The following is a 115,343-nucleotide window of genomic DNA, read 5'->3' on the forward strand; positions in this document are numbered from 1 at the left end:
CGCACTGCAACTCGAATGCCGCCATATCCTGCATGCTCAAAGCCCATGAACAGGGCAGGGACTTCGAGGTCTTTGCCACCGAGGTCAGACCGCGAAATCAGGGTTATCTTACCATAAAAACGCTCTCCGATGCCGGAATAAAGACAAACTTCATAGTCGATTCCGCGGTGCGCTACTTCATGAAGAAGGTCTCTCTCGTCATCACGGGCTGCGATGCCGTGACGGTCAATGGCGCCGTTATCAACAAGATAGGGACTTCCCAGATAGCTCTCTGCGCACAGGAGGCACGCGTTCCGTTCATCGTCGTCGGCGAGACCTATAAGTTCGCTCCGAAGACCGTCATGGGCGGGCATATCGATATCGAAGAGCGCGATGCCTCCGAGATAATGCCGGCGGAGAAAGCCGCCCTGCTCAAAAACGTCACAATACGCAATCCGGCATTTGACGTGACACCCGCGGAGTATGTCGATTATATCATCACGGAGAAGGGCGCCATTCCGCCCGCGATGGCATATCTTATCATACGCGAACATCTGGGTTGGGAGATTGGCGAGTTTGACACGATACGCAACGGCAAATCCGTTTCGTAAACCGATGAGGAGCGAGATTTCGAGTATGCCGGAGTTCGAATATGTCTGAGTATTTTATCGGGGACGTTGTCCTTGCACCCGTTTATCTGGGTGCCGGCAGCGAACTTAAAGTCCGCCCCGCCGTCGTAATGGGTGACAGCGGCAGGGATACGGTAAAAATCTGCCCGATTACAAGCCGCACTCCGCGTGAGGGTCCCGTAATCACCGTAGAACTCGATGACTTCGAGAAAGGGGGCTTAAGTCTCTTTGAGGAGAGTTATCTGATAGTCTCCGGTATTTTCACCGTGCGCAAAACCGAGATTGTCGGCAAGAAGGGCAAACTCAGCGGCGAAAAGATAGCGGAGATTCGCAGCGCCGTGAAAAAACGGTAAAATCGATAAACAGGTAAAACCTATAAAACAGGTAAAACAAGAAATACAGAGGATTTCTTAAAAATATTGATGCCTTTTTTTACGACAGTGTTTTGATTATTTTGATTATTTTATTTTTTTTTTTTTGATTATTTTGATTATTCGGAATCGGGGATATAAAACGCCGAACTGTCCATCTCGAGTTCTTCGACGATACTCTCCACATAGGAGATGCCGTGCCGGTTCAGACGCCATTTCATGCCCGACATGGTGGATTCGTCGATGAGGTAGTTCTTTTCCGTAAGTTCCTCGACACCCGACATTATCTCATTCTTCGGAATAGAACATTTATGCTCTATATCCTGTCTCAGAACGCTCTTTCTTCCTTCATCGCCCATGAAGTAAAGTGCCATCACAATCTTGTCCTGCCTCTTCTTCTCGGGCGGGACATTCTTCTTCCCGAAATGCCTGTCGTAATGTTCAAAGGCCGATTTTGCTGTCTTAATTACCAAAATAATCACCTTGGGGTATAACTACCCGCCGTTGCACATATCCTATATTAATTTTAATCAAAAGATAATATGACTTTGCAAATTTTTACCGCACATTCGCGGTCTGCGCATCGCTCGTGCGGCTCGCTCATGCGACTCTTCTACTCGGGTATCTGCATGAACTTGGGGTAGGTTATATTCCATCTGATGGCGGCGACGCGGATAACAAAGACCGTAAGTATGCCTATGCCCGCGTTTATGAGTCCGAGCTGCGGGACGAAACACAGCAGGGTCACATAGACGATGCCGCCGGTGAATATCGGCGTTGCATACATCTCTTTCTTGAGAAGCAGATTCGGGCGGTCCGCAAGGACATCACGGATGATACTTCCGGCGATACCCGTGATAAGCCCCATCGTCACCGCAACCTCGGCACCGTAGCCGAGCGCCAGCGTCTTGTCTATGGCTTCGACGTTGAAGAGCGCAACTCCGAGAGCATCGAAGTGCAGCAGCGGCTTATACGTCTTCCAGAACTGTTCCTGAAGGTAGAATGCCGCGATTGCCGCAATTATCGCGATATAGACATATGAGAAGTTCTCGACCCAGAACACCGGCGCATCGAGTATGATGTCACGTATGGTTCCGCCTCCGAAAGCCGTGATAAGCGCCAGAACAACGATTCCGAAGAGATCCATGCCTTTCTTTGCGCCCGCCAGCACACCCGTAACGGCAAATACGGCTATGCCTATCGAATTTATGATGAAATCGGCGGGAAGTGAGGCAACCGTTGTATTAAAGGCGGCGGACAGCATTCTATCACATTTTTAAACGCTATTACTTTTTTAAGCGCCATTACTTTTTAACGCTATTACTTCTTTTTAACTCCATGGCATTTAGGATTTCGGCACATTTTGAACACTGCCGTATTTTGAAACCGGACACCCTTTTGAATCCCGTCGCACTCTGAAACCCTATCGCATTTCGAAAACCTTTGGGGCGGGTGGGCGGGGATAGCAGTAACAGGATAAGGGGGATAGAGGTCTCGGAAACAGGGGACTATAGATATCTGGAAAAGGGGAATAGATAAAAAACAGGATTAAACGGCATTCGTAAAATTTTCAGATAAATTCTTTCTTAAGCATGTAAAGTCCGAGAGTTATCGCGATACTCAGAGAGAGGAGGAACAGGGCAACGGTCATCATCGGGCTTTCCTGAAACGGAAGCGGGACGTTCATGCCGAAGAAACTTGCAATCATCGTCGGAATCGAGAGGATAATCGTCACGGAAGCGAGGATCTTCATTATCCGGTTCATATTGTTGTTGATGATTGAGGCAAAAGCGTCCATCATGCCGGAAAGGATATTGGAGTAGATGTTTGCCATCTCGATTGCCTGTTTGTTCTCGATGATTACGTCTTCGAGCAGGTCGGCATCATCCTCATACATCTTTATCTGCTTAAATTTCATTATCTTCTCGAGGACGACCTCGTTTGCCTTGAGCGATGTTGAGAAATAGACCAGACTCTTCTCGATGCCGAGGAGCTCAATCAGTTCCTTGTTCTTCATGGACTTGTGGAGCGAGTCCTCGACGGCGTTGGTCTTTCTGTCGATTGAGCGAAGATAGCGCAGGAAATACTGCGAATTCTTGTAGAGCACCTGAAGCAGAAACCGCGTGCGTTTGAGGGTGTTGCACCCCGCGATTCTGCCGTTTCTGAAATCGTCGATGACGACGTTGTTCCGCAGGCATACGGTCACGATATAGTCCTCGTTTATGAGAATGCCCAGCGGAATCGTGGAATATATTTTGTCGTCGCCGTCGGGGATGATCTCGGGAAGGTCGATTAAGATAAGGGTATTGCCGTTATCGGACTCGATACGCGGGCTTTCCTCTTCATCGAGAGCGGCTTTGAGATACTCCGCCGGAAATCCGGTAACCTCCGATATCTCCGCGAGTTCGTCCTCGCCCGGCGAACTCAGGTTAATCCATGCGCCTTTCTCCGCACTGCCGCATAACTCTAAAGTATCGGACGTGCCGTTCTTCCGTGTTGTATATATCTCCATCATTCGGGTCACATTGACGGATAACTGCTATCCTGTCTATAAGCACTGAAAGATATTATTTCTGCCGCAATACGCTTTCGCGGGCGGAAATACACGAAGGACGCAATCCCCCCGCATCCGCCCGTGCCCGTGCCCTTACCTGCGCCTGCAGATCACCCGCGGATATCCGCACATATATCCCGAATAACGCGGAGATCCCAACCGATATATAATGCCGTTGATGAGAATTATATATATTTCATTAAAACAAACAAGTACAGACTGGAGTTGGGATTTCTGGTAGAAGCAAAAAAAGGTAAACCACAGGAGGAAGAAGAAGAGGATGTCATAGTCCGCGTCAGACTTCCTAACAAAAAGAACAGAGAGCAGTTTGCGACCGCTGATTTGATGCTCGGCGCCAATCACATCCGTGTGAGAAGCTATGACGGAGTTACCCGTGTGGGCAGAATCAAGGGTAAGATCAAGAAAAGAGTCTGGATTCGCGAAGGTGATGTCCTCGTTGTCGTTCCGTGGGACTTCCAGGACGACAAGTGCGACATTATTTACAGATATACAAAGCCGCAGGTCGAGTGGCTTATGAAGAACAACTACCTGTAAATCTCCAAAATATTCTTTTTTTCAGACGCTTCTTTCCGCATTCTTTCTGACATTCGTTGTGTGATATCTCATTCGTTACGCGATATGTATTCGTTACCTGCATGCGTATGCTTCGCTTACTCATACGCAGACGCATATCCGAAAAAAGAGTTATGATAATCAGTAATACCCGATAAAATCGCTGCAAAAAATGATTTAAGCGTCGGAAGCCTCGGTTCCGCAACCGCCGTCGGTTCTTATCATGGCGCAGATTTTACAGATCCTTTTGTTGACGCTTACTTCGGCGCCGGAATTGAGGTCGTCGGCGATGTGCTTGATCTCTTCCTTGATGTCTTCGTCGAACTCTATCCTGTATCCACGCTTCTTCGAGCGGTACTGTGATACGGCGGAAGGCGCTATGTCAAGCATCCTCGCTATCTCGAGATTGCTCACTCCCATATTTCCGAGTTCGGTCGCAATCGATGCTCTTATTGCCGGGATTACATCCCAGACTATCTGTTGACACGGTAACTGCATGATTATCACAATCTATTTATCATTATGAATCGTATGATCAATATTCACAATTGTGAATAGTTATTTGTGCGTATAATATTTAGATATTATGCTACAGGGAATGATTCGGAAGATGAAGATAAAGATTAAATTTTTTGCAAGATTCACGGAGATCTTCGGCAAAGAAGCAATATTCGAATACGAAGCCGGAGAGACCAACAGCCTTAAGGACGCGGTCGGCGCTTTCTGCCGCAGTTATCCAGAAAAATACGGCGAGGTATTCACGCGGGACGGCGAATTCCAGGACTACGTGCTCATCATGCACAACCTCGAAAGGATCGACCGCGATGATGCGGGCGCTGTAAAACTTGCCGACGGCGACGAGATAGCCATATATCCGCCGGTTGCGGGGGGATAACATGCCTGTCCGAATCACAAAGGATGACGTCGATATCGCAAAACTGATTGAAGAGAGCAAGAAGGAGAGCATGGGCGCGATTGTGGTCTTCGACGGCATAGTCCGCAACGACGGAATCGACAAAATAGAACTCTCCGCATATATCGAGGGCGCGACAAAGGAGATAGAAGAGATCGTCGCCGATGCCGAAAAGAAGTTTAACCTGCTGAGCGTCGAGGTTATTCACAGAATCGGCGTCCTCGACGTCGGCGACAATATCCTCATCATCGTAATCGGCGCGGGACACCGCAAAGAGGCATTCGGCGGCTGCGAATACATACTCGAAGAGATAAAGACGCGTGCGCCCATCTGGAAGAAAGAGCACCTCAAAGACGGCTCGCGCTGGGTAGAGCAGTGATTCCGTGCTATTCGGTGCAGAACATAGACGGTGCAGAACTAGAACTAAGAGCAGTGCAGAGCATTGATATGCGGCAATGCGGCAATACTTTGCACAATATGCACAATAAAATCACAATAAAATGCACAATTAAAAATAATGACTTAATGAGATTGTAATCGGACAATCTCCTGTTTTTTTTGATTCTTTTGATTCGCTTGATTATTTTGATTCTTTGATTTTTGGTTTTTAAATTTTGATATCGGTGAACTTTTCTTGATTTTCTGGATTTTATTGTGATTCGTGACAATGCTTCTTGTGACCGGGTTTCTCTTCCCACGGCTCAAGACCCTGTTTGACGCGGTAGTCATTGATTGCCCTGTGAATCGCATCCTCGGCAAGCACCGAGCAGTGAACCTTCTGCGGCGGCAGTCCGTCCAGTGCCTGCGCAACCGCCTTGTTCGAGAGGTCCCACGCTTCTTCGAGTGTCTTGCCCATTATCATCTCGGTCGCCATGCTGCTGGACGCTATCGCGGCGCCGCAGCCGAAGGTCTGGAACTTGACATCCGCTATCCTGTTGTCCGCGACCTTGATATATATCTTCATGATATCGCCGCACTGCGGATTTCCTTCCACGCCTATGCCGTCGGGGTTCTCGAGTATGCCCTGATTTCGCGGGTTCTCGAAGTGATCCATTACTTTCTCGCTGTAATCCATTTTTTACTCCTTTTTAGATCTGAATCTGAAATTAAATTCCTGACTTTCTTTCCTGACTTTCTTTCCTGATTACCTTTCCGGATTTTCAGTATTTTCTCAGCTCATCCGGCGTCAGCGGGGACATGTTCCTCAGTTTCTGAACGATGTCCTTAACCGCGTCAATCACGATATCGACATCCTCCTGCGTGTTCATCTCACCGAGCGTAAGCCTCAGAGAGCCGTGAACGACCTCGTGCGGAATGCCGCAGGCGGTCAGGACATGCGAAGGTTCAAGCGACGCCGAGTTACAGGCGCTTCCGGTGGATGCGCAGATACCTCTTCTGTTGAGCATGAGCAGGATGGACTCGCCTTCGATGTATTCGAAGATGACATTGACGTTATTCGGCAGGCGCTTTGTCGGATGACCGTTCAGACGCGACTTCGGTATAGTCAGAAGACCGTCGACAAGGCGTTTTCTGAGAGCGTCAAGCCTCTTTGTTGTCGCATCCATCTCCTTTACCGAAAGTTCGAGCGCAAGTCCGATACCCACGATGCCGGCGACATTTTCCGTGCCCGCACGCCTCTTTCTCTCCTGATCGCCGCCGTGCATGAGCGAATCGAGTTTAACCCTCTTTCCTATGTAGAGAACACCCGTTCCCTTGGGTCCGTTGAATTTGTGCCCCGATATTGAGAGCATATCGATGTTCATTGCCTTGACGTCAATCGGGACATGTCCCGCCGCCTGAACGGCGTCGGTGTGGAAGAGTACGTTGTGCTCGCGGGCAATCTTACCGATCTCGGCAATCGGCTGAATCGTGCCTATCTCGTTGTTCGCGAACATTATCGTAATAAGAACGGTATCGGGGCGGATTGCGGCTTCGACGTCTTTGGGGTTTACCATGCCGAATTCGTCGACGGGGAGGTATGTAACCTCGAAACCCTGCTTCTCGAGCCACTGACATGTGTAAAGAACGGCATGATGCTCGATGGCGCTCGTGATGATGTGTTTGCCCTTGTCGCGGTTGGCAAACGCCGTTCCCTTGATTGCCCAGTTATCCGATTCCGTGCCGCAGCTCGTGAAATAAATCTCCTTGTCTTCGGCATTCAGCGCACGTGCCACGCGGCTTCTCGCGAGTGCGACGGCTTCGCGGTTGATCTTCGCGATATCATACAATGAGGACGGATTTCCGAAATTCTCCCTCATATAAGGTATCATTGCGTCCACAACCTCCTGTCGCACGGGCGTTGTCGCCGCATTGTCCATGTATATTATGTGACTCTCTGTCATTGTATCACCTGTAAATTATCTTCTGTCAATTGTCTTTTTTGACTGAATCCTGTTTTATATCTGTCTGATGATTTTATTCCGATTATTACATTTATTACAATACTTCACGATATAGCGGTTCGTTTCGTTATTGTTTTCTTTTTTTTGCTTTCTTTTTTATGCAAGTTCCTCTTTCTTCAGCGGACTGCGACAGTACGGGCAGTGGCAGTTGAAGTCCGAGGTCTTGTTTGTCTTGGGACATATCGTCATGGAAAGGTCGGCGAGCGGATGACCCTTGCTCTTCATCTCGAACTCCTTGTACCACCCGAATGCCGCACGCGTTACCTCAAGACCTTCGTCCTTCAGTGCCTCCTCAAGACTCTTGAGAATCTCAAGCGAGCGTTTCGGCGACGCAAGGCCGCTGGAGAGATGCGCATACGGGTAGATCATGACCCTTCTGCACTTTATCTTGTCCAGCCGCTTTAAGATGTTTTCAACCGCGCTCTTTACCACTTCTTCGGGACAGAATTCGTCGTTTAACTCAACACAGGTCAGAAGAACCACGCCTTCCGTCATGCTGCCTTCCCTGCCGGCATCCTCATCGAGCGGCTCGGCGAACTTCGTTTTGCTCACCGCACGATATTTCATGCTGTCGACATGAATCGATACAATTCTCAATTCAGACTACCCTCTTTCACTTGAATTAGATCTGTGAATCACAATTGTGAATAATAGTATTTAACAATTGTGAACTTTAATATATCGATCCGTGCGATCCGTATAAATCACGCACCCGCCCGAAAAGGCGCACGGGGTCACATATCTTCGACGGTAATCGTGTAAGTCTTGACGACAAGGCGTTTTACGTTGTCGAATACGTATTTCGTGCCCGATTTTTTGAAACCGCCGCCGGCGAGACATCCCGCGATGCCGCCAGTGAGGTAGTTCTCCCAGCCTTTCGATAGATCGTTTTCGCGGTCGGGGATATACTCAAGCGAAATTGTCTGTGCTCCGAGCGGCGCATGCCCGTCCCGTGCCGTCACGTAATCCTCGTCCACAGTCTCGGGCGCGGTCGTCATGCTCAGGCGGATATCGCGGATGCCGCCCGACGAATAACGCCGTTCGCCTTCCAGTTTTGTAAGTACGATGACGAGGGTGCCGCTGTTTTCGCCGTCGTCGGCATCGAAATACCATCGCGGTTCCGCAGCCATGAGCGAGCCTGCCGCGCCTTTCTCTCTCTTAAGAACGGCGCCGTTCTCAAGCGAAAATACCGCCGTTCCCCCGCCCGTCACCGCGTTCTGACTGTAGCGCAGTTCCCCCGATTTGAAATCGCGGGTCACGTAACCGCCGCCGGATGCCTGCGGATACTCCAGCACGAACTTATCCGCGGAATCCGCCGCAGGGATGAGTTCAAGGTTTCCGCCGGCGATTCTGACGGTTGTCTCGCGATACGGTACATTTCCGAAGGTCAGCGCCCGGATATCGTTCCTAAGCGTGAGCATGGTCTGCTCAGCGGAGATTTCATCGGCATGAGCCTGCGACTGGAGAAGGAGCGGATAGGCGTATACGGTTATCATCGCAATTCCGATTACCGTAATCGTGAATATAAGGATGTAGCCTATCGCTTCCGAGACGGCATCTTCGCCCGTTCTGCCCGCGTTATTCGTGTTGCCCGCGCTATTCACGGTCCGCAAAACTGCCCGTTTCGGCTTATCTTTCCGTTCCATATCCGCTCATCTCCCTCCGGAATCGTATTCGAGAACATACCCGTAACCCGTGAAATTTCCTTTGAGAACGCCGTCATCGCCGCCGATTACGGACACAAAGCAGGTCACGTGCCCGTCGCCGACCGCGATACCGCTCAGATCTCCGTCGCTGCCGGCAATTTCGGGAACGAAACTGACATTAAAGCTCTTTCCCGCGACTTCCCGCGGAATATCCAATCGCGTGACAATCCTTCCCGATTCGGGTGCGAGCATCTCCATATCGACTATTCTCGCGCTCAGCCTCTCGCCGGTATCGAGATACGAATTATATCGCAGCGTATCCGAAGGTCCTTCAATGAACAGATGATTTACGGTCAGAACCGTAATTATCAGCATAACCATCAGTATGCCGGTGATGACGATGTATTCGACGGCGGTGATGACCGCTTCTTCGTTCTCAAAGTTTCTTCGGCAGGAGGTATGTCCCGTCATATTCCGTAACTCCGTTGTTGTAATGCACGGTTAATTCCGCGTAAACGTATTCCGCATCCGCATATCTGCCGTATGTGAGGTTTGCTTCAACGACCGCGCCGTCCCTTGCCATAGCAAGTTTTCGTATTGCATCCAGTTTTGCCTCGAAAGCCGATTCCGATTCGGAATCGGAATCGAATTCTGAGTCCGATTTGACCGCGGCATCGGTCAGCTCCGACTGAATATCCCGTATCTGACTCTTCGGAAACTCCATGACCGATTCCGAGGGAGTCTGAACCGCGGCAGCCGAAAGGTTGAGCAGTATTGCCATGAAGATTATCGCAAGACTTACGATAATACCCATAAGCAGTATCCACTCGGCGTTATCGTCCGATTTCTTCATCTTTGACCGCACAGTTGCCATAGCTAATCTCTCCAGAGCAGAACCTCAAGTCTTACTGCGGTATCCGAAGAACTCTGCCCGATAAGCCCCCAGTCGTTCGCCGCGACATACCTTGCGCAGCATACCGACGGGTTTCTGCCCGTGTTGTCGCCGTAATTCGCGAAAGGCAGCCGAACTACCTCACCCGAGTCGTCGACGCAGTATATCGCCGCGGAATAGCGCAGTGTGTCCGCGTTTATCGTCGCTCCCGTGCTTTTTCGCAGGTAATTTATGAAAGTGGCATTGAACGCGGCGCCCGCCTGCGAATTTGCCACGGGACCGCGATTCGGGCTCGCATTATACACGACGGACTCCAGATACCCCGTGCCCCCGTTGCCGTCGGGGACATCCATCATATGGAGAAGGTCGTCGCCGATCTGCTTTAACTGCATCTCGGAGACGTGCATATCGGCGTTTGCCGGCAGAATAACCGTTCCCAAAGCCAGATATGCGGCAGTGATCATGATTGCCGCCGCAATCAGACCTTCCATGGCGAAGAGCTGACCGCATTCGCGAGTGTAAAACGCCGGTTTTGACGAATTTACCGATTTTGACACCTTTACCATATACAGACCTCCAGAACGCCGTCGGTCAGATGCAGGGGAATCAGATACGGCGAGTCATAGTCATAATCCGTCTCCCCCTGAATGAAACGGTATTCGCCGTCCGTGAGGCAGGTATATCTCATGTTAAACCGAATCTCGAGTTTTGAGTCGGAATTAGGGAAATAGATCGCGTTCGGATAGAGTACGAACTCCAGAACTCCCGCATCCTTTACATGTATTTCCGAGCCGGTTTCAACCGGCATTCCGTCAACCGTGCAGATATATGGCTTATTCGACATATTATACGGCTCATTACCGCCGTTTTGCGGCATTGCAACCTCATCGCCGTCTGCGAAAAGCCCGACGCTCTCGATTACCGCCGAAGATATGCCGTCCTGAACGCCGAGAACCGTGTTTATGCCGCCGATTACGATAACCGCCCTCTCGGTCTTCGGGTCAATCCTGTATGCGGGCGGAACCGACCTGTCGGAGAGGTTCGCATGGGAGAGGATGAACGAAGTTGTGTTCCGATATATGTATTCATCCGCACCTTCGGGCAGTTCTATGGTTACGCCATCGCGGGTGAGATCTCCGGCGGGAACAACCAGCCTGCCCGCATCCTTTACCTTCACATAGCACTTGGAAAATCCGTATCCGGCGTCAGGCACGCGGTCGCCGATATACAAAGTCTCTTTGCCGTCCTCTTTGAACGAGATATTGAAGTTGCGGGGGCGCTCTCCGAAGAGCAGTTTAGCGCGATACTCATCGGCGGTCAGGTTGAAATACGCGGGAACGTTATAAAAACGCTCAATCTTTTCGGGCGAGAGGATATTCGGAGTCTCTTTCGAGACGGCAAGACCAAGTCTAACGATGTTTTCGGGGCGCATCGGAGGCTGCTGCTCCCACGGTATGCCATCGGAAGAAATACCCGAATCTTCGGCAAGGATGACGCCGGTACGGTATGCGGTCATGTCGCGGCCGGAGTCTGCGGATGAACTCTGGATATTGACGTAAACTCCGGGCAGCATGCCGATTACGACAATGAATGCCGCTAAAAAAACGGTAAATCCGACGATAAAATCAAGAGAGAGCAGACCCGAATCATTCTTCATCATATCGGAATGTCTGCCCCCTCTTTTTTGATGCTCCGTCACTCAAGCGTGTGAATCACAAGACCAGAGAGAACCTTCGGCTCGAACCACGTGGACTTCGGCGGCATTATCTCGCCGCGGTCGGCAACATCGAGGACGGTTCCGACGCTTACGGGCTGAATCGAGAATGCGGCAATGTATTCGCCCGCGTCCACGAGTCTTTCGAGCTCGGATATCGGATAGGAGCCGCCCATGAAATCAAGCCTCTTATCGCCGCGCGGGTCTTTTATTCCGAGCATGCCGTCAAGAACCCTCTCCTGAAGATCCGAGACATCGAGGGACTCGATAATCTTCTCCGGCGCCTTCACGGGCGCGGTCAGCTCATACCATCTGCCGCCGATATACATGTGGAAGATGTGAAGCGGCTTGCCTGCGGTCGCAACGGTTTTGGGAACAATCCGCGACTTTGTCCTGTCGGGGTTGTCATACGGCGTCACGGTATACCTCTCTTTGAGGGCGCCGATGAATGATTCCTCGCTGTATTCTCCCAGATCCGCGAGCAGACGCGAGTATCCGTGAATCTTTACGGTGTCCTCCGCGAAGATTACCGCCATGAAACGTTCCGACTCTTCCGTGTCCCTGCCCTCTTTTCTGCGCCTCTGTGCGACATTGACCGAGGATTTTGCCCTGTGGTGACCGTCGGCGATATAGAGAGTATCTATTCCCTTAAAGGTCTCGGTGAGCTTTCTTATGACCGCTTCATCGCTGATCCTGAAGATCTCGTGCTTTACGCCGGTATCGCCCGTGGCGGTGCCGTCGGCGGCCTTACCCCTTATAAGAGAACAAATGTATTCGGAGATTTTTGCGACATCGCGGTAGAGAAGGATGACAAGCCCCGTATTTGCGTTTGTGACGTCGATATGGTTCGTTCTGTCCTCCTCCTTGTCGTAGCGGGTGAGTTCGTGACGGCGGATTTTATTGTCCTCGTAGTCCTTTACCGAGACGTCGGCGACAAAACCCGTGTAGACGGCATGCCCGTAGTCCGCACGGTATACGTATATCGAAGGGCTGTCGTCGCGGACGAAGACACCCGAATCAATCATATCCTCAAAGGTTTTTTTGGCGGCGGCGTAGACCTTCGGGTCTTTCGGGTCGACATCGGGCATTATCGAGTCGGGTCTGGTGACCCGCATGAACGACTGCGGATGCTTTTCTATGCACTCGCGGGCTTCCTTTGCGGTCACAACGTCGTAAGGGACGCATGCGACCGCCTCTGCTTTCTCTTTTATCGGACGGAGTGCGGGAAAACTGTATATGTTTACCATTGTCTCACCATATCTTCTCTTGACTTCCGGGAATCCCGTGAGAGATTCCCGCCTGAGATTTATGTGATATTTATTTCTCATTACGACTAATATGCATATCCGAGTTCGGTCTGCCGCGGCAGGCCTCGGAGATATTCGGCGGGCTTGAGAGCGGTGTCAGACGGTATCATAATAAGACGGGTCGAGATGAAGGACATTCCTACAATAGCGGCGATGGAAAAGGAATACTTCAGGAACCCGTGGGACGAGAAGGGCTTCATGGACGCACTCTTCTATTACCCGGGGACATTCTTCGCCGCCGATCTCTGCGGACGGATTGTGGGCTTCGTCTGCGCCGGCATCGAGGACGGCGGCAGCACAATATACGGACATATCATGAATATCGCGGTTGCGCCCGAGTTCCGCGGGAGGGGCATAGGCGGGCGTCTGATTCAGCGTGTGGAATACGAATGCGCCGTCCTCGGTGCCGGGGGTCTGCAACTGGAAGTAAGAGTCTCGAATATCACGGCACAGCGCATCTATCAGAAAATGGGTTTCTCGCAGGTCTTTGTCATCGGCGGCTACTACCCCGACGGCGAAGATGCGATTATAATGCTTAAAAGTTTTGATTATTGTGAATGAGTTTTACGCTTTGACGCATTATTAACTGTTTTATCGAATTTTTAGACTTTGCACTTTTTTAATAATCCGATTATCTGCCGAGCGTCTTGTGTGCGCGTGCGAGGTGACCCGCGCCGAGAGCGCCGATAAGCGAGAGTTCGCCCGCCAGAACCGCGGATGCGATTATCTCGGCAAGTTTCTTCGAGTTATCGCCCGATTTCTCACCGCCGCCCGCACAGCCGAGGAGAGAGAGGCATTCGTGCTGGGTATCCAGACCCGTTCCGCCGCCGATGGTGCCTACCTGAAGCGAGGGGAGCGTAACCGCGACATAGACGCCGCCTTCGACCAGATCGACCGTCGTTATGGTATTCGATCCTTCCACGACATGTGCGGGGTCCTGACCGCATGCGAGGAACATGGCGGCGATGACGTTTGCCGCATGGGCATTGAATCCCAGTGCGCCGGCACGTGCCGAGCCTTCGAGATTCTTGCGGTTGTTGACCTCCATCATCGTCTTCGCATCCGTCTTGAAGATATCCCTTACCATATCGTCGGAGAGGAATACGCCGGCGGCAACGGTCTTTCCGCGTCCCATTACAAGGTTTACCGCCGCGGGTTTCTTGTCGCAGCAGAGGTTGCCCGAGAGGGCGACGAGGACGGCGCCGGTCTTCTCAGCGATTATCTCCGCTATCTTCTCGGAGGCGATGGTCACCATGTTCATGCCCATGGCATCGCCGGTGAAGAACTCGATTCTCGTGTATACGCTCGTTCCGACTATGAAGCATGTGATATCGGTGAGCTTTCCGTGCGAAGTCGTAGATTCGGCGGCGGCTTTGAGCTCATCGCGGTGGGTCTCGACCCAGCGGATAATATCCATGGCGTGTGCGACGGACTTTGCCGCAAATACGGGCGCTCTTGTCATGCCGTCGCGCTGAATCCTCACATCGGCGCCGCCAGCCTTCGTGATTGCCTTGCAGCCGCGGTTGATTGAGGCGATGAGTGCGCCTTCCGTGGTCGCAAGCGGGATATAGAACTCGCCGTCTGCGTATTCGCCGTTGACCTTCAGTTTTCCCGCGACTCCGAGGGGAATCTGAACGGCGCCTATCATATTCTCGCAGTTCTTCTTTGCCGCCCTCTCCGTCGACATTGAGTAGCTGCCCGCGGTCTTAAAGGAATTGCCGGTCTCCTCTTCGATAAATGCGCGTCTTATCGCGACTGCCCTGTCGGTGTCCTCAACCTCACTTTCAATGGCATGCATCTTCAGACTGCCGTCTCTGAGCCTCTCGATATACTCTTTCATTATCTAACTATTTGTTCTATCAGATACTATATTATGACGGTTAAACGGTTCATGACGGTCGGTCAGTGGGGAATTAAAGTTCCGAAATCAAAAGGCGAGACTTTCAGAAGGTATCTTCTCGGAAGCGGCGGGTGGTGCCCTAATCTGAAACCCGTCGCCGACGGCGATTTTCTGATATTTCCGATAGTCTCGGATGGGATTGCCTTACCCGATGAGTTGGGCTGCAATTACGATATCGGCAGATACGAATTCGAGTCGCGTGAACGCGGCCGCGAGCCCGCACGCCACGAACTCATCGGCGGCATAGCGATTATGCAGGACGACGATCCTGCCGAGGCAGAATCTCTCTTAAAGTCGCGGCCGTCAATCCACACCGTCCTCCACTGCGAGAGCCCCGTCTTCGGGGAATACAGGATAAAGAAATTCAAGGTCCTTGCGGGCGTCGAAACGACCCGCACAAGCTATATCGAATACAATAACCGTTTCACAATCGATCTTGCTGTCGCATACTTCTCCGCACGCCTCGCAAACGAGCGGCAACGGGTTTTGGGGCTGATGAAAGAGGGCGAGCGTGTTCTGGATATGTTCACGGGCGTAGGTCCCTTCCCTATTGCGCTCTCGAAGAAGGCCTCGGTCATATACGCGGGTGACATAAACCCGGGCGCGGTCGGACTCCTCTGCGAAAATCTGCGCATTAACCGCGCCGATAACGTAATACCCATGCTTGCCGACGCTCTTGACCTCGATGGGTATCTTGCGCCGCACTCGTTTGACAGGATTATCATGAATCTGCCCATGACCTCGACGGCATTTCTTAAGACGGCGTTTTCGCTTGCGAAGACCGGCGGCGTTATCCATTACTATACCCTGCAGTCCGAAAAGGGCGAGATGCTCCCCGTTCTGCGGGAATTTACGTCGGGAAGGATAGACGAGAAGATTGTGCGATCCTATTCGCCGACCCAGCACCATGCGGTCTACGATATCGTCTGCGAATGATTTTCGGATTGATTTTTCCGATTGTAAAGGCGGCAACCTATTTATTGCAATAAAAAAGATTCTTATCCATGGCATCACCAATTCTGGCAGTTATTCTGTCATTTTTCATACCCGGACTAGGTCAGTTCTATACGGGGCAGTTTCTGAAGGCGGTCGGATTTTTCATTGCATCCATCGGCTTGGCACATCTGTCGTCATACATTTACATGCCGTTATTTACCACGGGCACATTACCTTCGTTATCGAACAATATCATTCCGCTCATTGCCTTCATCGGCTATTTCGCTTTATGGATCTACAGCATGTATGACGCGTATTGTGCGGCAAAATCCAAATGATTTTTTTAATTTTAATATTAATTTTAATTCAGCAAACTTTTTATTTTTACAGAATCAGTTTTTAGTTATGGCATCGGCAATTCTGGCAGCAATACTTTCATTCTTCATCCCCGGACTCGGTCAGTTCTATACGGGACAGTTCCTGAAGGCAGTCGGATTATTCGTTCTGATTCTGTTTTTAGGGCATATGTCATGCACATTATATTTTACGGGCACATTCATGTCGTATTCGTTGGGCAGAGGCTTTGCGTTCCTGGCATTTATGATCTATTTATTCCTGTGGGTATACGGTATGTATGACGCTTACTGTGCGGCAAAATCCCGCTGATTTTTGTTTAAATTTTCTTTTGAGAACATGGTTCGAGAACCGGTTTTGAGAAACTTTTTATTATAAGAAAACATTTTTCTCTTATGGCATCAGCAATTCTGGCAGTAATTCTGTCATTTTTCATACCGGGACTCGGCCAGTTCTATACGGGACAGTTCCTGAAGGCTGTATTTTTATTCGTCTTATGGGTAATATTCGGAGGTATTACACTGTTTTCAAGCGTCTCACTGCTTGTGGGTCTGCCGATAATTTCTCTGATACCGCTCGTGATATGCATATTCATATGGCTTTACAGTATGTACGATGCGTTCTGTGCGGCATCGAGATAACAACTTTTTACCGTTTTTTTATTTTGCGCCATTATCGAACGATTTTATCTTTGAAAATTCCGAAAATTTTCAAAAAATAATTCAAAAAATAATTCATAAAAATTCAAAACAGGATTCAAAACAAAATACAAAACGGGAAAACAGCGGGCCCAAGGGGATTTGAACCCCCGACCACCTGATTAAAAGTCAGGCGCTCTGCCTAACTGAGCTATAGGCCCAAACGCACTCGATTGGTGTAAAAATACATTACCATGTTGTTATTGCTGATAATTAAACATATCCAATTAAACGTCACGGCAGAATACGGGCGAATATCAAAGATTAAACAGGAAATAAGTGCGAGGAGAGGGAGTCGAACCCGCGAACCACTAAGGACCCGATCTTGAGTCGGGCGCCGTTGACCACTTGGCTATCCTCGCATGAGATACGATACAAAATCGTCCCAGTAATATTTGCGGTCGGTAAATTTAAAGAATAGCATTAAGGGATAATTTCAAAAAGAATTAGGGGGTTTTTCCGCAACCGCAACATCGCGGCATCGCATGCGGCCCGCATACGTCACATGCGTCACATGAAACTCGAGAGATCCAGCTGTTCCTGCGGCGGCTCTCCAAAGGTCGACTTTATGAAGAGATTGAGCACCTCGACCCTCTGCCTCGTATACTCCGAGATATCATACTCCTCGCACATGCGGATGGAAGGCTCAAGATACTTCTTGATTGAACCCTCGTAGATTGTCGCATTCAGCGAATTGCCGCATACCGTGCACTTCCCCGCCAGCGGCATGCGCCGGTATTTAGCGCCGCATTTGGTGCAGCGCAGTTTCTGCTTCGAGAACGAGTTGAGATTACCCATAATATCGCGCAGGAAATGCGTCTTTAAGATTCTCTCGGCGAGATCGCTCTCGTCGACGGCGCGGATAATCCTTCCGAGTTCAAGTTGCGCATCCAGCTTATCGGACATGGACTTGATGGTGTTGTAGGATGAGACGTGGGGACCGGCGGAAATGTCGGTGGTATCGTGCGTGAACATGATACCCTCATACTGCGCCGGCGACCCGAGCCTCGAATCGACATTGTCTATCTCCTTCGAGATATCCTTAGGATTCGCGTATTCCAGACCGCCGAGATAGACCCTGAGCGGATAGTGATCGCAGGCATCCACATTGTGCGACTCGCCGTCGACCTCCTTGGGGTCTATGCGCTTTGTAAGAACCAGCGGCGCATCCATCGAACCGCCGCGTGTCGCGGGGAGGAAAGCCTTGGAGAAGTTGATGAGACCGTCGAGAAGGAGCATTACGCAGTCCTCGTCGCCGTCGCAGTTACGCCTCTTCGCCGCGTGGAAATACGGGTGACCGTAGCCGACAAGCGCCTGCGTAAAGCCGATAAGGCGCACCAGGACGCCGGCACTCGTATGCGGCGCAAGACCTATCAGAAGCTGACCGACAAGGTCCTCCTTCTTCTTCGCATTGTAATACGGACTCATGCCGTATAAATCGACCATCATCTCGTCGATGAACTTCGCCACATTGCAGAGCCAGTTGCCGCAGTCCTCGGAGACGAGGATATCCTGACATTTAAGCTCAAGAACCTGCGAATCGCTCCGAAGCGGTTTGCCGTAGACGTCGTAGTCGTAACCCAGTTCGACGAGCCGCGACCACGGAACCGAGATCTCGCTCGGGCGGAAATGCGTAAGCGGCAGATCAATCATATCGTAGCGCACCGTGCCGTCTTTGAAGACGCAGAGATTGTTTCTGGCGCGAATAAGACCTTTCTCGAGGACTTCCACGCATTTCTCCGCCGACGACATACCCTTTACGCCCTTGAGAATCTTAATCTCGGAGTTGAGCATGCCGAGATGCTCGAGCGCATTGTTGTACTCGCTCTTGATGTCGACCTTCAGCTGCTGAACGCAGGTTCCTTCGACATCCCCGCATCTGGGGCAGAGAGCGCCTGCCTCAAGCCTCATTCCGCATTTGGGGCAGTGATATACGGGCATGGTGTGACCGCCGCAATCGCAGATATTGCGGAATGTCTCCTTTCCGCAGACCTCGCACTCGCGCAGCCCGACCTCCATCTCGACGATTCCCGAGGTGCCGCTGCCGACAATGGCAAAGCCTTTCTCGATATCGCCGCTGTTGGTATCCGCCTCCTTGCTCTTGGAGGCCTCCTGGAAAGAACGGCGCGAACCGCCCTCGGCGCCGACGGGGAAGAGCACATGCGGCTTACCCGTCATCTCACGCGGCTTTGACTTGCCGGGGCGTCCCATTCTGCCGCCGATCCTCGTTCCCGCCTTCGAGCGCATCTTAAATCCCGAAAGATGCCCGGCAAGCTCAAGCGAGTTTGACCTGTGCTCCGCCGCAACCTTCTGCGTCTCTTCGTCATCAAGGGAATGTATGCGCTTAAGATTCTCATCCAGACCCAGACACGCAAGGAATACGAGGGGACGGTCGACGACGAGCATGCCGTTTCTCACCTTGTGAAGGACAAGCAGTTCCTCCAGAATCTCCTTTATCTCGGGATTGTTGGGGATACAGAGGACGGGAGTATCCGCGGAGACAACCCGCGGCATGAGATCCGAAGGCGCGGGGAGATCCACATGCGCCGCGGGGCAGTAGGTTGTATTGGGACCTTTGCCGGATTCGGCGTCATAGGCGGCGACGGGCTTTTTCGTCCCCGAATCAGTTCCGGCAGTGCCCGATGCCGTATCCCCCGCACCGCCGTGGTCCAGAAGCGTGTTCTGCGATGCCGCGTTTGATGACCCGTTTGTCTGGTTTGCCGCCGCATGAGCCGCATCCTGCGCAGTCATCCCGGCGGCTGAGTCAGTAGCCGTGCCCGTCTCTCCCGCCGTCGAGAAAAATGCCTTCTCCCCGACATATCCCGAGAGCGTAAACAGTCTCTCGCAGGAGATATCGTCCCAGATATACATGAAGTCGGGATGGAGATAGTAACCCTCTTTGCAGAGCGCAATCGCTTCCTTCTCGGTCTTGGGGCGCTCCTTCCAGTCGTTCTCCTGAATCCACCACTCGTGGCAGTATGAGGCGGGGACAAGAACGTGGTTGTTCTCGAGGAACTCGCCGAAACTCACAAGCATCTCGCCGACGTCGATTATCGACGAGATACTCTTCATGAGCGGAAGCGCCTCGCGGATTGTGTCGATTCTGACAACGTCGCCGTTGAGCAGCCGAATCGTAGGACCTTCTATGGTATCGACGGGAACAACACCCACGGCTTTACCCGGGCGCTCGACCTTCATCTGAGTGCCGACCGCGAGATAATCCCCGAGAAGGTGTAAGGTAGCGGGGGAAAAACCCGCGCCCGCAAAGCCCGTGTTCCTCGAGCGCCCGTATCTCAGACGGAAACCACCTTTTCTCATCGGATACGCGAAGATGGGTCTTCCTCCGAGGACATCGTGGATGAACTTGTCCTTCGGCTTTATCTTGACGGAATCGTCTTTCTCCTCCTCTTCCGCGGGTTTTGCCGCCGCGCCCGAGACGAGTGCGTCCAGCCACTCCCAGCCGTCCATATGGACTTTGCGGACGATCTTCTGAATCTTGGGGGCTTTCAGACCCATACCCTCCGCTATGACGAGGCACATGCCGCCGCGGATGACGTTCGTCTCAATCCTCTCGAGGTTTCTATAACCCGAGACCTCGACCTGCTCGGTAGGTTCGCCGTCTATGCATACGGGGCAGTTGCGGACGATGTGGCGCAGATCGTCGTCCGGCGGCAGATACTGAAGACTCGATATCGAGTTGTATTTCTTTATCTCCTCGACATAGCGCTCAACCTCTTCGTCACGCGGGATGTAGCGGTTCATCTTCAGGGCTTTTCGGACGTAGTCGCCGACGAGAACCGAGAGTGCCTGCGCCGTTCCGCCCGCACTGCGTATGGGTCCCGCATAGGCTATCTTAAGGTATTCCGTGCCGTCATCGTTCTTGCCGATACCGATATTTCCTATACCTTCGGTAGGCGCGGCAACCACACCTTCGGTCAGGAGTGCCATGGAAGTTCTTATTGCATGGTCGAGGATTGCGACCTTGTCGGTCTCTCCGAACATTCCCGCGACGAAATCGTCACCTATCTTAAGCGAGACCTCTTCGCGCGACATCTCCTTTCCGAGTTCGCGGAGACGTTTGGCTACCCCCTTGTAGCCCATCAGAGCCTCGACGCGGTCGGCGAGGTCGCTTGCGATGGGGATTTCTATATCGGTTCGCGGGTCATATCCCTTCTTTCGCGCCTCTTTCGCAATACCTATGCACTCCGTCAGACCGTCCTCTATCGAATTGAAGTAGTCGTTCATCTTCGGCGACGCCTTCGGAGCATGATCTTCCATGACTGATAATTTGCGTTTTGATTTAATATAGTACTCAAAATTAATGCCCTTGGCAGTTTCGGTAAACAGCCCGCAGTTATTGTGCCGACTCCGCATTCGGCGCAGGATTGCGGTTTATCAGTTTTTGATTACTTCAAAGATGACGCCGCTTGTCTTGCGAGAGACAAATACGTATTACTAAATAATCATGCGTAAATGATCTGTTAGCAGAATCTGTGATCAAAAGGGGAGAATCATGTTTAATGTTCGCGCTTTCTCAATAGGCAAGGCACATGAAGAAGTCTTGAAGACCATACTGAAATACGGCGTATATATAGTGACGGAAGACAACGAAAAGACCATTGAGCTTCCGGAACCACTCAATATCCATGTAAAAGAGCCGTTTGCGGATTACATGGTAAGCCCTCTCAATATGTTCCGCGAGGGCGCCATGCAGAAGTATGTCCACGATCTCTTATACGGCAACGACAACGACTTTGTCTATACATACCATGACAGGCTCTTCGATTATCCGGTTACCGTCGGCAGCGGGGATGACGCGGGCTGCGGCGGTTTTGATGCCGCGGAGAGAAAACTCGTTTCAATCGGCGACGGCGACGGAAAAGGCATAGATCAGATTGAGTATATCATCGACAAACTGAAGTCCGATCCCAATTCGCGACGTGCGCAGGGCATTACATGGACACCCTACAAGGATACGGTCTCGGACAATCCGCCGTGCCTGCAGAGAATCCAGTGCTTCGTGCGTGACGGCGCTCTCAACATGTATGTGGAATTCCGCTCAAACGACATGCTCTCGGCTCTCGGCGCCAACATGTATGCCCTCGTGCACCTTCAGAAGATGATTGCCGACGGCGTCGGCGCAAGTGTCGGCTGGTACTCTCATACCTCGGTATCGGCGCACATGTATCATGAGCGCGACCACGAAGAGCTCGTAAAATACATAAAAGGTCTCGGGCTTGCCGACGTTATCAAGCACTACGAGAGCGGAAAATATATACAGATATAATCCCTTTTTCAAAAAAATAAAATTAATATCTATTTTTTCAGATTACGGACAGATCAGACGTTTTCGGGGTCGAAGCGCAGTTTGTGTAGCGTGACAACGGCGCAACGGTGAGGGATGCTCTCGGGGTCGGTGGAATCTATGAATTTCTGAAGCGGCGCTATTGCGCTCTCGCCGATTCTGACAAGCGACTGCGAGGCAAAACCGCGTGTAATGCCGTCTTCGGTCTCAAAGATCTCGAGCAGTTCCGCGATTGCAGGCTCGCCTATCTCTCCGAGTGCCGCGGCACAGTAGCGTTTGACATCGTCGTCGGGGTAGACCTTGAGCGTATATGTCAGCTGCGGTATTGCGGGCTCGCCTATCCTTGCGAGTGCCCCCGCGATATACCAGCGGGCATCGTTCTCTTCTATCTCGCAGAGTGCCGCTATAAGAGGCTCGATTGCCTCATCCCCGAACGCGACAAGCTCTTTTACCGCCGCACGCCTTGCCTGCAGGTCGCCGTTCGTTATGCTCCCGATATTCTCCGATATTGTGCTCATACTGATTCCCGTATAATTATATCGTCTTTCTTTATTTCTTTCTTTATTATTAGTCCCTGTTTTATCAGTCCCTGTCTGTCCGACCGCGGAGACATTCGAAAAGACTGATATCAATGCAGATATTATAATCTGGTATGGGTAACGGCAATATCATGTCGGGGATTGAGGATACGGCTTTACATCGCGTAATTACGGTTGAGGCTTACGTGTCCGGCAAGGTGCAGGGTGTGGGATTCAGAGCATGCGTGAGAAATATTGCCGCGGGGCTTTCGCTCACGGGCATTGTGCAAAACCTCGATGACGGCAGGGTTTTCTTTGCGGCAACCGGCGACTCCGCATCGATTGACAAACTTATCTCGTCCCTCCACGAGTGCCCGCGTGCAATCGTAAAAAACATTGACGCCAAAGAAGTTCCGTTGCGCAGTTTCGATGGCTTCAATATCGTGCGCATACCTTAAAAACAGGCATACCTTAAAAGCGCATTTCTTTATTCATTCGTTTTTCTTCGGCATACTTTGGTTTTCTTTGCATTTTTTGCCGTTATTCAGTAAATATCGATTCAGTAATTTATCTTGAACGACTGATTTTCGGCGATGGAATCGCGGTAAGAGAGCACGCATCTGTCGATATCGTTCTGGTTTATCGACATGTGAAGTTCGTCGGTCAATGCATCCATAATCTCGTCGTTTAAATGACAGCGCTTCGTTCCGATATCATAGCTGTCTTCTTTCAGGATTTCGGCGGCAATCTTAAAGACCGCGGAATCGACCATCTTCGCCTTAAGCGGATCAATCAGATCCAGAACGAGAGACATTGAACCTTCGCGGAGCACGCCGATATCGCCGTCGAGGTCGGCGCCGATTATCGAGACGCAGCAGTTGCCGAAGAGCATCGAGTATCCCAACGAGAGCATGGAATTTATCGGATCTTTATGCGGGCGCGGAGTGCGGCGCCTGAATCCGAATATCGGGTTTGTCGACCGCGATATCGTCTCGTAATACATATCCGCGGATAGCTTCTGAATCCGCCGCAACTCCTCCATCGTTATCAGATACTCGACGTCATCGAGGAGATTATACAGGAACTCGCGTTCGCCCTCGTAGTAGAGGTTTCTGCCGGCGGTCTCCGAGACCTTATCGATAAGCATCATCCGCGATTTTATCGAGGAACGGACAATCTCGGAGGCACGGGTGTATTCCGGCGCCTTCATCTGAAGACTTCGGACCGCCTCGTCCTGCCGAAAGCCGAAAGGCCTAAGAACCGATAGCGGTCTGCCGTCGGCATCGAAGAAAGAGACGGATGCATTGTTCTTAAGGAGCTGAGTTATCGCGGAGGTATGGATGTTGTGACCGCCGCAGACCAGAAGGTGCGTTATCTCAGAGAGCGGATACTCCCTTACCGCACCCTTCTTCTGAACAACGAGGGTTGTTGCGGTTGCCTTAATGTGTCCTCCGAATCCGTTGACAATCTGCCACGGCACAGCAATCTTTTCCATTGACGGTCCCATACCCGTGCGGATTTATTGTTTTTACCGCCGCACGGCATTTATGTAATCTGTAATTATATTGGTTTAATTGATTCATAATTGAATCCATTCGTTTGTGATTTATTCATACGTGATTTCGTCCGTGAATCCCCCGCGGCACACAATTTTCGCATGATCGCGGCATGTCAAACTGCAAATAATTATTTATATCAACTTCACATAGTAACAAACATGAACAAAAATAATGTTGCTGTATTTTCAGTCCTTGTGTTCTTACTGCTCATTCTGACGGCAGGATGTACACAGACGACGAACCCGACACCGCAGGGAACGGCGACGCCTACTTCTGCAGGCACGGTCACCTCGGAGAAAGTATTTGTCATAGGTGTCGACGATGCCTATCCGCCGTTCACGTATACCGATGCAAACGGACAGGTCTCGGGATTCGACTATGACTGCGCAAATCTCATTGCCCGCGATCAGGACATTAAGGTCATCTTCAAGTCAATGAACAGGGAAGATTTGTTGAACGCACTCAAGAACGGCGAGATTGACGTAATCTATTCGGCATACTCCAAGACACCCGAGAGAGCGGAGAGTATGCTCTTCTCCGATGTTTACTGGGTAACCAACAAGGCATTTGCCGTAAAGACAGGTTCCGCACTGAAGATGGATGACATAAACAGAGGAAGAGCGATTATCGGTGCACAGGCAGGCTCGACTTCCGCCGACTGGGTAAAGACCGAGTTAATCGATACGGGACGCATGCCCGCCACTTCACTTCAGGTCTACGAAACACTCGAAGATGCTCTCGACGTACTTCAGACCACAACGAAACTTGACACGGTTATCGCCGATGTTCAGGCAATCAAGCTGAACATGAACGGAAGAACCCTTAATGTTCTCGGCACGGTCCCGTCGGGCGAGGAATACGTTATAGGTATCAGCAAGGATCACCCCGAGCTTGTCGAGAAATTCAACACGGGTCTTGCAAACCTCAAGAAGAGCGGCGACTGGGACTTAATGGTCGCAAAATACGGCTTAGACACCAAGAAGAACTGATTTCAATATAACCGGTTCTTTTTTTTCGCTTTTAAACAATCTTTTGAAATATCGAAAATTATATCCCGTTTCTTTCCGTTTATTCCCGTTATCTTTTCTGTGTAACTTCCCGCCGCAACTCCCCTGCCGTAACTCTGCCGGTTCATCACCATGTTTTAATCCGATTGTAATGCTGCTGTAATGCAAATTGTAATGTTGATTTAATGCAATTGTGTCGTGCTGCTGCATCGTTGCGGTATCGTTGACGGTAATCGCATTGGCGTGCAGTGTCACTACTGCGTCATCATTGCTCGGGATGAAAGACTTAAAAAAGGAAAATGTGATTGTGGGAAAATGTGATTGTGGAAAAATGTGATTTTGTCTGTTATCTTCAGTTCGCGGCTGCGGTCGCATCCGACTTCTTCGGTGCAAACTTCTCGATCATGTCCGCCGGAGAAAGCCTTGCAAGCTCGGCTATCTTCTTAAGGAATTCTTCTTTATCCGGACCGTCCACAAGTGCAATCTTAAGCACGTCCGAGATATCGCTCACGGGTATAACCTCGACCATTTCCTTGTATCTGTCCTCGATGAGAACATCGGCAAGATTGGACTTGGGGATAATAATCGTCTTTATTCCCGCCTTTGCCGCAGCCTCTATCTTGTAGGTCGCACCGCCGATTGGCAGGACATTGCCGCGAACCGAGAGCGAGCCCGTCATTGCGACATCCTGCCTTACGGGGATGCCCTCGACGGCGCTTATGACCGCGGTTGCCACGCTTACGGATGCAGAATCTCCCTCAACGCCGTTATACGTGCCTATGAACTGAATATGCACATCCATGTTCCTGATATCGCGGCCCGTGAACTTCTTCACTATGGCGCTCACGTTCGTGATGGACTCCTTGGCAATCTCCTTCAAAAGACCCGTGGCTATTATGCTTCCCGACGCACTCTGCGAGGGCGCTATTGCCGCCATGATGGGCAGGACCTGACCCGAATCAGAGCCAACGACCGCAAGACCGTTTACGCGTCCGATTTCGGCGCCGCTGACTATTGTAAGCTCATAATCGCGGGCTCTCTTCGTGTAGTCGTCCGAGATCTGGTCTTCCACCGAACGTGCAATCGCCTTGGCTTTCAGAACGTGCTCGACCGTTGTAATCTTTGCGTTCTCCTGCCTTGCCATATCGCCGGAAACACGGATAAGACCGCCCATGTCACGGAGTTTGAGCGTGATATGTCCTTTGCGGTTGCTTCTGCGCCTTGCCTCGCGCATAATCTCCTCGATGGCGCCGCGGTCAAACGGCGGGATCTTGCCGTCGTTGTGAATCTCCTGCGCAATGAAACGGATGAACTTCCTCTGGTTCTCGGGCGTGTCCGGCATCGAATCCTTCATGAAGATCTCGTAACCGTATCCTCTGATACGGGAACGCAGCGCCGGGTGCATTCCTTCCATGGCATCGAAGTTGCCCGCCGCGACCATGACAAAGCGGCAGGGGACAGGCTCGGTCTTTACCATCGCACCCGAAGACCTCTCGCTCTGACCGGTTATCGGGAACTCGCCCTCCTGAAGAGCGGTGAGCAGATTCTGCTGGGAATGTGCCGTAAGCGTGTTTATCTCGTCGATGAAGAGAACACCCTTGTTTGCCTTGTGAATCGCACCCGCCTCGACCCTCTCGTGTGCGGGTGTCTCGAGACCTCCCGACTGGAAGGGGTCGTGACGGACATCTCCCAGAAGTGCGCCGGCATGCGAGCCCGTGCCGTCTATGTAGGGTGCATTGCTGTCCGGCTCGTTGGAGACAAGGAGCTTGGGGACCATTATCTCTTCTTTCGGGCGCGAATACTGAAGTGCCATGAATATGAAAGCCGCGCCTATGATACCCATTAGGAGCTGACCCGTGATAATCGCGTATCCGAGGATACCGAATATCAGTATCATTACGAGGGTATTTCGGGTCTGGGCATGCTTCTTTGCCTCGGCCTTGAGACCCGCGACCATCTCTCTTCCGCTTCCCGCCTTGAACGTGCGGATAATGGGGACATTCGGGTCGTCGCCGTTGGGGTAGACCAGAATATCCTGCAGATCCTCTTTGGGAAGGAGTTCCGCCATCGCTTTCGCAAGCATCGATTTACCCGTTCCCGGAGTTCCTATCATCATGACATGGCGTCTCTGGGTTGCCGCCTTTCTGATGACCTCAACGGCATGCTCCTGTCCGATTACCTGATCGATAAGCCCTTTCGGTATCTCGATGTCGGCGGATGTCTCTATCTTATCCAGATCGATATCGTCAAGCTTCATGAGCGTTTTGCCCGAGCCGTTATCTCCGCCGTTGCCTGCGGTCACCGACGCGCCCACGTTTCTTATGGTTATGACAGGGCGGTTATCTCTTTGAGAAGGTTCGGTTATCTCATTCTCGGGCACCTTATGCTCGAGTATCTTATCTTCCCGTGCTTCGGGTGCTTCCGCCGCTTCGGATACATCCTTCTCAGAATCGGATACGGACTCAGACACTGTCTGCCCCGATTCGTCGCCGGTTGACTCCGCCGCGCCGTCACCTCCGGATAAGTCTTCCTTATAGATGTCTGCGCGTGACTCCTCAGCGCATGACAATACCGCATTCCGACTTATATCTGACCCTGCAATGCCGGAGTCGCGGAGGGGGGTGGAAACGGGGTTTTCAGACAATACCCGTTCATTTAATGGAGGATTTATATTTTTATCGCTATCATCCATGGATCAATACTACCTCTTTTAAACGATAGTAATTAAAAGATTCATTCGTGATAGTTTAAGTACTTTCTATAAGAGGCACAAGCTATGAAAATACTCTGCAACGAAAAATCTCAGGTTTTAGCCGCAAAAACTGCAAAATGCACGGGTCTTGAACTTGCCGCAACCGAATTCAAAAAGTTCCCCGACGGCGAGCTCTACATAAAGACCGGAAAGACGGATGACGAGACAATTCTCATATCGAGTTTCAATGACAGCGATTCCTTCATCCAGACCCTTCTCATGATAGATGCCTGCGAGAATTCCGAGGTTACCCTCGTCATCCCGTATATGGGCTATGCAAGACAGGACAAGAAGTTCAACGACGGTGAGTCGATAAGCGCAAGAGCGATTGCAAGGGCTCTCTCCGACGGCGTCAAAAAAGTCTACACGATAAACAACCACGAGAAGGACAACCTTAAGCATTTCAGGGTTCCCGCCGAGGATCTGACGCTGGCGCCCTATATCGGCAAATACATCGAGTCGCTTGGTCTTGACGATCCCTTAATCCTCGCGCCCGACGCGGGTGCTGCGGATTTCGCCGCCGACGTCGCACGCGGTCTTAATTTCGACTGCGACCACCTTCAGAAGACACGTCATTCGGGTACCGAGGTCACGATGCAGCCCAAGGAGCTTGACGCAAACGGCAGATGCGTCGTTATCGTCGACGACATCATCTCCACGGGCGGCACGCTTGCGACCGCATCGGGTATGCTTAAGGCACAGGGTGCGGTCAGTGTCCATGCCGCATGCGTCCACGGCGTTTTCGCAAGCGGCGGCTACGCAAGACTCAGTGCGGGCGGTCTCTCGTCGGTTGCCTCGTCCGATACCATCGAGTCGGCATCTTCGGTCATAACGGCTGCCGAGTGCATCAAAAACGCGATATTTAAGAACTGATTTTCAGGAAACATAACCGAAAACGAGGACTTCACATGAGCGAATCCGATGAAAATGGGCGAAGTGCCGGAGGCGACAGCGCCGCAGGTGCCGCGGACGAGCAGGTTAAAGTCCTCGATTCCTCTTTCTTTTTTCTGGATATTCCGATAGCGGGAACAAAGTTTGCCGTGCCGCCTTCGGTGGTCGCCGAGATGAAAGACCTGCGCTCGAAGTCGAAACTTGACGCCATGCTTGAGGACGGGCGGCTTTTCGTCTCGGAGGCGTCGCCTTCGACCAGAAAGCGTGTTGTTGCGGCTTCGAAGAAATCCGGCGATTACGGCGTAATCTCGGAGACCGACTGCGACGTGGTTGCGCTTGCCCTCGAGATCGGAGGGATTGTGGTCACCGACGACTTCGCACTCTCCAATACCGCCCAGACCCTGGGTCTTACGGTTATTCCCGTTCAGATGCGCAGGGCAAAGAAACGGCAGTGGAAGTATCGGTGCACGGGCTGTCTGAAGTTCTGCGACGCTCCCGGAGTCTGCGATGTATGCGGCTCGGAGATAATGCGGATAAAGTAAATGCGTGATTGCGGATTAAGCCGCGGCAGGCATCGGCACATAAGGTTAACTTATAAGGTTCAAGATCCAACTCTAATTTATGTCATCACTCGATGAACTCATAAAGAAAGCAAAGACTCTGCACTCCGAAGGACGCAGCACCAGTCAGATTGCCGATGAAATGAGCCTTTCGGCAGAGACCATCACATGGCTTCTGACACAGCAGAAAGGCGAAAAAGCGGCGCCGAAAGATATCGTCATCGACTGGTCGGCGATAAGCAGCTGCTCGGATACACTCCACGATGCCGCCGCAATGCTCTATAAGAGATATATCCATGCACTCGAGGCGGAGCTTAAGGACGACGAAGACATCTGCGACAAACTCCCCGAGGTCATTGTGGGCGTTGCACACTCGGGTATCCCCATTGCCGCGATAATCGCGAGCGAAGATCCCGAATCGCGGTTCACGATGTTCCACCCGAAGAAGCATGCGACCGGCGACAACCCGACGGGTTCGCTCAACAGCAGTTTTGCCGATGTGGCGGGCAAGAGATGTCTCATTGTCGATGACGTAATCACAAGCGGCAATACAATAAAAGAGGCTGTGGAGATAATCCGAAGCCACGGCGGAACGCCCGTTGCCGTCTGTGTCCTCTTTGACAAGCTCGGAGATAAGGAAGTCAATGCCGGCGGCGTCAAAGTCCCGATATACTCGCTTGTGAGAGTCAGCAGAATAGACTGAATATCATATCTTTTCATTTATTCATATCCGTTCTTTTTTGTCAGTTTTTCAGCATTTTCCATCATATCTCCATCATTTATCCATCATATTTCCATCATTTTCCATCATATTTCCATCATTTCCCACGTTATACTGCCTGTTTTCATTACGGATAGCAGGTATTTTTTTCGGGACATAACGGATACAATCAGCAAGTTATATATAGAATTACAATTCAACATTTGAGGAGAACTTTACAGAGGAGCATCTGCAAATGTTAGCAGGACAACCTATAGTAATTCTAAGAGATAATGTCGAAGTAACAAGCGGAATGGAAGCACAGCACTCAAATATCATGGCTTGCAAAGCCATTGCGGAAGCTGTCAGAACAACGCTTGGTCCACGCGGAATGGACAAAATGCTCGTCTCACCGACCGGCGATGTGGTAATCACAAACGACGGCGCAACAATCCTTCACGAGCTCAAGGTAGAGCACCCCGCAGCCAAGATGGTCATCTCCGTTGCCGAAGCACAGGATGACGAGGTCGGAGACGGAACCACAACAGCCACCATTCTCATCGGCGCCCTCATGGAAGAGGCCGAATCCCTGATGAAGAAGGGCATTCACCCGACCGTCATTGCAAAAGGATACAACCTTGCAATGCACAAGGCAATCGAGGTCCTTGAGGCAAACGCAATCAAAGGCGACATAAAGAAGAAGGACCTGCTCGAGAAGGTCGCGGCAACCGCAATCACCGGCAAGTCAATCGAGTCGATGAAGAGCAAGATAACTCCTATCATAGTCGATGCCGTTCTTAAGGTCGCACAGAAGGACGCGACGGGCAAGAATAACACGGTCGACGAGGATGACGTAAGAATCAAGACAATCGTCGGCGACAGTCTCGACGATGCCGAACTTATCGAGGGATTCCTGATTGACAAGACACGCTGCGACACGGGTATGCCAAAGCGCGTCTCAAAGGCGGTAGTTGCACTTCTTTCGCAGCCGCTGGAGATCAAGAAGACCGAGACAAAGTCAAAGATCAAGATTACCTCATCCGAGCAGGTTGCGGCTTTCTCCGAGCGCGAAAAAGCGGCATTAAAGGCATTTGCGGATAAGATCAAAGCCTCCGGCGCCAACGTCGTTCTCTGTCAGAAGGGTATCGCCGACGCTGTCCAGTACTACCTTTCGCACGCCAAAATTCTGGCAATTCAGGATGTTCCCGAGAAAGACATGAAGGCATTTGCACGCGCTCTCGGCGGCACTATCGTAAACACACCCGATGACCTCGGAAAGGACGTATTCGGCACGGCAGACCTTGTCGAGGAGATGAAGGACGTCAAGGTCACGAAGTTCATGGGCTGCAAGAAGGCAAAGACCGTCACAATCCTCATCAAAGGTTCCAACCAGATATTCGTCGACGAACTCGAGCGTGCCGCATATGACGCCGTCCGCGTCGTAATGGATGCCATCGAGGACGGAAAGTATGTTGTCGGCGCCGCGGCAATCGATACCGAACTCAATCTCGAGATCAACAAATATGCCGCAACCGAAGGCGGAAGGGTTCAGCTTGCAATCGAAGCCTTTGCAAGAGTCTTTGAAGCAATTCCGAACACTCTTGCCGAGAATGCGGGTCTCAACGCAATCGACATCATCGTCGACCTTAAGAAGGAGCACACAACCCACAAGAAATACGCGGGTATCAACGTCCTTACCGGAAAGGTAGAGGATATGTATAAGGCAGGCGTTCTTGAGCCGATGCGTGTCAAGAAGCAGGCAATTCAGAGTGCGGCGGAGACGGCATCCCTTCTTATCCGCGTCGACGACATGATGATCTCAAAGTCGGCGGCACAGATGGCAAAAGAAGGAAAGGCATAATCCCATAATATTTTTTCAATATCTTTTTTCACATCTTCTGTAACATCTGTTGTGAGAGCGTTATTTTTATCAATTAACATGGACAATATGTAATGTCGGATTTATTTTGAGCCGAGATAGTCTAGTCCGGCAGGGCGGTGGATTCGAAATCCACTGGCGGCAACGCCTCGGGAGTTCAAATCTCTCTCTCGGCGCTTTTACGTTTTTTCCTAAATCTGAGGAAAGATTTTTTAAATTTTAAAAATACATTGATCGCCGTTCAATAGTTTCTTATGATTATCTCGTTAATCTCACCGCGTTTTCCGGCATCGGAGTTGATTCTGCGGCTTGCCCTAACTCTTTCGATTACAAAGCCGTCATAGAGGTCGTCGAAGAAACTGTCCCCGGGGTCGGTGTTCTTCGGGTCGGAGTTGCTGAGCATGAGCCTTGCGCCGGCATCACTGCATCTGCGGAAAAACTCCGCGAGTCTCTTCTGCGAGCCGTCATCGAAGGTATCCGCCGCATAGCTGTTGAAAGACGCCGTTCTGCTAATCGGGCGATAAGGCGGGTCGAGATAGACGAATGCCCTCTCTCCCTGCTCCTTTATCGCTTCTTCGAGCAGGGTAAAATCACCGCAGTGTATCTCCGTATTCGAGAGAAGCCTGCCGTATGCGAGGATAAGGTCGCGGTTTGCAATCCTCGGGTTCTTGTATCTGCCGTGGGGCACGTTGAAGAGTCCCTCGGAGTTAACGCGATAAAGCCCGTTGAAGCAGGTGCGGTTTAAGAAGATGAGCTCCGCGGCATGATATACGGACTGCGACGGCGAATGACTCCGCTTTTTGCCCCTGAGGGATTTTCCGCCTCCGCAGAATCCGTCCGTGCCCTTCGCCGCGTTGAAGGAATCGCGGTGCCTTAGGTAGCACTCCTTTCGCCTTTCGGCATCGAGCGGGAGGTATTCGCCCGCGAATTCTTCCAGAATCGCGATAAGTTCGGCAGGGCGGTGTTTTACGGCATAATATGCGGTGTAGAGGTCGCGGTTGATGTCGCAGATATGACACTTTGAGAAACGGCATTCGGAGTTCAGATAAGAGTAAACGGCGCCGCCGCCGACGAACGGCTCGAAATATACGGTTTTTGCATCGGCGATGCCGTCGGGCAGCCGCTTCACAATCGCGGGCAGAAGCTGACCTTTACCCCCCGCCCATTTCAGAAACGGCTTTATCTTTTCGTGCACGCTGTCTTCCCGCATTTTCAGTGCCTCTACCATACACGTCTTGTCGAGATACCGAACCGTGACCCGACCGAATCGCAAGACGCCCGCATTAACTGTAACTGTATAACTGGTATGCCATGAGGCAATATGATATTATCACCCGCCAACTCACCAAGAATTATTAGGAATAAATGAAAAACCTTTGATAGCGGCGTTGTAAATGCCGACGGAGAATAACGCTTATGTCAGATGTAATTATCCTCAACGCAAGTCCGAGAAAGAACGGCAACACCGAGATACTCTGTAAGGAATGTGCCGATGCACTCGAATCCAACGGAATCAGAACCGAGATAATCTCGTTTACCGGCTGCGAATTCACGTCCTGCAAGGCCTGCGGATACTGCGGCAAACACGGAAAATGCTCGATTGACGACGGGCTCAACGATATAATCGCCAAGATTCGCGAGGCATCGGGTCTTGTCGTAGCCTCGCCGGTCTACTTCGGCACCGCACGCGGAGACCTTATGTCCGCAATACAGAGAATCTCGATGGTCTCCTACGGCGGCGACAGATTCCTTTCCAAGATGGTCGGCGGTCCGATTGCCGTCGGCAGACGCGGCGGTCAGACAGCGGCGCTTCAGGAACTCCTCATGTTCTACTTCATCAACGATATGATAGTCGTCGGCTCGGATTACTGGAATATGGCATTCGGCAGAGACAAGGGCGAGGTTGCTGACGACGAGGAAGGCGTCCGTACGGTAAGAAAGTTCGGCGAGAACATCGCACTCGTAATCAAATCCCTGAACGGATAATCCTAAAAGGGAAAAAATAATTTTTTTAGTTTGTTTTTTAGTTTTATTAGATTTATTAATCTTTTTTACTTTTATTTTTTTATTTTTCTAGGTCAATTTTCTTATATTACTGGCCTTAATTTCCGAAGAAGGTATGCAGGAAATCCTTCGCATTCAACTGACCGTATCCGCCGTATGCCGCCGCTTCCGCCTCGGAATATACCTGACAGCTGTCGGCTTCGATGCCGGGACCCATGATTGCAAACGGAATCGGATCGGCGGTATGCGTCTTGAGCGCAATCGGGGTGGGGTGGTCGGGCAGAACGGCAATCCTGAGTTCTTCGCCCTCGAAAGCATCGAGGATCTCGCCTATGACACCGTCAAGCCTCTCAATCGCAAGCACCTTCTCCTTCAGACTGCCGAGGTGACCTGCCTCGTCGGGCGCCTCCACATGCATGTAAACGAAGTCAAGACCGTCTTTTAAGGACTTTATCGCGTAATCCGCCTTTGCTTTGTAGTCGGTATCGAGGTAACCCGTTGCCCCGGGCACCTTGATGGTCTTCATGCCCGCACATACCGCAATACCGTTTAAGAGGTCGACTGCCGAGATCATGCCGGCGCTGACGCCGTACTTCTCCCTGAAGTTCTCAAGGACGGGCTTTTTACCGCCGCTCCACGGCCAGATCTGTGTGGCTGGAGTCTTGCCCTCCGCAATCCTCTTCTTATTGACGGGGCTGTCCTTAAATACCTCGCGGCTTATCGCGACGCACTCCGCAAGAATATCTTCGTCGCCGCCTTTGGGGACGTATTCCGCAATCTTCTCGCCGGTGATGTCATGCGGCGGTTTTGTCGTCGCGCCCCTGCCGTCGCCGATAACGAGCAGATTCCTGTAGCTTACGCCCGGATATCCGCGTGCACGTGCGGGGAGCTTCTCGTTGAGCTCCTTAAAGAGAAGTGCACCTTCCGCCGACGAAATGTGCCCCGCCGAGAAATCGTTCATGACGCCGTCGGTGACATTCACAAGGTTGCAGCGGTATGCAAGATCCGCGGGCTTCAAATCGATGCCCATGCTTACGGCTTCGAGCGGACCGCGTCCGGTGTAACATTCTTCGGCGCGGTATCCGAGGACGCCCAGATTTGCGACATCGCTTCCCGGGTCGAATCCCTGAGATACCGTCCTGAGCATTCCGCACCGTCCGCGCTCCGCAATAAGGTCCATGTTCGGAGTGTTGGCAAATTCGAGAGGAGTCTTGCCGTCTATCTCATCGCATTTCCAGTCCGCCATTCCGTCTCCGAGAACCACAATATACTTCATTTTATCCTCCGGAAAATCTAAGGTATTGTCTATTTTTATTCGTCTTCTACCGCATTTTTCGCGGTCGAATTTTTTGTTTACTCTATAACATTGTCTTATCGGATAATATAGTGTGTTTTCTGTGCAAAACACACGGACACACACCGACCCGAACCGACCGACATCGATCGGCATGACCGGTATCGACCCGAATGAACCGAATGAACCGAATTATCCTATTCTATCCGATTCTATCCTATTCTATCCTATTCGAAATAATTCAGTTCGTCCAGGAGGGATTTTACCGCACTTCTGACCGATTCTTTCGAGGTTGTCTCGGGCTTCCATCCGAGCGCCTTCAGTTTATCGACGCTCAGCTGCATCTTCGGGACATCTCCTACCCAGCCGCGTGTTCCGCCGGTGTATCTGAACTTGACATCGGAAAGCTTCATCTCGCTTACGACAATCTCGGCAAGCTCGGTTACGCTTATCCAGTCTTCGGAGCCGATATTGTAGAAATTGAAGGTATCCTTCGAGTTATCGACGGCGAAGAGGACGGCATCCACACAGGCGGATACCTCGAAATACGACTTCGACTGCTTGCCGTCGCCGAGGATCTCGAGTTCTTTGGGATTGTCCATGAGTTTGTGGACGAAATCCCAGATTACGCCGTGACTGCTTCTCGGTCCGATAATGTTTGCGAATCTGAAGACCACAGCCCGCATATCGAAGGTGTAGGCATACGAGGCAATCATCGCCTCCGCCGCTAGCTTTGAACCCGCGTAGATTGAGATGGGTATCATCGGGGAATAGTCCTCGGGTGTCGGGATTACGTCCGCCTCCCCGTAGACCGTCGATGTCGAGGTGAAAACAATCGTCTTTACGCCGTTATTCCTCATTGCCTCGAGGACGTTGATTGTCGCCGCCGTATTGCTCTCAAAGACGGGCTTGGGTATACCTGCGCTCGCACGGACGTCGGGGTCGGCGGCTATGTGAAAGACCCTGTCGGCGCCGGCAAAACTCTTTTCCCAGCCCGATTGTGCCCTCAGATCCGCGTTAAGGAACTCAACCCTTCCCGAATCGATGTGCTTTTGGATGTTCTCAAGTCTGCCTGCCGAAAGGTTGTCGATGACAAGTATTCTGTCACCGCGTTTAACAAGAGCGTCGACAAGGTTTGAGCCGATAAAGCCCGCTCCGCCCGTAACTATCGAATACATTTTCTCCCCGATTGATGTAGATTGTATTGTTTCGTTCTGTTATCGTCCGTTTATTTCGGATTTCCATATTAGTTTGGTAATGTTTGATTATATACTTTTGAGTAACGGATTTCCGAATGCGGTTTGACATGCGATCCTTGCGGTCAGAAAGCAGCCGAATGCTGACGAATGCGACGGCAGACTCTTTCGTTATACCGTCGGGTAAGGATGAAATTTCTGAGACATTCACAAATCCCGTGAAACAGGCAGTAAGTAAGAATATAAATGATACTGCACAACATTTGAGAGAATGGATAGAAAAATTGCTTCCGGACTTCTGGATGAGATACGGAGTAAAAAGCCTCTGATCCACCACATAACCAATTACGTCACGGTAAACGACTGCGCCAACATCACAATCTGTGTCGGTGCATCGCCGGTTATGGCAGACAGCATAGACGAAGTGGAAGAGATGACGGGTATCGCGAACGCCCTTGTCCTTAACATAGGCACCCTCTCGGCTTCGCTCATTGACTCGATGATTGCCGCAGGCAAAAGCGCAAATCGTAAAGGAATACCCGTTATTCTGGATCCCGTCGGAATCGGGGCAACGAAGTTCAGGACCGAGAGCGTTCTTCGGCTCTTAAAAGAGGTAAAGTTTGCCGTTATCAAAGGCAATGCGGGTGAGATAGGTGTTCTCGCCGGCGCTCAGGCTACGGTTCGCGGTGTCGATTCGGGAAGTCTCGAAGGCGACCGCGTCGAGGTCGCAAAGAAGTGCGCCGAGCTTACCGGCAGCGTCGTCGTGATGACAGGCGAGGTCGATATCGTCTCGGACGGCGAAACCGTGCTCACGGTCTCTAACGGTTGCAGCAGAATGGGCGCATTATCGGGAACGGGCTGCATGACGGCGTCCGTAATCGGGGCCTTCTGTGCGGTTACCGACCATTACCTCACTGCCGCGGCGTGCGGCGTTGCGCTCATGGGTCTCTGCGGTCAGAAAGCGGCAGTCTACGCAAAAGGACCCTACTCGTTCAGGGCAGGTCTTGCCGATGAGATGTCACGCCTGAAATCCGTCGAATTCGCAGTGGATGCCAAGATTAAGCATATTAAACCATAATCTTTTTAATCATTTTTTAACATCATAAAATACCGTAATCGTGGTCAAAATGCCGTCGGAATCAAACTCTCACGGAAATCCTCATGGAAACGTCCATGCAAATTCCCATGCAAATCCGCATACAAATCCGCATACAAATCCAAATCCCTACGCACTTTACATCGTCACCGACATAAAAGTCTCGGGGGGACTTTCGCATGAAAGACAGGCGGAACTCTGTTTTGCGGGCGGCTGCGATGCTCTTCAGCTACGCGAAAAGGATACGGGCTATGAAGGGCTGATTGCAACCGCAAAGAACATTGTTGCCTTAAAACAGCTTTTTGAAAGAGAAAACCCGAATTACCACCCGCTTTTTTTCGTCAACGACAATATCGACGTCGCCGTGAAGTCGGGTGCCAACGGTGTCCATCTGGGACAGGATGACATGCCGCTTTCGGAGGCACGCAGGCTTATGCCGAAATCAACCGGGTTTCTCATCGGCATCTCGGTCGGCAACGTCGAAGAAGCCCTCCGTGCCGCAGCCGACGGCGCCGACTACGTCGCATTAAGCCCCGTCTTTGACACGACCTCCAAGGATGACGCGGGGAGCGGAAAAGGGCTGAAGATGCTCTCCGAAATCAGAAAGGCAGTCGGCAATGATTTCCCCGTGATTGCGATAGGCGGCATCAATGCCTCGAATGCAAAATCCGTGATGGACGCGGGCTCGGACGGTTGCGCGGTAATCTCGGCTGTTCTTGCCAAACCCGACGTAACCGCAGCGGTAAGGGAACTGAGAAAAATAATCCTTTCCTGACGCTCTTTTTAATTATGCCGTAATAATTGATAATGTCACAATAAATGATATTGTCGTAAAAAACGATAGTGTCGCAATAATTGATGTTGCTGTAAAAATCGTGCTTTTTTAAATTTAAGATTGAATCTCAGCTTTCGCCGCCGAGATCCAGTTTCTTCTTCAGCCAGCCGCCGTGGCGGAAGAAGAGATAGTTGGTCGCGCACATGCAGATCACACCCAGAACGACCGCATACCAGATACAGTCTATCGGATAGCCGCTGATCATCAGGTAATACGAGGCAGAGCACTGGACAATGAGCATGCCGATGATTGCCGAATACATTCCGGGTCTTGTGGCGCCGGCGCCGTTCATCGCGAAACCGAGCGTCATCGCGGTCGCAATCAGACAGTACGAGAGCGGTATCACATGCATGAAGCTTATGCCCACGTCAAGAGCCTCGTCTTCAAGACCGAAGATATAGAGGAGATCCGAGGCATAGATGCTGTATATTGCCGTAACTATGCAGATGAAACCCACCGAGAGCGCAACGGCATATTTGACAGCCTGTTTTGCGCGGTCGGGTCTGTTTGCGCCGAGATTCTGACCGACCATGATGGCAATTGCCGTTCCGAATCCCATGACTATGATGAGTCCCAGCATATCGAATCGTATGCAGATGCCGTATGCCGCAATCGTAGCCTCGCCGTAGAAGGCAATTATCCACATCATGAGCATGAAGGATACGCTTCTGACACCCATCTGAACGGCACTCGGAACTGCGACAAAGATAACATCAATGAGCAATTTAGGCTCTAATTTGAAATGCACGGGCAGCCTTACGGGTCTTGACCGGTATGCCGGCAGGAGATAGATAATACCTGCGAAGACAAAGATACCGAATGCCCTCGAGAGAATTGTGGCATATGCCGAACCCGTTATTCCGAATGCGGGCAGACCGAATAAACCGTTAATCAGGGTCGGATTCAGGATGATATTGACGATGTTGATGGCTATCATCACATACATCGGAGTCTTTGAATCGCCGCTTGCCTGAAATGCGGTCACGATAATCATCAGTACGACTATCGTAAATATACCCGTGAGAAGTGGCGCGAGGAATCGGGCGCCTTCGGCGGCGACTTCGGCATCCTGGCTTAAGATTAAGAGAATGTCCTCGGACCAGAATATACCTATCAGCGCAATGATTACCGAGACTATTGCCGCCATAATCAGGGAATGCGCCAGAATTACCGGTATTCGGTCATGATTGCTCGAGCCGTAGGCGCGGGAGATGAATGCCGCCGTCGCCGTCATCAGACCGATGAAGACGGTCATGAGCACCATAATTACCGACATGCTCACCGAACCGCCGGCAATCGAGGTGTTGCCCAGCTGTCCTATGAAGTACATGTCAACGATCTCAAGGACACTCTGAAGAGCGTTGCTCAGTATAATCGGCAGTGCGACTATGAGAAGGGCTTTTATAAGGTTACCTTCGGTAATTATATTGCCGTTTTCCCCCTGTCCGCCCTGCTCTCCGGACTTGGGGCTTATCTCTTCGGTAATGATCTCATCTCCAATTTCGGCAGTAAATTCCGCCACGCACAATCCTGTTTCGGCGTATTGACGGCAATTATCGGATATAATGTATTTTCAGACGCCGATCCGCTGTCGATGTGTAAACTGATTTTGACTTTATAGTATATCAGACATTACATTCAGCCAACAGGGACTTGTTTTTTTTGCCGCTTTGTTTAATCCCGATGAGGCATGCAATCACGGGTCGCGGCAGAAAAATCTTAAAAAATGGAAGTCAGGTAAAATAAAGATAAGAATGATTGATTTTATATTTGTTCTTCGTACGGAATCACGCGGATTTGTGGATTTGCTGTTTGCTTATTCGCGTATTTGCGATTGCGTATTCGCGTATTGAGGACTTACTCGGCCGTGTAGTTGTCGAAGTATCCCTGAATCAGAACAATCGGTGTTCCTTTATCGCCGCTGCCCGACGTGAGGTCACAGAGTGAGCCGATAAGGTCGGTGAGCTGGCGCGGGGTTGTTCCTTCCGAGACCATGTTGCCGACAAGGTCCTTGTCCTTGTTGCGTATGTATTCCTTGATTGCCGATTTGAGCTCGTCGCCGCAGAGCTCGGCGAATTCGTTGTCGGCAAGATACTTGAGTTTTACTTCATTGGGCTGTCCGGAAAGACCTGCCGTGTATGCCGGCGACACTACGGGGTCGGCAAGTTCCCAGATCTTTCCGATTGGGTCTTTGAAGGCGCCGTCACCGTAGATCATGACCTCTATGAGTTTGCCCGTCTTTGCGACAAGTTTCTTCTGAACGGCGTTGACGAACTTCTCGCAATCTCTCGGGAAGAGCTTTACTTTATCTTCGGTTGCCTTGTTCGAGCCGAGCAGACCGTATTTCTCGTTGTAGCCGCTGCCGTTTACGGAGGATGTCAGAATCTCGTCAAGACCGCAGACAGCCTCGGCACCCGCGGCTTTTAAGAGTCTCTTTGTGCGTTCGCGGGTGTGGATGTCGCATGTGAGGATATTCTTTGCATACGGCAGAATTGCTCTTGCGTCGTTTGCGAATATGACCTCGACCTCGGCGCCGCAGTCGCGGATAAGGTCGGAGTAATATTTTACGTAGTCGACGCCGGTGAACCTGTGGACGTTGTCGCCGAAGAGCTCGCGGTAGCGCTCGAGTGTGAGAACGTCTTTGTAGGGGTCGACTCCTTTGGCGTCAAGAGCGTCCCACGATATCAGGTGGTTGCCGACCTCGTCGGAGGGGTAGCTGAGCATGAGGACTACTTTCTTTGCGCCCTTTGCTATGCCGCGAAGACAGATTGCAAAGCGGTTGCGGCTTAATATCGGGAAGATTACGCCTATGGTGCCGCCCTTGAGTTTTGCTTTTACGTCCGCGGCTATGTCGTCGACGGTTGCGTAGTTGTTCTGCGAGCGTGCCACCACAGCCTCGGTTACGGCGACGATGTCGCGGTTCTCGAGCGTTATGTGCTCAACTTCCGCCGCTTTAAGCACGGACTGCGTTACAATCTCGGCGAGATCGTCGCCGCTTCTGATAATGGGCGCACGTATTCCGCGTACGACCGTTCCAATCATTCTTTCCATGGATAAATAACCCTTATAGTTTATGATACACATTATTCATAATTTTTTCATAAAGGGCAAAGGGGTTGAACGGGTATATACAATGGGGACATAACCTTACAACAACATTACAAGAACCTTATATTTTTTTGAGGAACCTGACCAAAACTGTGCCATTACTGTTTCACAACCTCGTCAAACCTAATCGCAACCTCGTCAATACTCATCAATTACTCATCAAAATCAGAATGCAATCAACGAAAAAAATTTATTTAAACGACGAATATTTTTAATCATGAAGAAATTAGCATTAATACTCGGACTTTCGGTAATTGCCTTAGTACTTGCATGCGGTTGTACGACTACGTCCACGTCCTCATCCTCATCTTCGGTCAGTATAACGCTTCCTTCCGAGGTCGTCATAACCGGAACATGGGAGATCAACAAAGAAGACCTGTCTTCGAATCCCATGCCCATCGAAATCGAATTGGATGCCCTCAATCAGGGCAAATCCGATGCAAAGAATGTTCAGGCAGACATAGTATTCACCTATGACGATAAGACGATACTGACAGAAAAGGCAGACATCGGAGATATATCGGCAGGAAATTCAAAAGAATTCAAAGCGAAATATATGCTTGACATTCCGGAGACCTTCGACAGAACCAAATTCGACATGACCATAAGCAACATTTACGTCGACGGTCAAAGCCTGAATGAGTAAATAATTCGTCGAAACAATCCGAAATTATTCAAAACATCAAAACTCTTTTTTTGGCATTTTTATTTTTGCGACATTCCGATTGACCTAAACAGCGCCGCAATCCTCATCGAATCGGTATGCAATCAACATAAGCAATTTATTCATCGGACGAACATTTATACGCATGAAGAAAACTGCATTGATACTCGGAGTTTTGTTGATTGCGTTAGTCCTCGCCTGCGGTTGTACGACCACGTCAACATCTTCGTCCACGGTCAGTGTCACGGGACCGACCGTGATAGCCGTAGACGGAACCTTTAAAGTTCTCGAAGCAGACGAGTCAAAAAATCCCACACCCTTTGAAGTCGATTTGATCGCCGAAAACAGGGGTAATTACGATGCGGATAACGTTAAGGCAGAGATTATCATCATCTACGACGGCGAACAGATACTGACCGATATGGCAGAATTCGGATATATCCAGAAAGGCAAATCAAACAATCTCCAGAAATCCTATGATCTGACTCATCCGGATGCCTTCGACTTTGATAAACTAAGGATGAAGGTCGGCAAAATATATGCCAACGGAGAATTACTGGTTGAGCCATAATAATATCAAAACAGATAACGAAAAAGAAACAAAATAACAACAAAACTTCTTTTTTTTCAATTCTTCAGCGATTAAATTTCATAATAAGAATGACACATAGCAGATACATCTCATATTTAGAACAGTTTCCATCATTGTAAATTTAGATAAGTCAAAGGTTTTTTTTCGCCAGTGCAATTGATTTACGAGATTGACGAAACATATATCACTATCCAATAAATATTAAAAAACATGAAAACAAAAGAGTTGGTTTTGGGACTGTTAGTAGTTTCTTTAATCCTATCGTGTGGATGTGCTGACGTTGTTGGGGGATATATACAGATATCTGTAAACGGAAACTGGCAAGTAACTGGATTTGATGCACTAAAGAACCCCATGCCTGTTAAAACAGAATTAACTGCCGTTAATCAAGGCACCGCTGATGCAAAAGATGTTCGAGTAGATGTTATTTTCCTATATAATAATAAACAGATACTGAAGGAACAGGCATACTTCGGCATTATACAAGCAGGAGACGCAAAAACAATACAGTCAACATTTTTCCTAACCCTTCCTGAAAATTTTGACGGAGATAAAATTGAAATGAAATTTGGAGACATTTATTCCGAGGGAGAAAAACTGACATAAAATGTTTGCTTAATTTCATTTTTCTCTTTTATCATGATTATGATGTATTAAAACAAAAATACATTCAAAAATTCATTCATTGAAGTCATAAAAAAAATGGACCCGGGGGGATTCGAACCCTCGATCTCTGCCGTGTGAAGGCAACGTCCTAACCAGCTAGACCACAGGTCCCTGCATAACTCGGTTCGCGGCAGATCAAGTCACTGCATATATGCGACTTATCCGCGTCACCGCGAACAACAATATTCATTGCAGTTATCTCATATTAGATTTTTTCATTATTCACGCCCGCATCAGTGAATATTTATTTTTCAACGACAATTCAAACAGTAATGAGAGATGAAGACAGGCTGATACTCTCGGCAACGACGATAACCGCTTTCATGACGCCGTTCATGGGTTCCTCCATCAATCTCGCAATTCCCGCAATGGGACTGGAATTTTCGGGAAGCGTCCTGCTCCTCTCGTGGATAGTATCCGCCTATCTTCTTACATCGGCGCTCTTCATAGTCCCCATGGGACGCTTTGCCGACATGCGCGGACGCTGGAAGATATTCGAAGCCGGTATCCTGCTCTTTGCCTTAAGCTCGCTCATATGCATGCTTGCCCCGTCCGCCGCCGTACTGATACTTGGCAGAATCGTTCAGGGTATCGGCAGCGCAATGATATTCGCAACCGCGATTGCCATCATCGCCGTCCATATCCCCAGAGAACACCGCGGATACGCACTCGGCATCAACGTCGCCGGCGTCTACCTCGGAACCACACTCGGACCCTTCCTCGGCGGCTTCCTTACCGAATATTTCGGCTGGAGAAGTCTCTTTCTCTTCACCATAATTATCTCGGTAATCGCCATGGCAATGACCCTTCATGTCGCCAAAGGCTTTAAGGAAGAGAAGAGTGCGGAAAAATTCGACACACTCGGCTCGGTGATATATGCGGCGATGATTCTTAGCGCAATGCTTGCCGTAAGCATAATCTCGCAGGCAAGCATACCGCTCTTTATCGCCGCCGTCATCCTCTTTGCGGCATTCTACAGGTACGAACTCCGCCACGAAAACCCCGTATTCCAAATAAAACTCTTCAGGGGCAATAAGAGATTCACTTACTCGAATCTGGCGGCGCTGATAAACTACAGCTCGACATTCGCCATCAGCTTCTTCTTCAGCATCTACCTTCAGACGGTCAGAGGATTCGATCCCATGATCTCCGGCATGCTCCTTATCTCACAGCCCGTTTTCCAGATGATATTCTCGATATATATCGGCAAACTCTCCGACAAATACGACTCGGGAATGCTGGCAGCCTTCGGAATGGGTCTTATCACGGTAAGTCTGATTACCTTCATCTTCATAACCGCGGATACGCCGGTATGGATACTCATGATTGCGCTCTGCATCACGGGAATAGGATACGGCTGTTTCTCGGCGCCGAACACCCATACGGTAATGGACAGCGTCGAAGACAGATCATCGGGCGTGGCATCCGGCGTCTTAAGCACAATGCGGGTCTCGGGCATGATGATCTCGATGGCGCTCGCATCCCTCGTATTCTCCATCGGCGTCGGATCCGCCGTCCTCGCGGAAGCCGATCACACGGCACTGGTATCCTCGATAAATCTCGGATTTATCCTGTTCTTCTTCCTCGGCATAATCGGCACATGCTCGGCGCTGATATCCTATAAGTCGCCAAAACGGGCATAAGGATCTCGGACATAAAGGCATAAGCACGGAATAACGACAAAACGAGCAGCAAATAACCAGCAGATATACATCAAAGAGCCATATAAAGCGCAACTGAACAGAGAACAAACAAAAAGAACACAGAACAAACAAAAAAACAGAATATTATATTCCGGTTAAATGACTTTTTTGAGTGCACCGACCGGGAATTGAACCCGGGCTATTGGCTTGGAAGGCCAAAGTCATGCCACTAGACCATCGGTGCAAACACAATCGACTTGTGCCATTATAGATTGAAGTTTCTTCTTATTAATTCTTCTTATTGGCAATACTCACAAAAATACTGCCGAAAACACGGCTGAAAATATCAAAACAGGAAATATCAAAAATATTAAAATATAAAAAAGGGATTTGTATCGGCGTCAGTATCCGCGCATCTCGGATTCAATCTTCTCAAGCGCCGCAACACGTCTCTCGAGGGACGGGTGCGTCGATAAAATCTCCATCAGGCTCTTTCCCGTAAGAGCCGGAATGATAAAGAACGCGTTTGCGCCCGCGACTTCCTGCTTGTACTTCTCGGGAACGCTGTCCATTCTGCCGCTGATCTTGTTGAGCGCCGAGATAAGCGCACGCGGATTGCGCGTGATGACCGCACTTCCCCTGTCCGCAGCAAACTCGCGGTATCTTGAGAGAAGAAGCATAAGAAGCGTCGAGACAATCCAGACCGCGATTGCAACAATGAACATGATAATCCATGCCCCGTTATTGTTGCGTCCGTCGAGAATGTTCATAAAGAACGCATTGTGGATAATAATCGACGCAACCATTGCAATGAAACTTGCAATAGTCATCGTCAGGATATCGCGGTTCTTGACATGCGAAAGTTCGTGCGCCATGACCGCTTCAAGCTCTTCCTCGGTCAGAAGTCTCATGATTGAGTCGGTAGCGGCAACAACCGCATGGCTCGGGCTTCTTCCCGTCGCAAACGCGTTAGGAACCGACGACGGCATGATGGCAATCCTCGGCATCGGCAGATTCGCCTCCGTGCAGAGCTTGCGAATCATACGGTGAAACTCGGGATACTCGTTTTCTTCGACGATCTTGGCGCGGGTCGTCATCAGCACAAGCTTATCGGAGAAGAAGTACTGGGCAAACGCCATCACGAACGCAAGACCTATCAGCAGATAAAAGTGTCCCGGGAAGAGGAGGTTGATTACACCTATAAAGAAGATATAGACTAAGAGAATCAGAATCCATGTAAGAAAAACACGTCCCGTAAGACCCCAGTCTCTCTTCCATTGATTTGTACTGCTTACATTGAACATATGTACAATATAATTTGCGTATCATTGTTTAAATACATCATTACGTTATCAAACGGCATTACGGCGCCCGGGATGACGTCCGAGATTACCCCCAGATCTCGCCGTGATACGAATCGAAATATTTTAGAGAATAATCTCAGATACTCATTATCATGGAGGAAGATGCAGAGATCGAAAGTCTGGGTGATGCCGCCTACGGTATCTTCGAGATTTTCTTAAATCGGGGACTTAAAGAACGCGGACGCTATCTTTTCGAGAGAGTCGAGAGCAATGAGGATTTCTTTGCCGACTTTAAGAGCATCTTCCTTGAATTCGAGCGCGACTACGGAATGCTTGCCGACGCTCTCACGGAGAACTTCGAATCCGTGGAAGCCCTGTATGAGAATTTCCGCGCCGGCGAAGGCGTAATCCCCTCAAAGACACACAGGATGTACTGGATTGTTCAGGACGCACCCGAAAAGACCGCATCCCCCGCACCCGCAGGTCCGGACGAAGACGACAAGGGCGGCAAATGGCTGGTCTTTGCCGATGCCGCCGAAGCCGACGAACTCTGGAGAAAGATTCGTGACGCCACCGCCGCAAACAATCTCGGCATCTGGGCAAAAGTCTCGACAGCAAAAGCACTGCCAGAATCGGACGACAACAGGGTCGTAATCTATGTTAGCACGGCAGACTGGTCGGACGAGAAGGACGTCATGGAAATCCGCGAAAAACTGAGAGCCTTGGGCGTCGAGAAAAGAATCGGCTACAAGAGAAACATCGAGACCTATCAGGGCGAATACTCCGAAGGCGGCAAAAAAGTCACTTACTACAGCGCTTAACAGTGCATAATTCAGTGCATAATTTTCGCGATAAATTAGATTGAAGATCGGATCGTGCTGATCAAATCCAAAAAAATATTTGCGGGGATTTTCCGTGAAAACCCGCCAAAATAAGAATTATGCTTTTCTCTCTTTGTTCTTCGGTCTGAGATTGTCCGAGCCGCACTTGCGGCATGTCTTTGCACGCTTTGCATTCCTTGCATTGCATTTCATACAGACCTGCACATCAAGGAGTCTTGCTTCTGCTTCCGGGAATTTTGCCATATTATATACCCCTGAGTTAACTTTCAGTTCTATATACAACGACGTATACGATATTAAGATTTTTGGAACGGCGGTTTCAAAATCTGTGACTGACAAAAATTCCGCCCGAAAAATACCGTTAAATATCCGCAAAAAATCTGCAAAAATACGCAAAAAAATGTTTCGATGAAAATGGCGGGGGAATTATGCGCGGTTTTGCACATACCACTTCTTGAACTCGGTGAGCGCACGCGCCCTGTGCGAGATCATGGACTTCTCTTTGAGACCTATCTCGGCAAAAGTCCTGCCTTCATACTCGAATATCGGGTCGTATCCGAAGCCGTTGCTTCCGCGCGGCACCTTGGTTACCTTTCCCTTTACCTCGCCCTCGAATACGAATATCCCTTCGGAATCGGCATAGGCAATCGCCGTCACGAAAGTGCCGTTTCTGTCGGGAAGTCCCGCAAGAAGCGAGAGAATGCCCGAGATGCCAATCGTATCCAGCACATAAGCCGAATATGCCCCCGGGAAACCCTTGAAAGCGTTGATGAAGAATCCCGTGTCATCGACGATAACGGGCTTTTTCAGGAGTTCGTAGGCTTCATGCGCCTTGAAACGCGCAATCTGCCCCACGTCGTCGCTCTGAATCTCGGTAAGATCCATATTGATGTGATCGACGCTGCATATTCCCTCGAAGAATGCCGCGACTTCACGTGCCTTATTCTCGTTTCCGGTCACCACTGTGATCTCATTCATATATCTCCTCGACCTGCCCCTGTTTTTATAATTTTTAAAATGCCGTTATAAGATATAAAATTATACCAAAAAACAATAGGTATTCGATCGAAAATCCTAAAATTTATGAAATACACGCTGTGAACTTAAGAGAATCCCACAGGAATTAACCGACATGTGCCCGTATAAAATCAAAAAACACAATATTCTGAGAAATATTTAGAAAAAAATATGATTTTCGGATTTGTCATATTTGTTATGCGCCGAGATATAAAAAATTCACACCATTGCCTAAATTATGATCACGCGGTAAATCATGCAAGATTAATTACGCTGACAAATACCGAAACAATACCGGATTCCGGCAATTATACCGCAGCGCCAGCCTCATCCCGTCGAAGCGTCTCCCGAATCTTAAAACGGACATAGAGATACGACCAGACAAATGCGACGGAATCGCCGATGATGTAGCCCAGAACACATCCCCACCAGACGCCGTACTGTCCGAGCCCCATGAATTTTCCGAGAAGGAAGGCGAATATTGCCACAAAGACAACCTCGCGGCAGATACTGATGCACAGCGAAGTTCCGCCCTTGCCGATACCCTGAAATAGCGAATTCGCCATAAGCCCCAGCGCCGAGAACGGATAGTAAAGGCACATAATCTGCATGAAAAATACGAAATCGCCGATAAGATGCGCTCCGCCCTCGGTATAGGTGAAGAGATACGCGATGTTAGGCGCAAACACATATGTGAACGCACCTATGACCGCGCTTATCACGATACCCATTCCGACGCCGTAAAGAAGCGTAATCCTGAGATTGTCGTATCTGCCGGCGCCGAAGTTCGCACCGTAGACCGAGATTGCCGCAGTCGCAATCGAGACCAGCGGCACAAGCGCCACCATCACGACCGTCCACGCGCTCGTGTAGACCGCGACCGCATCTTCGCTGGCGACATCGACAAGGAGCAGATTGATGACAATCACGGCAATCGCGATGAGAAAATACTCCAGGCTTGCGGGAATGCCGACAACGAGCATATCTTTGATGATTTTGCCCTCGAATCTGTAGCAGTTCCAAGAGAATCTGAAATAGGAGTCTTTTCTCACGCAGAACCAGTAGAGCATTACACAGGAGACCGTCGCAACCGAGATTATCGAAGCCCATGCCGCGCCAGCAATCTTCCAGTCCAGCACGTAAATGAAGATCGGGTCAAGGATAATGTTCAAAACAGCCGACGCCGCCATCGCATACATCGGCCGCTTCATATTGCCCTCCGACCTGAAAACAGCGTAACCTATCTCGGTAAACAGGAACATCACCGTTCCCGTAAAGAGAATCTGCGCATAGGTAAACGCCAGATCGATTGTACTTCCCGCTCCAAGGGCAAGCAGAATCGGCTTCAAGAATATAAGCCCGGGTACCGTAATCAGAACCGCGACTGCCGCCGTCAGAATAAACGAGTGCATTGCGGCGTTGTCCGCCCTTACCCTCTCGCCGGCGCCGATAAGCCGCGACAGAAGCGAGTTGACACCGGCGCCTATGCCGGTACCGAGACCCAGAACCATGATGATAAGCGGCACGGTAAATCCGACCGCGGCAAGAGCGTCGCTTCCCAGACCCGCCACCCATACGGCATCGATGAGGTTATAGACCGACATCAGCATCATCGCCGCAATCAGGGGAATCGAGAGCTTTATGAGCGCGATCTTCGGATCGCCGGTGAGAATCTCCACGCCTTCGGTGGTTCCGGCGGTCTCGGGGATTTCGGGAATTTCGGTGATTTCGGGGATTCCGGTTTCCGTCTTCGATTTGCTTTCGCTATCGGCGGCAGGATCGACCACATCTTTCAGATCGCTCTTTTCGCTCTTTTCGCTCATCTCGGTCATCTCGGGCATATACGGCTTCCTTTTAGGATATACGAATCATCCCGGGGAAAAAGGAGTTCTTCGGGATACCAGAATAGATTGGACCGCGACAGATATAAAGATAACAAGATTTACGAACGCAACAAAATTTACGAACGGAAACGACCGGGTTTAGCGAAAAAGAGAATGCCAAAAAACATAAAGATTGGAATAATGATGTTTGATGATTATCGGGAAGCATTGAAGAGTCTGATCATGCCGAATCACATGCGGGGAAAAGCATGCGACAGGTATGATCAAAGATCAAATGAACTGAAATAATCGGATCAGTTCTTGGACTTCTTTGCACCGCCGCAGCCGCATCCGCAGCCGCCGGTTGACTTCTTCTCTTCTTTCTTTTCCTTTTTGTCTTCTGGTTTCTTACATGCCATAAAATATCATAGTCATGCCAAGTATATACGCTTTCTTAACGCGGTAAAAAATAAAAAGCGTATTTTGGGCTTAATTGAAATCCGAGCGAAATATGCCGTTTAATTATGCCTGATTTCGAACGGAAAATAAATGAAATCCTAACCGAAAAACGGTGCGGGATCAGTGCAGATAGCGACCGCGCATCTTTATCTCGTCGACACGCTCCAGAACATCCGCCGCATCTTTAAATGCCGCGGCATAGCCTTCCGAGAATGACTTAAGAAGATGCGACATCTCGGGCGCCGTGCTCTCGAGTGTCCTGAAGAAGACATGCAGATCCACGCCCCTCGACTCAAGCTCGGTCGAATTGTAGGCAAGACCGAAATCGATGACATACGGCTTTGATGCCCCGCTGCCCGTGTCATCCGCGACTATGATATTCGAGGTCGTCAGATCCCCGTGGATGATGCCGCCGGAATGAAGCCTGCCGACCGCAACGCCCGCATTGTAGACGTTTTCGTCATTGAGAACAAGCTTGAGCATGCTGCCGCGGATATTCTCCATAACAATCGAGTCATGCGTAATATCGCGGATAACGGGGGTTGCCACACCGCATCTGCGGGCAAGGGATATCATACGCGCCTCGGCACGCGTCCTCTCGGCAATCAGACGCCTGTCAAGCTCCGCCGTGCGGTAACCCTTCGAAAGACGCCGCTTGAGAACGTTCCTGCCGCCGTCGCAGAGCGTCACGACCGCCTCCGCGCCTCTTGCGTTGCCGCATTCGATGCGGTTTGCACGCTCATAAGAAAGATTGCCCGTATCGCTGCGCCAGCGGACCTCCACATCGTCGGAACGGAAATTCGGATTGACCGCGGAATCCTCCGGAGACAGAGTCTGCCCCGCCTCGAGCATAATCTTCCCCGTATATGCGATCATCGCGCCGTTATCGCCGATATACTTCCGTTCGGGCACATAAAAACTCGCGCCGCGCTCATCGCACATCTCGCCAAGCATCTCCTGAAGACGCCGGTTTGCGCCGACGCCGCCGACGAGCAGCACCTCATCCTTTCCCGAATGGGCAAGCGCCCTCTCGGTAACCTCGACGCACATAGCAAACGCCGTCTCCTGATACCCCGCGCAGACGTCCTCAATCGGCGCTTTCGAGTCCTTCGCCGCCGACATCAGCCCCGAAAACGCCAGATCCATACCCTTCACGGTATACGGAAGACTTATCGGACTGCCCTCTTTTGCATACTTCTCGACGAGCGGACCGCCAGGGTGCGGAAGACCCTTGCTCCTCGCAAACTTGTCTATCGAGTTCCCGAGTCCTATATCCAGAGTCTCGCCGAAAATGCGGTAACGCGATCTCAAAAATCCCAGAACCTGCGTATTTGCACCGCTCGCATAGAGAACAATCGGATCTTTGCAGCCGCAGGCAAACCTGCCTATCTCGACATGCGCAACGCAGTGATTGACGCCGATGAGCGGAACGCCGAGCGTGAGCGCAAGCGTGCGTGCCGCAGTTCCCACCGTCCTCAGACAGGGGCCCAGACCCGGACCCTGCGAGAAGGCTACGCCTGCAATCTTATCGAGATCCGTCTCGGAAAGCGCCTTCGAGACGACTTCCTTTAAGACCGAAGCATGATGCTGCGCCGCTTCGCGGGGGTGGATACCTCCGGATGGCGGACTGTAGGGATTCGAATAAAGAGAGATTAAATCCTCTCCGAAAACAGAGGCACTGAGGTTCCATGCCGTCCCCTCAATTCCAAGTATTTGCCCTTCAGGCACTCCTTCAGGCATTATTCCATATTGTTTAATTGTTGAATTCAGTATAGCCGCACTTGCCGCATGCCAGTCTGTCCTTGTGCTGTGCCATAAAGACACCTGCACCGCAGCGCGGGCAGTTCTTGCGCTGTGCAACAGCCTTGTCGCCCTCAACCTTGTACATCGAGGAGCGCTTTACTGCCGCTGATTTTGCCGGTTTCTTTGCTGCCATATTTATGCCTCTTCCGCAGGTGCAGCTTCCTTAGCCTGACAGCGCTTGACCACATACTCAAGCTCGGTAGCCTTAAGCTCGTCTGCAGATCCGTAAATGCGTGCGGTTCCCTTGATCTCCTGTTTTCCGAACTCGCACTTGAATGAATCGACAACGCATTTCTCCGTCTCGATATTGCGCAGTGCGCAAAGCTTTCCTAAAACATCCTGTCTTGAAGGGGTCGCGCCTTCATATTTAAGGACAAATTCAAGCTCCGTGCGGTTAAGAAGCTTGTTTTCGTTGTCTCTGGTAAATTCAAAGTCCATCGATATCCCTCAAATATTGTCTACCGTTTTATTTAAAACCGATTGAAAAACTTTCTTAAAAGACCGTGCAAATCGATTTTCGATATGCTCTCATCGGGCAGAGTCTGCACAATCCCTTCTCTCGAAATATGAAAAAAGCTCATTTGCCTGTTCTTTTGCCGCATCGTCTATTATTTTGACGACTACGCCCTCACCCGGCTGACCGTAAAATACCGCGCTCTCTGTAGGAAGCATCCTTACAAGCGGAATCACCGCCAGATCCTCCTCGCCGTTGACATGAACGAGCGCGGGCTTTGTGTCCGTTGAGTACGTAGAACATTCTATGGCGCTCTTAAGCGCATCTATCAGTTCATCCGTGATATATCCCGCCGGGTTCGAGACCTCAAAGCGTTTCACGCTCAAAGCCTGCGTGGAGAGGTGCGCATCTCTGAAAGGCACGCGCATAGTGCTCCCGTCTATGACGCAGATACTCGGAATAATGCCTTTTTTGACGATACTCGAAGTAACGACGTCGCCTACGGCATAAAGCCGTCTTTCGCCGGCATACAAAAGAGCGCTCTCGATATCCGGAAAGAGAACTCCGAAAGGAGCCTTAAACCTGACCCGATCTTTCTCAGGCAGATACCACATGATAAAAAAGTATGATGCCGATTCTTTCAGCGGACTTTAAGGGCATACCTGCCCGGCATGTCTATGTTCATCTTCTCAGCAATCTTCGAGTGTTTGGGGTCGACAATATAGAGATATCCCGCCCAGTCCTCGCTTAAGTTCGAACTTCCGCAGGTAACGCATGCCTCGCCGTCGACAACGTGGTGACAGTTGCGGCATACTCTCAGAACCTTTTTAGTTTTTGACGCCATCGGCTACATCTCCGCCATGTAAAAGATCTTCTTCAAGCCACGTGCCCGTACCGAGACCTGCCTGTCTCATCGTAAGACCGACCTTCGACTCGTGCGGGTCGCGCTCGGAAAGACTCAGCGATACGACACGTGCGCGCACGGTATCGCCGACGCTTATCTTCCTCTTGGACTCCTGACAGATGAGAGTGTTGTTCTTCTCGTCGTAATTTATGAAATCGTCGGAGATCTGACTTACGTGAAGCATTGCATCGATGGGTCCGAGAGATACGAATGCACCGAAACTTGTAGTCTCGACGACCTCGCCCTCGATAACCTCCTGCATTGCAAGGCGCAGCACAACCGCGTCGAACTCGACATAGTAGTAGACGGCGCCGTCGCCGGGGATGATGTCGCCCTCGCCGATCTCGTGAATCTCGGTAACGGCAATGAAAATACCTATCTCTTTATCGATACTGCCTTCGAGCTGTCTCTGAAGTTCATCAAGGACAACCGACTTCAAGTCCTCTCCGAGACGTCCCGGGGGCACGCGCACTTTATCCTGAAGTTTAATCTTATAATACATATTTCACCTGTTTTTCATTCAGCGGATTTATGCCGGTCAATCAAGATTCGCGCCGGGCTGCCGCCGCGCCGTCCCGCCGACGTGTCAACGCCGGATTCGGATTGAAATCGGGTCGGATTTCGGTCGGAATTAACGCCGCGCGCGAAGAAATCTTATACCTTCTGCCGGAATGACTCACACCTGCGGAGTCTGATACTGTACTTATTTAGCTTCTGATTATATCAAGTGTCTTCTGGTTGCGAAGAACAATGATATCTATACCGCATCTGCTCAGCTTCTTCTTCAGACCGCGGTCGTTCGTCATGACAATACATCCGGAATTCTCCGCAAACATGACAATCATGTCATCCACGGGCACGGTTTCGCTCGGATTGTCGCAGACCGTGCACCTCTGCGAGAGCCTCAGACCCACTCTTGCCGCGGACGCGCCGCGCCCTCTGCCCTGCGAGAGTCCTTCAAGCTCGTTGACGACACCGCGCAGGGTAATCGGCTCATAACTGCCGATAAGCATCTCGGTCTCGGTGAATACGTCTACGCCGAACTCCCCGGGAATCATGAGCGCATTGGCATCGAAAAGAACGCGCGGCACGCGCGGCATCTCGTCTGAGGTCTGAGTGTCCATAAAAAAATTTGAAATTCCGGATTTATCTTCCGTATTTATCGGAATATCTGATATCGGATTAATCAATCGGAATCAGGATTTGTCTCCGAGGAGAGTTCCCATTCCGATAAGTCTCCAGCGTCCGCCGACCATTCTGCTGATTGCAATGCGCGAGCCGACCTTGACGCAGACCGGTCTCTTGAGATCGACCTCGACGACATCTTTCTTTGCGCCGGCAACAACACCCACCGTGACTGCGGTGCCGACCGAGAGCATGAGCGGCTCCCTGTGCTTTAACGGCTCGATTACGAACTCGTCATCGGCGCCGACAACCCTCTCCATGAGCGAGACCTTGAAGGAGAGCCTGCTCCAGACCGGCGGCAGTTTGCCCTCAAGACCCACGACCTGACCGGAGAGCGCATCGCTCTTTGTGATCGCGGGGTCAAGTTTGGTTCCGATAGCGATAAGACCGCCCGGGGTAGCCTCCGCGATTCTGTTTACACCCGAGTTCGTCGTCGTAATCTTTGTCAGAATCGGCTCCCAGCGGACCTGATTCTCCGTCTCGACCTTTCTGCCCGGGCGAATCTCGATATCGTCGCCCTCTTTAAGGACACCCTGGATGAGCGAGCCGCCGATAACGCCGCCTTTGACATCGCGCCAGTTGCATCCCGGCTTATTGATATCGAAAGATCTTGCGATAAGCATCACGGGATCCTGCGTCGGATCGCGCTTGGGAATCGGGAAGTACTCGTCGATAGCCTGAAGCAGAACGCCGATATTGATTCCTTTCTGTGCGGAAACTGGGATAATCGGCGCATCCTCGGCAATGGTTCCCTTCACGAACTGCTTTATCTGTTTATAGTGAGCAAGTGCCTGATCCTGCGAGACGACATCGATCTTGTTCTGAACAATTATGATATTCTTGATTCCGACAAGCTCCAGAGCCATTAAATGCTCTTTTGTCTGCGGCTGCGGGCATTTTTCGTTCGCGGCAATGACGAGCATGGCGCCGTCCATGATGGCGGAACCCGAGAGCATCGTCGCCATGAGCGTCTCGTGACCGGGTGCGTCGACAAACGAAAATGTTCTGTAGGGAACGGTCTCCGCGCCGCAATGCGGGCAGACTTTCGCGGACGAATAGGCATCCGCGCCCTCACAGTTGGGGCATTTGTATACGGTCGCGTCCGCATATCCTAGGCGTATGGAGATGCCGCGCTTTATCTCTTCGCTGTGTCTGTCCGTCCATTGTCCCGTAATTCCCGCTACAAGAGTGGTTTTACCGTGATCGACATGACCTACAAGACCGATATTTATATCCGGAATAAATTCATTGCTCACTGATTCTCAGACCTCCTTGGATATTGCCGAACCGCAATCAGATTTTGTGGTCGTGCCGCCGGTTTAGGCGGATATGATTGAATAAACCGGATTACACAAAACAGTTCGGAATTAGAAGTTGATTTCTGCAGTAGTGTATGACTGTAAAAGGAATAAAACTTAGCATATTCACTCCAGTAAAACGTAAATGCGCATGTGACTTTGTCACGGATTGCGACGGTTACGGTAAGGTTAAATGTTTGAGGACGAACGATGAAATGTTTGCTAAAAATATATTCGGCGAATATCGACATTTTATGAAAAAATTTTGGGGAACCTATGGAGTGCCTGCACAATAAGTAAGAAAGAATAATATAAATGTACGCAAAAAGTAAAATTATGTTATCAGGGCATGACGTGAGTCCATGATCTCTGATTAAGGTGAAAAATATGGTACATGATTCAGATCTCTCAAGAATAGGCATATCGCTTCCGAAAAATCTTCTCGACAAGTTTGATGAAATACTGAATTTAAGAGGATATTCTTCACGTTCCGAGGGCATACGTGATGCTATCCGAAGTTATATCACATATTATCAGTGGATGTCCGATGTCACCGGCGAACGTCAGGGAGTCATCACCATGGTCTACGATCACGAGCACCGCGGTCTTATGCAGGTCCTTACCGAGATTCAGCACGAGAACATGGATATTATCCAGTCCTCGCTTCACTCCCACGTAAGCCATGACAAATGCCTTGAAATTATCCTCGTCCGCGGCGATGCCGGCGACATCAAGAGGATTGCCGAGACACTTATGGCGCAGAAGGGTGTTGACTCGGTCAAACTCACGACAATACCGATTGAGGACGAAGCACACTCACACTCGCACTGAAATCGGATAAGACTGCAAAACACATCATAATACAAAATAACTCGAATAAGTTAAAAACAGCATTAAAAATACTTTTTTTCAAAGTATTGCCATTTTCAAATTATGTCATTTTCAAATTATGTTATTTTCAAATTATTGCCATAACAGATATAACAATTTTTACGAATATTCAATCTACGAATATTCAAAAGATATGGAATTTGTGTGAAGGATAAATAATTCTCAATACTGTTTACTATTCCGATTATCCGGCGCCGACGCCGTTTACGTTGTCGAATGCGTCGCTTATATCCTTGGCATTCATGTCTTCCGCACGCTTGAGCCTGTCAAGATCGGAGAACTCTTCTCTTACCTGCTTTTCGGCAACGGCTTCGGCGCGGATGAGTTTGTCGATTCGGTATCTCAGTCCGGTCGAATCGAGTGTCGCATATATTCCGCCGATACCCGTACCTTCGTCGGGAATATTTTCAAGCGCAACCACGCGCCCCGTTGTTCCCGTGCTCGGATACCTCACGATATCTCCGACGGCAATTTCACCTTCTTTCATCAGATGATATTTTGTGTCTTACGAAAATATAAGCATTGATATAAACATTAAAGTCGAATTTTTTTCAATGAGCGTTATCACAATCAATAAAGTCAAAAAAACGGATACTGCCGCAGAAGACGGATACTGCCGCAGATCAAAGAGTTCCGGGGAGACCGCGGAGATTTTAAAGCCTCTCATGCAGGACATCGGCGCTATCGACTTCTTTGAGATAACATCACTTGACAGACTCGGAATACCCGTCTATACAATAGCAAGACCGCGTGCGGCATGGGGCGGGGCACGCATCCACACGGCCGCGGGCGTCACCCCCGCAGATGCCAAGGCGGCATCGCTCATGAGCGCAGTCGAACGCTTCAGCTCCGAATACAGAAACGACGCAATGGAGTTTTCAAGCTACGAAAGACTGGGTCTTACACGTGCCCTCGACCCCGCGGAACTCATACTTCCGCGATCCCTTGAAATCGGCGAAGAACTTCACTGGGTTTTGGCAACCGACCTTATGAGCGGGTTTGACACGGATGTGCCGGAATCAGGAACAGAAGGAGAAACGGAGAACATAACCGATGATTTCACTCTGACCGACTGCGCAGAGATGTATATCCCCGCAAACGCGGTATTCCACCCCTACGACCCGCTCGGAATGGCGCAGCAGCTCTTCAGGAGCGATTCCAACGGTCTCGGCGCGGGAAACACGACGGAAGAGGCAATATATCATGCGCTCTGCGAGGTCATAGAGCGCGATGCGCTGAGCGCCGCCGAGAAAAGCCGCAACCTGGGGAAGAGAGTCATAATCGACGATAACGCGCCGCAGGTCTTAAGGAACCTTCTCGCAACCTTCGAGAATAACGGCATCGGCATAAATCTCTGGAGTCTGCCGTCAAAAGGAGCGGGCGTGACCGTCGCCGCCGCCTGCGACGATTACACGACCCGCGATCCAGCCATGCTTGTCACCGGATCGGCATACGACCTCTCACCGGTTAATGCCGCAATTAAGGCACTCATCGATGTGGCACAGAGGCGTGCCTCACGCTTAAACGGCGAGTATGCCGATAAGAACGCCGATCAGAAATCGCTTCTCGAGAGAGCCGGTTATGACAGACTTAAAAGAATCAACTCAATGTGGTTCGGGTCCGCGAATGCCGAATGCGAGACATGCCGCATCTCCGAACTGCCCGATCCGAGCACGGATTACATCAACCGCGACATAGGAATCATTCTCTCATCGATTCGCGACAGCGCTGAATTTGTTTTTGTCGCCGATCTCACAAAGGTAATGCCTGCGGTTCGTGTGGTTATCCCCGGCTTTGAGATATCCTGCGTTGATCCGTCAAGAGTAAAGAAGACAAACCGATAACAATCCTATCACAATTCAATAACACAATAACAATCCAATATCTGAATAACAAAAAACAGAAAATAATTTTGAAATGATTTTATCGGATTTTTAAAAAATATTGGATTTTTTTCTTTTTTAGCCGGCGGTCAGTTCACGCTAAGACCGTTCATCACGGCATCCTCGCTTACCTTAAAGGTCTGCTGTGTGCCGCGGATTCTGTAGTCACCGAGAACCTTGGTTCCGTAGTTGTTTCCGGTTGTGGAATACGGAACCGTGAAGTAACCGTCCGTGCTGCGCTGCGAATAGGTAAACTTACGTCCCTGATCGGACTCGAGATCAATCTCGATTATACCGTCGCCTTTAACCTTCGCACCTTTTACATATTCAAAGACCTTGACATATTTTAAGGTTGTAGCTGCGCTGAACGGCGACGAGGGCGATTCATGGATAAGTCTGTAGTGCTCCAGTGCCGGAACTTCACCCGACGGTGCCGTCAGTGAAAGACTGTATATTCCCGCCCCGTATCCTGCCCTGGCATTTGCATTGTATGCATCAACCGCTGCCTTTGCATCGGCATAGCTCATCTCCCTAGCATCGGTAACAATCGGGATGGGTATTGAGTAGAGGCTGCCGTCAACGTACTCAACATAGTATACGGAAGTCGGTTCAACCATGGAGCCGTCAAGGTTGTGCAGCCTCGAGATCATCGTATTGTAATACTTCTCCGAGTAGAGGTTTCCGGTACTGATTGAGTTATCCGGATTTATCATGGCGAAAGTCTGCTGATACTGACCCGTACCCGCACTCGAATTATACCATGTGCACATTGCCCAGAACTTCGCCGTGTCCATCTCGGCATCCGTGATTACATAGCGTGTATCCAGGTTGTCAAGTATGGCGTTGGACGCCGCTTCATCCTGCTGAATGAAGTATGCCGCAGCCCCGTTAGGACCTGCGACACCACGTTGGAACGGGTTGGAATTCGGCGCTCGCTTGGATATGAAGGTTATCCAGTGTCCGTAATCCCACCATGTCATTATGCCGTAGGCCTCTTCCGGATTCTCATACGAGTCTCGTGTGTATATTGCGTAGTAATCAATGCCCGTATCGGGTGTATTCTCACCCATCCAGCTCAGGGCTTCTTCCCAGTCGGGTGTCATGCCGCCCTGTTTCATCGCATTTCCTAGGGCAATATCATGTGTTGCCGAGAAATATACGAACGGTATCGAGAGAAGAACTGCAAAGATTAATACGCCTGCGGATAACAGGTTTGCATGATCTTTTTTAGAGACGGGTTTTGCTTTCTTTGCCGACTTCTTTGATTTTTTGCCCGCGGCAGTCTCTTCGGCATTATCCTCCGAGGCTGAAGCAGTCTCAGTTTCTGAAGGCTTCCCGGACTTTTCCGACTTTATTCCTATAAGAAGCAGAAGATCCTTCAGACCGTATTCCGCAGCCCATGCTACGAAGATACCGCCCAGAAGTGCGACGTTAACGGCAAGATAATACTCGTATCTTATCTGAATCGTCGTCGCATAGAGCATCATCAGTGACCATATTATGACAAAAAGATAGATCTGTTTGGATTCTTTCACGAATCTGTAAGCCGCCGCTATGAAACCCAGAACCATGAGGATAAGTCCGAAGTTGAAGGATGACCATGCACCGTCAAACTCCCAGTGCTTTGCCTCCTGAATTGTAAGGAGATTCGCACTGTATCCGAAGAATGAATTTAATCCGTTGATGACGAATGCATAGATCTCGGGAGTTACAAAGATAACAAACAGGAATCCGGCAACGCACATGCCTGCGATTGCACCCGCATAATATGAGAGAGGTTTCTCTCTGAGACCGCGTTCAATTACGTATAATACAAGGGTTGCAAGAATGAGTGCGATATAAGCTACGGGATGTCCTAAAGAGTACCATGAGAGCACCATACCTGTATGGTGAAGACCTATTATGAAGAATCCGAGTATCGCAACTCCGAATGTGACAACGTTGAGCAACACGAGGTATTCGGTTGTCCTGCCTTTTATTCTGTCCCAGATAAATTGAATACCTGTATATATTGCGGCAATAAGGGCATACAGAATCATTGTCGGCATATTGGCAAGACCTATGACATATGCGATACCGCATAAGACCGCTATCAGTGCGGGGATTTTCAGGCTTTCTTTATCGCCGAAATCTATGGGATGCTCTCTTACATATGCTAGATAAGCAATATACATCAGACAGAAAAGTGCGCCGAAGAAGGTCTCGGCGACATGGTGATCGACGAAACCGAATAAAGAACGATAAAGGAACTGACCGGCGACGATTGCCGTGAAGAGTGCGGTTATGATACCTGTCTTCCAGTCTTCAACCTTTGCTCCGACAAAGTACATAAGTACCACGGTTGCGGCACCCATCAGCGCCGGCAATGTGGATGAGACATACATTATGTCGTAACGTGTTGCCGCGCCGGCGATTATACACATGATTGATGCAATCATCGGGAAGAGCGGACCCCAGAAGTTGTCCATACCATACGGATAATATGTCATCGGGTCAAACCACGGATACTGAAGAGAGTTGGCAGTCATTGACTCTATCTGTCTCAACATGTACCACGGGTCGTTTCCGAGCAGATTTGGCAGGGTCTCCGTAAATAACCCGTCTGCCGGAAGCATCCTCACCCAGAGTGCAAATGCCGTAAATACGGCAAGCAGGACAATGAGGATAATATTTCTCAACTTTGCAATTTCGGATATATCCATAAATTATTCCTTATTGATATCTAGATTTGAATCTTTTATAGATTTTTATGACTTATACACCATATCTCGATTTAGATCAAGATTCATCATTGCAGCAATTCCTGCTGAATCAGATAAAGAAATAAGCATTATCAGATAGAAATTATATCAGATTGTTAAATCTTTAAAACGTTCAAACGTTCACCAGGTCGATTTATGGAAACTCTAATAACAGGCAAAAATCCGAAGATAGGTAAATATGCCATCCTCGGCGAAGATCCTGATAAAATAACCGAACCTCTGGTTATCGGGGACAACTGCAATATACGCTCGCATACCGTAATCTACAAAGGCAATCGTATAGGCGACAATTTTCAGACAGGTCACGGTGCAATGATTCGTGAGGAGAATGTAATCGGCGACAACGTAAGTATCGGCACACACAGCATAGTTGAGTGCGGAAATACCATAGGAAACAATGTAAGGATACATTCGAACTGTTTTATTCCGGAATTTGTAGTCATAGAGGATAATGCCTGGATAGGTCCTTGTGTTGCAATCTTAAACACACTTCATCCGCCGTGCCCGAATTTCAGCAACTGTGCCAAAGGTGTTGTCATAGGAAAAGGTGCAAAGATAGGCGGAAACGTGACCATAGGACCTAAAGTAAAGATCGGTGCAGGCGCTGTAATCGGTTTCGGCTCGGTTGTGGTCGATGATATCCCAGAAAATGCGGTTGCGGTCGGCAACCCTGCCCGCGTCATAAAAGAAAAGACCGAATTGAACTGCGTGATGAAAAAATTTGAAAGACCGTATATGTGGGAACAATAAGGTGAAAATGATGGATAAATCAATAAAAAAGATAAATATGGCAGAGATGCTCTGCGACGACGAGATACAGAGTGCGGCGGCATCCGTTCTTAAGAGCGGGAACTACATCAAGGGCGAGCAGAACCGCGGCCTTGAGAAGGAATTTGCCGATTTCTGCGAGGTAAAACATGCCGTAACCGTAAATTCGGGAACAAACGCACTTATATTGGCGTTGAAATGCCTCGACATCAAACATGGAGATGAGGTGATTGTTCCGTCCCATACATTCATTGCCACCGCAAATTCGGTTCTTTTCTGCGGCGGCAGACCTGTTTTCGCCGATATCACCGGGGACAACATGACAATAGACCCCGAAGACATCAGAAAGAAGATAACGCCGAGAACAAAGGCAATTATACCCGTACACATCTACGGTCATCCCTGCAATATGGATGCAATAAAAGAGATTGCCGATGAAAAAGGACTCTATATTATTGAAGATGCCTGTCAGGCACACGGCGCGCTGTATAAAGGAAGAAAGATCGGATCCATCGGGGACGTAGCGGCATTCAGTTTCTTCCCGTCCAAGAATATGACGGTCTGCGGCGATGGTGGCGCCATAACCACTGGAAACGATGATTTTTACGAGATGGCATGCGCCCTTCGCGATCAGGGCAGAAAAGAGGGTGAGAAGTACCATCACGATTACCCGGGACTCAATCTGCGTCTCAGTGAAGTTCATGCCGCAATCGGAAGAGTGCAGTTGAAGCATCTTGCGGAATGGAACAGACAGAGGCGTATCAATGCCGCGTTTTACAGCAAATACTTTGAAGATTCAAAGAATGTCACTCTTACAAAAGAATCGAAGGATGTCGTGGCTGTATATCACCAGTATGTAATACGGGTAAACGACCGCGACAATCTTCAGAAATACTTAAAAGAAGCAGGTATCGCAACAGGCATTCATTACCCGCTCCCCGTGCATCTTCAGCCGGCAATGAAGGGGCTGACGACACCTGTCAGACTGCCGGTAACCGAGGCTGCCGCCGAAAAAATACTTTCAATACCCGTTCATCCGTTCCTTACGGTAGCCGAGCGTGAGTATATCGCCGAAAAAATCACTCAATTCCATGAGAACTGATTAGAATTGATTTTTTTGTGCGGTAACACAAACTACTTTTTTATTCAGATCATACATTAAACGGATAACGCAAACTGATAACGAGATTTGTTGAAAGATATTGATACTCGTTTAAACACTATACTTATTGTCAAAGGCATAAACCATGGTAGGAATAGGACTTATAGGCACGGGTTATTGGGGCAAAAACCACGCCAGAAACTGGAAAGAGATGCTCAAAGAAGGAATTATCGACAGATTAATCTTCTGCGACATCGACGAATCGCGCGTAAAGGAACTTGCAGGCGGAGAAGTCGAGTATACCACCGACTATAAGGAAATTCTCAAAAATCCCGAGATTAACGCCGTGGATATAGTAACGCCGTCGCATACGCATTTCCCGCTGGGACGCGATGCAATCCTTGCAGGAAAAGATGTCTTCGTCGAAAAGCCTATGACAATGAGTACTTCGGAAGCAAAGGACTTCGTAAAACTTGCGGAAGAGCATAAAAAAATCCTTATGCCGGGACATCTCTTCAGATATCATCCTGGTGTCACAAAAGTAAAAGAGATGATAGATAACGGCGATTTCGGACGTATTTACTATCTTTACACAAACCGTCTTGCATATTCCGCACCGCGCCGCGACATGGGCGTCATGTATGCTCTCGGGGTTCATGAGCTTGATCTCTACTGTTACCTGCTAGGCACGAATTACCCCAACATGGTCAAGATGACCGAAGGAACTTTTCTGCAGCCTAAAATTGAGGAATTTGCCAGCATTCTTATGGGATTTGACAACAAAATCTCGGGTTACGCCACTGAAAGCTGGATCTCTCCTTTTGACAGGAAGATGCGAAATCTTACCGTTGTCGGCAGTAAATTGTCTGTAAAAATCGACTACATGAAACACAACGAGATAGAGGTCTTTGACGGCGTTATAGAGACTCAGGAAGGAGATAACGGAATGTATCCTGTTGTGTCAAACGGAACCGTAAAGACCGTATCCATTCCGGAAAAAGAACCACTGAAGACCGAACTTACGGATTTCGTCAACAGCATTGTCACAAGAAAACAGCCGCTGTCAGACATGTATTCGGGTATGCGCGCTGTTGAGATGGTCGAAGAATGTCTGAAATACGGCTTCTTCAAGCCGTCAAAATAGGATATGCGAAAAATATGAAAATTATTCGGAACTCTTCTTTTCCTTTTCATCCAGTAGCTTGAAAAGTTCCTTTTCAATATCATCGGCGCGCTTATACCAGCTGTATTCACTGACATCCGGGGTGTATTCCCGCGGGTTGTCCATTATGTATTTGATTCTCTCGACAAACTGCTCATTGTTCTCATAGACAAAGGTATTGTCCCATCCGAGCGCCATTATTCCCGGCGCTGGCTTTATGAGCACCGGTTTGGCACATGCGGAATACTCAAAGAACTTGTTGGACATGGATATGCCGTACCATTCTTCGGATTTCAGCGGAATAATGCAGACATCCATTGCAGAGATATATTTCGGAAGTTCGGTGTGCTCGATAAGACCGGTAAATATTACACGGTCGGAAAGACCGAGATTCTCAGTCAGAGCTTTTAATTCATCAAGATAGTCGGTAAACAGCGATCCGCCGACAATAAGCAGTCTGGTTTTGTCATTGTATTTTATCAGTTCGCGAAGCGTTTTTATCACTTCATCAAGCTCGAATCTGCGTTCAATGCTGCCCAAAAAACCGATTACAAATTCATCGCGACTGATTCCGCAGAGGTTCTTTCCAATCATCGTGTCCATTGGCTTGAAATAATCGGTTGCAACGCCGTTGGGTATCATGCCGCATTCTATGCCCATATCATTGACCATTTCCTGAAGCTTGGGCGAGACCGTCGTTACTCTGTCACTGTGCTTTAAGTTGTATTTCGTGACGGCATAGACAAAGGAATGAACCATCTTTTTCAGTAAAGGATTTTTGTAATAGATTGCGGCGGAATCTGGGAACCAGTCCTTGAGGTCAAAAAGTACCGGAATATTATGTTTCTTTGCGGCTTTAAGCGCGGCGGTTCCCGCGAGAACATTGCCTGCCACAACAATATCTATCTTCTCGTCGCGGATTATTCTGTCCATTACTTTATAATGGTGATACGCGTTGAGCGCATAATGCAGGGCAGGACTCTTTTGGAAATACTTTGTTGCTTCATGAACTTTCAGACGGGTCTTTCGCTCGGGACCTTCGCTTACATGAAAATGCGGCACATGTATCTCATGCCTTTGTGCAAGATATTCAAAGATATAATGGTGCCTTGATGGGATCGGGTGATGGATATAGTCCTGTGTGGATACCAAAAGAATTCTCATGATTTTTCCCGCTGTTTTTTCTGATTTATACGTTTGAAAGAGCCATAAAGGTTTATTTATTCGCGCATTGATTCGCGCGCCGCACCAGCGGCATGGAAAGATGCCGTCTTGCAACCGGCGGCACCTCATACCATCCCTCGGCAATCCTGCGCGGGATCTCCGTAATCTCGGGTTCCATCGCCTTCGCGCCGCACTTCCTGCACTTATAGCCCTGACCGCGACCCGCGCTTGTCATCCTCTTGCCGCAGGCACATACCGGCGGCTTTGTAACCGTATCTTTTGCAAGACTCAGAACGCGGATCTTCTCGAGATTCAGACTGCCGTTCTTGTAACTGCCGCAGACTGTGATGAAATCACCGCGCCTCAGATTCCTTACGATATCCCTGAAATTCTTTGTCGGCTCATAAGCCATGCATTCGAGAACCCTGCCGGCATCCCCTTCGGCAATCGGCATATCCGTGACCTTAAGCAGGACATGGCCGCCCTCAAGAGTCGCCGGAGTCTCCAGAACATAGCAGGGCAGGCGGTATGAACAGCCCTCCTCAATAGTTGAAATATCGCCGTCAATCAGGTGGGCATCCGTGCCCTGATTCGTGCGCCAGATCATCTGCCGTTCGGGATTTTCGGAGATTATGCAGGACCGCGCCTTTGAGACCGCATCGGGAGAGTAGCCGCGGATGCCGAAGAGAACCGGGTCGGGGGTATGCGGCACGCAGACAACGGCGTCGTTGACGGGATCCACCGAGTCCCAGGTCTGCGGATATGTTTCCTTCTCCGCCCTGAATATCGAATCGCGGTCGAACTCCCGTATGCCCTTAGACTTAGGATTGCGGTATGCGAGAAGTTCATAGGTAAAATCCGGCAGGTCGGCGGAGACGGCCGCAGTCGCGCCGATAAGCCCGCGACCGAGTTTCCAGCCGCGATACAGGACATCGGGTCTGCTGTCAAGAAGCGCCTTCACCTCATCGATTGTGCAGAAATGGCGGAGCGCCTTCTCATAGAATGCGTGGGATATCGGCGATTCGCAGACGACGGCGCCGGGGTTCGTCTTTTCGCAGTCAAACTCGGCGTATTCGTCGATAAGCCCGCAGACCAGTTCGAAGAGTTCTTTTTTCTCATCGGCAATACCCGGTTCGCGTTCACTGCCGTCCCCGTGCCCTCCGTCATTGCCGCGTTCTCCGCAGCGGCTTTCAAGGACTATGCAGACCGCCGCATTGCCGCGGGTCTTAAACGGCGCGTTAGGATTCAGGCGTATCAGAAGCCTGTCCGCGATTGTATAACCGAGATTTTCCAGTCGTTCGCAGAGCAGTGCGCCCAGATACGTGGTGCACATACCGTCGGGCGAGTCCGTATCATCGATACCGATACGAATCCGCGGAACCTTTGAAACGGTATCCCGATATATACTGCCTGCCATATAACAGATTTATATTCAACTTCGGCAATCATTAACCTGTGGAAAAACCGCATGAACCGTGCACCCGAAACGTGCGCAACGGCGCCGGCGCGCTCTCATTGCGTCGGGCGTATAGAGGCAGTTAAATCCGTGACGGGCAATCGGGGAGAGGTCGGATAAACAACCTAAACAGGTACGTAAAGGATATAGAGAGAATAAATAGAGAGAATAAAGAAAAGATCGGGAAGGGCAATCCTTATCTGTTAGTCTGATAATCATAATCTAATCAAAATGTCGCACGAAAGACTCCTTCAGACAGTTGTAAGCGTGCTGATAATGGCGGGCTACAACGTATCGGAGCGCTGTAAGATGCGCCCCCGCAGTTTTGATCTCATTGCGAGGAAGGGCGATACCATTATCATCGTAAAGATAGTGCCGCACATCGACAGCGTGGGAGAGGAGAGTGCGCATAACTTCGCGTTTATAGCAAAACACCTCAATGCGACGCCTATTATCATCGGCGAAAAGGCACGCGACTTTGAACTGGAACGCGGTGCGGTCTACCTGCGCTACGGCATAATCGCGACGAGCTCCACGACATTCTATGACTTCTTCGTAGACAACGTGCCGCCGCTCGTATACGCACAGCCCGGCGGTCTCTATGTCAATATCAACGGCTCCAAACTTCGCGAACTGCGCGAGAGCCGCAACATGTCGCTCGGCGATCTTGCGGGATCGCTCGGAGTCTCCAGAAGGACAATCTCAAAGTACGAGAGCGGCATGAGCACAACTCTGGATATCGCAATCAGGCTTGAGGAGATCTTCGACAGCGCCATCGTCGAGGCCATCAATCTGCTCTCGCACGGCAGTGCGGGCGGACTCGAGGCTCTGCTTGACTTCGGCGGCAAAGGAAAGGACTCCAAAAGATCAAAGACCGGCGTCGCGGGTCAGGCGGGCGGCAGCGAGATCGCGGGAATCGGTGCGGGTGCAACGGGTTCCGCCGCGGTCGAGAGCGGTAAGGGCACGGCTCTGAGCACCTCTTCGGATGCGCCGGGCGCCATTAAAATGCCGCAGGACTTCGAGAGGATGGGAATCATCACGCATACGATGCAGAGAGCACCATTCGAGGCACTCTGCTTCTATGAGGAATCCACGATTCTCACGGGATACGGCAGTTCGCAGAAAGCGCTCAAGCGCGCCGCACTCATAGGAAATATCTCGGATATCATAGACACGAAAGCAGTCTGCGTCCTCACCGACTATCAGAAGCGCAAGAAGATAGGCAGGACACTCATAATCAGCGAGGAGGAACTCGGAACACTCGACAACGGCTCCGAACTCATCGCGCTTATCGATGAGTCATAGACCGCTTATCGCAGTCACGGGATAAACCGCGGGATAAACGACCGATTCATCCCGTTCATTTTTCTGATTTTTCATGCATTGAACAACAGCAATACATAACTTTTATATAGAACTACAAACCACTTTTTTAGGATAATTTTAGGAGAATATAATCAATGGCAGCAAACCTTGGCGGACAGCCAATTTTTATATTAAAAGAAGGAAGCCAGCGCACACGCGGACGCGATGCGCAGAGCGGAAATATCGCGGCAGCTAAAGCAGTTGCGGGCGCAGTTCGTACGACACTCGGTCCGAAGGGCATGGACAAGATGCTCGTCGACACAATCGGCGACGTTGTAATCACAAACGACGGTGTAACAATCCTCAAAGAGATGGATATCGAGCACCCCGCGGCAAAGATGATGGTCGAGGTCGCAAAGACACAGGACGACGAGGTCGGCGACGGAACAACATCGGCAGTAGTCATCGCAGGTGAACTCTTAAAGCAGGCAGAGACACTTCTCGAGCAGGACGTTCACCCCACGGTAATCGCACACGGTTACAGACTTGCGGCCGACAAAGCACAGGAAATCATCAAATCAATAGCAATCGACGTAAAGCCGACCGACATTGCGATGCTCAAGGCAATCTCGGGAACGGCAATGACCGGCAAGGGCGCCGAGGCTGCAAAAGAGAAGCTCAACGAGCTTGTCGTCAAAGCAATCACAATGATCGCGGACCCCGACGGAACCGTTGACACAGACTTCGTAAAGGTCGAGAAGAAGGTCGGCGGCACAATCGACGCATCCGAACTTATCGAGGGTGTAGTCATCGATAAAGAGCGTGTCCACCCCGGCATGCCCAAGCAGGTCAAGAACGCAAAGATTCTTCTTTTAAACGCACCGGTCGAGTTCAAGAAGACCGAGGTCGACGCAGAGATCTCAATCACATCACCCGACCAGCTCCAGATGTTCCTTGACGAAGAAGAGAACATGATCAAGTCGATGGTCGACAAGATTGTAAAGTCGGGCGCCAACGTCCTTGTCTGTCAGAAAGGTATCGACGATATCGCACAGCACTACCTTGCAAAGGCAAAAGTCCTCGGTATCCGCCGTGTAAAGAAGTCGGATCTCGAGAAACTCTCACGCGCAACGGGCGCAACAATCATCTCGTCAATCGATGCAATCGAGGCTGCCGAACTCGGAAAGGCAGGTCTTGTAGAGGAGAAGAAGGTCGGCGGCGAGGAAATGATCTTTGTTACCGGATGTAAGAACCCCAAGGCGTGCACACTTATCGTCCGCGGCGGTACCGAGCATGTTGTCGACGAGCTTGACCGCGCACTCGAGGACGCTCTCCGCGTTGTCTCGGTTGCGGTCGAGGACAAGAAGTTCGTTGCGGCAGGAGGCGCACCGGAGATTGAGCTTTCACTCAGACTCCGCGAGTACGCAGCCACACAGGAAGGACGTGCACAGCTTGCAATCGAGGCATTTGCAGCTGCCGTTGAGATTATTCCGCGCACACTCGCAGAGAATGCGGGTCTTGACCCGATTGACATGGTCGGAAAACTCCGTGCCGAGCACGAGAGCAAGAAGAAGGACAGCAAGACATTCGGTCTTAACGTCTACGAAGGAAAGCCGGTCAACATGCTTAAGGCAGGCGTCGTTGAACCGATGCGTGTAAAGACACAGGCAATCGCATCCGCTGCGGAAGCGGCAATCATGATCTTAAGAATCGATGACGTAATCGCGGCTTCGAAGATGGGCGCGGGCGACGCACCCGAAGGCATGCCGGGCGGCGGCATGGGCGGAATGGGCGGCGGAATGCCCCCGATGATGTAAGCACCGCTAATATAACACACTGAATATACCAAAATCCCAAAGATACAAAATAAAATACAAAACCGAATAAAATACGAAAACAAAAAAACAAATCCCAAAAAACAAAAACCCAAAAATATTTTTTGAGTTTTTCTTTTTTCTCTTAACCGCTTTAACGGATTTAATTGTTTTAAAAATTATGGCATTAAGAATCAGAATTCTTTTGCGAATGCCTGTGAAAGTTTGGACATTGCGTATCTGAAGCCGCTCGAGTCGGTCAGTGTCTTGCCGTCTGGCAGAAGGCTTACCTCTTCCGTAATTCCGTTCAACTTAGAGAAATACTCTATTTTGTATCTCTGCGCATTCGTCGCATTGTCGGCACCGATGTATTCCCAGCCGAACGGCTCTTCAAAGAGATATTTGTCGCCGTTTTCGTAGAATATCAGAATACCTCTGCCTTCACCGACAAAGGAGTATTCAATCGAGTAGCCGTTGCCGTCGAATTTGTTCACTTTCCCGGTCGATACCCATGTTGCCTTTATAGTATCGGGAGATACGGGTTCCGCGGTCAGGGACGCTGCCGATGCCGTATCCGTGCCCTGAGAATCGGAGGCAACACCTGCGGAACCTGAAGGGTTAGGCGGGTTTGCGATTGAGGTGCATCCCGCGGAAAGGATCAGCGCCGCCATTGCGAGAGCAACGAGAACGGCTGTTGCGGAAAAGTTACTATATATGCATCTTTTTGTGCATCTTTTCATGCATTAATGTAGTAAAAAAAGTTATAAAAGGTTTTCAGAGTTCAAAGTTCACAGATTTACGTTCAGACCGAGGATGTTTTTCTTTCCGGAAAAGACGTCTTCGGCGATCATGGAAAGACCGCGTGCCGCACACCATTCGTCGTAGACCGCGACTTTTTCGCCCAGAAGGTCCTCGATTTCGCCGAAGACAACCGGCGCGAGACTTCCCGCGAGTGCGACCTTTGCGCCGCGGTTGAGGAGTTTGAGCGATGCGCATTCCATCGCCGCAAACATGGCAACCGTGCTGTTTTGAAGTTCTTCGGGGACGTTTGCGCCGGCGCCGGCGTGCATGAACGCGTCATTGGCGCTCCATTCGCCGTTGTCTATCTTCCTTATGCCGTCGACGTCGATTGCGCCGTGCGTGGTGCCGGGCGCAAATATACAGGCATCGAATGCGCCGACGACCTTACCGCCGCTGACAAGGAGCGAGACCGTATTCGAGCTTATATCCGATATTATGACGTCGCCGCCGAGGTCTTTCGTAACGGCGTAGGCAATCCCGAGTTTTTCGGGGCTTGTCTGATGCGAGTATACCTTGAATCGCGGGTCGGTCGGTGAATTTCTGTGAATGCCGGGGATGACCACCGCGGGTATGCCGCTGCGGGCTATCTCGTCATAGACCTTTGTGCCGCCGCCGATGTGCTCCCCCGCTCCTTCGCGGGTGACGATACCGCGGTTTTTGACGGCTCTGATATCGGTTATCTCCGAGATTGCATCGCCCATGGAGTAGCAGACGGCGATACCATCAATATCGTCAATGGGACATAGTTCCTCAAGCTGAGTATACTCAAAGGAGATTGCATCCCTGCGCGAGATTTTGAAATGATTGTTGCACGATGCAAAACGCATTGCGGTTGTTCCGTGATCAATGCCTATGAACATAACTTGAATACTCTTCGTTTTTTTAATGTATGAATCTTGGTAATCGATGTCGCAGGGACTTTTTTGAACAGGCGTCAGGGAACATGCCGAAAATTACTCCGTTTTGCCCGCGCATTTTTCAAAAATATCGACGCAGACACCTGAAAAAAAAGATCCCTCGAAAAAGTGTACTGTCACTACATTTTTTCGTGGGAAAAAGTGTTGTCTGAGTACACTTTTTCGTGGGAATTTATGTAGATGAAGATACAATATTACCATAAGATATGTATCGGGAACTTATCGGAGAACTTGCCGCGTGGAAAGACAGAGCCGACAGAAAGCCGCTTATAATCAGAGGAGCGCGTCAGGTCGGCAAAACATGGCTCATGAAGGAATTCGGAGATAAATACTACGCCAAGACCTATTACATCAACTTCGAGAACAGCGAAACCTTAAAAGGCATATTCGAGAGAGACATAAACCCCTCGACCGTAATCCCCAATCTGGAACTCTACCTCGGCGAAAAGATAGATGCGGAGGCATCCCTTCTGATATTCGACGAGATACAGGAGGTCCCGAGAGCGCTGACCTCCCTTAAGTACTTCTGCGAGGATGCGCCCGAATACAACATCATCTGCGCGGGATCGCTTCTCGGTGTGGCTCTTCATCAGGGCACATCCTTCCCCGTCGGTAAGGTGGAATTTCTATCGCTCTATCCGCTCTCGTTTACTGAATTCCTCATGGCAACGGGCAAGGAACAGTTCGCCGGGCTGATCAAGGACGGCAATTTCGATACCGTATCACGTTTCAGAGACATCTACATCGCGGCACTGAAAAGTTACTACTATATCGGCGGCATGCCCGAGGTTGTCGCCGATTTCGCAAAAAATGCCGATTATGAACGGGCACGCGAGATTCAGACGAGAATTATCGATGCATACGGGCAGGACTTATCAAAACATGCGCCGTCGCAGATAATTCCGCGAATCAGGATGATCTGGGACAGCATCCCCGCACAGCTCTCGAAGGAGAACAAGAAGTATATCTACGGACTCATAAAGGAAGGCGCACGCGCAAAGGACTTTGAACTTGCGCTTCTCTGGCTCTGCGACTGCGGACTGACATACAGAATCAACCGCGTAACCGCGCCGCGGATTCCTCTCAAGGCGTATGAGGACTTTAAGGCTTTCAAGCTCTTTGTCCTCGATGTCGGGCTTTTATCCTGCATGGTCTCACTGGACAGCGCGACGCTTTTAAACGGCAACACACTCTTTTCGGAGTTTAAAGGGGCACTTACGGAGCAGTTCGTCGCTCAGCAGATTATGAGGATGAAGGGTCTGGACTTATTCTACTGGACAAACGACAAGGGATCCGCCGAGATTGATTTTCTGACTTCGGTCGCCGTCGACCCCATACCGATTGAGGTCAAGGCGGAGGAAAATCTGCGGGCAAAGAGTCTGAAGACATTCAGAGAGAAGTTCGAGCCGAAAACTTCGGTAAGAGTCTCCATGTCGGATTTCAGGATAGACGGAGATCTGATAAATCTCCCGCTGTATGCCATTGAAGCACTTCCGAAGGCAGTCGCGAAGAAGTGATTTCAAAGAAGCGATTCACATAAAAAAAGGCATGCATAAACTATTCGGACATATTGTAATATTTCGGCAGCTGTGAAATATTCTTTCACCGCATTCCGAAGCCGCGCCGCATTTATTTCACTATCGCCGTTGACAATACGAAAATATCTTTATAGAGTGCGTTATTATAGTAACGTACTGATAACTCCGCAAATATATCCGCAAGAAATTCGGGGAGGGGCTCATGCATATGCGTTTGAACAGTGAAGAAGGCAGAGAAGAAGGTTTTACCGGACTTGAGGCGGCTATTGTCCTTATAGCGTTCGTAGTCGTAGCTTCGGTCTTCTCCTACGCCGTTCTGGGCGCAGGCTTTTACACCACTTCCAAGACGCAGGAGGTCATATATTCCGCCGTCGACAGCGCGGGCTCAACTCCGCAGCTTATGGGCAATGTCTACGGAATACGTGATAATGACGGAAAGCACCTTCACGGCGTCCAATACTCGGTCGTTCTCGCTTCCGGAGGCAAATACATCGATTTCAGCACGCTTGACGTAACATGGAGCACACCGAACGCAGTTACTTCACTTGCGGCAAACGAGCCCCTAATAGTCAACGGACGCAACGATGTCGTCATAGGTCATTGGGGAATTGTCGGAATTAAGCCCGACAGTGCCGCAGGGGACGTTTTCCTTGAGCCCAACGAGATATTTACCATATACGTAAATCCCAACAGTTCGGATGAGGTCGCCGTCGGAGAAAGATTCACCATCGAGATGAAATCTCCGAAATCCGGCGCATTCGCAATAACACGCACATGCCCCGATCAGCTCGACCCCATAACCGTGCTCAACTGAAATCATTTAAAAATCTATTTTTACGCTGTTATTTGCCATCCCCAATCCATATTCCTATTCATATCCGATTATCCTAACCCCATAAACGCAAGTATAATAACTACAGTCGCCATAAAAGACTGTTAACGAAGAAAAAAAGGAGAGCAGAAATATGTGTTCAGGAGCAGGACCAATCGACGTTGAACTCGCCGAAAGACTGAAAGGCAGGAAATACAAGTGCAAAAAATGCGGGGCAACCTTTGAAGCGGTGGGCAAACATCCCATGTGCCCCACATGCGAATCCGAAGACGTAGCCGAGGTCTGAAAAGACCTCAAACGTCTGTTAGGACAAAATTACTTTTTTATCGATTCATGACGGAATCGGAACTTTACCCGTTATACCGTGAATCGGATGCCGGAACCGACGGCGACGATGCCGCATATCTGCTGATATCGTCAACGAAGTCGCCGGCATTCATACTCATAGGGCAGGTAAGCAGGCGCTTTGCGCTGTGCATAGAACTTCAGGAGAGGGAAATCTGTCAGACTCTCATGGAAGGTGACATGGTAGCCGTCTCCGCTCCCGAAGGCGGGGAACTCCGCCATGCCGCAATGCTCCTTGAGCTTGTGCGCAGTTACCGCCAGCCGCTCCTCGTCCTTCCCAAAGATCATGCCGGATCGAAGAGACTCTCCATGGTGGTCTCCGCCGGCAACGAAATTATCCCTAAATGCACGATAATCCGCGGAACACATCCCGAGCAGAACGTCATCTGCTCCTCCGAAGAACTCTCGACACTGAGTTTTCATGCCTCAACCGACGGCGTGAAGGTCTCTTACCCGTCAAAAGAGATCTTCAAAGCCGAGATCATCAGATACTCGGACATATTCTGAAGACGCAACGGCATACACGGGTATCACGACATGTCCCATATCACGTATGGAGAATATCGGACGGGAAATCGCAATATTACATGGCATTATACCGCATTATGCCACAATATACCGCATTATACAAAATTACGTCACATTACGCGAGATTATGGCATATTACGCCCTCACGATAACGGTACAAAAAACGCGGCAGTAAAAAAACGTCAATTTTTTCATTTTTAAGGAAATTTTTCTCATTTGTATACAACATCATTCCGACAGTGAAAAAGAAGCCGAAATAATGACATTTTTACGCGCATAAAATGACAAACATTAATAGACTTCTTTTCAGATAATTTATGCATCGCCGTGAGAGGAGGGTTGGATGAAAACTGAGGTTCTCAAGAGCATCAAAGATTCAGAAGAAGAGTACAAAAAACTGATCAGCAATGCGCAGGAAGACAAAAAGCGAACAATCGCAAATGCCGAAGCGGAAGCTGAAAATCTGATTGAAAAAGCACAAAAAGATGCTGCAGAGTACAAGAACAAGCGTATCGCAGACGCACAATCCGATGCAAAATCAAAATCTGCACAGATTGTAAAGGACGGCTCGTCGATGGCTGAGGCCAAAAGACAGAAAGCAGCTGCTAACCTTGACAAAGCAGTAAACCTGCTTGTAGAACAGTTCAAGGTGAAGCTAAATGTTTAAAGTCCAGAGGATGAGCAAACTGCTCATCGCCGCGTCCAAAGATCAGCTTGACCCGATTGTACGTGAGTTGTACCGCTACAATATCTTCCATATCGAAGATTTTGTCGAACAGGACGCCGAAGGCTATGAAGGGTTCAGGATTGGCAAGCCAATGCCCAACGCATCAAAGACTTCCGGAGATCTGTTAAGGATACGTTCCATTGAAAACATCCTCGGCGCAAACGCCGACAATGCGGACAGAGGAACGCTTCAGAAAGCAGACGCTCTCCACAAGAGTATCGGAGATTCTCTCCCCGAGATCGAAAAGGAAGTCAATTCTCTTGTAGCAAAGAGAAACGATCTCGAATCGAAGGTTCGGGACTGCGATCAGAAGCTTGCGGACCTTGAAGCGTTCAGGGCATTTCCGTTTGACCTTTCATTGTTATCAGGCTATGAAGGTTTTGCCGCAATTGCAGGACATATCCCCGCGGATGTTGAACTGCCTTTCGACTGTGAAAAGTTCTTCACGAAAGAAAGCGAAGGCAATCTCTTAGTTGCTGTCATCCCGAGATCGAAAGTCGGCGAAGCGGAGACATTCCTTTCGGAGAAGGGATTCGTATCCGTCGCCATACCCAAAGAGACCGGTGAGGCAAAAGCAAGGATTGAAGGGTACACTCATGAGAAAAACAGTCTCAGCGATGAGATTGCAAAAATTAACGAGCAGATTGCTCAACTGAATGCAAAACACGCATCATTCATAGTGGCGTGCGATGAACTGCTCACGGCAGATGTGGAGCGTGCGGAAGTACCGCTCAGGTTCGCCACTACAGAACAGACCTTTGTAGCCGAAGGATGGGTTCCGTCCGACAAGGTGCAGAGTCTGACGGCTGACTTGGAGAGAGTTACCGGCGGCAAAGTCTCGGTAACCGAAGAGGAAGTCGATTACGAGAAAGAATCGGTGCCTATCGAATACGACAATCCCGACTTCTCAAAGCCGACCGAGGCTTTGATGGATATCTATTCTAGGCCGCAGTACAACGAATTCGATCCGACACTTCTTGTGTCGATAGTCTTCCCGTTATTCTTCGGATTTATCCTCGGAGATATAGCATACGGTCTTGTACTGTTACTGTTAAGTATCGGTCTGCGCGGCATGGTCAAAGACAGCATCGCAGGCAACCAGTTACTGGACGTTCTCAGAAACGCAAGTCTGACCAGTATATTCTTCGGAGTTTTATACAGCGAATTCCTCGGATTTGCATGTCCGTGGGAGCCGTTTATCATGAGCCGTCACTTCAGCATAGGCGTTGAAGGCGGACACGGTCCCGAAGCAATTATTCTCCTGATTGTAACCGCATGGATAGGTATCCTGCACGTGACACTCGGCAGAATACTTCACATAAGAAACCTGTATGTCCAGCTCCCGAAAGGCGAGCACAGGAGCAAACTTGTCTTTGCCCAGTTCGGCTGGATTATAGTTATGTGGGGAGTACTGCTTCTTATCTGGACGATAGCGGCAATTCCGCTGATGCCGGATCTTACGGCGGCTCCGCAGGTCGCAAACTTCAATGCGTTCCTTGTATTGGGTGCATTGATGATTGTTATCGGAATTATCGGTATCGGACGCGAATCCGCACTGGAACTCATGGAACTGCCCACAAACATCGTAAGTCATGTGCTCTCATACACACGTCTTGCGGCTGTGGGTCTTTCATCGGTCGCAATCGCGGCTGTCGTCAACTATATCTCAATCAAAATGATGATTGAACCCGGTATGGCTGACCTGAACGTGGTCGGAATCGTTATGATCGTCGCGGGTCTGGTAATATTCCTGCTCGGACATGTGCTCAACACGGCTCTGGGTCTCCTCGGAGGCGGTCTGCATTCCATTCGTCTGCATTACGTCGAGTTCTTCACCAAATTCTATCAGGGCGGAGGCAAGAAGTACATGCCGTTCGGAAAGATTCGCAAGTTCACCGAAGAGTAATTCAGGTTGGATAAGCACGTAACGAAGCGTAAACAACTGACAAACAGACAGAACAAAAACAAACCAAACAAGCAAACCCAACAAACAAAAACCGAAAAACAAAGAATAATCTGAAAAGATAAAAAAGGTTAGAAAACTCAGAAAAACGAGGTATTAATCATGGCAGTAGAAACAATGACAATTGAAGTAGCACAGGCATCCGCAGTCGGATTCAAAGCAATCGGTGCAGGTCTCGCAGTAGGTCTTGCAGGTATGGGTACAGGTCTCGCACAGCTCGGTATCGGCGGTGCGGCAGTAGGCGCAACGGCAGAGAACAAAGAGATGTTCGGTCTTGCACTTCTCTTCACGGTTATTCCGGAGACAGTCGTTATCTTCGGTCTTGTAGTTGCACTTCTCCTTCTCTTCACATAAAATTAAAAGGAATATCGGGAGTATTTGACAATGGCATTAGATGCTGTAGTCGGTGAAATAAGGAACAAGGGTCTCAACGAGGCAGCGGCTATCAACGCGGAAGCGAAAGCGGAGGCTGACAAGATATTGGCTGATGCAAACGCCAAAGCGGCGGCAATCAAATCCGCAGCGGAAGAAGAGGTCAAGCGTACGGTCGCACAGATTGACGCACGCGAAGTTGCGGCGGCAAACCTTGCCGTCAAGCGCGAAGTCCTCAACGCCGAGAAAGACCTTCTTGACAAGGTCTACACCGCGACGATTGACGCAATCAACGCTCTCCCCGACGATTTCCACAAGAAAGCAGTCAGAGAGCTTTGTAAAGCGGCAGCCAAGGAGATAAGCGAGGGCGTATTCTACTGCAATGCACGCGATGCACCTGCAGTCGAAGCGGCGATTTCCGAGCTTAAGACTCTGTCCAAGTTTACACTGGCAGGAACAAAAGAGATCTCAGGTGGCGTCATTGCCGAGAGCAAAGACGGGCAGCTTCAGCTGGACTTCAGCTACGGCGCTTATCTTTCAGACGTCTGGGAAACCGGACTCAAAGACGCATCCGAGGCTTTATTCAAGTAAGGAGGGAGAAAGATGGCTGCAGTAAATACTACAGGCCCGGCTCCCTACATATACGCCTGCACACGTATGCGTGTCCGCAAGGCCGCACTTCTTCCCCGCGAAGAATATATGCGTATGCTGAATATGGAGCTTCCCGAGATTACCCGTTTCATCGAAGAAACAAGGTATAAGGCAGAGATTGATGAGCTTGCCTCATCGTTCTCCGGAGTCGACCTTATGGAGAATGCACTTTCGTGGAATCTTGCAAAGGATTACCAGAAGGTTCTCGAACTGGTCCCGGGGCATCTCAAGCACTTTACCAAAGCGTATCTTCTGAAGTGGGATATCAGGAATGTGCTTACACTTCTCAGAGCCAAGATACAGGGAGCTTCCGTAGGCAAGATCAAAGAAATTCAGATACCCGCCGGCAGTCTCAACAGGACGGTGCTGGACAGACTGGACTCCGAAGATTCGACCGACAGAATCCTCGACGGCTTAAAGGGACACATGTTATACGGTGTCTTCGAGCGCGAGATGTCTGCCGCGGTTGAATCGGGTTCTTTCGCACGCATGGAAAACGAGCTCTACAAGGCATACTACTCAATCCTCTTAAAAGAGGCAAAGAGCGGTGTGAAAGGCGGAGCGGCTTTCCTCAAATATGTCAGGCTTGACATAGACACGAAGAACCTTGAGACCGTTTTCCGCGTAAAAGGCGAGAGCGACGGTGAAAAGATTCGCGAACTCATGATTGAGGGCGGAACCTTTACACTCGACGAGCTTGTCCGTTTTGCGGGTTCCGACTCTCTCGACGAGATGATCGAGACAATCAGGAAGAAACTCAATACGGAGGCTTTCGACTCCGCATTCGAGGCGGTCAAAGAGGCAAAGTCGTCACAGGGCGTAGAAATCGGTCTGATTAAGGCCAAACTTACCGAGATGGACAGAATATCAAAACTCTATCCGATGTCGGTTGCCCCCGTGATTGCGTATCTGGAATTAAAGAGCTACGAGGTTTCAAACCTTCGTGCACTTGCACGCGGAAAGGAATCGAACCTTCCCTCCGAGAGCATAGAGGCTTGTATGGTGGTGTGATATGGAGATAGCAGTAGTCGGAAACAGTGAGTTCATACTTGGCTTCCGCCTTGCCGGAATCCAGAAGACCTATGCCGCCGACAGTGACGAGTCACTTGTCGAGCAGGTCAACAGGGCAATGGGCGACAAGGACGTCGGCATTATAGTACTCAAAGGTGAAGATATGCAAAAACTCCCCTTCAGGCTTCGCACCGCGCTTTCGGAGTCTGTAAAGCCGACTGTCATCGCCATAGGCGGCGAGACGGGCGGACTTTCAATGAGAGAGAGAATTAAGAGATCAGTGGGTGTTGATCTGTGGAAGTAAAATCAAAGACAAAAGGAATTCTAAAAAGGATCTCCGGACCGGTCGTTACGGCTGTCAACTTCGACGCACACATGTATGATGTGGTCAGGGTTGGCAATGAACAGCTCATGGGTGAGGTCATCAAGATCGATGGCGACAAAGTTATCATCCAGGTTTACGAATCGACCGACGGTGTCCGCCCAGGCGAACCGGTAGAGAACACCGGACTTCCTCTGGCAGTTGAGCTTGGACCGGGTCTCCTGACAAGTATCTACGACGGTATTCAGAGACCTCTGGAAGTGCTCATGGAAAAGATGGGCAGTTTCATCGAACGCGGTGTTAACGCACCGGGTCTTGACCATGAAAAGAAGTGGGACTTTAAGCCCGTAATGAAGAAAGGCGACGAGGCAGCTCCGGGTGCCATCATAGGCGAGGTTCAGGAGACAAACATCGTAACCAAGATCATGGTGCCGCCGAACTTCAAGGGCGGAAAGATCACCGAGATCAAGAAGGGATCGTTCACGGTCGACGATATTGTCTGTAAACTCGATTCCGGCGAAGAGATCTGCATGATGCAGAAATGGCCGGTACGTGTCCCCAGACCCGTTATCGAGAAGAAGAACCCGGACGTTCCGTTACTTACGGGTCTTCGTATCCTCGACGGTCTCTTCCCCGTTGCAAAAGGCGGAACGGCGGCAATTCCTGGTCCGTTCGGTTCCGGAAAGACGGTTACCCAGCAGTCGCTTGCAAAGTGGTCCGATGCCGAGATTGTAGTCTATATCGGATGCGGTGAGCGCGGCAACGAGATGACCGAGGTTCTTACCGAGTTCCCCGAACTCGAGGACCCCAAGACCGGAAAGCCGCTCATGGAGAGGACGGTTCTTATCGCAAACACCTCGAACATGCCTGTGGCGGCACGTGAAGCATCGGTTTACACCGGTATCACAATCGCGGAATACTTCCGTGACATGGGATACGATGTCTCGCTCATGGCGGATTCAACCTCCAGATGGGCAGAGGCAATGCGTGAGATTTCATCGCGTCTCGAAGAGATGCCCGGTGAAGAAGGTTACCCGGCATATCTGTCGGCACGTCTCTCGGAGTTCTACGAGCGTGCGGGACGCGTTGAGGCACTCAACGGCAACATGGGTTCGATCACCGTTATCGGTGCTGTCTCACCTCCGGGCGGAGATTTCTCCGAGCCTGTTACGCAGAACACACTCCGTATCGTAAAGTGTTTCTGGGCACTGGATGCAAAGCTCTCGCAGAGAAGACACTTCCCGGCAATCAACTGGCTCAACTCATACTCGCTCTATCTGAACTCGCTCGGAAAATACTACGACGAGAAGATCTCGCCGGAGTTCAACCCGATCAGATCATGGGCAATGGAAGTTCTCCAGAAAGAGTCCGAGCTTCAGGAGATCGTTCAGCTCGTAGGTTCGGATGCACTGCCCGAGACCGAGCAGGTAACAATCGAGGTTGCACGTATGCTTCGTGAGGTCTTCCTCCAGCAGAACGCATTCGATGCCGTCGACGCATACTGTTCGATGGAGAAGCAGTTCGACATGTTAAAGGCAATCAGAAAGTATGCCGACCTTGCATACGCGGCTCAGAAAGCAGGCAGTCCGATTGCGGCAATCATCGCCGTCAAGTCGAAGAACGAGCTTGCACGTATCAAGTATGTCGCCGACTACAAGCCGGAACTCGAGAAGATTCTCTCCGATATGGATGCGGAATTCGTTAAGATCAGGGAGGCGTAATTCAGATGAAAGAATACCGAACAGTAACAAAGATTCAGGGACCTCTCGTATTCGTCGAGAAGACCGAGCCTGTTGCGTATGGTGAACTCGTAAACATCGTTCAGTCAGACGGAAAGGTAAAACGCGGTCAGGTTCTTGATACATCCGATGAGATTGTCTGTGTCCAGGTCTTCGAGTCCACGGCAGGTATCGGTAAGGATGCGGGTATCCGCTTTACGGGCGAGACCATCAAGATGCCGGTCGGCAGAGATATGCTCGGACGTATCCTCTCGGGTTCGGGTAAACCCAAGGACGGCGGCCCCGATATCGTCCCCGAGAAGAGACTTGATATCAACGGCGCGGCTATCAACCCGTATGCGCGTGCATCGCCTTCCGAGTTCATCCAGACTGGTATCTCGACAATCGATGCGACAAACACTCTTGTCCGCGGTCAGAAGCTGCCTATCTTCTCGGGTGCGGGTCTGCCCCACAACGAGATTGCTCTTCAGATTGCCCGTCAGGCAAAGGTGCCGGGTTCATCCGAAGAGTTCGCGGTAGTATTCGCTGCAATGGGTATCACAAAGGAAGAAGAAAACCAGTTCATGGCAGACTTCGAGCGTACCGGTGCTCTCGAGCACGCTGTCGTTTTCCTTAACCTCGCTGACGATCCTGCAGTCGAGCGTTTCATCACCCCGCGTCTTGCACTTACAACCGCAGAATACCTTGCATTCGAGCTTGGTTTCCATGTCCTGGTTATCTTAACCGATATGACCAACTACTGTGAGGCACTGCGTCAGATTGGTGCGGCACGTGAAGAGGTACCGGGAAGACGCGGTTATCCGGGTTACATGTATACCGATCTTGCATCTCTCTACGAGCGTGCGGGTATCATCAAGGGCAAGAAAGGCTCGGTTACCCAGCTCTCGATTCTGACGATGCCGGGCGACGATATCACACACCCGATCCCCGACCTGTCGGGTTACATCACGGAAGGTCAGATTGTGGTTAACCGTGAACTTCACAGAAAAGGTATCTACCCGCCGATCAACGTCATGCCGTCGCTTTCACGTCTGATGAACCTCGGTATCGGTCCCGGAAAGACACGTGAGGATCACAAGAAAGTCTCCGATCAGATGTATGCGGGTTACGCCGAGGGTGTGGACCTTCGCGGACTTGTCGCCATCGTCGGTAAGGATGCACTTTCCGAGCGTGACCAGCGCTTCCTCGAGTTCGCGGATGCGTTCGAGGACAAGTTCGTCCGTCAGGGACACGACGAAGACCGTTCAATCGCCGATTCGCTCGATATCGGATGGCAGCTTCTCTCGGCACTTCCAGAGGAACAGCTTACACGTATCGACCGCGATCTTATTCAGAAGTACCACCCGAAGTACAGAAAATAAGGTGATCTGATATGGCGCTTAATGTAAAACCGACACGTTCCGAGCTTATCGATATGAAGAAGAAGATCAAGCTCTCCGAACGCGGTTACAACATTCTCAAGATGAAGCGCGACGGACTTATCCTTGAGTTCTTCAAGGTGCTCGAAGACGCTAAAAAGAGCCGCGGTGCTCTTGTCGAGGGCTATGACCGTGCAACCAAGATGATTGCGGTTGCAAACACGGTTGAGGGTTCAATCAGAGTAAAGGGTGCTGCAATGGCGGTTAAGGAAAACCCGCAGATTACTTTGAAGGAGAAGAATATCATGGGCGTTGTCGTCCCCGATATTGAGGCTTCTTCCGTAAGAAAGACGGTTACCCAGCGCGGTTACGGTGTTCTCGGATCGTCGCCGGTTATCGATGATACCGCGGATGCTTTCGAGGAACTTGTCGAGGCCATCATAGAGGCGGCTGAGATCGAGACCACCATGAAACGTCTTCTGGACGAGATTGAGTCAACAAAACGCCGTGTAAATGCTCTTGAGTTCAAGGTTATCCCCGAACTTAAGCAGGCACGTGACTTCATCAAGATGAGACTTGATGAGATGGAAAGGGACGAACTAGTTCGTCTCAAGAAAATTCGGGCAAAAAGCCAGGCAAAATAATTTTTTTGCCTTTTTTACCGATTTTATCAGTTTTGATTTTTTTTTGCTGTTTCGTTTTTTGCTGTTTTGTTTTTTGCTGTTTTACCTTTGACTGTTCTAAGCATTGGCATATTCAATGAGACTAAATAATTCATCCGCGTAAATACTCTTACCTATGATAACGGATCTCATCGTACTGTTATTCGAAGTGTTTCTGGCGTTTCTGGTACCCATAATAATCATTGTCGATATAATCTTCGGGTTTATCGTCGTGTTTGTCGAGAGGAAAAGCCCTCACGCCACGATGGCGTGGCTGATGATACTCTTCTTTATTCCGATACTCGGAGTAATTCTCTACATCTTCTTCGGTCAGTCCTTCTACCACGACAGGATGTTTGAAGATCTCGGGGAAACCGAACGCAGGATAAAAGAGTTTCTGACCTGGCAGAAAAATGATCTGGACTCGGAAGATTCTCCGGTATATCAGCATATGCCGCACCGGTACAAGGGTCTTGTCAGGATGATTATGGATGACGACGGTTCTCCGATTACCGTGAACAACGCGGTTAAAATCTACTCGGACGGCAACGAAAAATACAAAGACCTGATAGAAGACATATACGCGGCAAAAGACAGCGTCCATATGGAGTATTATATCCTCAAGGACGATGAAATAGGGCGCGAAGTCTTTAAGGCGCTGACACAAAAGGCATCCGAGGGTGTGGAAGTCCGCTTCCTCGGCGATGCACTCGGGTGTGCGGGTCCGCGAAGGTCTTTCTTTAAGCCGCTCCTTAATGCCGGCGGCAAAGTGGCTTTCTTCTTCCCCTCGCTCATACGCCTGAATCATCCGCGTATCAACTACCGCAATCACAGGAAGATTGCGGTTATCGACGGCAAAATCGGTTTCATCGGCGGATACAACATCGGCGACGACTACTTAAGCCGCATACCTAAGTGGGCGCCGTGGAGGGATGCCGCGGTCAGAGTCACGGGTGACTGCGTCTACTCGCTTCAGTCCAGATTCCTTCGAGACTGGAATTATGCGACCCGCAAAAATGCCGATTACAACCTTCTCTCATGCACAAACGAGGAACTGGAGAGGTATTTCCCCAAGATTTCCGAGAGAGTCGATACCTACATGAATAATAAAGAGGGCGGCGCGGATTCCGTCGGCGATGCCGCTGCGGATAAGAATGCGCCGGATGAATCCGTTCGTTCGGGCATTGCGGGCGTTCCCGCTCAGATTGTGTCGGGCGGTCCCGATACCTACTGGAATCCGATAAAGGACATGTATGCGAAGATGATATCGCTTGCGACGGACTCGATCTATATCCAGACGCCGTATTTCGTGCCCGACCAGACCATTCTCGAATCCTTAAGAATGGCGGCGCTCTCGGGCGTGGACGTAAAGATAATGTTCCCATGCAAACCCGACCATATCTTTGTCTACTGGGCGGGATACTCCTATCTGGAGCAGTTGTTTGACGCCGGCGTCAGGGTCTTTGTCTGGAAGGAGGGTTTCATTCACGCAAAGACCATAGTGGTCGACGATAAATGCGGCTCCATAGGCAGTGCAAACTGGGATATCCGAAGTTTCAAGCTGAATTTCGAGTCGAACATAATCATGTACGACGAAAATGCGGCAAAGACCATGAAGGATCTCTTCATAAAAGACCTTGAGTTCTGCGAGGAACTGACACGGGAGAAGATAGATGCCCTTCCGTTTATTACAAGGGTAAAACTCTCGATATCCCGCATATTCTCGCCGGTTCTCTGAGTCAGGTTTTCTGAGTCTCCCAAAGACTCAGACCTTTTTTTATTTTACACCGTTCCCGATTACCTATGTTACCCGTCGTTACTCTTTCTTTTCCTTAACGTCGTGAATGATCTTATGCGCATTGTAATGCGATATAATGGCGTCTTTGGCGCCGGGGATAAAACTCCACGCGATTACCGCGGCGGTTGCGCTCTTATGTGCGGGGTTGTCGGATCTGCCGATGACGATATTTTCATGCCGTTTAACGGCGTTTAAGTGCTCTTCGACACTCTGAGTCCCGTATGTGCCGCAGAGAACGCTTCCGACATCGCAGAGAAGGTGAGCGTCCGAGCCGCCGGTAAACGAGATTCTGCCCGAAAGCGCATGTTCCCTTGCATATCCGATGGATTTTAGGTTGAGCCCTTTTACCATTCCGCCGCAGATGGCTTCGATGCCGTCGAGGTGATCAAGAACGCCGTTATCCAAGGTGCCGTTGAGCAGGCACTTCAAGACGCCGCGGTTTATGCCGTAGTATCCGAACGGGTGTGCGGCGACCCGAAGGCAGTCGAAATCCTCCGCGAGAATAAGCGTATCAATGACCCGCAGATGCTTTCTCAGAGTCGGCGAGAGCTTCATCATCTCGGTGCATAGTCTGCTGTTGTATTCGCAGAGGTCATCCGCCGTGTAGAAATAGAGAAGAAGATGCGGTCCTTCGCGGGTCTCGAGTTCGACGGCGGGTATTATCATGGGACCGGCGCCGTCATGATAGGAGCCGTGCAGACATTTCTCCGCTTCGATAACGCCGCCAATCACATTGTGATCCGTGATTGCCGAGTTTATGCCGCGATCTTTGAGGTATTCGATGAGGTGCGGGACCTTCGTAAGACCGTCGGAGTGATTTGTGTGCAGATGCATGTCAAAGAGCGTATAACCTTCGTTTCTGAGTGACCCGATATCGGGATGCTCGAAAAGTATCGTTCCGTACGGAGTTTTCGGCGATGTTTTCGGCGGCATTTTGAAGGCTCTTTAGAGTATATGTGAGCAGAAATTTTATGAAACTTCTCATACGGGCATATGCCGTCCCGTGATTCGGTTTCGAAAAAAGTAGTGCGGGCGGATTAAGATACAGGCAAAATGCCGTCTTAATCCGATGTATTTCCTAAAGCAATCGAAAATTATCGAACGCTTCAGTTGAACGGGTGAACAGCCGCGTCCTTCTTGGCGAGGATCTCGTCTACCGAAGGTTCGCCGTTTACCGCACGCTTGATTGCGAGCTTGACAGCCTCATAGTTCCAGTCGTGAATCTTCTTCTTGTCCTTCGCATCCCATTCGATGAAAACCGATGCAATGATGAGGAGGTCATCCGCTTTGTCCTTCGGAATTATGCCTTCCTTGACACAGTCCATGACTGCCATTGCCACGGCATGCTGCGCCGGTCCGAACATCAGAATAGCCTGATTTGCGTGCTTCATCGTGACCTTGTTTATCATCAGCGTCTCGGGCTTTGTCGGCAGATTCGGGGTGACGACCGCCAGAAGCGGCGTGTGTCCCCTGTTCGGCGATGCCAGAGCGTTTACGAATGCCGTTTCCACACTGCTCCCCTTCGGTCCCATAACCAGATCAATGTGAGCCACTTCGGGTCCTTCGCCTACGAGCGCTTCTCCGATTAATACGCGGTCAAATTTTGATTTTTTGTATGTATCAGTCATAATATACCATCCTTGCAGGTTTTTGCGATTACCCTTGCGTTTTTGAATCCTGCTTAACCTGCTTAATTTGTTACTGCTGCATACTGCTATAAATAAGAGTTGATGGGGTCGGTTATACGGATATATAAGGCGAAAGATCGGAGAAGTTCACTTCTCCTTTTAATATTTCAAAAAAACAGAATGACTTTTTAAAATCAGGCATGTCGGCGGTTAATTGCTGCCGCCGACAATCCGACATTTTTTTGTGTCGTGGTTTTGCCGTTGTTTCGTTGTTTGTTGTAATATCGTAATATCGAACGCTTCAGTAGAACGGGTGAACAGCCGTGTCCTTCTTTGCGAGGATCTCGTCTACCGAAGGTTCGCCGTTTACCGCACGCTTGATTGCGAGCTTGACAGCCTCATAGTTCCAGTCGTGAATATTCTGTCTGTCTCTCGCATCCCATGAGATGAAGACCGAGACTATAATGAAAAGGTCGTCCGCCAGATCCTTAGGAATCGTGCCGTCGGCGACACAATCCATGACCGCCATTCCTACCGCATGCTGCGCTGGTCCGAACATGCGAAGCGCCTGTTTTGCGCGTTTCATCGTAACCTTGTTTACCATAAGCGTTGCGGGTTTCGCCGGCAGATTCGGGGCTACGATTGCCAGAAGCGGCGTGTGTCCCCTCTGCGGCGATGCCAGAGCGTTTACGAATGCGGCTTCCACACTGCTTCCTCTCGGTCCCATGACGAGATCGATATGCGCCACTTCGGGTCTTTCTCCGACAAGAACTTCAGCGTATAACACACGGTTAAATTTTGATTTGTAATCTGTATCCGTCATAATCATTCCCCTAACATACAGGCATCAGCAATCCTATGATGTTCTTCCTGCGTTATTTTGCTAATACAACTTACACATATATATAAGAGTCGGTTAACAGAGCCGGTTTTCGCCGTTATATGGGGAACGATTTCAGCTTTCGGTACCGGCATTATACCCTAATCGATTATCTTTATAATTCCGCAGGTAAATGAGAAGATATGGAGCAGGTTACATGGAGTCGGTTATCGAAGCGCAAGGTCTGACAAAGGATTACGGGGAACTGCGTGCCGTCGACGGCGTCAGTTTCAGCGTGCCGAAAGGTGCCGTTTTCGGTCTTCTCGGTCAGAACGGATCGGGAAAGACGACGATTATCAAGATGCTCACGGGGCAGGTGAAGATTACCGAAGGTGATTGCAGTATCCTCGGCGTATCACCCAAGGTCGACCCCGTGAGAGTCCGAAGTCTTATCGGAATCATACCCGAACAGGAGACGCCGCCGAGTTTTCTCACGTCGATTGAATATCTGCAATTCGTGGGCAGGATTCGCGGCATTCACGGAATTGACGAAAAAGCCGAATTCTGGTTTGATTTCCTCGACTTCGCCGACAAAAAAGACGTCCTCTGCAAAGACCTCTCACGCGGAACCCGCCAGAAACTTATGTTTGCGCAGGCGTTTCTGGACAGCCCCGAGGTTGCCGTCATCGACGAGCCGCTCATCAATCTCGATCCCGTCATGCAGAGAAAGGTCAAGGATTTCCTCAAAAGCTACACGAAAGAGGGGCGCACCGTCTTTATCTCCACGCATATCCTTGAGAACGCACAGGAGATCTGCGACAGCTTCGCCGTTCTGCACAAAGGCTCTCTTCTCTACACGGGAAGTGTCGCCGAACTGAACGAAAAGGGCAAAAAACTCGACGATCTCTTCCTTGAGCTCGTCAACCGCGCCTGATGCACGGAGATGAAGAGGTTACATAACTCATAACTCGGGGGATAAAGATGTTTGAGATATTTGTCTGCATGCTTAAGGAAGAGTGGCGCATGCACTCGACGCTCTTCGGCAATCTGAACTTCGCGCTCTTTCCGATTCTGATATTCGGCATGGCGTTCATGGGCACCTTCCTCATACCGTTTACGTCAAGGCTCATGGACGTAAACATGCTCGCGGTCTCGATTCATTCGATGTACTGCATAATGGGTCTGATGGTCGGCTCGTTCGGAATCATGGGCAAAGAGATGATGAACCGCAGATTCGGTCAGGGCAGTCTGCTGATTCATTCGGCAAGGAGTCTGCCGATATCCGAGCGGCGGCTCTTCGGCAACTTCGTCGTCAAGGACACGCTCTATTACTTCATGCTCTGGATACTGCCGTTCTGTCTGGGATTTCTGATTGCGTCGCCGTTCAACGCGATATCGATTCATTATCCGCTTCTGATGTTTGTCACCGCAAGTCTGGCGTTTCTTACCGGCATGTGCACGGTATTTATCCTATCGTCCGTTTACTCGAGGAGCAGGGCGGCGCTCTACGCCGTAATCATTCTTGCATTCGCCGCATTCGTTGCGCTTTACCTTATCAGCGGCGATATCATGAGGGTAATGCGGCTCTTCATGCTGCCATCGGAGATATTCCTCAACTTCTCATTCCCGCTCCTCATCATATCGGCGGCGGTAATCATCGTCCTGTTTATCCCCGCGATATTCCTCTTCTCCCCCGAGACTCATGCCGGAGAAAAAAGATACGTTGCCGTTCTCTGTCCGCTTTACGACCGCCTGAGCCGGTTGCCGTTTATTCGCGGCGGAATCGATGCGGAGAAGGTATCCGCATCCGCGACATCGGGGGCATCGGCGCCCGCGGCATCCGAAAAGGACTTTGTCTATGCCGCGGCTCAGAAAGAGCTTACCATCATCGCGAAGGACTTCATCGACCTTCACAGGAGCGGCATAGGTATAGGACAGACACTCTTCTCGTTTGTTCTGCCCGTCGGTCTCATATGGCTTGTTCTCTCGGTGCTCTCCGATGTTCTCCGACCCGAGCAGATATTCATGGTAATTGCGGCGGTAACGGGAATAATAGCCTCGACCATGTACACGTGGCTCACCGAGTTCGAGTCGTTCTCGGCATATCTCTTCCTTCCCGTAAAGGTCTCCTCGATAATCCGCGCCAAGATAATGACTTTCAGCGTGCTTCACGTCGTTCCCGCGGTATTTCTGATAGTCATTGCCGCCGTCACGGGCGTTTTGGCATCGGCGGTATTCGCAATTGTATTCGCCTTTTCGGTATCATACTATGCGCTCGCGATAATGGTGCGCTATTCGGGGCTTTCGCCGTCGCTGATGCTCTACAGCGCCTCTTTCTTCCTGCGATACTCGCTCTTTCTCATGCCGCCCGTAATTATCCTTCTGGGGCTTGCGTTTATCGCAACCGGGTTCTCGCTTGCGGCGCTGATACTCATAATTCCGTCGTATTTCCTGCTCAAAGGCAGTTTTGAAAAATGGGACAGGGAAGACCTGCCGGGATTCTGAAAAAAAAGAATTTTTTTTGTTTTAGTTTTAGTTTTAGTTTTATTTTTGATTTTTTTGTCTGCCGAACTGTTTCTTTGTTTTATTCTTTTATTTTCTCAGAGCGTCTCGGCGCCGTTCATGTACTTGCGCAGGGCTTCGGGTATGACGACCGTTCCGTCCTCTTCCTGATAATTCTCGATGATTGCGCGAACCGTCCTCGTGGTCGCAACCGCCGTACTGTTGAGGGTGTGCAGGAAGTGCTTGGTCTCGAAGTCATGCGCATCGCGGACGCGGATGTTCAGCCTGACCGACTGATATGCCGTACAGTTCGAGCAGGAAACAACCTCGCGGTATGACTGTTCGCGCGGCATCCAGACCTCGATATCGTATTTCTTTGCCGCAACCGTTCCTATGTCGCCGGTGCAGATATTGACGACATGATACGGCAGACCCAGCGTCCGGAAGAAGTCCTCGGCGTTCTTGAGGAGTTCCTCGTGCATCTTCCATGAATCCTCCGGCATACAGTAGATGAACTGCTCGACCTTGTTGAACTGGTGAACCCTGAAGAGTCCTTTCGTATCCAGACCGTGAGAGCCGATTTCGCGTCTGAAACAGGGGCTTACGCCCGCAAGTCTGAGGGGAAGCTGTTTCTCCTCGAAGATCTCGTTCATGTACATCGCAGCCATCGGGTGCTCGCTCGTGGCAATCAGGAACTCGTCGTCGCCGTCTATCTTGTACATTACGTTCTCGAAATCAGCCAAATCGGTAACTCCCTCGTAGGCGGCGCGGTTCATCATGAACGGCGGCAGAATGGTGGTAAAACCGCGTTCGGTCAGCATGTCGAGGGCAAGGCGCTGGAGTGCGAGATCGAGAAGCGCCGCATTTCCTTTGAGGATATAGAATCCCGAGCCGGAGATCTTTGTCGCACGCTCGAAATCGGCAAGCCCTTTCTCGATGAGAAGTTCGCCGTGGTTCTTTATCTCGTATGCGGGAACCTTAGGCTCTCCCCATCTCTTTACCTCGACGTTCTCGGTGTCGTCCTTGCCGACGGGCACGCTCTCGTGGAGGATGTTGGGGATACGCATTCTGTAAAACTTAATCTTCGCGTTTATCTCCTCAATCTCCTTCTCGTATTCCTTAATCTTCGAGGGAAGGGTCTTTGCTTCCTCGAGGAGAGGTGCGATGTCGCCGCCCGCCTTGCGTGTCTCGTTGATCTCGCGGTTGATGACGTTTCTGCGGTTTCTCATCACATTTAACTCGGTCTGCATCTTCCTCGATCTCTCGTCCTTCTCGAGAAGATCGTCAATCCATGCGAGTTTTTCGGCATCGCCGCGCTTTCTGAGGTCGGCTCTTACAATCTCGGGATTGTTGCGTATAAATTTCAGTTCAAGCATAACTTCCCTTACTATATGTCAATAATACAGGTTATATCTTTGCGGCAGTGTCACGGCATACCGCATCATACGTCCACATCCGCCGACATTCGACCGCACATAGCTTTATTGTGCTCAATCTTTGAATATATAACCATGAGTCTGTTCAATCTTGACAGAGAGAAATGTATCAGCTGCGGTCAGTGCGTGGAGATATGCGCAAGCAACCTTCTTGTTATGAAAGATACCGAGTATCCCGCGATGCGTGAGGGCATGGAGGAAAGATGCCTGAAATGCGGTCACTGCGAGGCGATATGCTCCGGCGGTGCCATCGATATAGAATACGAGGGTGCGGGAGCCGTGCCGGATGTCAGCGGCGTCAAAGGCGAGATCGGCTACGAAGAGTTTGCCAAACTGGCATTTTCGCGCCGCTCCTTGAGGAACTTCAAGAGCAGGGCAATCGAGCGCGAGAAACTCGAAAAACTCTTTGATATTGCAAGGTATGCGCCGACGGGGGTCAATATCCAGTCGGAGTCATGGATTGTCATCAACGACCGCGAAAAGGTTGAAAAGATTGTCGACGCCATAATCGGATGGGCAAAGGCGGTCATGGAAAACCCGCCGAACGAGATGATGAAAGGTCTCTGCGAGCATCTTATTGCCGCAAGAGAGGCGGGAAAAGACCCGATATGCCGCACGGCACCGTGCCTCATCGTGGCTTATGACAGGGCAGAGAACACGTTTGCGCAGATAAACTCGGTCATTGCGCTTGCCCAGATGGACCTTGCGGCGCAGACACTGGGTCTGGGAACCTGCTGGGGCGGTTTCGTTCAGATGGCGGCATCCGCATCCCCGCAGGTCGCAAAGCTCATCGGCATTCCCGAAGGTTTCGCCCCGCAGTACGCACTCATGGCGGGCTACCCGAATATTGAGTTCAAAAGGATTCCCAAGCGAAATACCGCAAGAATCATGTGGAAATAAGCGCGGTGAAGAATGGTCTTCGATTGCCTTCAGTGCGGCGAATGCTGCAGTTATCTCGGACAGGTGCACACCCTCGTAAAGCAGATCTCGGATACGCAGTTTCTGGTCAGGAACGAGTATACGAATGTCGAGGATGTCGTGACTCTTGACCCCGACAAGACGGACTGGTTCGCCGACAGGAGCATATACGAGATCTGGCCCGAAGCCTGCCCGTTCCTTCGTCCCGACCCGAATATGCCTGGGAGGATATGCTGCAGCGTTCACCTCACGCGCCCGGAGATGTGCCGAAGTTACGGCTGCTGGAGGGTTCTTATCCTCGACGGCGACGGAAAACTTGTCGGCAGAATCATGGGTCCGCATTTCCTGCGCTCCGAGGATGAGGAACTGCACAGGTTCTGGGACGCGAACATAAAAGACCTGAAATGCGATACGCACGCGGAATGGGACAAAAAGACCTTTGAGATCCTTGAAAGGCACGGATACAGGATAACGGACACCGTCCCCGCCGATATCAGAGAGCGGCTCGATATCGCCTGCGGCATCGTGCACGAATAATACCAATAATACCAATTATACCAATAATACCAATATACTTAATGACCAATACTTAAGCACAATAATCGCGACCGTATAAGAAGAATATCCATAAATTTTGTATCTCTTCCTGCACGAAAACGGGCATTTACAGGTGTATATTGATGAAATTCGGAACACTGGATGATATCGAGACGGACAACAGGACAGTTCTTCTGCGCGTTGACTTCAATTCCCCGATTGACCCCGCGTCCAATATTATCTTGGATGACAAAAGGTTTCGCGAGCACGCTCCGACCGTGAAGAATCTCGCGGACGCGAAAGTCGTAGTACTTGCGCATCAGAGCCGCCCGCAGAAGAAGGATTTCACTGACCTGTCCGCGCACGCACAGAGACTCGAACGCCTGATCGGTCGCCCCGTGACCTATATCGACGATATCTTCGGGAAACATGCGCGTGACAGCGTGAAGATGATGGATGCCGGCGATGTCATAATGCTCGAAAACGTGCGCTTCAATGCCGAAGAGAACATCAAGATGTCCCCCGAAGATGCCATGAACACCCACCTTGTCCGCGGTCTCTGTGCCATGGGGGATGTCTACGTAAACGATGCTTTCGGAACGGCGCACCGCTCCCAGCCGACGATTGTCGGAATTCCGTATGCCATGAAGTCGGTTGCCGGAACGCTCATGGAAAAGGAGGTGCGTGCGCTCTCGCGGGTCTTCACGGACGCTCCCAAACCCGTCACTTTTGTCCTCGGCGGCACCAAGGTCGATGATTCGATTAATGTCGCTCAGAACGTCCTCGAACGCGGTATCGCCGACCGCGTCGTCATTGTCGGCGTCGTCGCCAATGTCTTCCTGCTCGCCAAAGGTATCGATATCGGTGCCCCTTCTGCCGGACTCATAGAAAAACTCGGATATAACGGTGAGATTGCGAAAGCCGCAGATATTCTGCACAAATTCGCCGATAAGGTAATCCTCCCCGACAATGTGGCAATCAAGAACGCCGAAGGCGTCCGCGAAGAGGTCGACGTGAAGGATATCCCGAAGGACTGTCCCGTTCTGGATCTCGGTCTGGATTCCCTTGTCACGTTCACGGAACAGGTCAGAAGTTCGGGAACGGTCGTCTTTAACGGTCCGGCGGGTCTCTTTGAGGACGAAGTTTATTCTACGGGAACATACGAACTTCTCAAAGCCGCAGCCGAATCGGAATTCTCTGTCGTCGGCGGCGGTCATACCGCGGTCGTTGTCGAGTCCCTCGGTATCGACGACAAGTTCAGCCATATCTCCACGGGCGGCGGTGCCTGCATAGAGTTCCTTACCGGCAAGAAACTCCCCGCAATTTCCGCGCTAGAGAAGAGCTGGGAACTTTACGGGAATAAATAAAATTTAAAAAAATTCAAAATATTAAAAAAACGTTTTTCAGTCGATTGTGAACTCTCCGTCCTCAATCATCTCTTTCAGTATTTCGCAGAGTTCCTCGGCACGTCTCCTGTCGGAAAGTCTCAGTTTTATGGGGATGCTCATGCCTTCTTTAATGCCTTCCTTAATGCCTTCTTTAATCGTGATATTGCCCGGATTCATCGAATAGACCTCGCCCGGGCAGGTATTGAGACATCTGCCGCAGGATATGCATCGCGACTGAATTATGCCGCCGCCGAGGATGACGGCTTTTCGCGGGCAGAGTGAACCCGCGGGGCAGCCGCCGCAGTAGAGGCAGTTTAATGGATTTACCTCGATGCTCCGGTCGGCATCCTGCCACACGGCGTCGTAACCGGCATCGCCGACATGAACCGATTTATCGAGGTCGATAACGGGCAGGGGTATATCTTTGTCAGGAACGGAGAGTGCCGCCATCGATTCGGAGTCGAGGACGGGGATTGCGACGGCAACCGCGATAACCGATTCCCTACCCGATTTTGTGGCAAGTCCCCCCATAAACTCCGGCATCATGTCTTTAATATCGGCGCTGACCGAGAGTGATGGTCCGCCGACCTTTACTCCGGCAAAAACACCTTCCGAGTCTTCGCCGTCGTTTATCGCCGTAATCGTGCCGATGATGCCGTTTACGAGGATTTTTGTCCCCACTCCCATTGATCGCAGGTCGGGATCGTTTACGAACGGAGTTATCTCGCCGCAACCGTATACGAATGCCTCGGAGAAGTCCGCTCCGAGCGGCTGGAAGAGATGCTCGTTCTTCAGGGGTTTTTCGCCGCCGTTGACAAGAGCACAGCCGTTTTCGCCGGCGCCGATACATGCGTACAGCCTCGCGGAGACGATGTCCTCTGGGAAGATTATGTCCTCGAGGATTCCGTCTTTTCCGTTGACCGCGATCTCTATCTCTTTTCCCTCGGCGATATCGCGGAGAAGGTCGCCGGTGCAGTAATTCTTCGGGATTGTCTCCGATGTTCTGTCGGGGGATACCGCCGCGGCTTCAACCGTGACCTCCATCGAACCGTCATCGTTTACCTTTCCCCTGATGCATTCGATGCCGTTGAGCGAGATTGACGTACAGTCACGGTAATCGGCGCCGCCAACCGCGGGTATGGTCATTACGGCACTTATGCCCGATATAACCGCGCAGGTTGCGCACGTGACCAAATCAACGTCCCGAAAGTTCGGGGTTTTTCCTTCGCGAACGGCATTTTTAAACTCCGCCGCCGTCATTACAACGGCGGTTCCCGCCGCTATCTTCTCATTGATCTCCGAGATCGTCCTCTTCTCCTGCGTAAATATCTCCCCTGAGATTTTCTTCTATATGGTATCGTCTCATTATCATTCTATTGTTTCGGTAAAGTTTCGGTAAAACTGCGCTTCCCGCAGTGAAACGGTGCATGGTGCGGCTGCGGCATGAGATAATTCTCACGCGGCAATAATGATATTAAAAGTGTCTTAAGATGTTCTTTTGGCACTTTTCGGCAGATATAACTTTTTTGACGGTTGCCCGCAAAGTTTTCAATAATTTCCCATTCACAAATACAATTGGATTAATTCACAAAGTGTATAGATACATACAGGTAATTTTTTAATCTATTGAGCCATACTTTATGGAAGGATGATCTGATGTTTTCCAAGAGAATTTTCGATATAGGTTTCAAGGATGCACTTGACGAAGAGCTTTCCCGAAAAGGAATCTCCATAAAAGAACTTGCCGAGCTTGCCAATATTCCGCCGGCGACAATATACAAGATAACATCAGGTGACCGCGACCCGCGTTTCTCGACGATTCAGGCGATTGTTGCCGCGCTTGAGCCGAACGAAAACCGCTTTGTGGCGGTTATCGCCGCCAAATTCCTTCTTGACGAGGTTGAATCGCAGATGGTCAAGATAGGCGATCGCGAATACAAAGTAAAGGGCTATCCCGCATACACGATGGAAGAGTGCATTGTCTCGGCAGTCCGCGCCGAAAAAGAGGGGGCTTCGGGAATCGTCTGCGCTCCCATACTGGCGTCAATCATCGAGAAGGTCGTCGATGTTCCAGTCGCAATCATGAAACCCGAGGTCGGGACGATCATCGGTGCACTCCAGTCCCTCAATCACAGAGTATTATAGATTTAACGGATTTTAAAGGATTTTAACGGATTTCTTTTTTCGCACAATTTCCGGGGTTGAACTTCCTCAGATTCAACGAGAGCGAGATTACCGTAATCGAACTCAGTATCATCGCCGCACCCGAAAACTCGGGTCTGAAGACTATTCCGAAGAACGGATACAGAATGCCTGCCGCAACCGGAATCAGGCAGATATTGTAGAAGAACGCCCAGAAGAGGTTCAGCCTGATTCTGCCCATAATCTTCTTTGACAGGAGGAGGAATCCGCGGATATCGCAGACCCTATCGTTCATGAGGACGACATCGGCGCTGTCCAGAGCAATCTCCGTTCCGTTGGAGACCGCAAGCGCGATATCGGCTTTTGCCATCGCGGGCGCGTCATTGATGCCGTCGCCGGCAAAGAGTACCTTGCCGTAGTTCTTCTGATATTTATCGACCGCGGACGCCTTTTCGGTCGGCAGAACGCCGAAGGAGACATTTTTCTCCTCGATACCCAGAACCGAAGCCACTGCCTTTGCCGCACCTTCACCGTCGCCGGTAATCAGCGCCGCCGCATAGCCGTCAGCCTTTACGGCAGCTATCGTCTCTTTTGCGTCCGGCTTTATGACATCGGAGATGACAATGCCCGCAATGACGCATCCGCCGGCACCCGCCGCAGATGCCGCATTCGCGTCATCTGCGGCTCCCGCGGCTCCCTTGTCCGTCAGGTCCGTCCGCGCAAGAATTACCGTCGTGCTGCCGTCGGACTCATGTTCTTTCAGCTCCGCGATGACATTATCGGGGACGGCAACGCCGAAACTGCGGACAAAAGCGGCATTTCCTACGGCATATCCGCGACCGTCAACCGTTCCCGACGCCCCGCGACCCGCGTGCGACCTGAAATCCGTGATCTGCGGCACTTTCACGCCGACCCTGCCGGCCTCGTCCGAAACCGCTGCGGCAATGGGGTGCTCGGACATTGCCTCGATTCCCGCCGCAAGTGCAAGGACCGAACTTTCGTCATCCCCGTTAAACGGGATTACCTTCGTTACTTTCGGCTTTCCGACCGTCAGCGTTCCCGTCTTGTCAAAGGCGATACAGCGTATCTTATCGGCATCCTCAATGACCTCGCCGTTCTTGATGAGGATTCCCAGTTCGGCACCGCGTCCTATGCCTACCGCGACCGCGGTCGGAGTCGCAAGACCCAGCGCACAGGGGCAGGCAACCACGACGACCGAGATGAAAACGGTCGCGGCAAAAAGCGGCGTTGCATTCAGCAGGAAATACCAGACACACGCGGAAACGGTGGCGATGAGCAGGACCGCAGGTATGAAATACGAGACAGCGGTATCGGCAATCCTCTGAACATGCGGTTTCTGACGCTGTGTCTCCTCGACAAGCCTGATAATCTGCGAAAGAAGGGATTCGCTGCCGGCTTTGGTTACCCTGACGACAGCCGCACCGCCCGTATTGATGGTGCCGCCTATGACGCCGTCGCCGACTGCCTTTTTGACGGGCATGGGCTCCCCCGTGACCGGGGACTGATCGGCATACATCTCGCCGCTTACGACGACCGCATCCGCGGGCACGATGCTGCCGGGCTTTATCATGACAATGTCGCCGGATTTCAGCGAATCGGCGGGCACAGTCGTGTATTCATCCGCATCACCAGCATCCGTCTTCAGAAGCGCCGTCTTCGGTTTCAGAGATATCAGTTTCTTTACGGCATCGTTTGTCCTGCGCTTGGCGCCGCCTTCGAGGAAACGACCGAGCATGAGGAATGACGCGAGCATAACCGAGGTTTCGTAGAAGATGAACTCGCCCGAGAGGAAGATGTTGAATGTACCCAATACCGAGGCAATGTATGAGACGCCGATACCGAGCGCATACATGAAGTCCATGTTGAGCGAGCCCGTCCTTAAGCCCGCGAATGCCGATTTGAAAATAGGATATCCGAGATATAAGACGGTCGGCGTGGCGATGACAAACATCACGTACCGCGACAGTTCCGCGGGCACGATACCCGCAAACATTATCACGACGAGAACGGCGGATACAAAGAATCCGATAATGATTCTTCTTATGCTGTCCGCTCTTTCCTTTTGAATATACTCGCTGTAAGAAGAGACTTTTTTACCGCCGCTGCCTCCTCTTTCGGATCTTTTTTTGGACTTATTTTCGGATTTACCGTCTTTTTTACACTCTTTAGTGCTCTCTTTTTTAATCTCGCTTTTAATCTCTTTTACTTCTTCTGAAGAATTCTGTGAAAGATCCCCGTGATTTTTTTTTTGCCGCCCTCTTCCGCATCGTCGGATTTGTCACCGACGGCGCATCCGACACCGCAGGCGTCCCCCTCGCCCGCATCCCCGACATCGGCGGCGCTTACCGCTTCGCCGTCATCTCCGATGTATTCAAATCCGTATTTGCTCAGAGCCGCGGCTATTTTGTCTTCAAGGTCCGCATAATAGCGCTCTTCGTCCTCAAGGTCGGAGTATGAAGGTGCGACCTTTATGAATCCCGAGTTGTCGGTGATGTTGATATCCGCAAATATGACGCCGTTTATCCCCTCAAGACCGGTCTTGGCACGCTTCGCACAGCCTGCGCAGTGCATGCCGCCGATGTGCATCTTCTTCTCGAGTGTGAAGACCGAAAAACCCGTATCCGAGACGGTATCGGCAATCTCGGCGAGTGTGACGGCTTTAGGATCCCACTTTATGTCCGCACTCTCGGTCGTTATGTCAACGGCGGCATCGATTACCCCGTCTCTCTTTGACAACGCCGTCTGAAGGTTTTTCGCGCAGTTTGCGCAGTGCATGCCGGTGATCTTTAACCTCATGCTCTGAAATTTATCGGAATTATTTTCCATATCGGTTTCAATCCCCTGTAGGTATATCCTAATATATTCCTTTTCGTTAATGAAAGTTTTTTATTGCGACAGCCCTAATAATCCGCGGTTTTCTGAAAATAACCTAATAATTCCGAAAATGTCTGCGGCTTCCGAAAAAAAGGTGGGGATAACGGTGCGGGATGATTTCCCGCATGATTTGTTGCCCGCTGAGGGGGTCGGGATAACGGGGTATTTAACGGGGTAACGGGGTATTGCCGTATATACCGTTATACAATCAGTTTTGCGGCATCCCGTCCGCTCATGCCGACCTTTATGCCAATCTTCTCGCCCGAAGGGTTTACCGCCGCAATCGTGCCGTTTAAGAGATCGTTTATGTCCGCAACCGAATTGCCCGATGGTTTTACTTTTGCCGCGGGATAGGCAAACTTCTCGAGTCCGTTGACGTCGAAGGCGCCGCATCCGATAAGTCCCTTATCGGTCTTCACGAAGACCAGATTCACTTTTCCTATGGGTATTACAAATCCTTCGGCGGTTTTGCCGTCGATCTTAACATCTTCTTTCATCGGAATATGATTCGGGATTCCTGCATATAAGTGATTGGGATACCTGCGATTCATACGGATAATGACGGACTATGCGGAATTTATATCCGAAAATTACAGGCGGGAATTTGCGGGAGCCGTATGCAAAAGTTATAGCAAGTAATAACATCTCTCGGCAGTAAACCCTTACTGATGCCTGCAATAAAGAATCCCGATGATTTCAGAAGATACCTTGCCGATTTTTGCAGCCGCGGCGGGTCGCGGGAAGATACGGGAGAATGCAGGACCGCGGTCGCCGACTCGCGGAATACGGGGGTAAAATATTTCACGAACAGTTTCTGGACGGCAAAACAGCGGCAGGCATCTTCAATCCACGAAATATCATACCGCGCCTGTTTTAAGCCGCAACTGCCGCATTTCTTCATAGATCTGCTCACCGACGAAGGGGACATTGTCTATGACCCCTTTACGGGAAGGGGTACGACGATCATTGAAGCGGCGCTGATGAACCGCAGGATTATCTCGAACGATATCAATCCGCTGAGCAAAATTCTCAGCAAACCGCGTCTTTTTGTGCCGCGACCGGATGAGATCGCGGGAAGGCTCGATGAAATATTCAAAAACGCGGATTCGTATCTGAAAAAGTCGGATTTCACCCCCGAACTTCCCATGTTCTATCATCCCGCGACCGAATACGGGATAGCTGTGCTCATGAATTATCTGAAATTGCGCTCGGATTCCGGCGCCGCCGACAATATCGACGACTGGATACGGATGACCGCGACCAACCGCCTTACCGGTCATTCCAAAGGTTTCTTCTCGGTCTATACCCTGCCGCCGAATCAGGCGGTATCGATGGAGAGTCAGATAAAGATAAATCAAAAACGCTCTCAGATTCCCGAATACCGCGATGTTGCCGCTCTGATACTGAAGAAAAGCCGTAATCTTCAGAAGAATCTGACAGACGCGGACATGGAAAATCTCGCGGCTGCGGGCAGTTCGGCGCGGTTTTTGACCCGCGATGCCTGCGATACGCGGGAGATAGCGTCCGCGTCCGTGAAACTTACCGTGACCTCGCCGCCGTTTCTGAACATCGTGCAGTACGCCGCGGACAACTGGCTCAGATGCCGCTTTAACTCGCTTAATGCCGAGGAGATCGGCGAAAGAATAACCATGTCGTCATCTCTTGCCGACTGGTGCAATGCAATGCAGAAGGTCTTCGACGAGCTCTGCCGCATCACGGTCAACGGCGGCTGGGTGGCGTTTGAGGTCGGCGAAGTCAGAAAAGGCGAGGTCAGACTCGACGAGAGCGTAATTCCGCTGGGGCGCAACAGCGGCTTTGAATGCGCGGGTGTGCTTATCAACGAGCAGAATTTCACTAAAACATCCAATATATGGGGAATCTCGAACCGCAAACGCGGAACGAACACGAACCGCATTGTCGTTTTTTACAAAAAATAAGATTGATTACTGTTATTAATGATTTTTGACCGTTGATGATTATTGCTGATTTTTGCGTTTTAACGCCAAAGTCGGAATTTACCCGAAGATCTCTTTCTTAACGGCAAGTCTGAGGACGGACTCGGGGATATTTCTGTATATGCCTGCGCAGTGCGGACCTTCCACGACATCGCCTTCGGTCCCGCTGCCTCCGCCTCCGCAACCGGCGCATGCCATGCCGCAGTATTTCGAGGGGTCGGGTATGGGCACAAGCTCTTCGAGTCTTCTGCCGTTTATCGTGACGATATGGCGCCCTTCCTCCGATGCCGCCTCAATCTCTTCGTACGTTAAAGAGGCGCTGTCGCGGTATATTGCCGCAATCTCGCCGACCGCGTCCTTGAGGCTCTTCATCGTGTCGGAGCAGACCGGCGGAAATACCGTCGGGTCGCCGCTTTTCAAGAGAACAATCTTTACGTCTTTCATATTCCTCTTCGGGTTAATTTCAGGTTATTTTCAGATAATTACTTCAGAATTTCATTATGCCGAACTGACCGTCGACCCAGTCCGAGATGGCGTCCCTGACCTTCCTAAAGCCCGCCGTTACCTCCTCTTTCGGACCCGAGAAGAGATACGGGTCGGCAAACCGCTGATCTATGACGAATTTCGCGTTTATCGACTTTTTGACGTCGTCGCTACAGCTGCATGTGATAACCGCCACATCAAAGTATTCGTCTTTGTAATCCCTGACATTCCTTGTTTTTTCATCCGAGATATCGATTCCAATCTCTTTTAAGACGGCAATCGTTGTCTCGTTCACGCTTGCGGCGGGGTTGACGCCGGCGCTGAACCCCTCATATCTGTCGCCGTATCGTGCATTGAGGATTGCCGCCGCCATCTTCGAGCGACCCGCATTGTGGTTGCATACGAACAGAATCTTCTTTTTTTCGGTCATTTTTCACACCCTTTCGTTTAAGATAATTTATTATATGTATATTGTATGTTTCTTAATGGGTTGCCGCTCCGATATATCTGATATGTATGCGGCAAACGGATGCGCCAAAGTACTTTCAGTACTTTTTTTCAGCGCCATCCTTCTTTCTCATTCGGATGTGCTTCATCCGGCTGCGTCGCGGCTTCCTTCTCCGCGGCGCTCTCCGAAGAGACATTGTCCTTCATCAGTTCGGGATAATAGCGCTTACCCACCTTTTCCTTGTTGTGCTGCCAGAGAAACCAGCACCCGATGATGGCTGCGGCAATCAGGATAATCGCAAGGATTCCGAACCACATGTTGTAGATAAAGAGCCGATACACATACTCCGAGCCGAGCGCTATCGAGTAGCAGCTGATGAGACTGCCGACAATGACGGCTAACATGATGTTCTTACCCGGCATTCCAATCATCTTTCCGATAATCGGGGTTGTGAGACCACCGGTGCCCTGAAGCGGAATTATGACGAATATTGTAAGACCGATCGAGGAAAATCCCTTGATCCATGGGTGTTTCTCGAAGAAACTGCTTCCGTTGTCTACTATGGTCTTCATCAGTTTCGTTCCGAAGAACGGTATCTTAAGCGCCAGTTCGAAGTTAAGGACCATGAACAGTGCGCATAGGATATCAATTACGGCAAGAACCGGCGCAATCAGCCACCACGGGATTACGCCGGTCGCAATCGCAATCGGAATTACCGATTCCTTGCCGGCGGGGGGTATGAAATAAACCGCCATCAGTCCCGTGAGCAGTATGAAGACATCCCTGTTCAGGAACAGAAAGAGCACGAAAATGAAAACGGCGCCAAGAACAAAAGGAATAAAGAGACGGAAAAGAATCCTCGCCGTACCGCTCATCTCATGAATAAACGAGAGAGGCTTTCCTTTTGTATCCTGCATGTCGATAATTATTGGTTTTAAAGGTAAATTATAGTATCATTATGGGATCGGGATAAGGGCATGCCGTCGGGTTTTCGGTCAGTATTTGAAAGCTTTGAATCAGAAGTCGTGAGAAATTCTCACGGGTTGAAATTGCCTGTTATCTGTAATCCGTTTGTGATTTCAACGCTCCAAAATCGTCAGCAACTTGTTGACGATTTCATGATACATAAATCTATTTACAAGCGGAAGATGATCGCCAATTGCCTGAAAATGCCTGCAAAATCCGCATGCCAAAAAAATACAAACCAACCGACAAAATGAAAAAAAGATATATTCTCAAAGAAGCCTACTTTATCTCCGAAATTCTTCTCACTGCCTCTTTGAGTGTATCCATTCCCGCGGCATAAGAGATTCTTATCCATCCGGGAGCATTGAAAGCCGTTCCCGGGGTCGAGGCGACAAGACCCTCTTCAAGCCAGCGGTTTGCGATTGCGAGGTCATCGCCGTCGACCTTGATAAACGCGTAGAATGCACCCTCGGCAGGCGCGGTCTGATAGCCTATATCGTTGAGAGCGCCGATGAGGTAGTTGCGGCGGAGCTCAAACTGCTTTCTCATGTCCTCGACGCAGGTCTGGTCGCCGCGAAGTGCCGCAACGCCGCCCCACATCGCGAAGGTCGTCGCCTGACTCGTCGTGTGCTGCTGAACCTTGGTCATTGTCTTTGTTATCTCAAGCGGCGCATGCGAATATCCGAGCCTCCAGCCCGTCATCGCGTATGCCTTCGAAAAGCCGTTGACCGTGATTGTTCTCTCGTGCATATCTCCCATGGCGGCGATTGAGAGGTGTTTTCTGCCGCCGTAGACGAGCTTTTCATATATCTCGTCGGCGCATGCGATTATGTCGTTGTCCTCGCAGATATCCTTAATCAGCGCAAGCGAATCCCTGTTTAAGACCGAACCCGTCGGATTCGACGGCGTTGTAAAAATAAGCATCTTTGTATTTTTGTTGACCTTCTCGAGAATCGTGTCGTCAAGCTGGAAGGTCTTTAAATTGAGCGAGTGGTGAACGGGCTTTGCGCCGGCGAGCATTATCATAGGCTCATAGCTCACCCATGACGGATCGAGGATTATTGCCTCATCCTGCGGATTCAGACAGGCTTCCATTGCCTCCGAGAGATTGTTCTTGGCGCCGCAGGCAACAACGACCTCGTTGGGCGTCGCCGTTATTCCGTTATCCTTTGCGAGTTTGTCGCAGATTGCCTCGCGGAGTTCAAGAAGACCCTGACTTGCCTCATAGTGCGTCTTGCCGGATTTAAGCGCGTTAATACACGCCTCGGTAATGTGCGCCGGCGTGTCAAAGTCGGGTTCGCCGATGGAAAGCGAGATTACGTCCTTACCTTGCGCTTTCATCCTTCTGGCCTTGTCCGTTATCTCCATTGTCGCGGACGGCGGTATCCGTGATATCTTCTCTGAGAGTTTCTTCATATTTATGCACGCAGTTTCTTTTTGGTAAATAGATAAGCGCTTGAAATCTTAATAAATTGATTGTATCATCAGAACGGGTCGGATGATGAGGCGGAATGATGAAACGGGATTTTCGCCGGAAAACCGGTTGAAAAAAGATTGTGATTGTGATTTGAACAGGTAAGTGCGGATACTTACTATATGCCCGCTTACTTTAATCTCTGAACGAGTTTGACCGCGGCTTCGACCGCACGCTTTGCGTAGTCGATTCTGTCGCATGCCTCAAGGCGTGTCATTCCGGGTCCGGAGATGCCGAGCGTAACAGGCTTGTCGAACTCGAGCGAAAGGTCGATGATCTTCCTTGCCGCATGACCTACGACGACCTCGTCGTGCTGGGTTGCGCCCTCGATGACACAGCCGATTGTGACGACCGCGTCAATGTCCTTTCTCTTCAGCAATTTTCTGATTGCAAGCGGCATATCGTATGCGCCGGGGACGTATATTCTGTCGACAACCTGAGCACCGAGGAATTTTGCGTGCTCTTCGCCTTCAAGCTCCATCATGTATGTAAGGTCGCGGTTGAACTCCGCAACGACAAATCCTAATTTAACTGCCATATGGTCTCACCTTATATGTATGTACTCTAATTATCTCTGATAGGTTTTAATCTTTATTCATTGTTGATATGCTTAACACTTTTTGTTGCGGCAGAGAGACACGGTCCGAAAGGATAGCCTATTGCGGTTCAAAACGATGCCAAAAAAAAGATTTTTGAGATTTTAAAATTTTTAGAATTTTCAGATGAGTTAATTTTCAGTTTCTTGCGGGACCTGCGTCCTCGAATCCCTGACGCTGACCCGTACCTGCCATCTTTATGAGCTCGTTCGGATACATTACCAGACGTATGGCATTGAGGGCATGCTCGCGTGTTCTCTGTTCCGCAAGCCATGCCAGCTCGTTATTGTCCTTTGCCTCGTCTTCGTGGACGAAAACTTCTATAATATGGGTATTTGTCATGAGCTGCGCCCTTATAAGACCCTGTGACGCCTCATGGGCACACATCTTGTCCTTGTCGACGGCGCCGGGCATTCCGAGCGCCATCACGATTTCGCAGCCCTCCTCCTCGATGAGCTTCTTGCAGGCGACCGGCAGGTCCTTTACCCCGGGCACCGTGCGCCTTACAATCGAAAGACCCGCGGCGTGACGCTTGAGTTCATCGATTGCCACTGCCCCCATATTGACGCGGGCGAATGTTGTATCGCAGACACCTATCTTCATATTATATCCTTATTTTCGCTACTTCATTATTCTTTTGCGGACGTCCGCAGCGCATCAAATGAAGGAATCAGTACTTCAGGACCTCGTTTGCCGCCGCAAGACCGCAGGACTCGAATTTCATGCCCTGATCCTTTAAGGACTTGCCGACGGCGCCGAGGACTGCCATGACTTCCGCCGGACCGGTAGCGCCCATGGTTCCGATTCTGAAGATCTTGCCCTTGAGTCTGTCCTGACCGCCCGAGATCTCCATGCCGGCTTTCTTGACGTCGTCGCGGAGTTTTGCGTCGTCGATTCCCGCGGGGTACTTGAATGCCGTGACCGTGTTGGAGTATTCGTGGTATTTGTCAAGCGTCGGGAATAACTCAAGACCCCATGCCTTACCTGCGGCACGGACTGCAGCCGACATATTCCTGTGGCGTGCGATTCTGTTCTCGAGACCTTCTTCTTCGACTATTTTGCATGCCTCTCTGAGTGCGAAGAAGAGCGGCACTGCCGGCGTATACGGTGTCTCCTTTTTGGCGGCACTCTTTTTGTACGCCTCAAGGTCGAGATACATCGGTTTCCATGCCGCGATTCTCTCCCATGCCTTGTCGGAGACCGCAAGGACCGAGAGACCGGCGGGTGCCGCAAGACACTTCTGCGAGCCGAGGATTGCCACATCCGCTCCCCATGCGTCAGTCTCGACGACGTCGCCGCCGATTGAGGTTATTCCGTCCATGATGAAGAGCGCGTCGAACTTCTTACAGAGTTTGCCGACCTCTTCGGCGGGATTCTTTATTGCCGCGGACGTCTCGTTGTGGACGAGGGTGACGGCTTCGGCGCCGTTCTCGAGCTCAATCTTTAACTGCTCGAGGTTGAGCGGCTGACCCCATTCGGACTCGACCATAACCGCCTTGTCCGAGTAGAGTTTGGAGATCTTGCCGAGTCTCTCGCCGAACTTTCCGTTGACGAGGGAGGCGGTCTTCTTCTTTGCGCAGAAGTTTGCGACCGCCGCTTCCATACCCGCGGTTCCCGAGCCCGAGAGGATGATTATGTCGTTCTTTGTCTTGAAGATGGGCTTTAACATATTTTCAAGGTCTTCGAGGCATGCGCCGAATTCCTTGCCACGGTGGTTGATTGCCTGTCTTGACATTGCGAGCCTTACACGCTGGGGCATGGGTACAGGTCCCGGCATCATTAGAAGTTTTTCGTCCTGCATAAAAATCAGTGTATTATATTTGTCGCTATCTGATTTTATGTTAATGTCCGTGAATGTCCACGGGCACCGAAGCTGCCCGCCGCCGACCGCATATCCTATAAGGTTAAAAGATACCGCGAATATACTATCATATATGGCAGATATTGCAATAATTTCCGGTTCGGCATCGGATCAGAAGATAGTCGATAAAGCAAAGGCGGTTCTTGACGAAAAGGGCGTTCCCTACGAGTACAGGATAATATCGGCGCACCGCAACCCCGACGAGCTTGACGAATACGTGAAGACTGCGCAGGTAAAGGTCTTCATCTGTATTGCGGGACTTTCCGCGGCGCTTCCCGGTGTTGTCGCCTCAAAGACCGATAAGCCCGTAATCGGCGTCCCCGTATCGAGCGCTCTCGGCGGTCTTGATGCGCTCCTCTCGATTGTCCAGATGCCTAAGGGTGTCCCCGTTGCCTGCGTAGGCATCGACAATGCGGCAAATGCGGCGCACCTTGCTTTAAGAATCCTGAATATCAAGTAATTATACTGCAATTAACCGAAATCAACCGCAACAACCACAATTACAAAATCAATCACAATCTCTTTTTGAAAAATGGAATACCGAAAATATAGGAAATCGGGATTAAGGATTAAGGATTACCGAATTTCCCGATTCAGAGTTTTTTATCGAGTATCTTGATTGCGCAGAGGTCTCCGCACATGGAGCAGGTCTCTATTTTGCCGTCGCGGTCGTGAATCTTCTTTGCATGCTCTCCGTATGCGGCAATCTTAAACTGCCCGTTCCAGTCCAGAGCATGCCTTGCCTCCGCCATTGCGGTCTCGCCGGAGTTAAACCACTCATCGCCGAATCTCACCCTGTCGCCGACATGCGCCGCAAGCTTTGCAACCCGCGTTCCCTCGCGTATGTCATCGACATCGGGGAGTGCGAGATGCTCCGAGGGCGAGACCATGCAGAGGAAGTCCGCGCCGTTCATAGCCGCGATTGTGCCGCCGATTGCGCCGGAGACATGGTCATATCCCGGGTAAATGTCCGTGACCAGCGGTCCCAGAAGGTAGAGCGGAGCGTAATTCGTGACCTCTTTTATCATCCGCACATTGTAGACAATCTGGTCTACGGGGATATGTCCCGGACCTTCTATCATGCGCATGACGCCGGCATCCTGCGCACGCTGTGCGAGTTCGCCGAGATTAAGGTATTCCACGGATTTGGCGCGTTTAGCCGCGTCAATGACCGCACCCGGGCGCATGCCGTCGCCGAGCGAGATGATGACGTCATACTCCGCGAGAATCTCAAGAAGGTAGTCATACTCCTTATAGAGCGGGTTTTCCTCGCCGCTCTCAATCATCATTGCGGTGTGAAAAGACCCGCCCCTTGAGACGACGCCCATGGTGCGTTTGTCCTGACGGAGTGCCTTGAGCGTCTCGCGGTTGACGCCGCAGTGAAGCGTGAGGAAATCCACGCCCTGTTTGCAGTGGTCGCGGATGGTGTTGAAGAGAATGTCGGCGGTGACATCCGCGGCATTGCCCGCACGCCTTACCGCCTCGTATATCGGGACCGTGCCTATGGTCGTATCGAATTTTAGTATCTCCGAGCGGATTTTGACGAGGTCGCCGCCGGTGGAGAGGTCCATGACGGCGTCCGCCCCCTCGTCGATGGCGCATTTTGCCTTTTTTATCTCGAGGTCGCTGTCGCAGCGTGTTCCCGAAGTGCCTATATTGACATTGACCTTGACGCGGCAGCCTTCGCCTATGGCGCAGTTTTTGTGCTCCCTAATCTTAAGGGAGGATATGACGGCATGCCCCGAGGCGATTGCACGCCGCAGTTTCTCCGCGTCGATTCCTTCCGATACTGCCGCATTGTATACCGTTTCGGGAATGCCTCGCTTACATTCCCCGATGAGAGTCTGCATGATAATAGTTTAGTACCGTGAGTCTAAAAATAACTACTATGCATATCGAATTCATTGAAGGAAAGGGGTATTATTCAAATTCGTATATCTGCGGCAATATCCTCGTCGACGCGGGTCTGCCTCCGGAATTTTTCGCAAAATACAAAGCGGATATAGAGATGATAGTGATAACGCACGCTCACTTCGACCACATTGAGCACGTAAAGGAGATCTCGGAACTCTGCGATGCGGAGATCTGCATCCACGAACTCGATGCCGCCGGGCTGACCGACGATTCCGTCTCGCTTGCGGGGGCTTTCTCGGGGAGGTCGCCGGGTATTGCCGCCGACCGTCTCCTTAAAGACGGCGACAGGGTAGGAAACTTCGGGGTGATTCATACGCCGGGCCACAGCCGCGGAAGTATCTGCCTCTATGACCGCGAGGATGAGAGTCATCCGCTCATATCGGGGGATACGGTCTTTGCGGACGGCGGATTCGGCAGGATTGATTTCACCGGCAGCGACGAATCGTCAATGCGGAGTTCCTTAAAGCGCCTCTCGGAGATCGATGTCGGCGGGATCTTTCCGGGTCACGGCAGGGTTGTTTACGGGAACGGGAATAAACATATCCGAAATTCGCTGGAAAGTTTCGGCAGTATGTATCCCTAAATACATCATGGAACATCCTTTTTTTAGGATTTTCTCCGCGTATCTCCTTTGGTTAACCGAACGGGATTGCGTGAGGAAATTTTTTTGCAGTTAGGTTTATATGTGAATCAATCTTATTTTCAGATAATTATCAGAAAAATTCCGCCGCAGGGGTCGTCCAATGCTGCGACCGGGATGCGTATCCGTATCAACAATGAGGATCGACGCTTAGGATCGGCCGATGCCGGGTCATTTCGGTGCAGTCTTCGGATTTTTGCCGAATGGACACGATAGATAATCTAAATAGTAAGAACAATAATTATTATGTTCAAGCAAACTATTTGCGGCGGCAGATAGGCTGACGAAAGGGGTCTGAATAAAATATGGCAGAGATTACGGTTTTGCGTTATTTTGAGAGCGAGGGCGGATATTTACTGCCTGCCGAATATACAATATCTTTAGATTCGGCAAAAGATGAGGACTTAAACGGCGTTTTTTCAAGCTACCGCGCTCTTTATGCGGAAGCCGAAGATAAGACGGTGAAAGTCCGCGTTCCCGAGGATCCCGCACTGGTTCACTCCATATATACGGAGATCTGCGAGATGGTGGAGTGGGCATACGGCATCGACGGCAGCGTGGTTTTTGCGGGATGCAAGAGCAAAGATTCGGGATGTTTCGATTCCGTACCGGAGATTACGATTCCGGGTGTCACGGACACTCCCAAAAATCCGGATACGCCAACGTCTGGAGCATCGGAAAGTGCCGGAACGGAGAAGGTTCCTGCCGCGGATATCCCGGATATCGCGGATGAAGACGGCGTCATAGACGTTACCGAAAGTGTCATCATCACGGATTCTAAGACGGAGACGACCGATGCCGGCGCGGATTCCGAGACCGATACGGTTGCGGAAGAGAAAACCGATTCCGCCGATTCAGACGCCGCGGGCGAAGATATTCCCGAAGAGATACCCGTTGTCGAGATCGCGGATGAGGACCTGCTCTCTCTTGCAGATGAGGGCGGAGAAGAGGCGGTTGCCGAAGCAGAAGCAGATATCGCGGATACCGCCGATTCCGACGCTGACACTGGTCATCTCCCCGATACGGGTCTGGGCGACCTGGACGATCTCGGCGACGATATAATCGCCGAACTTAACAGCACCGAGATTTCGGATACTGAAGGAGATGCGGCTGCGGCAGAGGCTGAAGCGGAGACCGACTTCCTCTCACTCGAAGACGAAGAGGGCACGGAGATACCTGCGGAGATTGCGAATGCCGAAGTCCCGATTGCCGAAGCAAAAGACGCGGGCAACGAGGTTTCAAGCGCGGGTCTGCCCGAGGATTTCTCCGTGGACGAAGCCTTTGCCGACGAAGAACCTTTGTCTCTTTCTATTGACGAGGAGTTTACTGACGGCGAATCCGAAGAGATTACGGTCGACGGCGAGATCGCGGCCGACGAAAACACGGGTTCGCTCCCCGATTTACCCGACGGCGGTCTGATTGAGGATGTCGGCGATTTTGAATCACCCGATTCCGAAGAACTCCCGCTCTCCGATTCCGAGATACCCGCATCCGAAGGCGAGATTGACTTTGACTTCACGGGAATGGGTCCCGAGTCGATAGTTACCGCCGACGATACGGGCGATGAGGATGAAGCGGATACCGGTGCAGGCGCAGACGCGATTACCGCGGACAAGGAATTACCTCCCGATACGGAGGTATTGCCGCTTGACACCGAAGAGTTGCCGCTCGAACCTGAAGGACCCGTCGACGACGGCTCCGCGGATATCGACTTCGACACTCTGGATGACATCGATTCGCTTACCTCAACGGAATTCGAAGCGGAGACGGAAAGCTTTGAGGATATCCAGGAGTCGGGCGCGGACGGCGGCGCCGACGAACTCTCACCGGACGGATTGGATTTGGATGGCGCAGGCAGCGGTGAAGCGGTCGGTGACGGCACGGATATGCCGGATCTGATCCCCGAGCCCGAACCCGAGACTGCGGCGGCGCCCGAATCCGACGACGTTCCCGACTTCGGCGACGAATTCAGCAGCGAGGACAATGCCCTCATAGCAAGCATCCTCGCCGGCGACACGGATCCCTCGGTCGCGGGTGCGGGCGCACCGGCGGCTGCCGCTCCGAAAGCCGCAAGTGAGAGCGTCACGGAGAGTGTGCCGGACACTGTCCTCGAGACCCCCGCCGCACCGCCCGCTCCGCCCGAGCCGGAAGTGCCGCAGCCTGATCCCGAATCCGAGGAAGGTCTGCTTGCCGCCGCGGCTCAGCTCTGCGCAAACGGAGAATTCACACGTGCGGCGGTCAAATACACTCAGGCTCTCGAACTCAACCCGAACAACACGGATACGCTCATCAGCCGCGCAATCACCTATTCCAACAGCGGCAAATGGGCACAGGCAGTCGCCGATTTCGAGAGCGCCGGCGGTATAGACGCCCTGTCCCCGAAGAACCTCGTAAGACTCGCCGATGCCTACAAGGGCTGCAAAGATGCCGACAAGGCACTCATGGTCTATGAGAAACTCTCGGCGATGATGCCCGGCAATCAGGAGACATTAATCCACAGATTCCTGATTCTGAAGGAATTCAAGCGCTATGAGGAGGCTGTTTTCCTTCTCTCCCAGATGCGGCAGGGCGACCCGACCAATACCAACCTTATCTATGAGACAGCGGGCATACACGAGATCCTCGGCGATAACGAAGGCATTCTCGAGGACTACAACGCCATCCTCGCGATTGACGAGGGTCAGATCGAGATCTGGGTCAAGAAAGCCGTCCTTCTAGTGAAACTCGAGCGCCTTGACGAGGCGCTTGCCTGCTACGACCATCTCGTCAGCTGTAAGCCCGATAATGCGGGACTCTGGTATTCCAAAGGACTTGTCCAGATGTCCGTCAAGGATTACGAGGGCGCTTACCACTCGCTCGATGTCGCGCTGGCGCTCTCGCCCTCCGATGCCGATGCGATACACGCAAAGGCACGCGTGATGACCGAACTTCACAACAATGACGGCGCTCTCGAACTTTACGAGAAACTCATCCGCGACGGAAACGTCACGGACGGAGTCTATCTGGAGATTGCCGGCGTTCAGAAGAATATGGGCTTATACGACGAGGCAATAAAGAGCTACTCGCATTATCTCAAGGTTGCCCCCAATGACCCCGAAGGTCTCCGCGGCAGGGGCGACTGCTATGCCAAACTCGAGATGTTCAGTCAGGCGGCGACGGACTACAGGCATCTCCTTAATGTCGATCCCGATAACGGCGAGATTCTCTCGAGTCTTGCCTCAATCTACGAGAATCTGGGCAGATTCGACGAAGGTCTGAATGTCTGCGAAAAGATACTCGCGATATCTCCTAAGTCCGAGGAAGCCCTCCTGGCAAAGATGCGGTGCCTTAAGGGTCTGAACAGGACTGCCGACGCCGTAAAGGTCTACGATGACCTTATCGCGCTCAATCCGCGTGCCGATCTCTATGCGGAGAAGGGAGCACTCCTTGCCTCCGCCGAAAGATTCGACGAGGCCGTTCTTGCATACGAGGACTCGATTGCGCTTAACTCCGCGAACAGGGTGACGATTCTCGACCTTATCGACCTTCTTACCGACCTTAACAGGTATGCCGAGAGTATCAACTATTACGACATGCTCATCAGACTTGCGCCGGAGGAGACAGACCTTCTTCTCTCGAAGGGAATTGCGCAGGTCAATGCGGGGCTTTACACCCAGGCGATTGAGACCTTCGATGAGGTCATCGCCGCAAAGCCGCAGGATCCGCTGCCGGTATTCAGGAAAGGCATGGTTCTGCTCAGGCTCAAACGCATGGACGATGCGATGAGATGTTACCTCAAATCTCTCGAGCTCGACCCGTCCTACGGCAATAACTGGCTCAAGGCGGGCGTATATGCGACCACCTTCATGGATCAGGATCTCCTGAAGGGTCCTGCGGCATCGGAGACCTCGGAGAGTTCCGCGCCTGCCGCCAAATCACGCAGGAAGGCAAAGAAGGCTGCCGAATCCGAAGACTTCGAGGATGAGGATGCGGATTATGCGGATGATGCCGATGACGTCGGCGTTCGCGAGGAGCCGCGCCGCAGGTCTAAGTCAGAAGCAGGGTCGAAAGCCGCAGGGGATGTCGATGCTTACGAGACTGCCGAACCTAAACACGAACCCGCACCTCAACCCGCACCCGCGCCGGTTGCAGAGAAGCCCAAGCCCGTAAAGAAGCCGACGGCGGAGGATCTGAAGAATCCCGCATACCTCTACGAGAAGGGCGTGGCACTCACGAAGGCGGGCTATTACCCCGCGGCACTCAAGTGCTTCGAGAGGGCGATTGAGCTTGACAGCGAGAATCCGTCGTATCATTTCTCGCTCGGCGTCGTCTGCGGCAAACTTCAGGACTACAAGAGGGCGCTGGAATGCTTTGATACCGTCCTTTATCTCTCGCCGGGTCACGAAGGCGCGATAAAGGGCAGACTTATGGCGCTTAAGAGAAAATAAATCGAGAAATAAATCGAAAACAATTTAAAAATGCCCAATAGACGGAAAACGTCGAAAAATATTGAAAATATTAAAAAATAAATTCTTTTTTTTTAGCAGTTCTGTTTATTTTTTATTTTACCCAGAACATCCACGAGGGCTTGGGGATATACTCTTTTCCGTTCTCGTCGCGCTTAATCTCGGGTGCCGAGGTCTTGCTCTCGATTGAGGGCACGG

General features: G+C 50.6%; 116 protein-coding genes and 5 tRNA genes (2 of these 121 running past the window's edge). 58 read left to right on the forward strand and 63 right to left on the reverse strand.

The features are described 5' to 3' along the window. Positions 1–590: the 3' portion of a ribose 1,5-bisphosphate isomerase gene (locus T502_RS01045; protein ID WP_042705231.1), read on the forward strand. It extends 379 nt beyond the left edge of the window; the window shows 590 of its 969 coding nt (coding positions 380–969); the start codon falls outside the window, past its left edge; the stop codon is at positions 588–590. A gap of 41 nt (positions 591–631) precedes the next feature. Beyond that, the gene (locus T502_RS01050) at positions 632–961 is read left to right on the forward strand and encodes a type II toxin-antitoxin system PemK/MazF family toxin (RefSeq protein ID WP_042705232.1); all 330 of its coding nucleotides are present in this window, start codon (positions 632–634) and stop codon (positions 959–961) included. Between the two features lie 137 nt (positions 962–1,098). On the opposite strand, the gene T502_RS01055 is transcribed toward T502_RS01050, so the two are convergent. The 3 genes from T502_RS01055 to T502_RS01065 all read right to left on the reverse strand — a co-directional run bounded on the left by T502_RS01055 (position 1,099) and on the right by T502_RS01065 (position 3,494). Next, complete coding sequence (locus tag T502_RS01055; RefSeq protein ID WP_042705233.1) at positions 1,099–1,452, reverse strand: hypothetical protein; 354 nt, start codon at positions 1,450–1,452, stop codon at positions 1,099–1,101. A gap of 140 nt (positions 1,453–1,592) precedes the next feature. Beyond that, positions 1,593–2,243, reverse strand: coding sequence for a trimeric intracellular cation channel family protein (locus T502_RS01060; RefSeq protein WP_052358952.1), 651 nt, complete (start codon positions 2,241–2,243; stop codon positions 1,593–1,595). Between the two features lie 306 nt (positions 2,244–2,549). After that, a complete protein-coding gene (locus T502_RS01065; protein WP_042705234.1) occupies positions 2,550–3,494 on the reverse strand; it encodes a magnesium transporter CorA family protein in 945 nt (314 codons plus the stop codon). 264 nt (positions 3,495–3,758) lie between these two features. On the opposite strand from T502_RS01065, the gene eif1A reads away from it, so the two are divergent. Then, complete coding sequence (gene eif1A, locus T502_RS01070) at positions 3,759–4,088, forward strand: translation initiation factor eIF-1A (protein ID WP_245597726.1); 330 nt, start codon at positions 3,759–3,761, stop codon at positions 4,086–4,088. A 195-nt stretch (positions 4,089–4,283) separates the two neighbouring features. Here eif1A and T502_RS01075 read toward each other — a convergent pair whose 3' ends face one another. After that, positions 4,284–4,604: a transcriptional regulator gene (locus T502_RS01075; protein ID WP_042705235.1), complete on the reverse strand. Its 321-nt coding sequence runs from the start codon at positions 4,602–4,604 to the stop codon at positions 4,284–4,286. Between the two features lie 112 nt (positions 4,605–4,716). Here T502_RS01075 and T502_RS01080 point away from each other — a divergent pair, with 112 nt between their 5' ends. Next, a complete protein-coding gene (locus T502_RS01080; protein WP_042705236.1) occupies positions 4,717–5,001 on the forward strand; it encodes a ubiquitin-like small modifier protein 1 in 285 nt (94 codons plus the stop codon). A gap of 1 nt (position 5,002) precedes the next feature. After that, positions 5,003–5,398, forward strand: a complete 396-nt coding sequence (locus T502_RS01085) for a molybdenum cofactor biosynthesis protein MoaE (protein WP_042705237.1) — start codon at positions 5,003–5,005, stop codon at positions 5,396–5,398. 270 nt (positions 5,399–5,668) lie between these two features. On the opposite strand, the gene nifU is transcribed toward T502_RS01085, so the two are convergent. The 9 genes from nifU to T502_RS01130 all read right to left on the reverse strand — a co-directional run bounded on the left by nifU (position 5,669) and on the right by T502_RS01130 (position 12,920). Further along, on the reverse strand, positions 5,669–6,094 hold the full coding sequence (gene nifU / locus T502_RS01090; RefSeq protein WP_042705238.1) for a Fe-S cluster assembly scaffold protein NifU: 426 nt from the start codon (positions 6,092–6,094) through the stop codon (positions 5,669–5,671). A gap of 85 nt (positions 6,095–6,179) precedes the next feature. Next, complete coding sequence (nifS, locus tag T502_RS01095) at positions 6,180–7,361, reverse strand: cysteine desulfurase NifS (RefSeq protein ID WP_042705239.1); 1,182 nt, start codon at positions 7,359–7,361, stop codon at positions 6,180–6,182. A 156-nt stretch (positions 7,362–7,517) separates the two neighbouring features. Continuing rightward, positions 7,518–8,018, reverse strand: a complete 501-nt coding sequence (locus T502_RS01100; RefSeq protein ID WP_052358954.1) for a threonyl-tRNA synthetase editing domain-containing protein — start codon at positions 8,016–8,018, stop codon at positions 7,518–7,520. A gap of 137 nt (positions 8,019–8,155) precedes the next feature. Next, the gene (locus T502_RS01105) at positions 8,156–9,067 is read right to left on the reverse strand and encodes a DUF7289 family protein (protein WP_042705240.1); all 912 of its coding nucleotides are present in this window, start codon (positions 9,065–9,067) and stop codon (positions 8,156–8,158) included. A gap of 6 nt (positions 9,068–9,073) precedes the next feature. Continuing rightward, on the reverse strand, positions 9,074–9,538 hold the full coding sequence (locus tag T502_RS01110) for a hypothetical protein (RefSeq protein WP_042705241.1): 465 nt from the start codon (positions 9,536–9,538) through the stop codon (positions 9,074–9,076). Further along, positions 9,504–9,941: a hypothetical protein gene (locus T502_RS08440; RefSeq protein ID WP_052358956.1), complete on the reverse strand. Its 438-nt coding sequence runs from the start codon at positions 9,939–9,941 to the stop codon at positions 9,504–9,506. The genes T502_RS01110 and T502_RS08440 overlap by 35 nt, the downstream gene beginning before the upstream one ends. Positions 9,942–9,943: 2 nt before the next feature. Continuing rightward, the gene (locus tag T502_RS01120; protein WP_042705242.1) at positions 9,944–10,525 is read right to left on the reverse strand and encodes a DUF7288 family protein; all 582 of its coding nucleotides are present in this window, start codon (positions 10,523–10,525) and stop codon (positions 9,944–9,946) included. Further along, a complete protein-coding gene (locus tag T502_RS01125; RefSeq protein WP_042705243.1) occupies positions 10,519–11,619 on the reverse strand; it encodes a hypothetical protein in 1,101 nt (366 codons plus the stop codon). The genes T502_RS01120 and T502_RS01125 overlap by 7 nt, the downstream gene beginning before the upstream one ends. A 35-nt stretch (positions 11,620–11,654) precedes the next feature. Then, positions 11,655–12,920, reverse strand: a complete 1,266-nt coding sequence (locus tag T502_RS01130; protein ID WP_042705445.1) for a DUF1015 domain-containing protein — start codon at positions 12,918–12,920, stop codon at positions 11,655–11,657. Positions 12,921–13,106: 186 nt separating this feature from the next. On the opposite strand from T502_RS01130, the gene rimI reads away from it, so the two are divergent. Further along, positions 13,107–13,541 carry a ribosomal protein S18-alanine N-acetyltransferase gene (rimI, locus tag T502_RS01135; protein ID WP_052359047.1) on the forward strand — a complete coding sequence of 145 codons (435 nt, stop codon included), beginning with the start codon at positions 13,107–13,109 and terminating at the stop codon, positions 13,539–13,541. A gap of 70 nt (positions 13,542–13,611) precedes the next feature. On the opposite strand, the gene hmgA is transcribed toward rimI, so the two are convergent. After that, positions 13,612–14,820, reverse strand: coding sequence for a hydroxymethylglutaryl-CoA reductase (NADPH) (gene hmgA, locus T502_RS01140; RefSeq protein ID WP_042705245.1), 1,209 nt, complete (start codon positions 14,818–14,820; stop codon positions 13,612–13,614). Between the two features lie 33 nt (positions 14,821–14,853). Between hmgA and T502_RS01145 the strand changes: the two genes are divergently transcribed. The 4 genes from T502_RS01145 (at position 14,854) to T502_RS01160 (ending at position 16,811) form a co-directional block, all read left to right on the forward strand. Further along, a complete protein-coding gene (locus T502_RS01145) occupies positions 14,854–15,816 on the forward strand; it encodes a class I SAM-dependent methyltransferase (RefSeq protein ID WP_245597727.1) in 963 nt (320 codons plus the stop codon). Positions 15,817–15,884: 68 nt separating this feature from the next. After that, on the forward strand, positions 15,885–16,154 hold the full coding sequence (locus tag T502_RS01150; RefSeq protein ID WP_042705246.1) for a hypothetical protein: 270 nt from the start codon (positions 15,885–15,887) through the stop codon (positions 16,152–16,154). Between the two features lie 67 nt (positions 16,155–16,221). After that, complete coding sequence (locus tag T502_RS01155) at positions 16,222–16,482, forward strand: hypothetical protein (RefSeq protein WP_042705247.1); 261 nt, start codon at positions 16,222–16,224, stop codon at positions 16,480–16,482. 83 nt (positions 16,483–16,565) lie between these two features. Further along, entirely contained in the window at positions 16,566–16,811 is a 246-nt protein-coding gene (locus T502_RS01160) for a hypothetical protein (protein ID WP_042705248.1), read from the forward strand. Positions 16,812–16,955: 144 nt separating this feature from the next. Here the strand turns inward: T502_RS01160 and T502_RS01165 are convergent. From T502_RS01165 to polC, 3 genes are all read right to left on the reverse strand, one after another. Further along, a tRNA-Lys gene (locus T502_RS01165) sits at positions 16,956–17,029 on the reverse strand. A gap of 119 nt (positions 17,030–17,148) precedes the next feature. Beyond that, positions 17,149–17,230 (reverse strand) — tRNA-Leu (locus tag T502_RS01170). A gap of 148 nt (positions 17,231–17,378) precedes the next feature. After that, entirely contained in the window at positions 17,379–21,146 is a 3,768-nt protein-coding gene (gene polC, locus T502_RS09090) for a DNA polymerase II large subunit (protein WP_245597728.1), read from the reverse strand. 235 nt (positions 21,147–21,381) lie between these two features. Here polC and T502_RS01185 point away from each other — a divergent pair, with 235 nt between their 5' ends. Then, on the forward strand, positions 21,382–22,155 hold the full coding sequence (locus T502_RS01185) for a thymidylate synthase (RefSeq protein ID WP_042705249.1): 774 nt from the start codon (positions 21,382–21,384) through the stop codon (positions 22,153–22,155). A gap of 53 nt (positions 22,156–22,208) precedes the next feature. On the opposite strand, the gene T502_RS01190 is transcribed toward T502_RS01185, so the two are convergent. Beyond that, positions 22,209–22,691, reverse strand: a complete 483-nt coding sequence (locus tag T502_RS01190) for a HEAT repeat domain-containing protein (protein WP_052358958.1) — start codon at positions 22,689–22,691, stop codon at positions 22,209–22,211. Between the two features lie 134 nt (positions 22,692–22,825). On the opposite strand from T502_RS01190, the gene T502_RS01195 reads away from it, so the two are divergent. Beyond that, positions 22,826–23,149, forward strand: coding sequence for an acylphosphatase (locus tag T502_RS01195; RefSeq protein WP_052358959.1), 324 nt, complete (start codon positions 22,826–22,828; stop codon positions 23,147–23,149). Between the two features lie 101 nt (positions 23,150–23,250). Here the strand turns inward: T502_RS01195 and cas1 are convergent, their stop codons facing one another. Then, positions 23,251–24,186, reverse strand: a complete 936-nt coding sequence (gene cas1 / locus T502_RS01200; protein WP_042705250.1) for a CRISPR-associated endonuclease Cas1 — start codon at positions 24,184–24,186, stop codon at positions 23,251–23,253. Positions 24,187–24,444: 258 nt separating this feature from the next. Here cas1 and T502_RS01205 point away from each other — a divergent pair, with 258 nt between their 5' ends. After that, positions 24,445–25,239: an ABC transporter substrate-binding protein gene (locus T502_RS01205; RefSeq protein ID WP_042705251.1), complete on the forward strand. Its 795-nt coding sequence runs from the start codon at positions 24,445–24,447 to the stop codon at positions 25,237–25,239. 2 nt (positions 25,240–25,241) lie between these two features. Here the strand turns inward: T502_RS01205 and T502_RS08845 are convergent, their stop codons facing one another. After that, positions 25,242–25,391 (reverse strand): hypothetical protein, encoded by a 150-nt coding sequence (locus T502_RS08845; protein ID WP_157197431.1) that lies wholly within the window; start codon positions 25,389–25,391, stop codon positions 25,242–25,244. A gap of 218 nt (positions 25,392–25,609) precedes the next feature. Beyond that, on the reverse strand, positions 25,610–27,514 hold the full coding sequence (gene lonB, locus T502_RS01210; protein ID WP_052359049.1) for an ATP-dependent protease LonB: 1,905 nt from the start codon (positions 27,512–27,514) through the stop codon (positions 25,610–25,612). A 519-nt stretch (positions 27,515–28,033) separates the two neighbouring features. Here lonB and T502_RS01215 point away from each other — a divergent pair. The 5 genes from T502_RS01215 (at position 28,034) to T502_RS01235 (ending at position 32,215) form a co-directional block, all read left to right on the forward strand. Then, positions 28,034–28,882, forward strand: coding sequence for a ribose-phosphate diphosphokinase (locus T502_RS01215; RefSeq protein ID WP_042705252.1), 849 nt, complete (start codon positions 28,034–28,036; stop codon positions 28,880–28,882). Between the two features lie 35 nt (positions 28,883–28,917). Beyond that, complete coding sequence (locus T502_RS01220; RefSeq protein WP_084172931.1) at positions 28,918–29,442, forward strand: NOB1 family endonuclease; 525 nt, start codon at positions 28,918–28,920, stop codon at positions 29,440–29,442. Positions 29,443–29,521: 79 nt separating this feature from the next. Further along, positions 29,522–30,163 (forward strand): orotate phosphoribosyltransferase-like protein, encoded by a 642-nt coding sequence (locus T502_RS01225; RefSeq protein ID WP_042705253.1) that lies wholly within the window; start codon positions 29,522–29,524, stop codon positions 30,161–30,163. Positions 30,164–30,416: 253 nt separating this feature from the next. Then, positions 30,417–32,021, forward strand: coding sequence for a thermosome subunit alpha (gene thsA / locus T502_RS01230; protein ID WP_042705254.1), 1,605 nt, complete (start codon positions 30,417–30,419; stop codon positions 32,019–32,021). Between the two features lie 110 nt (positions 32,022–32,131). Beyond that, positions 32,132–32,215 (forward strand) — tRNA-Ser (locus tag T502_RS01235). A gap of 65 nt (positions 32,216–32,280) precedes the next feature. Here T502_RS01235 and T502_RS01240 read toward each other — a convergent pair. Then, positions 32,281–33,267 (reverse strand): DNA adenine methylase, encoded by a 987-nt coding sequence (locus T502_RS01240; protein WP_157197432.1) that lies wholly within the window; start codon positions 33,265–33,267, stop codon positions 32,281–32,283. Between the two features lie 188 nt (positions 33,268–33,455). Between T502_RS01240 and T502_RS01245 the strand changes: the two genes are divergently transcribed. Next, on the forward strand, positions 33,456–34,025 hold the full coding sequence (locus T502_RS01245) for a flavodoxin family protein (protein WP_042705255.1): 570 nt from the start codon (positions 33,456–33,458) through the stop codon (positions 34,023–34,025). A 115-nt stretch (positions 34,026–34,140) separates the two neighbouring features. Here T502_RS01245 and T502_RS01250 read toward each other — a convergent pair whose 3' ends face one another. After that, on the reverse strand, positions 34,141–35,319 hold the full coding sequence (locus T502_RS01250) for a cofactor-independent phosphoglycerate mutase (protein ID WP_042705256.1): 1,179 nt from the start codon (positions 35,317–35,319) through the stop codon (positions 34,141–34,143). A gap of 245 nt (positions 35,320–35,564) precedes the next feature. Continuing rightward, positions 35,565–36,515 (reverse strand): NAD-dependent epimerase/dehydratase family protein, encoded by a 951-nt coding sequence (locus tag T502_RS01255; RefSeq protein ID WP_042705257.1) that lies wholly within the window; start codon positions 36,513–36,515, stop codon positions 35,565–35,567. 289 nt (positions 36,516–36,804) lie between these two features. Here T502_RS01255 and thiM point away from each other — a divergent pair, with 289 nt between their 5' ends. Further along, positions 36,805–37,611 carry a hydroxyethylthiazole kinase gene (gene thiM, locus T502_RS01260; protein ID WP_042705258.1) on the forward strand — a complete coding sequence of 269 codons (807 nt, stop codon included), beginning with the start codon at positions 36,805–36,807 and terminating at the stop codon, positions 37,609–37,611. A 49-nt stretch (positions 37,612–37,660) separates the two neighbouring features. Further along, positions 37,661–38,404 (forward strand): thiamine phosphate synthase, encoded by a 744-nt coding sequence (gene thiE / locus T502_RS01265; RefSeq protein ID WP_084172933.1) that lies wholly within the window; start codon positions 37,661–37,663, stop codon positions 38,402–38,404. 127 nt (positions 38,405–38,531) lie between these two features. Here the strand turns inward: thiE and T502_RS01270 are convergent, their stop codons facing one another. Both T502_RS01270 and T502_RS01275 read right to left on the reverse strand, forming a co-directional pair. Further along, the gene (locus tag T502_RS01270; RefSeq protein ID WP_245597729.1) at positions 38,532–39,986 is read right to left on the reverse strand and encodes an MATE family efflux transporter; all 1,455 of its coding nucleotides are present in this window, start codon (positions 39,984–39,986) and stop codon (positions 38,532–38,534) included. Positions 39,987–40,321: 335 nt separating this feature from the next. Further along, positions 40,322–41,515: a coenzyme F420-0:L-glutamate ligase gene (locus T502_RS01275; RefSeq protein WP_042705259.1), complete on the reverse strand. Its 1,194-nt coding sequence runs from the start codon at positions 41,513–41,515 to the stop codon at positions 40,322–40,324. 274 nt (positions 41,516–41,789) lie between these two features. Here T502_RS01275 and T502_RS01280 point away from each other — a divergent pair, with 274 nt between their 5' ends. From T502_RS01280 to T502_RS01290, 3 genes are all read left to right on the forward strand, one after another. Beyond that, positions 41,790–42,218 carry a hypothetical protein gene (locus T502_RS01280; RefSeq protein WP_042705260.1) on the forward strand — a complete coding sequence of 143 codons (429 nt, stop codon included), beginning with the start codon at positions 41,790–41,792 and terminating at the stop codon, positions 42,216–42,218. 196 nt (positions 42,219–42,414) lie between these two features. Further along, complete coding sequence (locus tag T502_RS01285; RefSeq protein WP_042705261.1) at positions 42,415–42,807, forward strand: hypothetical protein; 393 nt, start codon at positions 42,415–42,417, stop codon at positions 42,805–42,807. A 231-nt stretch (positions 42,808–43,038) separates the two neighbouring features. Further along, positions 43,039–43,434 (forward strand): hypothetical protein, encoded by a 396-nt coding sequence (locus tag T502_RS01290; RefSeq protein ID WP_042705262.1) that lies wholly within the window; start codon positions 43,039–43,041, stop codon positions 43,432–43,434. A 97-nt stretch (positions 43,435–43,531) separates the two neighbouring features. On the opposite strand, the gene T502_RS01295 is transcribed toward T502_RS01290, so the two are convergent. Next, positions 43,532–43,605: transfer RNA gene (locus T502_RS01295), tRNA-Val, on the reverse strand. A 161-nt stretch (positions 43,606–43,766) separates the two neighbouring features. Between T502_RS01295 and T502_RS01300 the strand changes: the two genes are divergently transcribed. Continuing rightward, positions 43,767–45,137 (forward strand): MFS transporter, encoded by a 1,371-nt coding sequence (locus T502_RS01300; protein ID WP_042705263.1) that lies wholly within the window; start codon positions 43,767–43,769, stop codon positions 45,135–45,137. A 173-nt stretch (positions 45,138–45,310) separates the two neighbouring features. Here the strand turns inward: T502_RS01300 and T502_RS01305 are convergent. Beyond that, positions 45,311–45,381, reverse strand: a tRNA-Gly gene (locus tag T502_RS01305). 157 nt (positions 45,382–45,538) lie between these two features. Next, on the reverse strand, positions 45,539–46,441 hold the full coding sequence (htpX, locus tag T502_RS01310; RefSeq protein ID WP_042705264.1) for a zinc metalloprotease HtpX: 903 nt from the start codon (positions 46,439–46,441) through the stop codon (positions 45,539–45,541). 152 nt (positions 46,442–46,593) lie between these two features. Here htpX and T502_RS01315 point away from each other — a divergent pair, with 152 nt between their 5' ends. Then, the gene (locus T502_RS01315) at positions 46,594–47,262 is read left to right on the forward strand and encodes a putative phosphothreonine lyase domain-containing protein (protein WP_042705265.1); all 669 of its coding nucleotides are present in this window, start codon (positions 46,594–46,596) and stop codon (positions 47,260–47,262) included. A 117-nt stretch (positions 47,263–47,379) separates the two neighbouring features. Here the strand turns inward: T502_RS01315 and T502_RS01320 are convergent, their stop codons facing one another. The 11 genes from T502_RS01320 to T502_RS01375 form a co-directional block, all read right to left on the reverse strand. Then, the gene (locus T502_RS01320) at positions 47,380–47,526 is read right to left on the reverse strand and encodes a 50S ribosomal protein L40e (protein WP_042705266.1); all 147 of its coding nucleotides are present in this window, start codon (positions 47,524–47,526) and stop codon (positions 47,380–47,382) included. A 183-nt stretch (positions 47,527–47,709) separates the two neighbouring features. Continuing rightward, a complete protein-coding gene (locus tag T502_RS01325) occupies positions 47,710–48,261 on the reverse strand; it encodes an XTP/dITP diphosphatase (RefSeq protein ID WP_042705267.1) in 552 nt (183 codons plus the stop codon). 347 nt (positions 48,262–48,608) lie between these two features. Beyond that, positions 48,609–50,141 (reverse strand): MATE family efflux transporter, encoded by a 1,533-nt coding sequence (locus T502_RS01330; RefSeq protein WP_245597730.1) that lies wholly within the window; start codon positions 50,139–50,141, stop codon positions 48,609–48,611. A 561-nt stretch (positions 50,142–50,702) separates the two neighbouring features. Continuing rightward, complete coding sequence (locus T502_RS01340) at positions 50,703–52,322, reverse strand: bifunctional N(6)-L-threonylcarbamoyladenine synthase/serine/threonine protein kinase (protein ID WP_042705269.1); 1,620 nt, start codon at positions 52,320–52,322, stop codon at positions 50,703–50,705. A 13-nt stretch (positions 52,323–52,335) separates the two neighbouring features. Continuing rightward, on the reverse strand, positions 52,336–52,518 hold the full coding sequence (locus T502_RS01345; protein ID WP_042705270.1) for a 30S ribosomal protein S27ae: 183 nt from the start codon (positions 52,516–52,518) through the stop codon (positions 52,336–52,338). A gap of 2 nt (positions 52,519–52,520) precedes the next feature. Beyond that, positions 52,521–52,823, reverse strand: coding sequence for a 30S ribosomal protein S24e (locus T502_RS01350; RefSeq protein WP_042705271.1), 303 nt, complete (start codon positions 52,821–52,823; stop codon positions 52,521–52,523). Positions 52,824–52,913: 90 nt separating this feature from the next. Next, positions 52,914–53,453, reverse strand: a complete 540-nt coding sequence (locus tag T502_RS01355; RefSeq protein ID WP_042705272.1) for a GTP-dependent dephospho-CoA kinase family protein — start codon at positions 53,451–53,453, stop codon at positions 52,914–52,916. A gap of 26 nt (positions 53,454–53,479) precedes the next feature. Further along, a complete protein-coding gene (gene spt4 / locus T502_RS01360) occupies positions 53,480–53,683 on the reverse strand; it encodes a transcription elongation factor subunit Spt4 (protein WP_042705273.1) in 204 nt (67 codons plus the stop codon). Beyond that, complete coding sequence (locus T502_RS01365) at positions 53,667–54,245, reverse strand: DNA-directed RNA polymerase (RefSeq protein WP_042705274.1); 579 nt, start codon at positions 54,243–54,245, stop codon at positions 53,667–53,669. Before T502_RS01365 ends, spt4 begins: the two co-directional genes overlap by 17 nt. A 205-nt stretch (positions 54,246–54,450) precedes the next feature. Beyond that, positions 54,451–54,867 (reverse strand): type II toxin-antitoxin system VapC family toxin, encoded by a 417-nt coding sequence (locus T502_RS01370; protein WP_052359054.1) that lies wholly within the window; start codon positions 54,865–54,867, stop codon positions 54,451–54,453. Between the two features lie 72 nt (positions 54,868–54,939). Beyond that, positions 54,940–56,184, reverse strand: coding sequence for a translation initiation factor IF-2 subunit gamma (locus tag T502_RS01375; protein WP_042705275.1), 1,245 nt, complete (start codon positions 56,182–56,184; stop codon positions 54,940–54,942). Between the two features lie 429 nt (positions 56,185–56,613). On the opposite strand from T502_RS01375, the gene nikR reads away from it, so the two are divergent. Next, a complete protein-coding gene (gene nikR / locus T502_RS01385) occupies positions 56,614–57,057 on the forward strand; it encodes a nickel-responsive transcriptional regulator NikR (RefSeq protein WP_042705277.1) in 444 nt (147 codons plus the stop codon). A gap of 244 nt (positions 57,058–57,301) precedes the next feature. On the opposite strand, the gene T502_RS01390 is transcribed toward nikR, so the two are convergent. Next, positions 57,302–57,604, reverse strand: a complete 303-nt coding sequence (locus T502_RS01390) for a DUF2098 family protein (protein ID WP_042705278.1) — start codon at positions 57,602–57,604, stop codon at positions 57,302–57,304. A gap of 67 nt (positions 57,605–57,671) precedes the next feature. Between T502_RS01390 and T502_RS01395 the strand changes: the two genes are divergently transcribed. Then, on the forward strand, positions 57,672–58,961 hold the full coding sequence (locus T502_RS01395; protein WP_042705459.1) for a YcaO-like family protein: 1,290 nt from the start codon (positions 57,672–57,674) through the stop codon (positions 58,959–58,961). Between the two features lie 128 nt (positions 58,962–59,089). Here the strand turns inward: T502_RS01395 and T502_RS01400 are convergent, their stop codons facing one another. Beyond that, positions 59,090–61,702, reverse strand: coding sequence for an oligosaccharyl transferase, archaeosortase A system-associated (locus T502_RS01400; protein ID WP_042705279.1), 2,613 nt, complete (start codon positions 61,700–61,702; stop codon positions 59,090–59,092). Between the two features lie 195 nt (positions 61,703–61,897). Between T502_RS01400 and T502_RS01405 the strand changes: the two genes are divergently transcribed. From T502_RS01405 to T502_RS01415, 3 genes are all read left to right on the forward strand, one after another. After that, on the forward strand, positions 61,898–62,512 hold the full coding sequence (locus T502_RS01405; protein ID WP_052358962.1) for an acyltransferase: 615 nt from the start codon (positions 61,898–61,900) through the stop codon (positions 62,510–62,512). A 10-nt stretch (positions 62,513–62,522) separates the two neighbouring features. Next, on the forward strand, positions 62,523–63,632 hold the full coding sequence (locus T502_RS01410; RefSeq protein ID WP_052358964.1) for a DegT/DnrJ/EryC1/StrS family aminotransferase: 1,110 nt from the start codon (positions 62,523–62,525) through the stop codon (positions 63,630–63,632). A 145-nt stretch (positions 63,633–63,777) separates the two neighbouring features. Beyond that, on the forward strand, positions 63,778–64,776 hold the full coding sequence (locus tag T502_RS01415; protein ID WP_042705280.1) for a Gfo/Idh/MocA family protein: 999 nt from the start codon (positions 63,778–63,780) through the stop codon (positions 64,774–64,776). 21 nt (positions 64,777–64,797) lie between these two features. Here the strand turns inward: T502_RS01415 and T502_RS01420 are convergent, their stop codons facing one another. Next, positions 64,798–65,958, reverse strand: a complete 1,161-nt coding sequence (locus T502_RS01420; RefSeq protein ID WP_042705281.1) for a glycosyltransferase family 4 protein — start codon at positions 65,956–65,958, stop codon at positions 64,798–64,800. A gap of 52 nt (positions 65,959–66,010) precedes the next feature. Next, positions 66,011–67,375 (reverse strand): tRNA(Ile)(2)-agmatinylcytidine synthase, encoded by a 1,365-nt coding sequence (locus T502_RS01425; protein ID WP_245597731.1) that lies wholly within the window; start codon positions 67,373–67,375, stop codon positions 66,011–66,013. A 270-nt stretch (positions 67,376–67,645) separates the two neighbouring features. Here T502_RS01425 and T502_RS01430 point away from each other — a divergent pair, with 270 nt between their 5' ends. Together T502_RS01430 and thsA (T502_RS01435) are read left to right on the forward strand one after the other, a co-directional pair. Then, entirely contained in the window at positions 67,646–68,719 is a 1,074-nt protein-coding gene (locus T502_RS01430) for a transcriptional regulator (protein ID WP_042705282.1), read from the forward strand. Between the two features lie 155 nt (positions 68,720–68,874). After that, complete coding sequence (thsA, locus tag T502_RS01435) at positions 68,875–70,536, forward strand: thermosome subunit alpha (protein WP_042705283.1); 1,662 nt, start codon at positions 68,875–68,877, stop codon at positions 70,534–70,536. A 191-nt stretch (positions 70,537–70,727) separates the two neighbouring features. Here thsA (T502_RS01435) and T502_RS01440 read toward each other — a convergent pair whose 3' ends face one another. Both T502_RS01440 and T502_RS01445 read right to left on the reverse strand, forming a co-directional pair. Beyond that, positions 70,728–71,204: a hypothetical protein gene (locus T502_RS01440; protein WP_042705284.1), complete on the reverse strand. Its 477-nt coding sequence runs from the start codon at positions 71,202–71,204 to the stop codon at positions 70,728–70,730. A gap of 117 nt (positions 71,205–71,321) precedes the next feature. Then, positions 71,322–72,194 (reverse strand): methanogenesis marker 12 protein, encoded by an 873-nt coding sequence (locus T502_RS01445; RefSeq protein ID WP_042705285.1) that lies wholly within the window; start codon positions 72,192–72,194, stop codon positions 71,322–71,324. A 263-nt stretch (positions 72,195–72,457) separates the two neighbouring features. Between T502_RS01445 and T502_RS01450 the strand changes: the two genes are divergently transcribed. The 14 genes from T502_RS01450 (at position 72,458) to T502_RS01510 (ending at position 86,037) form a co-directional block, all read left to right on the forward strand. Next, positions 72,458–73,768, forward strand: a complete 1,311-nt coding sequence (locus tag T502_RS01450) for an ATP-binding protein (RefSeq protein ID WP_042705286.1) — start codon at positions 72,458–72,460, stop codon at positions 73,766–73,768. A 229-nt stretch (positions 73,769–73,997) separates the two neighbouring features. Continuing rightward, a complete protein-coding gene (locus T502_RS01455) occupies positions 73,998–74,603 on the forward strand; it encodes an archaellin/type IV pilin N-terminal domain-containing protein (RefSeq protein ID WP_042705463.1) in 606 nt (201 codons plus the stop codon). 151 nt (positions 74,604–74,754) lie between these two features. Beyond that, on the forward strand, positions 74,755–74,907 hold the full coding sequence (locus tag T502_RS08990; RefSeq protein WP_169736967.1) for a hypothetical protein: 153 nt from the start codon (positions 74,755–74,757) through the stop codon (positions 74,905–74,907). Positions 74,908–74,954: 47 nt separating this feature from the next. Continuing rightward, positions 74,955–75,473: a hypothetical protein gene (locus tag T502_RS01460; RefSeq protein ID WP_245597732.1), complete on the forward strand. Its 519-nt coding sequence runs from the start codon at positions 74,955–74,957 to the stop codon at positions 75,471–75,473. Positions 75,474–75,837: 364 nt separating this feature from the next. Next, positions 75,838–76,161 (forward strand): V-type ATPase subunit subunit G family protein, encoded by a 324-nt coding sequence (locus T502_RS01465; RefSeq protein ID WP_042705287.1) that lies wholly within the window; start codon positions 75,838–75,840, stop codon positions 76,159–76,161. Further along, positions 76,154–78,127, forward strand: a complete 1,974-nt coding sequence (locus T502_RS01470; protein WP_042705288.1) for a V-type ATP synthase subunit I — start codon at positions 76,154–76,156, stop codon at positions 78,125–78,127. Before T502_RS01465 ends, T502_RS01470 begins: the two co-directional genes overlap by 8 nt. 159 nt (positions 78,128–78,286) lie before the next feature. Continuing rightward, positions 78,287–78,538 (forward strand): ATPase, encoded by a 252-nt coding sequence (locus T502_RS01475; protein WP_042705289.1) that lies wholly within the window; start codon positions 78,287–78,289, stop codon positions 78,536–78,538. Positions 78,539–78,568: 30 nt separating this feature from the next. Then, entirely contained in the window at positions 78,569–79,147 is a 579-nt protein-coding gene (locus T502_RS01480) for a V-type ATP synthase subunit E family protein (RefSeq protein WP_042705290.1), read from the forward strand. Positions 79,148–79,159: 12 nt separating this feature from the next. Continuing rightward, a complete protein-coding gene (locus tag T502_RS01485) occupies positions 79,160–80,218 on the forward strand; it encodes a V-type ATP synthase subunit C (protein WP_042705291.1) in 1,059 nt (352 codons plus the stop codon). 1 nt (position 80,219) lies between these two features. Next, entirely contained in the window at positions 80,220–80,522 is a 303-nt protein-coding gene (locus T502_RS01490; protein ID WP_042705292.1) for a V-type ATP synthase subunit F, read from the forward strand. Further along, the gene (locus T502_RS01495; RefSeq protein ID WP_042705293.1) at positions 80,513–82,261 is read left to right on the forward strand and encodes an ATP synthase subunit A; all 1,749 of its coding nucleotides are present in this window, start codon (positions 80,513–80,515) and stop codon (positions 82,259–82,261) included. The genes T502_RS01490 and T502_RS01495 overlap by 10 nt, the downstream gene beginning before the upstream one ends. A gap of 5 nt (positions 82,262–82,266) precedes the next feature. Then, on the forward strand, positions 82,267–83,640 hold the full coding sequence (locus T502_RS01500; RefSeq protein WP_042705294.1) for a V-type ATP synthase subunit B: 1,374 nt from the start codon (positions 82,267–82,269) through the stop codon (positions 83,638–83,640). An 11-nt stretch (positions 83,641–83,651) separates the two neighbouring features. After that, complete coding sequence (locus tag T502_RS01505; protein ID WP_042705295.1) at positions 83,652–84,281, forward strand: V-type ATP synthase subunit D; 630 nt, start codon at positions 83,652–83,654, stop codon at positions 84,279–84,281. A gap of 154 nt (positions 84,282–84,435) precedes the next feature. Beyond that, positions 84,436–86,037 (forward strand): phospholipase D-like domain-containing protein, encoded by a 1,602-nt coding sequence (locus T502_RS01510; RefSeq protein WP_042705296.1) that lies wholly within the window; start codon positions 84,436–84,438, stop codon positions 86,035–86,037. A 78-nt stretch (positions 86,038–86,115) separates the two neighbouring features. Here T502_RS01510 and T502_RS01515 read toward each other — a convergent pair whose 3' ends face one another. The 3 genes from T502_RS01515 to fae (T502_RS01525) all read right to left on the reverse strand — a co-directional run bounded on the left by T502_RS01515 (position 86,116) and on the right by fae (T502_RS01525) (position 88,548). Then, entirely contained in the window at positions 86,116–87,030 is a 915-nt protein-coding gene (locus tag T502_RS01515; RefSeq protein WP_052358969.1) for a PHP domain-containing protein, read from the reverse strand. A 173-nt stretch (positions 87,031–87,203) separates the two neighbouring features. Then, the gene (gene fae / locus T502_RS01520; RefSeq protein ID WP_042705297.1) at positions 87,204–87,725 is read right to left on the reverse strand and encodes a formaldehyde-activating enzyme; all 522 of its coding nucleotides are present in this window, start codon (positions 87,723–87,725) and stop codon (positions 87,204–87,206) included. Between the two features lie 301 nt (positions 87,726–88,026). After that, complete coding sequence (fae, locus tag T502_RS01525) at positions 88,027–88,548, reverse strand: formaldehyde-activating enzyme (RefSeq protein ID WP_042705466.1); 522 nt, start codon at positions 88,546–88,548, stop codon at positions 88,027–88,029. A 214-nt stretch (positions 88,549–88,762) separates the two neighbouring features. Here fae (T502_RS01525) and T502_RS01530 point away from each other — a divergent pair, with 214 nt between their 5' ends. Further along, positions 88,763–89,479, forward strand: coding sequence for an ABC transporter ATP-binding protein (locus T502_RS01530; RefSeq protein WP_042705298.1), 717 nt, complete (start codon positions 88,763–88,765; stop codon positions 89,477–89,479). A 47-nt stretch (positions 89,480–89,526) separates the two neighbouring features. Further along, positions 89,527–91,050: a hypothetical protein gene (locus T502_RS01535; RefSeq protein WP_042705299.1), complete on the forward strand. Its 1,524-nt coding sequence runs from the start codon at positions 89,527–89,529 to the stop codon at positions 91,048–91,050. Positions 91,051–91,145: 95 nt separating this feature from the next. Here the strand turns inward: T502_RS01535 and serS are convergent, their stop codons facing one another. Continuing rightward, complete coding sequence (gene serS, locus T502_RS01540) at positions 91,146–92,423, reverse strand: serine--tRNA ligase (protein WP_042705300.1); 1,278 nt, start codon at positions 92,421–92,423, stop codon at positions 91,146–91,148. A 135-nt stretch (positions 92,424–92,558) separates the two neighbouring features. Here serS and T502_RS01545 point away from each other — a divergent pair, with 135 nt between their 5' ends. The 3 genes from T502_RS01545 to T502_RS01555 all read left to right on the forward strand — a co-directional run bounded on the left by T502_RS01545 (position 92,559) and on the right by T502_RS01555 (position 95,305). Continuing rightward, positions 92,559–93,383: a nitroreductase family protein gene (locus T502_RS01545; RefSeq protein WP_169736968.1), complete on the forward strand. Its 825-nt coding sequence runs from the start codon at positions 92,559–92,561 to the stop codon at positions 93,381–93,383. 12 nt (positions 93,384–93,395) lie between these two features. Further along, the gene (locus T502_RS01550) at positions 93,396–93,938 is read left to right on the forward strand and encodes a YkgJ family cysteine cluster protein (protein WP_052358973.1); all 543 of its coding nucleotides are present in this window, start codon (positions 93,396–93,398) and stop codon (positions 93,936–93,938) included. A gap of 143 nt (positions 93,939–94,081) precedes the next feature. Continuing rightward, a complete protein-coding gene (locus tag T502_RS01555) occupies positions 94,082–95,305 on the forward strand; it encodes a phosphoglycerate kinase (RefSeq protein ID WP_042705301.1) in 1,224 nt (407 codons plus the stop codon). Between the two features lie 36 nt (positions 95,306–95,341). Here the strand turns inward: T502_RS01555 and T502_RS01560 are convergent, their stop codons facing one another. Further along, positions 95,342–96,586, reverse strand: a complete 1,245-nt coding sequence (locus tag T502_RS01560) for a homocysteine biosynthesis protein (protein ID WP_084172937.1) — start codon at positions 96,584–96,586, stop codon at positions 95,342–95,344. Positions 96,587–96,982: 396 nt separating this feature from the next. Between T502_RS01560 and T502_RS01565 the strand changes: the two genes are divergently transcribed. Continuing rightward, positions 96,983–97,471, forward strand: coding sequence for a helix-turn-helix domain-containing protein (locus tag T502_RS01565; RefSeq protein ID WP_042705303.1), 489 nt, complete (start codon positions 96,983–96,985; stop codon positions 97,469–97,471). 22 nt (positions 97,472–97,493) lie between these two features. Here the strand turns inward: T502_RS01565 and T502_RS01570 are convergent, their stop codons facing one another. After that, entirely contained in the window at positions 97,494–99,350 is a 1,857-nt protein-coding gene (locus T502_RS01570) for a heavy metal translocating P-type ATPase (RefSeq protein ID WP_052358980.1), read from the reverse strand. Between T502_RS01570 and T502_RS08995 the strand changes: the two genes are divergently transcribed. Then, entirely contained in the window at positions 99,340–99,555 is a 216-nt protein-coding gene (locus T502_RS08995; RefSeq protein WP_169736969.1) for a hypothetical protein, read from the forward strand. The two genes, T502_RS01570 and T502_RS08995, sit on opposite strands and share 11 nt — an antisense overlap. Before the next feature lie 136 nt (positions 99,556–99,691). On the opposite strand, the gene T502_RS01575 is transcribed toward T502_RS08995, so the two are convergent. Together T502_RS01575 and T502_RS01580 are read right to left on the reverse strand one after the other, a co-directional pair. Beyond that, a complete protein-coding gene (locus T502_RS01575; protein ID WP_042705304.1) occupies positions 99,692–100,315 on the reverse strand; it encodes a cation transporter in 624 nt (207 codons plus the stop codon). A 248-nt stretch (positions 100,316–100,563) separates the two neighbouring features. After that, positions 100,564–100,860 carry a YunC family protein gene (locus tag T502_RS01580; RefSeq protein ID WP_042705470.1) on the reverse strand — a complete coding sequence of 99 codons (297 nt, stop codon included), beginning with the start codon at positions 100,858–100,860 and terminating at the stop codon, positions 100,564–100,566. Positions 100,861–101,031: 171 nt separating this feature from the next. Between T502_RS01580 and T502_RS01585 the strand changes: the two genes are divergently transcribed. Next, on the forward strand, positions 101,032–102,300 hold the full coding sequence (locus T502_RS01585; RefSeq protein WP_042705305.1) for a DNA methyltransferase: 1,269 nt from the start codon (positions 101,032–101,034) through the stop codon (positions 102,298–102,300). Between the two features lie 78 nt (positions 102,301–102,378). Here the strand turns inward: T502_RS01585 and T502_RS01590 are convergent, their stop codons facing one another. The 7 genes from T502_RS01590 to T502_RS01620 form a co-directional block, all read right to left on the reverse strand. Next, positions 102,379–102,762: a hypothetical protein gene (locus T502_RS01590; RefSeq protein WP_042705306.1), complete on the reverse strand. Its 384-nt coding sequence runs from the start codon at positions 102,760–102,762 to the stop codon at positions 102,379–102,381. A 43-nt stretch (positions 102,763–102,805) separates the two neighbouring features. Next, a complete protein-coding gene (locus T502_RS01595; protein ID WP_042705307.1) occupies positions 102,806–103,231 on the reverse strand; it encodes an arsenate reductase ArsC in 426 nt (141 codons plus the stop codon). Between the two features lie 128 nt (positions 103,232–103,359). After that, positions 103,360–104,166, reverse strand: coding sequence for a small multi-drug export protein (locus T502_RS01600; RefSeq protein ID WP_245597733.1), 807 nt, complete (start codon positions 104,164–104,166; stop codon positions 103,360–103,362). A gap of 328 nt (positions 104,167–104,494) precedes the next feature. Then, positions 104,495–105,631, reverse strand: coding sequence for a pyridoxal phosphate-dependent aminotransferase (locus T502_RS01605; protein ID WP_042705308.1), 1,137 nt, complete (start codon positions 105,629–105,631; stop codon positions 104,495–104,497). A 188-nt stretch (positions 105,632–105,819) separates the two neighbouring features. After that, positions 105,820–106,227, reverse strand: a complete 408-nt coding sequence (ribH, locus tag T502_RS01610) for a 6,7-dimethyl-8-ribityllumazine synthase (RefSeq protein WP_042705309.1) — start codon at positions 106,225–106,227, stop codon at positions 105,820–105,822. 196 nt (positions 106,228–106,423) lie between these two features. Further along, complete coding sequence (gene ribC / locus T502_RS01615) at positions 106,424–106,888, reverse strand: riboflavin synthase (protein WP_042705310.1); 465 nt, start codon at positions 106,886–106,888, stop codon at positions 106,424–106,426. A 67-nt stretch (positions 106,889–106,955) separates the two neighbouring features. Beyond that, entirely contained in the window at positions 106,956–108,086 is a 1,131-nt protein-coding gene (locus tag T502_RS01620; protein WP_042705311.1) for a pyridoxal-phosphate-dependent aminotransferase family protein, read from the reverse strand. A 133-nt stretch (positions 108,087–108,219) separates the two neighbouring features. On the opposite strand from T502_RS01620, the gene purE reads away from it, so the two are divergent. Further along, complete coding sequence (gene purE / locus T502_RS01625; RefSeq protein ID WP_042705312.1) at positions 108,220–108,606, forward strand: 5-(carboxyamino)imidazole ribonucleotide mutase; 387 nt, start codon at positions 108,220–108,222, stop codon at positions 108,604–108,606. Between the two features lie 133 nt (positions 108,607–108,739). Here the strand turns inward: purE and thiC are convergent, their stop codons facing one another. Further along, positions 108,740–109,996 (reverse strand): phosphomethylpyrimidine synthase ThiC, encoded by a 1,257-nt coding sequence (gene thiC / locus T502_RS01630; RefSeq protein WP_042705313.1) that lies wholly within the window; start codon positions 109,994–109,996, stop codon positions 108,740–108,742. A gap of 38 nt (positions 109,997–110,034) precedes the next feature. On the opposite strand from thiC, the gene T502_RS01635 reads away from it, so the two are divergent. Both T502_RS01635 and T502_RS01640 read left to right on the forward strand, forming a co-directional pair. Beyond that, entirely contained in the window at positions 110,035–110,643 is a 609-nt protein-coding gene (locus T502_RS01635; protein ID WP_042705314.1) for an MBL fold metallo-hydrolase, read from the forward strand. 362 nt (positions 110,644–111,005) lie between these two features. Then, positions 111,006–115,127, forward strand: a complete 4,122-nt coding sequence (locus T502_RS01640; protein ID WP_042705315.1) for a tetratricopeptide repeat protein — start codon at positions 111,006–111,008, stop codon at positions 115,125–115,127. A 112-nt stretch (positions 115,128–115,239) separates the two neighbouring features. On the opposite strand, the gene T502_RS01645 is transcribed toward T502_RS01640, so the two are convergent. After that, on the reverse strand, positions 115,240–115,343 hold the end of the coding sequence (locus T502_RS01645) for a hypothetical protein (protein ID WP_042705316.1). The gene runs 415 nt beyond the window's last position; only the last 104 of its 519 coding nucleotides appear in the window; its start codon lies beyond the right edge, outside the window — the gene reads right to left on this strand; it ends in the stop codon at positions 115,240–115,242.

Source organism: Methanomicrobium mobile BP (assembly GCF_000711215.1).
Classification (GTDB): domain Archaea; phylum Halobacteriota; class Methanomicrobia; order Methanomicrobiales; family Methanomicrobiaceae; genus Methanomicrobium; species Methanomicrobium mobile.

Excerpts from the sequence above, each read along its gene's own strand:
- T502_RS01405 (WP_052358962.1), top strand. The coding sequence starts at position 61,898 with ATGGAAACTCTAATAACAGGCAAAAATCCGAAGATAGGTAAATATGCC.
- T502_RS01545 (WP_169736968.1), top strand. The coding sequence starts at position 92,559 with ATGAGTCTGTTCAATCTTGACAGAGAGAAATGTATCAGCTGCGGTCAG.
- T502_RS01065 (WP_042705234.1), bottom strand. The coding sequence starts at position 3,494 with ATGATGGAGATATATACAACACGGAAGAACGGCACGTCCGATACTTTA.
- T502_RS01370 (WP_052359054.1), bottom strand. The coding sequence starts at position 54,867 with ATGGACACTCAGACCTCAGACGAGATGCCGCGCGTGCCGCGCGTTCTT.
- T502_RS01640 (WP_042705315.1), top strand. The coding sequence starts at position 111,006 with ATGGCAGAGATTACGGTTTTGCGTTATTTTGAGAGCGAGGGCGGATAT.
- T502_RS01185 (WP_042705249.1), top strand. The coding sequence starts at position 21,382 with ATGTTTAATGTTCGCGCTTTCTCAATAGGCAAGGCACATGAAGAAGTC.
- T502_RS01245 (WP_042705255.1), top strand. The coding sequence starts at position 33,456 with ATGTCAGATGTAATTATCCTCAACGCAAGTCCGAGAAAGAACGGCAAC.
- T502_RS01415 (WP_042705280.1), top strand. The coding sequence starts at position 63,778 with ATGGTAGGAATAGGACTTATAGGCACGGGTTATTGGGGCAAAAACCAC.
- T502_RS01490 (WP_042705292.1), top strand. The coding sequence starts at position 80,220 with ATGGAGATAGCAGTAGTCGGAAACAGTGAGTTCATACTTGGCTTCCGC.
- T502_RS08995 (WP_169736969.1), top strand. The coding sequence starts at position 99,340 with ATGAAGTCCATGTTGAGCGAGCCCGTCCTTAAGCCCGCGAATGCCGAT.
- T502_RS01350 (WP_042705271.1), bottom strand. The coding sequence starts at position 52,823 with ATGGACTTTGAATTTACCAGAGACAACGAAAACAAGCTTCTTAACCGC.
- T502_RS01130 (WP_042705445.1), bottom strand. The coding sequence starts at position 12,920 with ATGGTAAACATATACAGTTTTCCCGCACTCCGTCCGATAAAAGAGAAA.
- thiE (WP_084172933.1), top strand. The coding sequence starts at position 37,661 with ATGCCGTCGGAATCAAACTCTCACGGAAATCCTCATGGAAACGTCCAT.
- polC (WP_245597728.1), bottom strand. The coding sequence starts at position 21,146 with ATGGAAGATCATGCTCCGAAGGCGTCGCCGAAGATGAACGACTACTTC.
- T502_RS01225 (WP_042705253.1), top strand. The coding sequence starts at position 29,522 with ATGTCATCACTCGATGAACTCATAAAGAAAGCAAAGACTCTGCACTCC.
- T502_RS01190 (WP_052358958.1), bottom strand. The coding sequence starts at position 22,691 with ATGAGCACAATATCGGAGAATATCGGGAGCATAACGAACGGCGACCTG.
- cas1 (WP_042705250.1), bottom strand. The coding sequence starts at position 24,186 with ATGGAAAAGATTGCTGTGCCGTGGCAGATTGTCAACGGATTCGGAGGA.
- T502_RS01110 (WP_042705241.1), bottom strand. The coding sequence starts at position 9,538 with ATGACGGGACATACCTCCTGCCGAAGAAACTTTGAGAACGAAGAAGCG.
- T502_RS01355 (WP_042705272.1), bottom strand. The coding sequence starts at position 53,453 with ATGTGGTATCTGCCTGAGAAAGATCGGGTCAGGTTTAAGGCTCCTTTC.
- T502_RS01485 (WP_042705291.1), top strand. The coding sequence starts at position 79,160 with ATGGCTGCAGTAAATACTACAGGCCCGGCTCCCTACATATACGCCTGC.
- T502_RS01600 (WP_245597733.1), bottom strand. The coding sequence starts at position 104,166 with ATGCAGGATACAAAAGGAAAGCCTCTCTCGTTTATTCATGAGATGAGC.
- thsA (WP_042705283.1), top strand. The coding sequence starts at position 68,875 with ATGGCAGCAAACCTTGGCGGACAGCCAATTTTTATATTAAAAGAAGGA.
- T502_RS01250 (WP_042705256.1), bottom strand. The coding sequence starts at position 35,319 with ATGAAGTATATTGTGGTTCTCGGAGACGGAATGGCGGACTGGAAATGC.
- T502_RS01605 (WP_042705308.1), bottom strand. The coding sequence starts at position 105,631 with ATGAAGAAACTCTCAGAGAAGATATCACGGATACCGCCGTCCGCGACA.
- lonB (WP_052359049.1), bottom strand. The coding sequence starts at position 27,514 with ATGAAGCTTGACGATATCGATCTGGATAAGATAGAGACATCCGCCGAC.
- T502_RS01160 (WP_042705248.1), top strand. The coding sequence starts at position 16,566 with ATGGCATCAGCAATTCTGGCAGTAATTCTGTCATTTTTCATACCGGGA.
- T502_RS01635 (WP_042705314.1), top strand. The coding sequence starts at position 110,035 with ATGCATATCGAATTCATTGAAGGAAAGGGGTATTATTCAAATTCGTAT.
- fae (WP_042705297.1), bottom strand. The coding sequence starts at position 87,725 with ATGACTGATACATACAAAAAATCAAAATTTGACCGCGTATTAATCGGA.
- T502_RS01390 (WP_042705278.1), bottom strand. The coding sequence starts at position 57,604 with ATGAAAGAAGGTGAAATTGCCGTCGGAGATATCGTGAGGTATCCGAGC.
- T502_RS01120 (WP_042705242.1), bottom strand. The coding sequence starts at position 10,525 with ATGGTAAAGGTGTCAAAATCGGTAAATTCGTCAAAACCGGCGTTTTAC.
- purE (WP_042705312.1), top strand. The coding sequence starts at position 108,220 with ATGGCAGATATTGCAATAATTTCCGGTTCGGCATCGGATCAGAAGATA.
- T502_RS01505 (WP_042705295.1), top strand. The coding sequence starts at position 83,652 with ATGGCGCTTAATGTAAAACCGACACGTTCCGAGCTTATCGATATGAAG.
- T502_RS01515 (WP_052358969.1), bottom strand. The coding sequence starts at position 87,030 with ATGCCGCCGAAAACATCGCCGAAAACTCCGTACGGAACGATACTTTTC.
- T502_RS01155 (WP_042705247.1), top strand. The coding sequence starts at position 16,222 with ATGGCATCGGCAATTCTGGCAGCAATACTTTCATTCTTCATCCCCGGA.
- T502_RS01575 (WP_042705304.1), bottom strand. The coding sequence starts at position 100,315 with ATGGAAAATAATTCCGATAAATTTCAGAGCATGAGGTTAAAGATCACC.
- ribH (WP_042705309.1), bottom strand. The coding sequence starts at position 106,227 with ATGGCAGTTAAATTAGGATTTGTCGTTGCGGAGTTCAACCGCGACCTT.
- nifU (WP_042705238.1), bottom strand. The coding sequence starts at position 6,094 with ATGGATTACAGCGAGAAAGTAATGGATCACTTCGAGAACCCGCGAAAT.
- T502_RS01400 (WP_042705279.1), bottom strand. The coding sequence starts at position 61,702 with ATGGATATATCCGAAATTGCAAAGTTGAGAAATATTATCCTCATTGTC.
- T502_RS01395 (WP_042705459.1), top strand. The coding sequence starts at position 57,672 with ATGAGCGTTATCACAATCAATAAAGTCAAAAAAACGGATACTGCCGCA.
- T502_RS01420 (WP_042705281.1), bottom strand. The coding sequence starts at position 65,958 with ATGAGAATTCTTTTGGTATCCACACAGGACTATATCCATCACCCGATC.
- T502_RS01450 (WP_042705286.1), top strand. The coding sequence starts at position 72,458 with ATGTATCGGGAACTTATCGGAGAACTTGCCGCGTGGAAAGACAGAGCC.
- T502_RS01570 (WP_052358980.1), bottom strand. The coding sequence starts at position 99,350 with ATGGACTTCATGTATGCGCTCGGTATCGGCGTCTCATACATTGCCTCG.
- T502_RS01470 (WP_042705288.1), top strand. The coding sequence starts at position 76,154 with ATGTTTAAAGTCCAGAGGATGAGCAAACTGCTCATCGCCGCGTCCAAA.
- T502_RS08845 (WP_157197431.1), bottom strand. The coding sequence starts at position 25,391 with ATGGTGATGAACCGGCAGAGTTACGGCAGGGGAGTTGCGGCGGGAAGT.
- T502_RS01550 (WP_052358973.1), top strand. The coding sequence starts at position 93,396 with ATGGTCTTCGATTGCCTTCAGTGCGGCGAATGCTGCAGTTATCTCGGA.
- fae (WP_042705466.1), bottom strand. The coding sequence starts at position 88,548 with ATGACGGATACAGATTACAAATCAAAATTTAACCGTGTGTTATACGCT.
- T502_RS01500 (WP_042705294.1), top strand. The coding sequence starts at position 82,267 with ATGAAAGAATACCGAACAGTAACAAAGATTCAGGGACCTCTCGTATTC.
- T502_RS01075 (WP_042705235.1), bottom strand. The coding sequence starts at position 4,604 with ATGCAGTTACCGTGTCAACAGATAGTCTGGGATGTAATCCCGGCAATA.
- T502_RS01325 (WP_042705267.1), bottom strand. The coding sequence starts at position 48,261 with ATGAATGAGATCACAGTGGTGACCGGAAACGAGAATAAGGCACGTGAA.
- T502_RS01585 (WP_042705305.1), top strand. The coding sequence starts at position 101,032 with ATGCCTGCAATAAAGAATCCCGATGATTTCAGAAGATACCTTGCCGAT.
- T502_RS01455 (WP_042705463.1), top strand. The coding sequence starts at position 73,998 with ATGCGTTTGAACAGTGAAGAAGGCAGAGAAGAAGGTTTTACCGGACTT.
- T502_RS01475 (WP_042705289.1), top strand. The coding sequence starts at position 78,287 with ATGGCAGTAGAAACAATGACAATTGAAGTAGCACAGGCATCCGCAGTC.
- T502_RS01195 (WP_052358959.1), top strand. The coding sequence starts at position 22,826 with ATGGGTAACGGCAATATCATGTCGGGGATTGAGGATACGGCTTTACAT.
- T502_RS01365 (WP_042705274.1), bottom strand. The coding sequence starts at position 54,245 with ATGTATTATAAGATTAAACTTCAGGATAAAGTGCGCGTGCCCCCGGGA.
- T502_RS01060 (WP_052358952.1), bottom strand. The coding sequence starts at position 2,243 with ATGCTGTCCGCCGCCTTTAATACAACGGTTGCCTCACTTCCCGCCGAT.
- T502_RS01565 (WP_042705303.1), top strand. The coding sequence starts at position 96,983 with ATGTTTTCCAAGAGAATTTTCGATATAGGTTTCAAGGATGCACTTGAC.
- T502_RS01530 (WP_042705298.1), top strand. The coding sequence starts at position 88,763 with ATGGAGTCGGTTATCGAAGCGCAAGGTCTGACAAAGGATTACGGGGAA.
- T502_RS01425 (WP_245597731.1), bottom strand. The coding sequence starts at position 67,375 with ATGGCAGGCAGTATATATCGGGATACCGTTTCAAAGGTTCCGCGGATT.
- rimI (WP_052359047.1), top strand. The coding sequence starts at position 13,107 with ATGAAGGACATTCCTACAATAGCGGCGATGGAAAAGGAATACTTCAGG.
- T502_RS01085 (WP_042705237.1), top strand. The coding sequence starts at position 5,003 with ATGCCTGTCCGAATCACAAAGGATGACGTCGATATCGCAAAACTGATT.
- T502_RS08990 (WP_169736967.1), top strand. The coding sequence starts at position 74,755 with ATGTGTTCAGGAGCAGGACCAATCGACGTTGAACTCGCCGAAAGACTG.
- T502_RS01620 (WP_042705311.1), bottom strand. The coding sequence starts at position 108,086 with ATGCAGGACGAAAAACTTCTAATGATGCCGGGACCTGTACCCATGCCC.
- T502_RS01220 (WP_084172931.1), top strand. The coding sequence starts at position 28,918 with ATGAGCGAATCCGATGAAAATGGGCGAAGTGCCGGAGGCGACAGCGCC.
- serS (WP_042705300.1), bottom strand. The coding sequence starts at position 92,423 with ATGCTTGAACTGAAATTTATACGCAACAATCCCGAGATTGTAAGAGCC.
- T502_RS01315 (WP_042705265.1), top strand. The coding sequence starts at position 46,594 with ATGGAGGAAGATGCAGAGATCGAAAGTCTGGGTGATGCCGCCTACGGT.
- T502_RS01580 (WP_042705470.1), bottom strand. The coding sequence starts at position 100,860 with ATGAAAGAAGATGTTAAGATCGACGGCAAAACCGCCGAAGGATTTGTA.
- T502_RS01510 (WP_042705296.1), top strand. The coding sequence starts at position 84,436 with ATGATAACGGATCTCATCGTACTGTTATTCGAAGTGTTTCTGGCGTTT.
- T502_RS01465 (WP_042705287.1), top strand. The coding sequence starts at position 75,838 with ATGAAAACTGAGGTTCTCAAGAGCATCAAAGATTCAGAAGAAGAGTAC.
- thiC (WP_042705313.1), bottom strand. The coding sequence starts at position 109,996 with ATGCAGACTCTCATCGGGGAATGTAAGCGAGGCATTCCCGAAACGGTA.
- T502_RS01275 (WP_042705259.1), bottom strand. The coding sequence starts at position 41,515 with ATGGAAAGAATGATTGGAACGGTCGTACGCGGAATACGTGCGCCCATT.
- T502_RS01290 (WP_042705262.1), top strand. The coding sequence starts at position 43,039 with ATGAAAACAAAAGAGTTGGTTTTGGGACTGTTAGTAGTTTCTTTAATC.
- spt4 (WP_042705273.1), bottom strand. The coding sequence starts at position 53,683 with ATGGCGTCAAAAACTAAAAAGGTTCTGAGAGTATGCCGCAACTGTCAC.
- T502_RS01280 (WP_042705260.1), top strand. The coding sequence starts at position 41,790 with ATGAAGAAATTAGCATTAATACTCGGACTTTCGGTAATTGCCTTAGTA.
- T502_RS01145 (WP_245597727.1), top strand. The coding sequence starts at position 14,854 with ATGACGGTTAAACGGTTCATGACGGTCGGTCAGTGGGGAATTAAAGTT.
- T502_RS01535 (WP_042705299.1), top strand. The coding sequence starts at position 89,527 with ATGTTTGAGATATTTGTCTGCATGCTTAAGGAAGAGTGGCGCATGCAC.
- htpX (WP_042705264.1), bottom strand. The coding sequence starts at position 46,441 with ATGTTCAATGTAAGCAGTACAAATCAATGGAAGAGAGACTGGGGTCTT.
- ribC (WP_042705310.1), bottom strand. The coding sequence starts at position 106,888 with ATGAAGATAGGTGTCTGCGATACAACATTCGCCCGCGTCAATATGGGG.
- T502_RS01345 (WP_042705270.1), bottom strand. The coding sequence starts at position 52,518 with ATGGCAGCAAAGAAACCGGCAAAATCAGCGGCAGTAAAGCGCTCCTCG.
- T502_RS01255 (WP_042705257.1), bottom strand. The coding sequence starts at position 36,515 with ATGTATTCGATAGTTACGGGCGGAGCGGGCTTTATCGGCTCAAACCTT.
- nikR (WP_042705277.1), top strand. The coding sequence starts at position 56,614 with ATGGTACATGATTCAGATCTCTCAAGAATAGGCATATCGCTTCCGAAA.
- T502_RS01340 (WP_042705269.1), bottom strand. The coding sequence starts at position 52,322 with ATGCCTGAAGGAGTGCCTGAAGGGCAAATACTTGGAATTGAGGGGACG.
- nifS (WP_042705239.1), bottom strand. The coding sequence starts at position 7,361 with ATGACAGAGAGTCACATAATATACATGGACAATGCGGCGACAACGCCC.
- T502_RS01215 (WP_042705252.1), top strand. The coding sequence starts at position 28,034 with ATGAAAATACTCTGCAACGAAAAATCTCAGGTTTTAGCCGCAAAAACT.
- T502_RS01595 (WP_042705307.1), bottom strand. The coding sequence starts at position 103,231 with ATGACCGAAAAAAAGAAGATTCTGTTCGTATGCAACCACAATGCGGGT.
- T502_RS01320 (WP_042705266.1), bottom strand. The coding sequence starts at position 47,526 with ATGGCAAAATTCCCGGAAGCAGAAGCAAGACTCCTTGATGTGCAGGTC.
- T502_RS01080 (WP_042705236.1), top strand. The coding sequence starts at position 4,717 with ATGAAGATAAAGATTAAATTTTTTGCAAGATTCACGGAGATCTTCGGC.
- T502_RS01460 (WP_245597732.1), top strand. The coding sequence starts at position 74,955 with ATGACGGAATCGGAACTTTACCCGTTATACCGTGAATCGGATGCCGGA.
- T502_RS01560 (WP_084172937.1), bottom strand. The coding sequence starts at position 96,586 with ATGACGGCGGCGGAGTTTAAAAATGCCGTTCGCGAAGGAAAAACCCCG.
- T502_RS01410 (WP_052358964.1), top strand. The coding sequence starts at position 62,523 with ATGGATAAATCAATAAAAAAGATAAATATGGCAGAGATGCTCTGCGAC.
- T502_RS01590 (WP_042705306.1), bottom strand. The coding sequence starts at position 102,762 with ATGAAAGACGTAAAGATTGTTCTCTTGAAAAGCGGCGACCCGACGGTA.
- T502_RS01330 (WP_245597730.1), bottom strand. The coding sequence starts at position 50,141 with ATGCCCGAGATGACCGAGATGAGCGAAAAGAGCGAAAAGAGCGATCTG.
- thiM (WP_042705258.1), top strand. The coding sequence starts at position 36,805 with ATGGATAGAAAAATTGCTTCCGGACTTCTGGATGAGATACGGAGTAAA.
- thsA (WP_042705254.1), top strand. The coding sequence starts at position 30,417 with ATGTTAGCAGGACAACCTATAGTAATTCTAAGAGATAATGTCGAAGTA.
- T502_RS01445 (WP_042705285.1), bottom strand. The coding sequence starts at position 72,194 with ATGTTCATAGGCATTGATCACGGAACAACCGCAATGCGTTTTGCATCG.
- T502_RS01240 (WP_157197432.1), bottom strand. The coding sequence starts at position 33,267 with ATGGTAGAGGCACTGAAAATGCGGGAAGACAGCGTGCACGAAAAGATA.
- hmgA (WP_042705245.1), bottom strand. The coding sequence starts at position 14,820 with ATGAAAGAGTATATCGAGAGGCTCAGAGACGGCAGTCTGAAGATGCAT.
- T502_RS01125 (WP_042705243.1), bottom strand. The coding sequence starts at position 11,619 with ATGATGAAGAATGATTCGGGTCTGCTCTCTCTTGATTTTATCGTCGGA.
- T502_RS01300 (WP_042705263.1), top strand. The coding sequence starts at position 43,767 with ATGAGAGATGAAGACAGGCTGATACTCTCGGCAACGACGATAACCGCT.
- T502_RS08440 (WP_052358956.1), bottom strand. The coding sequence starts at position 9,941 with ATGGCAACTGTGCGGTCAAAGATGAAGAAATCGGACGATAACGCCGAG.
- T502_RS01430 (WP_042705282.1), top strand. The coding sequence starts at position 67,646 with ATGTCGCACGAAAGACTCCTTCAGACAGTTGTAAGCGTGCTGATAATG.
- T502_RS01555 (WP_042705301.1), top strand. The coding sequence starts at position 94,082 with ATGAAATTCGGAACACTGGATGATATCGAGACGGACAACAGGACAGTT.
- T502_RS01050 (WP_042705232.1), top strand. The coding sequence starts at position 632 with ATGTCTGAGTATTTTATCGGGGACGTTGTCCTTGCACCCGTTTATCTG.
- T502_RS01150 (WP_042705246.1), top strand. The coding sequence starts at position 15,885 with ATGGCATCACCAATTCTGGCAGTTATTCTGTCATTTTTCATACCCGGA.
- T502_RS01440 (WP_042705284.1), bottom strand. The coding sequence starts at position 71,204 with ATGGCGGCGCTGATCCTTTCCGCGGGATGCACCTCAATCGCAAACCCG.
- T502_RS01480 (WP_042705290.1), top strand. The coding sequence starts at position 78,569 with ATGGCATTAGATGCTGTAGTCGGTGAAATAAGGAACAAGGGTCTCAAC.
- T502_RS01105 (WP_042705240.1), bottom strand. The coding sequence starts at position 9,067 with ATGGAACGGAAAGATAAGCCGAAACGGGCAGTTTTGCGGACCGTGAAT.